The following is a 112,023-nucleotide window of genomic DNA, read 5'->3' on the forward strand; positions in this document are numbered from 1 at the left end:
CTCTTTCTGTCTTCAATTTTCAAACAGCAGGGCTTCAACAAAACCGACAGAACTTCACCCGGCGAACCGGCCTCAGCCCCAGCGTCCTTAGGAAGCGCAGAAGAGGCGCCGCTCAGCGGCGGCGCCGTCTCGATGGGTGGCTTATAGGCGGAACTCGTTTTGCCTGTCAACACGTCTCGATCACGATTCTCGGATTTCTGCTTCTGCGCACATGACGGGCGCTCGCCGCGGCCCGGCCGCTGCAGGGTTTTCACCCGGCCCGGGCTGACGGCACCCGAGATCGACCCGCCGGATAGAGCGGTGAATGGCGGCTCACCACCGCAGTAATCTGGGAAAAGTCAGCGCTCCCAGAACCGTCACCGCCGCGATCGCGATCGTATACCACGTCGCCAGGAACGGGGCGGCGTCATCCGGGCAGTGCAGACTATAGGCGACGGTGGCGAGACCGGCCGAAGCCAGGCCGGCGCAGGCTCCGGTGAGCGCGCCATCCACAGGCGCTCCGCGGCGCGCCACCCCGAACAGCACGATGAGCGGCACGAGCGCATAGAGCGGAACTGCGATGAGGCAGGCGCGCCAGTAGCGCCCGAAGATCAGCGCGCTCCATTGCTCGGCGGGCGCCTGCGCCAATGTGAACAGGGCGAAGGCAATCGTGAGCAGAATCGGCAGGGCGATCAGCGGCAGATCCCGGCCTGGCCTCAGGCCGGGGCGAAGGCTGCGCTGGAACAGCGTGAGCGCAATGCTCGCGACGCTGGCGCCGAGCAATACCTTGGCGATCACGGGACCCGAGAACCAGGCGCGGGCGAAATCCGGCCGCAAGCCGAGCGTGAGCACGACAAGCAGGGCCGTAGCCGCCAGCGCCGCCACCGCGCCGAACCAGACGGCGCGGCGCAGCCAAGCCGTATCCACCGGCCGGTGGCTCGCGGTCATCAGTGAAATCAGGTCGTCGGTCTGCATGTCATTCCGTTCCGCTCGGACAGAAGTTCGCCCCGGGCCACCGAAAGGTTACGCGCGTGCGGCATTGCGAGGAGATCACCCCGGCCTCTCCCCGCGCCGCGAGAGAAACCTGGCCATCGCTTGCAGGCCGCGATGGATCGCGACCTTGGCGGCGGTCTCGGTCATGCCCGCCGCGCGCGCTGCCTCGGCCACCGTCGCGCCCTGGAGCTTGACCCGGTCGATCAGGCCGCGCGTGCGCCGCGGCAGCGCCGCCATGGCGCGATCGAGATCGAGCCGCACTTCCGAGGCGGCGCCTTCGGGCGGGCCGGCAAGCTGATGAGCCTCGTCGTCGAGTGGCAGGTTGCCCGCATGGCGCCCCGTTCGGCGCAGATGGTCGACGAGCTTGTAGCGGGCGATGGCATGCGCCCAGGCCGTCACCGGGCTCGCCGGATCATAGGTGTGCTGCGAGAGATGGAGTGCCAGCAAGGTCTCCTGCAGCACGTCTTCGGCCTCGCTGGCCTCCGCGCGCCCGGCACGGGCCAACATCTGGTGCAGATAGCTGCGCAGCCGCGCGCTGATCGTATCGAGGAAGAAGCGGTAGGCGGCAGTGTTGCCGGCAAGGGCGGCGAGGAAAACGGGCCGGAGCTGTTTTTCGAGTTCGTCGAGCGACAAGGCTGCCACGTCTTCCCGGGAGGCCGCGAGGTCCGGCCGGCTTATTCCGTCGCATGCGGATGAACGCCTCACAAGGCCGTGACCGGCCGATGAAGTGGCTCAGGCGGCCCGATACGCTCGCATCTCGGTCGGAGCGCGGACGTCCGGCACGCGCGGGAAATCCGAGATGGTGCCTTCAATTCGCCTGGCCTTGCCCATCGTCTTCACGCTTCTGGCCGGCTCGTCCCCCGGGCCGCAGCCACTTGATGGCCAGCGCGGCGGGGATGCCTGCCCGGCGGCCGACGGCTGCCAGGTCGCGAGCGGCCATTACCGCATCGTCCTGCCGCCCGGCAGCGAGGCGCCGCCGACCGGTGCCATCATGTATTTCCATGGCTATCAGGGCTCGGCGGAGGAGACGATCGCCGATCCCGGCCTCGTCGCGGTCGCGCAGCGGCTCGGCGTCGCGCTGATTGCACCGGACGGCGCAGGCCGCTCCTGGTCGTATCCCGGCTCGCCCGCGCATAACCGCGACGAATTTGCCTTCGTCGGGCAGGTTCTCGACGATGCGGTGCCGCGCTTCGGCATCGATCCCCATCGCATCATGGCGAGCGGCTTCTCGCAGGGCGGCTCGATGGTCTGGTACCTCGCCTGCCGGATGCCCACGCGCTTTTCAGCCTTCGCCCCGATCGCCGGCGCCTTCTGGGAACCGCTCCCCGCGAGCTGCGAAAGCCCGCGACCGCCGTTGATCCATGTCCACGGAACGAGCGATGCCACCGTGCCTATGGCCGGGCGCGCGCTGCGGCAGGGTTACAGGCAGGGCGATCTCTTCAAGAGCCTCGCCATCCTCGCGCCGGCCGGCTGTACGGCAGCATGGCCTGATGCCGCCCGTGCCGGTGCCACCGGAAGCGCCCTCGCCTGCCTGCTTGCGAGCGGCTGCGGCAGCTCGGCACGGCTCGAACTCTGCCTGCATGGCGGCGGCCATATCGCCGATGCGGCCTGGGTCGAGCGGGCCTGGCGCCTGACGATGCCAGCGGGGCGAGCGCCCCTCGCCTCCGGCTCCAGGCTCACGTCTCCGTGATCATGTAACCAAGACGCTCCTCTGCGCGATCTCTCTTGCAGCGCCGCCAAGGCGCCGAGCCGGAGACGACCATGCGCCCTGTAGGGATATCGACCGCGCCGGGGGGAACTGTCCCGAGCGAATTCGTAACGGGCGCCGATCTCCTGGCCGGCCGGCTGGCCGCGGCCGGCGCGACCCACGCCTTCGGCATTCCCGGCGGCGAGGTGCTGGCTCTGGTCGATGCGCTCGAACGCGCGGGCATCCATTTCATGCTCGCCCGGCACGAGAACGCTGCCGGCTTCATGGCCGAGGGGCTCTGGCATGCGACCGGCGCCCTGCCCGTTTTGGTGGCGACGCTTGGGCCCGGCGTCGCCAATGCGGTCAATGTCGTCGCCAACGCGCAGCAGGAGCGGGTCCCCCTGATCTTCGTGACCGGCTGCGTCGATCAGGCGCTCGCTGAGAGCTATACCCATCAGGTTTTCGACCATCAGGCCGTGCTGCGTCCACTGGTCAAGGCAAGCTTCCGCGCCGCCCCCGGAACCGAGGATCTGGTTGCGGCGAAGGCCGTCGCCCTCGCCCGGCGCGGCCGGCCGGGACCGGTCCATATCGATCTGCCGATCGCCGTAGCGGAGGCCCGCACGCCGCCACGCAGTGCGCCTGCCATACCACCTGTCACGCCCTTGATCCCCGCCGATCTCCGGCCCGCGCGAGAGCTGATCGCTGGAGCGCAACGACCGCTGGTTATCGCCGGTCTCGACCTCGTCATCCAGAACGGCGCAGCCGCGCTCGACCGCTTCCTGACCCGCACCGGAGCGCCGCTGCTCACCACCTACAAAGCCAAGGGGCTGGTGCCGGAGGATGACGCGCGCGTCATCGGCGGCATCGGCCTCTCGCCCAAGGCCGATGCGATCGTCCGCCCCTTGATTGAAGCCGCCGATCTGATCGTGCTCGCCGGCTACGATCCGATCGAGATGCGCCAGGGCTGGCGCCAGCCCTGGCCAACCGACAAGCAGGTCGTCGATATCGTGGCCGAGCCCGTTCAGCACGGCATGCATCACTCCAGTCTGCTACTCGAAGGCGATGTCGGCGCGATCCTGACGCGGCTGACCGAGGGGCTCGAAGCGAAGACCGCCTGGCCGGGCGGCGAGCCGGCCACCATTCGCCAGGCCTTCCGGACCGCCTTTGCCGCACCCGCCGGGTGGGGTCCGCACGCCGTCTTCGAAACGCTGCGCCGCATCGCACCGGCCGGAACGGTCGCGACCGCCGATTCCGGCGCGCACCGTATCCTGCTCAGCCAGATCTGGAGCTGCGACGGGCCGCGCCGCCTGCTGCAGTCGAGCGGGCTCTGCACCATGGGCTGCGCCCTGCCGCTGGCGACGGGCGCCGCACTCGGCACCGGTCGCCCGACCCTCTGCTTCGTCGGCGATGCCGGCCTCGAAATGGTCCTGGGCGAGTTGGCGACGCTGCGCGATCTCGGCCTGTCGGTGATCGTCGTCGCACTTGTCGACCAGGCGCTCGGGCTGATCGCGCTGAAGCAACGCCAGCTCGGCCTGCCGCGGGCCGGGGTCGATATCGGCGCAACCGATTTCGCCGCCGTCGCGCGGGCAATGGGCGGTCACGGCGCAACGATCGAAGATCGCGAAACCCTCGCGCGCGAAGCCGAAGCCGCGTTCCGGCGCGAGGGCTTCACGCTGCTCGCCTGCCGGATCGATGCCGAGAGCTATGAGGGGGCCTTCTGATGCCCGCGCTGGCGCCCATGACAAAGAAGCGACCGCGCGACGAGCGGCTCGACCTCTTCCGCGGCCTGACGATGTTGATCATCTTCGTCGCGCATCTGCCGGCGAACAGCTGGAACGCCTGGATCCCCGCGCGTTTCGGCTTCTCCTCGGGCGCCGAGCTCTTCGTCTTCTGCTCCGGCATCGCCAGCGCACTCGCTTTCGGCAGCGTCTTCAAGCGGCGCGGCCTGTGGCTGGGCACCGCGCGCATCGCCTACCGGATCTGGCAGGTCTACTGGGCGCAGATCGGCCTGATCCTGGCGCTGATCGCGCTTGCGGCGGCCCTGGATCGCGTTTTCGGCCTGGCCGTGCTGGCGCAGCAGTTCCCGCAATTGCTCGGCGATCCCGCGCGTGCGCTTCTTGGCCTCGCGACGCTGACCTGGCAGCCGGATTACCTCGACATCCTGCCGATGTATCTCGTCATCCTGGCGCTCGTGCCGATGATGATGCTCGCACACCGCCTCCACGCCACCCTGCCGTTCCTGCTCACCGCAGCGCTCTATGCGGCGGTCTGGTCCACAGGCTTCAACCTTCCCGGCAATCCCTGGAGCGGCGCCGGCTGGTTCCTCAATCCCTTCGCCTGGCAGCTCATCTTCTTCATCGGCTTCTTCATCGCCATGAAATGGCTGCCCTTGCCGCCGCTCGGCGATCGACGGCTGATGATCGCGGCGGCGCTCTTCATCCTGCTTTCGGTGCCGCTCTCCTTCTGGGGCATCCTCGAGCATTGGCCGCTGGCGCAGGCAGCCCGCGAACTCATCATCCCCGCCAGCGAAAAGACCGACCTGCACATTCTGCGCGTGCTGCATTTCGTGGCGCTCGCCTATCTCGTGCTCAGCCTCGTCGAGCCCTGGCGCGAGCGGCTCGACAGCGGCATGGGCCATCTCCTCATCCTGATCGGCCGGCAGTCGCTGGCCTGCTTCCTGGCGAGCGTCGTCCTGGCGCGGCTCCTCGGCGTCGTCGCCGATACGGCCGGCCGCAGCGAACCCCTGGTGGCGCTGCTCAATCTCGCCGGCTTCATGCTCATTCTCGCCACCGCGCTCGCGGTCGGCTGGTTCAAAAGCGCGCCCTGGGCCGGCCCGGCAGCGAGCTTCGCTCCGGGGCCGACAAGCGCCTCTACCGCTGGCGCCCCGCCGACAACACGGGTCCGTGAAGCGAGTTGAACGCCGTTTGATCGGCGCGCTGCGAACTCCCTGAAGAACGCCCCTCGCGGGGCGCCGCAATGGAGCAGCCAATGTCCTACACCACGCATCACGACCTCTCCGGCGACCCCATCAGCGTCGCCAGCGACGGCGCTCGTGCCGCCTGGAACGATACCCTCGAAGCGCTCATGGCCCATGCCGCCTCGACGCCCGAGCATCTCGCCCGGACTCTGGCCGCCGACCCCGATTTCGCACTCGCCCACGCCGCCAAAGGGTTGATGCTGCTCTCGCTGGCCCGCGCCGAGCTGGTGCCTCCGGCACGTGATTGCCTCGCAAGAGCGCGGGCGGCGACACGCCTTCGCCCGGCGACGCGGCGCGAAATGATGGTCGTCGAGGCGCTGGCGCTCTGGCTCGGTGATGCGCCGCGCCAGGCGGCAGAGCTGTTGGAGTCGATCCTCCATGCCCACCCGCTCGATGTGCTGGCGCTCAAGCTCTCGCACGGGCTGCGCTTCATGCTGGGCGATCAGGCGCAGATGCTCGCGAGCCTGCGCCTGATCGCGCCGGGCTTCGGCGAAACCCATCCGCTCGCAGGCTTCGTCCATGGCTGCCACGCCTTCGCGCTCGAGGAACGCGGCTTCTACGCCGAGGCCGAGCGCGCCGGCCGCCGCGCCGTTGCCTTGAGCCCGCGCGATGCCTGGGGCCGCCACGCCGTAGCCCATGTCCTCGAGATGACCGGGCGTGTCGACGAGGGCATCGCCTGGCTCGGTGACGGACACAGCGTCGCTCATGCCAATAATCTGCGCTTCCATATCTTCTGGCATCTCGCCCTGTTCCGGCTGGAGCGCGGCGAAAGCGGCGAGGTGTTGCGGCTATATGACGAGCAGATCCGCGCCGAGCCGACAGACGATTACCGCGACATCGCCAACGGCGCCTCGCTGCTGGCACGGCTCGAATATGCCGGCATCGATGTCGGAGATCGCTGGGAGGAGCTGGCGGCGAAGGCCGAGGGACGTGTCCATGACGGGCGCCTCGTCTTCGCCGATCTGCATTATGCGCTTTCGCTGCTCGGCGCCGGCCGCGCCCACGGGGCCGAGGCGATCGCCCGCAGTCTGATCGAGGATGCAAAAGCCCATCCCAGCGGCGAACGGCGCGATGCGGCGCGCAACGGCGCCCTCGCCGCCTTCGGGCTGATCGCCTTCCATGAGGGTGATTATGAAGAGGCCGCTCGCCTGCTCGCCAGCGCCCGGCGCGGGCTCACCGCCATCGGCGGCAGCCATGCCCAGCGTGACCTGTTCGAGCAGGCCTATGCCGAGAGCCTGATCCGCGCCGGCCAGCATGACCGTGCCGCCGATGTTCTCGACGAAAGGCTGGCGCGACGGGGCGGCGCGAACCGCTTCGCCACGCGGCGGCTGGCGCAGCTGCGCAGCCGTGGCGTCGGACGCCTGGCCGTGCTCGCCGTCGCCTCCACACCCCTCGCAATCGCCCATTGAACACAAGAAAGGACGACAGCCATGACAACCGCAGCCATGACCCACGGCTTCGCATTGCCCTCGACCCGCACCGTGATCAACCTGGCCCTCGGCGGATTCGCCGGCCTCGGTTTCTGGGAATTGTTCTCGGCCGTGCCCACCGCCTGGTTAGCCGAATTTCCGCTGGAGCCGCCGGAGCTGGTGAAGTCCCTGTTCTACCACCAGCTCGGCCTGACGATCTCGACCCCGACCGCCAAGCTGCTGCACTTCACGACCGGATTCCTGTTCTATCCGCTGGGCTACTGGGTGCTGACACGCCGGGTGAAGAGCTTCGGCATGCCGGCAGACGGCTGGATCTGGGGCGTGATCACCTATTTCATCGCGCTCGCCTTCTTCGCGCCGCTGGCCGGGCAGCATTTCCTGCTGAACGACGTGCCGCGCCTCTCCTTCATGAGCCTCGTCGGCCACGCGATCTACGGTTACCTGGCGGCCTATGTCTTCGAGGCGCTCGAGTCTCGGGAGAGCGGGGCGTGATGGAAGAACTCCTGTTGGACAGGCGCGGCCTGCTCATCCTTGCCACAGGCGCGGTTGGCCTGCCCACCCGAGCGCTGGCAGCCGAGCCAGATCGAACCAAGACAACGCCCGTCAACACATTGGGGTCGGACGAGGCCTTCGCGATCCGCGGCTACGATCCGGTGGCCTTTTTTCGCGAGGGCGCGCCTCGACTGGGCCTCGCCGAGCATGCCCTGATCCGGGACGAGGCAGTCTGGCGCTTCGCCAGCGCCGAGAACAAGGCGCTGTTCAAACACGATCCGCAGCGCTATCTGCCGGCCTATGGCGGCTTCTGCGCCTATGGCACGTCGCGCGGCTATCTCGTCAAAATCGAGCCGGAGGCCTGGTCGATCGTCGGCGGCCGACTCTTCCTGAACTACGACCTCGCCACGCGTAGCACCTGGCTCTCCGACACCGAGGCTTACATCACGCGCGCCGACAGGTTGTGGCCGGGGCTTTCGGACCGCGACATCCGCTGAGTTGCGCAGGGCTGCAGAACGCAGCCCCCGCCGGGTGCAATACGAGGCATCCGGCGGGGCATTTTTTTGACGCCTTGCGCCGACAAGAATTCAGCTCAGGCGCTCCGCGCCGTCTGATCGAAGAGGATCTTCTTGCCTTCCTCCGTCACCGCGGGCCGCGACGAAAGGGCCTCGCCCTTCGCCCAGGCGCCGATCGTTGCCTGGGCGAAGGGCGAGGCCGAGCGGTACGGCTTGCCGTTTGCCCGGATCGCGACCGCGCCGGGGAGCAGGATTATGTTCGGCACGCCCAAGAAAGAGGCGGAGACGGGATTCGTCCGGCTATTCTCGACGAGGGCGCCGGGGATGCCGAAACCAAGGATGGGCCCGGTGCGGACCAGTGCGGCTTTCGAAGAGAAAGACAGCGACCGCTGTTTGTCTTTCAATTCGGTTTCCCCTGGGATAACTTAGCGTATTGGCCGGCGGCGTTACGCGCCCGTGAAGAGTTCGCAAGCAGTCAATTCAAATTTTCTCGAACCAACTGCGTTTCAGGAGGCGATCGATGACTTGTCTCTCGAATTGGCATGGCGGATCCGTCTCGCGTGGGTTGCTCACCTCGCTCTTGTTGCTACCGCTGAGTGTATTGAGCGCCCATGGACAGCAGGCCACGGGGGTGTCGGGTTCGCCCAGCGCCACGACGATGATCGACGGAAAGCAACTCCCGCCCCCCGACCCGAAGTTCGGCGGCGTGATCAAGGACGACGCGCTGCAGTCGAAACCATGGTGGGCGCCGCGCGTGGTCCCGCCCAAGAACGCGCCGAACGTGCTTCTGATCATCACGGACGACGCCGGCTTCGGCGTGCCGAGCACCTTCGGCGGCGTCATCCCGACCCCGACGATGGACCGGATCGCGAATGAGGGCCTGCGCTACAACCGCGTCTTCTCCACTGCGTTGTGCTCGCCGACCCGTGCTGCGCTTATCACCGGGCGCAATCATCATTCGGTCGGTTTCGGCGTGATCTCCGAGCAGTCAACCGGCTTCCCCGGCTACAACAGCATCATCGGCAGAGACAAAACGACGGTGGGCCGGACCCTGCTCGACAACGGCTACGCCACGTCGTGGTTCGGCAAGGATCACAACACGCCCGCCTTCGCGGCAAGCCAGGCCGGTCCGTTCGACCAATGGCCGACCGGGATGGGCTTCGAATATTTTTACGGTTTCGTTGGCGGCGACGCGAACCAGTGGGCGCCAAATCTCTTCCGCAACACGACGCAGATCTACCCCTTCCAGGGGAAACCGCCCGGTACTTGGAACCTTGTGACCGCGATGGCCGACGACGCCATCGACTGGATGACGCGATTGCACCAGACCGATCCGTCGAAGCCCCTCTTCATCAAATACGCGCCCGGCGCCACGCATGCGCCGCACCATCCAACCAAGGAGTGGGTGGACAAGATCAGCGCGATGCACCTGTTCGATGACGGCTACGAGAAGCTGCGCGAGYGCATCCTGGAGAACCAGAAACGGCTTGGCGTGGTTCCGAAGGACACGAAGCTGGCGCCTTGGCCGGCAGAGATGCTGAAGCCCTGGGACCAGTTGAGCGCCGACGAGAAGAAGCTCTTCATCCGCCAGGTCGAGGTTTTCGCCGCCTACGCTGCCTATAGCGACCATGAGATTGGCCGCGTGATCCAGCACTTCCAGGATCTTGGCCGGCTCGATAATACGCTGGTCATCTACATCAACGGCGACAACGGCACCAGCGCCGAGGGCGGACCGCTCGGCACGCCAAATGAAGTGGCGTTTTTCAACGGCCTCAATGAATTGCCCGTCGATGTGCAGATGAAGTTCTACGACGTCTGGGGCACCGAGCAGACGTACAACCACATGTCGGCCGGGTGGTCGTGGGCGTTTGACACGCCGTTCGACTGGTTCAAGCAGAATGCCTCCAGGTTGGGGGGCATCAACCAGAACATGGTGGTGTCATGGCCGGCGCGCATCAAGGACAAGGGTGCACTGCGCCAACAGTTTGTCCACGTAATCGACGTCGTTCCGACGATCCTCGAGGCCGCCGGCATCCGTGCGCCCGCAATGGTCGATGGCATCAAGCAGGCACCGATCGAGGGGACAAGCTTCGCCTACACCTTCGACGCGGCAAGCGCGAAGGCCGCCTCGCGCCACAAGACCCAGTATTTCGAGATGTTCGGGCAATGGGCGCTGTATGACGAGGGTTGGATGCTTTCCACCAAGGTCAACCGCGCGCCGTGGCAGGCTTTCGGCCCGGCGAACCCGGATCCGCTCAACAATCAGGTCTTCCAGCTCTACAATCTGAACAAGGATTTCAGCCAAACCGACGACATCGCGGCGCAGAACGCGCAGAAGGTGAAGGAGATGCGGCAAAAATTCCTCGCGGAGGCCAGGAAGTACCAGGTCTTCCCGCTTGATGCGTCGGTCGCAGCCCGCATCGTCGCGCCGCGACCGAATATCAGCGCCGGCCGCACCGAGTTCGTCTACACGCGGCCGATGACGGGACTGCCGCAGGGCGACTCTCCGTCGCTCCTCAACACCTCCTACACGATCACCGCCGACATCGACGTGCCGCAGGGCGGCGCCGAAGGGATGATCCTGACCTCGGGAGGCCGTTTCGGCGGCTATGGCTTCTACCTGCTGCAGGGCAAGCCGGTTTTCCTGTGGAACATGGTCGACCTGGAGCGGATCAAATGGGAAGGGCCGGACGCGTTGTCGCCCGGCCGGCACACGGTCGAGTTCGACTTCAAATACGACGGCATCGGTGACGGTACGCTCGCGTTCAACAATTTCAGCGGTCTCGGCCAGCCCGGCACCGGCACGCTCAAGGTCGACGGCAAGGAGGTCGCAGCGAAGCGAATGCCGAAGACGCTGCCGATGATCCTGCAGTGGGACGAAAGCTTCGACATCGGCTCCGACACGCTCACCGGCGTCAACGATGCCGACTACAAGCCCCCGTTCCCGCTGACGGCCAACCTCAACAAGCTGACGATCAAGGTGGACCGCCCGCAACTTACACCCGCGGACATCAAGAAGCTCCAGGCTGGGATGCAGGAGAAGGCCACGGCCGATTGATCTCACGGCGGCCGGGCACCCGGGGTGTGCCCTCAAAGCAAAGCCCGCGTCCCAGGGCCGCTCGGGCGAAAGGAGCCTTGACCGCTGTCGCGATAGGCGAAGGTCGACGACCCGCACTCGTTAATGTCGAAACGGGACCGACTGCGCATCAAGAGGGGAGGTCTGCTTTCGCGAAGACCCGGTTTCTGCTTCGCCCGGCAGGATGCGGCAAGTGACACGGCGGACGTCCACCAAGGCGGTCGTTTTGGTTTGGCAAGAACTCAGGGGCGCGCTGCGCCATTGGGCTAGTCCGCTATCGCGGCAAGGGAGTCGACGAGAGGCCAAGCGCACAACTCGCCAGCGTCGTTCAGCACCATCGGTGCCCTTCATCATGAAGTAGCGGCTTGGCCCGTGGCGCCGTTCTGCGTTGGCAAGAAGACCAGCCGCGGCTAACCTGCCGAGCTAATGGGCGCACTATCTCTGACTGAGAGCCGGATTATATGCGACCAGTCGCACCAATTGCGACTTACAAGAAAAATGGCGCGCCCGAAAGGATTCGAACCTCTGACCCTCAGATTCGTAGTCTGATGCTCTATCCAGCTGAGCTACGGGCGCGTCTCAGAACGTCAAGACGCTAGTGCGTCTGGCCTGATGAAGGCGGAGATAAAGGCTTCGTTTCGTCTTGGCAACCCTCAAAATAACCGGAGGGCCGAAATCGTCGGTGGCTGTGGATAGTCGGCGATTCCGCATCATCAGGGCAGCGGTGCAATCGCGGTGGAACGCTGTCGCGGTGCCTTCCTGCGCTGCCCGTCGCCGCGCTTGGGCAACTTCTCGGCCATGCCGTACAAGCGCTCCCGGCGATCCAGCTCTTCCCATATATCAGCCGGCTCTATGCCGAGGGCGGTCCAGAGCACCGTCAGATTGTAGATCAGGTCGGCGCTCTCGAGGATGGCGGCCGGGCGGTTGCCCTGCAGCGCCTCCAGGCTCAGCTCGACGGCCTCTTCCGCAACCTTCTTCGCCATCTTGGGCAGGCCGTCGGCAAAAAGCTTCGCCGTGCGCGAGGTTGCCGGATCGCGAAGGCGAGAATCCAGGACGGCGGCATGGAGGCGGCGCAGCGAATCGGACATCCACGCAGCATTCGGCTGCCAGATGAGAGTTTGATGACAGTCAGCCGGGCGCTCCAAAGCCCGGCGAAGCGGCACTGCCCTGCACCCCAACAGGCACAGGGCAGGAGGGACGCCGCTGTGCCGTCAATAAGAGGCGCGGCGAACCGCACGCGAGACGGACGGACCGGTGACCGCGCCGGCCGCACCGCCCACCACGGCTCCGACCGGACCGGCAACGATCGCTCCGGTGCCGGCACCGACGGCCGCGCCGCCGATACGCTGCTCGACGGTGTTGCCGCAGGCGCCGAGCGTCAGAGCGGCCGCGAAGAGAGTGAGAATCGATAGGCGCATGTTCAGGTCCTTGGATCGGGCGGCCGGGCGATTCCCAACCTAGCTGCCGTCAAAGCAGACACAGTCGGGCTTTTGCATGGCCAAGCGCTTCCGGCACCGTGTTCGCACTTGCGGTCCGCCGAAAAATCCGTATACAGCCGGCATCGCATCAGTCGCACCATTGCCATGGGCGGCGAGGGCTCCCATGCATCGGCCCGAAAACTGGAACCCGGTTTTCGGGATAGCCGATGCTGACAGAACCCGCGTCGCAGGCTGAAGGTTTTTGACCGGCACGTCCGCGAGGACGGGTCGATGGAGTTGAGACAATGAAGATTCGCAATTCGCTGAAGTCGCTTCGCGCGCGTCATCGCGACAACCAGCTGGTGCGCCGCAAGGGCCGCGTCTACATCATCAACAAGGTCCAGAAGCGCTTCAAGGCGCGCCAGGGCTGAGCTTCTGCGCGACCTAGATCGCCGCGCGTCCTATTGGACGCGATTACGGTGATCTACAGTTTTGTTATCGCGCAGAGCCTGACCGGACCTTGCAAAGCGGGGCGCCAGCCGGCGCGCCCGCTTTTTTGCGTTGCGTGCTCGCCTCGGCGTGATTTGACCTGCGGTGCCTGGCGGCTACACTCCCCGGCATGAAGCGCTTTCCCTCGCCTTCCGTCCTTGCTCTGGGGCTGGCCTTGACGGGTGCCCTCGGCGCAAACGCAGTCTTTGCTCAAACGGCCGGATCGCCGCGGCCGGGCGCAGTCGCGCCGTCCGATAAGGCCGAAAACCCCGTCACGCCTCCCATCCCGCAACGCAGTCCGGCTGCGACGCTCGATCGGCTGTTCGAGCGGCTTCACGACGCTTCGACACAGGAAGAGGCCGAGGGCGTGGCCCGGCTGATCCAGCGCCGCTGGGCCCGGTCCGGCTCCGATACGGCCGATCTCCTGATGAGTCGCGCGCAGCAGGCCCTGCAGGACAAGCAGACGGAACTCGCGATCGAACTGCTCGACCGCGTCATCGCCCTGCAGCCCAACTGGGCCGAGGCCTGGAACCAGCGCGCCAACGCGCTCTATCTCGCCGGCGATTCGATCCGCTCGATGATCGATATCGGCGAGACGCTCAAACGCGAGCCGCGTCACTACGGCGCAATGATGGGGCTGGGGATGATCCTGCGCCAGCAGGGAGACGACAAGGGCGCCATGATCGCCTTCCGCAAGGCGCTGGCGCTCTATCCGCAGTTCGATGCCGTGAAGAAGGCGGTGGACTCGCTGAAGAGCGAGGTCGACGGGCGCGACGCCTGACGCTTGGCGTGACCGCCCTCTCCCCCGCCCAGCTCAAGCCTTGGCGACGTGCTCCTGCGCGATGAAGGCGATGCGGACCATATTGGTCGCGCCCGGCGTGCCGAAGGGGACGCCGGCGACGACGATGATCCGGTCGCCCAGCTTGGCATAGTGCTCGCGCACCGCGAATTTGCAGGCGCGGAAGGCCATATCGTCGGCGTCGCTGGCATCCTTCGTGACGATGGCGTGCACGCCCCAGACCAGAGTCAGGCGGCGCGCAGTGGCGCGGTTCGGCGTCAGTGCAATCACGGTTGAATTCGGGCGCTCCCGGGCGATGCGGAAGGCGGTGGAGCCGGACGAGGTCCAGGCGCAGACCGCCTTGAGATGCAATGTCTCCGCGATCTCGTGGGCGGCCTTGGCGATGGCATCCGCGCCGGTGGCCTCGGGCTCGGTGCGCTGCGCCTCCAGGATCGAGCGGTAGACCGTCTCGCCTTCGACCTCCTCGGCGATGCGGTTCATCATCGTCACGGCCTCGACCGGATATTGGCCGGCGGCGCTCTCGGCCGAGAGCATTACGGCGTCGGCGCCCTCAAAGACCGCGGTCGCGACGTCCGAGACCTCGGCGCGGGTCGGCACCGGGCTGGTGATCATGCTCTCCAGCATCTGCGTCGCGACGACCACAGGCTTGCCCTTGCGCCGCGCCATGCGGATCATGCGCTTCTGCGTGCCCGGCACCTTCTCCAGCGGCATCTCGACGCCGAGATCGCCGCGCGCCACCATGATCGCGTCGGAGGCATCGATGATCTCCTCCAGCCGCAGCACGGCCTGAGGTTTTTCGATCTTGGCCAGCGCGAGCGCCCGGCCACGCACGATCTTGCGCAGTTCCGCCATGTCTTCGGGACGCTGCACGAAGGAAAGCGCGATCCAGTCGACGCCGACCTCGGCCGCGACCTCGGCATCGGCGCGGTCCTTCTCGGTCATGGCCGATACGGCAATGGTGGTATCGGGCAGGCTGACGCCCTTGCGCGATGACAGGCGCCCGCCGACTGTGACGCGCGTGACCGCCTCCTTTTCCGAGGCACTCTCCACGACGAGCCGCAGCTTGCCGTCATCGAGGATGAGGTTATGGCCGGGCTCCAGCGCGCTCAGGATCTCGGGATGGGGCAGGTGGACGCGCCTGGCATCACCGGGCGCAGCGTCTGAATCGAGGGTGAAAATCGCCCCCTTTTCCAGCATCGCGCCGCCATCGCCGCCGAACTGGCCGACGCGCAGCTTTGGACCCTGGAGATCGGCAAGGATGCCGACCGGGCGCCGGAATTTGGTTTCCAGACCGCGCAGCATCGCAATCTTCTCGGCCAGCGTCTCGCGCTGGGTGTGGCTCATATTGATGCGGAAGACGTCGACGCCGGCCTCAAAGAGCTTGGCGCACATCTCCTCGGTCGACGATGCCGGCCCCAGGGTGGCGATGATCTTGATCCGGCGTTCACGCTTCATTGTCAGTCCCCATGAAGCCGGCCCGCTTTCGGTTCCGGCCTGTCAGCACCTTCGTTCCGCCCAGCGGCCGGTAAGCACCCGCCCCGATCGTTGCCGTCGCGACGGCCCTGTTCCGGTATTCCGGTCAGGGCCGCGGCGGCGCAGCCCCGCCGGTATCGGTGAGCTGGATGGTCCAGCTCTTCTGCTCGCCGGTGTCGACCTCGAAGAAGCCGGCGCGATCATAGCCGCGCGCCAGGCAGTCCTCGATGCCGCGAATCGTGAATTCCTTATTGCGGACGCACATGACCGATTTTCCGGTCCATTCCCCGCCCTTATCGTAATCTACGGCGTGGACGTAATAGAAGCGCGCCGCAAGCGTGCCGCGCAGCAGGGTCTCGCAGCCGCGCGGGCTGATGTTCCACCAGCCCTCGGTGGTCCAGCCCTGCGCGTCGCGGTAGCCGATGGCGACGCCGATTCGGCTCGACGTGGTGTTGCACATGCGCAGATCAGCCTTCGCCGGCAGGGCGCCCGCGATGGAGGCCGCAACGCAGCAGGCGGCCAGAAGGCCCAGTCGCTGATGTCCAGGAAATCTCACGGCTCGATCAGGATCACGCGGCAGTCGTTGACATTGGTCAGGGTCGGCCCCGGCTGCAGCAAATCGCCCAGCGCTTCGAAGAAGCCGGTCGAATCGTTTTCGGCGAGGGATCGGGCGGGATCAAGGCCGATCTCGGCGGCGCGGGCCAAAGTTTGGGGATCGATCAGCGCACCGGCCGGGTCTGTCGGCTCGCCGCCGCCGCCATCGGTGCCGTCGGTGTCGCCGGCCAGCGCGACGATGCCGGGCTCGCCCATCAGCGCGATCGCCAGCGCCAGCGCATATTCCTGGCTCGGGCCACCCCGGCCGGAGCCGCGCAGCGTCACCGTAAGCTCGCCGCCGGAGAGGATCGCAGCCCGCCTGCCCTCGCGCTTCAGGCGGCGTGCAAGTGCGGCATGATCCGCCGCGACCTCGCGCGCCTCGCCTTCCAGATCAGGGCCGAGATCGTGCACCTCGTAGCCTGCGGCTTCGGCGGCAGCGCGGGCGGCGGCCAGCGCATCGGCCGGGCGAGCGATGATGCGGAATTCGCTGTTGGCGAAGGCCGGGTCACACGGCTTCGGTGTCTCGTTTGCGGGATCGTCGAGCAGGGCGAGGGCGGCGGGCGGCAGGTCGAGCCCGTACCGGGCAACGATGGCGCGGGCCTCGGCCGTCGTCGAGGGATCGGCAACCGTCGGCCCCGAGGCGATCGCTGTCGGCTCGTCGCCGGGAACATCTGAGATCGCGAGCGTCAGCAGCTTCGCCGGAGCGGCTGCCAGCGCGAGCCGGCCGCCCTTGATGCGAGACAGGCGCTTGCGGACAATGTTCATCTCGCCAATCGGCGCACCAGAACGCAGCAGGGCCTTATTGACCGCCTGCTTCTCCGCCAGTGCCAGCGAACCCGCGGGTGCGACCCAATTGGCCGAGCCGCCGCCGGAGAGCAGGACGAGGACGAGATCGTCAGCGGTCGCGGAAGCAGCCAATGCCAGCGCGCACTCGGCGGCGTCGATGCTGCCCTGGTCAGGCACGGGGTGGCCGGCCGCGACCATCGGAATCTGTCGGGTCGGAGCGGTGTAGCCGTGTCGGGCGACGGCATGGCCGAGCAACCGTTCGGGCGGAAAGCCGCCATCGAGATAATGCGCCTCCGCAAGCGCGGTCATGCTGCCCGCAGCCTTTCCGGCGGCGAGGAGGATCAGGCGGCCGGTCGCCGGGGCGGTTGGGAGATGCTGCGGCAGGCATCCGGACGGATGAGCCCGCGATACCGCGGCGTCGTAGATCTTCCGCGCCGTCTCGCGCAGCTTCGCTGTCTCGGTTGCAGGACTGTGCACGTTGCCCATTTCCACCCGGCGCGGCCGTTGATCGCGGCAGTTCTCTCGATCCTTCTTAGGTGGCGCGAAGGTCGGCGTCATCTGCCTTATGGCGATTAAGTCATACTTTTCTCAGCTGCTTCTCCTGATGGAATTGCGGCATCACAGCTGTTGAGGGCCGGGCGTTTGCGGCTTGACGCCCTGCCCCAATCCGGGCGAACGCTGCCCGCCGAATTTTCATACCCCGGAAGGATATCAGATGGACGATCCGGTTCAGGGCGATCAGCTCAAGAGCATCGTCGAGCGCATCGAGCGGCTCGAGGAAGAGAAGAAGACGATCGCCGACGACATCAAGGAGGTCTATGCCGAAGCCAAGGGCAACGGCTACGACGTCAAGGTGCTCCGCAAGGTCGTGGCTCTGCGCAAGCGCGACCTCGAGGAGCGCAAGGAGGAAGAGGCGATCCTCGACCTCTATCTGCAGGCGGTCGGCGAGACGGTCTGAGCCGGGTTACGCTTCGGGCTGCAGCGGGAGACTTTCATCGGCTCCTGGCCTTGCGCCACGCGGCGAAGTCGATCCTGGTCTGCTCCTCGGTCGCGGGGTAGAGGCCGAGGATCGAGCGGCCCTTCATCACCTCTTCAGTGACGAAGTCCTCGAAGGCGGTCATCTCGACCGCCTCTTCCGCCACCTCATCGGCGAGATCGGCGGGGATGACCACGACGCCCTCGCCATCGCCGAGGACGACGTCGCCCGGCCAGACGGCGACATCGCCACAGCCGATCGGCACGTTGATATCGACAGCCTGGTGCAGCGTCAGGTTGGTCGGCGCCGCCGGCCGGTTGTGATAGGCCGGGAAGGGCAACTGCGCGATCTCCGGGGAATCGCGGAAACCGCCATCGGTGACGACACCGGCAACGCCCCGCTTCATCAGCCGCGAGACGAGGATGCCGCCCGCGGAAGCCGCGCGCGGATCCTTGCGGCTGTCGATCACCATTACCGCATCGGGCGGACAGTCCTCGACCGCCTTGCGCTGCGGATGCGCCCGGTCCTGGAACACCGAGAGCGGGTTCAGATCCTCGCGCGCCGGGATATAGCGCAGCGTGAAGGCCTCGCCGACCATCGTGCCCGTATCCTGGCTCAACGGCCGGACATCCTGAATGAACTGGTTGCGGAAGCCGCGCTTGAAGAGCGCCGTGCAGACCGTGGCGACGGAGACGGTGCGGAGCTTCTCGCGCGTTTCCGGCTTGAGCTTGGGCATCGGTTCATTCCCGAAGAGATGCGCCGCCCACTCGCGGCATCGACCTGCGAGTCCAAAGCGGTACGGCGCCGGTTGCAGCACACTTCAATGAAACGCCTATAATTTGTAAAATAAGTTGTAAAGTAGCATTCTCGGAATGCAAGCCGACTTTGCGCGGCGACATGCGCTTGACGCGATCAGGACGAACCCACGGCGGAGACAATGAGCACCGGCAAACTCGGCGACCGCGTCTACGAATATATCCTGAGTCAGATCATCACCGGGGAGTTCGCGGTCGCGGCGCGGCTGCCCTCCGAGAGCGAGCTTGCCGAGCGCCTGGCCGTTTCCCGCCCCATCGTGCGCGAAGCTCTGGGCCGGTTGCGCGAGGACGGGGTGGTCGAATCGCGGCGCGGGTCGGGCTCCTATGTCCTGCGTCGGCCGGCGCCCGATGTCCGCAGCTTCGCGCCGATCAGCAGCATCGCCGACATCCAGCGCTGTTTCGTCTTCCGGATCGCCGTCGAGGGGGAAATCGCCGCGCTGGCCGCGAAGATGCGCGACGAAGACGGCCTTCTGAAACTGCGCCATGCCTTCATCGCGCTGGAGATCGTCAGCGAACAGCGCCGGCTCGGCGTCGAGGAAGACATCGCCTTTCACCGCGCCGTTGCCGAAACCACCGGCAACCATTTCTTCGTGACGACGCTCAACGCCCTGCATGAGCAGATCGCCACCGGGATCAATCTGAACCGCAACCTCTCGCTGATCCAGCCACGGCCGCGCCTCCTGAGCGTCCAGCGCGAGCACAAGGCGATCCTCGATGCGATCGAGCTGGGGGACGAGGCCGCCGCGCGCCGGGCCATGCAGCTCCATCTCGAAAACGCGCGCAGGCGCGTTTTCGACGGCAGCTGAACGGGAGATTGGCTCCGGCGGCCCCGCTGCGACGCAGCAATATCCGCCGAACGTCATCTGCCTCTGGGGTCGGAGAAAGCTGCCGGGCCTGGCACGGCTTCCCGGCTTCGGGTGCCCCAACGCGACTATGCCTGTGCCGCGTGACTGCGGTAGTATCCCGCCGCTCAAGATGAATGGACGATGTCGGCAGGAGAGAGTGCCTTGCGCTTCTTGCCCTTCGCTTTGGCGGGTCTCGGCGACCGCATCAACCGGCGCCGGATGCTCGTGCTCGCCGGCGGCGCTGCGGCATGGGCCAGCGCCGCCCGCCCGCAGCAACCCGCAATGCCCTTGCTGGGCTATCTCGGCTCGGAAACCCCGGAGCGTTACGCCAGCCGCCTTGCCGCCTTCCGTGCCGGGCTGGCCGAAACCGGATTTGCCGAGGGGCACAATGTCGCAATCGATTTCCGCTGGGCGGAAGGCCAATATCAGCGCCTGCCGGCGCTCGCGAAAGATCTGGTCGGTCGCCGGGCGAGCGTGATCGTCGCGCCCGGCGGCGCCGAGGTCGCGCTCGCTGCGAAATCGGCAACCACGACCATTCCGGTCGTGTTCGAGCTCGGTGGAGATCCCGTAGCCCTTGGGCTTGTGGACAGCCTCTCCCGGCCGAGCGGCAACCTCACCGGCGTGTCCAGCCTGAGCGTCGAAGTTTCGCGCAAGCGCCTGGAGTTCATGGCGGAGCTGCTGCCGAACGCCAAGCTCTTCGCCATCGCCGTCAACCCGGCCAGCCCGACCTCGAACTCACAATTGGCGAACCTCAACAGTGCCGCAAGCAGCCTGGGGCTCGCCTTGCACCCGCTGACGGCGAGCACGGAACAGGAATTCGGCGCGCTCTTCGCCGGCGCGGCTCAGACCGGCGTGGGCGGGCTCGTCTTCACCTCCGACCCCTATTTCGCCTATCGCAGCCCGCAGCTCGCCGCGCTCGCCGCCGCCCATGGGACGCCTGCGATCACGCAATCCCGCGACTTTCCCGTCGCAGGCGGGCTGATGAGCTATGGCGGCGATTTCGAGCAGTCGCACCGTCACACCGGGATCTATGCCGGCCGTATCCTGAAAGGAATGAAACCTTCGGAGCTGCCGGTCCAGCGCGTCACCAAGGTCGAGATGTTCATCAACCTCAAGGCTGCGAATGCCCTGGGCCTGTCGGTCCCACCTTCGCTTCTGAGCAGCGCCGACTTCGTGATCGAATAACCCCGGCCCGTGAACCGCCGAGCGAGCCAACGCGATGTCCAACAAGCCAGCGGCGCCTCGCATATCGTTATTCTGGAAGTATTTCCTCGCCCTGTTTGCCGCCGTCGTGGTGCCCCTGCTCTTTGCCGGCAGCGTCGAAGCATGGTTCGGCTATCGCGACCAGCGCACCGGGCTGAACAATATGCTCGACGCCGAGGCCAGGGGCGCCGCAGCCAAAATTCAGGATTTCATCGAAGGGATTCGCGATCAGCTCGGATGGGCGGTGCTGCTGCCCTGGCCGGAGAGCGCAGATGAGAAGCGCAGGCTCGACGCCTTTCTCGTGCTACGCCAGGTGCCGGCCATCGAAAGTCTCAGCCTGGTCGACGCAGCCGGCCGGGAAAGGCTGTTCCTGTCTCGCATCGGCCTGAACAGAATCGAGAGCGGCAGAGACCAGTCCGGGGAGCCCGCCGTCGCGGGTGCGCGCTCGCATCGTACCTGGTTCGGCCCCGTCACGTTTCAGCGCGGCTCGGAGCCCTTCATGACCATCGCGGTTGCCGGAAACCGTCCAAGCGCCGGCGTGGCCATGGCCGAAGTCAACCTCAAGCTCATCTGGGACGTGATCTCGGCGATACAGGTGGGGCGTACGGGGGAAGCCTTCGTGCTCGACCGGCCGGGGCGCCTCATTGCCCACCCCGATATCAGCCTGGTCCTGCGCGCCGATGAAGCCGCGACGAAGCCATTGCGGGACCTGCGGGCCTCGATCCTGACCCGCCCGGGGGAAGCGATCGCTGGCCGGGACGTGACGGGAGGCAAGGTGCTCGCTGCGACGGCGCCGATCTCCGGCGTGGACTGGAGCGTCATCGTCAAGCAACCCGTCGTCGAGGCCTTCGGCCCGATCTACGCCGCCCTGTGGCGCACGATCGCCCTGCTCATTGCCGGCGCGGGCCTTGCCGCCATGCTCGCCTACTGGCTCTCCCGACGCATGGTCGAACCCATCATGCTGCTGGAGGAGGGCGTCGGCCGCATTGGCGCCGGACATTTCGAGCACAGGATTCACCTTGAGACGGGCGATGAGTTCGAACGGCTGGCGACCCGTTTCAACGAGATGGCGAGCGAGCTGGCGGTCTCGCAGGAGCGCTCGGAGCGCATCAACCGGCTGAAGCGCTTTCTCGCCCCGCAAGTGGCGGAACTCGTCGAACGGACCGGCGACGATCACTTGCTCGACGGGCGGCGCGTCGACGTGGTCGTCGCCTTCTGCGATCTGCGGGGATTCACCGCCTTCTCGGCGCGTGCCGAGCCCGAGACCGTCATCGGCATGCTCGGAGACTATTATTCCGCCCTGGAAACGGTGGTCGCCACCCACGGGGCCACGCTGACGAACTTCTCCGGCGATGGCGCGATGGTGCTGTTCAATGCGCCCGTGCCCTGTGATGACCCCGCACTGGGCGCTCTGGAAATGGCCAGGGACATGCAAATCGGGGTGCACGAACTGTTGGCCAGCCGGCACAGCCTCGACCATCGCCTCGGATTCGGCGTTGGCCTTGCGATGGGCCCGGCGACCGTCGGCCGGATCGGCTCGGAAGGCCGCCTCGACTACACCGCGATCGGCAATGTCGTGAATCTCGCCTCGCGCCTGTGTTCGATCGCGGATGATTTCGAGGTTCTTTGCGATCGGGCAGCGGCCCAATCGGTAGGTTCGCGCTTGCCTCTTGTCGCACTGGAGGCGCGGGTGCTGAAAGGATACGACCGGCCCGTCGCGATCTATTCCCTCGTGATGGCCGGAAAAGCGTAGAGCCGCTCAGGCGCTGCCGGGGCTCGGCTTGGGCGCCGCGACCTTCGCGAGCCTGCGAAACGCTTCGATATCGAGGATCGTCAGACGTTCGCGCCCGAGCTCGATGACGCCCATCCGCTTCCAGCTCTGAAGCTGGCGGTTCACGGTTTCGCGCGTGATGCCGCTGAGCGATGCCAGTTCGTCCTGCGTCGCATGCACCTCCGTCCCGTAGTCGATCGCGAGCGTGAGGATGCGCCGGGCCAGCCTCATTGCCGCCGGCAGGAAGGTCGTCTCCTCCATGCGCTGCAGGACGTCCCGCAGCCGCGCGCAGAGAAGCTCGATGAATTGCAACGAAAGCGCAGTGTCGGTCGCGAGCAGCTTTAGAAAATCCCGGCGGGGCAGGAAGAACATCTCGGTATTTTCCATCGCGACCGCATCAGCCGTTCGCGAGCGGCCGTCGAGAAGTGCGATTTCCCCGAAGATGTCGCCGCCTCCGAGCAGGTTGACCGTCATCTGCTGCCCCAGATCATTCGTCGTGCCGATGCGGATGAGGCCACGCCGGATGGCATAGAGGCCATCGCCCGGATCGCCTTTCAGGAACAGCACCTCGCGCGCTGCGAGGTGCCGTGGGCGGCAGACGAGTGCGATCTCTTCCAGCGTTCCCGGGAGCAAACCTGCGAAGAACGGGTTCACCGCCAGGAGGCTCACGATACGAAGAGGCCCGTCATTCATCTGGCGCCTCCGACATTCGGTTTTCCGGCGCAGCCTGATCCTGTGTGATCCAGCGCACAGAATCGGCGTGCCGATCGGTAGAGAACTCCGTCGCGACAGGCCGCCACGGCCGCATCCCGCGACCTCGGTGAGAGCCCGACCGAACGGAGCTCAATCGTGCACGACGCTCTGCACCCCTCTCATGCAGTCTCAAGCCTAGCAGTTCCGGCCTCGCTGCGCGACGGCGCGGCAGCAGCATCGCCGACGAGCCCGTCGGCGCGCGCCGCCGCGGGCCTGCTTCGCTGGCTGAACCCAGCCCATATCCTCTGGCGCCACGAGGCGGACCCGGCCCCCCTCGACGAACACACCTTGAGCGACATCGGGCTGTCGCGGATGGAGATGCTCTATACCGCTTCGAAGAAATAGTCGCAGGCGGACAGCCTTGCCAGCCGGCTCCGGCTGCCCCAACAGCAGGAGCTCCAGCCCGGAGACCACATCGCGATCTTTCTGCATTGGCGGACAACCGCCGCGTTTTCGCTTCATGACCCAGACATCGGTCGGGCGACGCTTGCGGTGGACCTCGCACCACTCTCATGCCAGCATCGACAAGGCTTGATCCATCATGGTGAACCCGGCCCCTGCGGGGTCGGTTTCGGGTGTGAGAGCGTCAGCGAAGATGCAACGTCGCCTGGCCGCCATTCTCTCAGCCGACGTGGTCGGCTACATGCGCCTGAGCGAGGCGGCGGAGGAGCCGACGCATCATCGGCTGATGAGCCTGCGCGCCGATCTGATCGATCCTTGCGTGCGCGAGCATGACGGACAGATCGTCAAGAACACCGGCGACGGATTTCTCGCCACGTTCGATAGCGCGTCTACGGCGACCCACTGCGCCCTGTCGCTCCAGCAGGCGCTCGCGGCAGCCACTACTGATCAGCCCATCTCCCTGCGGATCGCATTTCGGATGGGCATCCATCTTGCCGACGTCATTTTTGAGAATGACGATATTTTCGGAGATGGCGTCAATGTCGCCGCCCGGCTGCAATCCTATGCGGAACAAGGTGGCGTCATCGTTTCGGAAGCTGTTTTCGAGCAGCTCGACATGGCGGAGAGGGTGCTCGGCTCCGATATGGGGGAGATCTTCCTGCGCAATCACGAGCGCCCAGTGCGCGTCTTCGCCCTCCGCTCCGAGCCTGGGCCGGTTCCAGCCCGCAAGATCGGCGAAAGCCACGCCGGCGCCGATGCGCGGGCCTCCATCGCCGTTCTGCCGTTCCGCATGAACGGCACCCGATCGCTCAAGGTCTCCATCGCCGATGGCGTCGTGGACTCGATCATCCAGTCGCTGTCGGGGCTCAAGGAACTGTTCGTCATCTCGCGCGGATCGACGCTGGAATTCGGCCGGCAGCGGGCCGACCCGGTCTCTGTGGGGCGCAAGCTCGGCGTCCGCTATGTCATGGACGGCACCGTCTCGCTGTCTCACAGTCGCGTCCGCATCAGCACCGAACTCATCGCCAACGAGAACGGCGCGGTGGTCAGCGCCGATCACTACGACGGCAAGGTCAGCGAGCTGTTCGACCTCCAGGACCGCATCGCGCTGAAGCTCGTCAGAACCGTGGCGCCCCATGTCCGGGAGCGCGAGCTGCGGCGCGCCTTGCGTCAGCACCCGCAGAACATGACCGCCTACGACCTGCTGCTCCAGGCGCTCGACCTGCTCTACAAGATGGACGCCGACAGCTTTGCCCGGGCGCGCGGTCTGCTGCAGCAGGCGATCGCGCTCGACCCGTCCTACGCTCCCCCCTTCACCTACACCGCGCTGTGGCATGTCTTCCGCGTCGGCGAACTCGGCTCGCCCGATCCCGATGGCGACGCGCAGGCGGCGGTCGACCGGGCGCGGGCCGCCATCGAGCGCGACGGCAACGACCCGCTCGCACTTGCGATCTACGGGCACGTCCAGGCCTTCTTCCTGCGCGATGCCGTTACGGCGCAACGCTTTCTCGACCAGGCGATCGAGGCCGGGCCAAGCGTGGCGATGGCCTGGACGATGAGCAGCGCCGCGCGCGGCTTCGTCGGCGACGGCTCGCTGGCGGTCCAGCACGGCGAGACCGGGCAGCGCCTCGCCCCCGCAGATCCCTATCGCTTCTGGCACGAGGGCATCCTGGCCCAGGCGCACTATATCAACCGCGACTATGATCAGGCGGTCGGCTGGGCGCGCAGTGCTGTTGCGCATAATCCTTCAATCCGCTTTACTTTGCGTACGCTTGCCGCCAGCCTGATCGCAGCAGGACGACACCGGGAGGCAGCGAGCGCCGCCGATCGCCTTCTCTTGCTCCAGCCCGATTTTAGACTGACGCCTTACGCGCCGCGCTGCCCGTTCGCTCCACCTATTCTGGAGACGTGGATCGGGCACTTACGGAAGGCAGGACTGCCTGACTGAGCCGAAGCCTAACGAGTTTGCCGCAACAGCAACCGTGCAGGGTTCATGCGATGACCGGCAATACAGGCAATACCGGCAACACCGGCAATACCGGCAATACCGGAAACTCCGGCATCAGCGGCGACGACGGAAACTGGTTCGTACCCGACCGGGCCGATTTTCCGTTCTCGATGGAGTCGACCACGGCGGCTGGTGGACGGATCCGGGATCTGCAGAAATCGGTGCATATCCGCCTCGACCCGGCATCTGGGCCTTACAAGAAGATCCTTTTCATGAACGCTGCCGTCGGCGGCGAACCGGCGACATTTGCGGACCGCCATTGGGCGGCGCGCTGGTATGCCTTCCGGGGGCTGACGGAGTTCGCCGCGACGAACTGGAACACCAACCAGTTGAACGACACGCTGGCGGACATCCTGATCGGCCTTAACGGCAAGGAGGGGGCTGAAACCAGGCAGGCGCGCGAGATCAAGAACCTGCTTGCCGCCGCGCGCGACGAGCGCGCGTCGGCCCTGGGCGAAATACTCGTGCAGGATGGCGAGTTCATCTCCACCTTCATGGCGGCGCTGGCGATGACGCCGGCCTCCCATCCGCAGACCTTCCGGGTCCTGCACATCGCCAGCCTGGTCGCGTCTTTCAGTGCCCTCTACTACAAGCAGGTCTTCCAGCGCCCGCGCCCATCCTGGGAATGCCCCGCGCTGATGCCGCCGATCCCCGTACCCGGCCATTCATCCTATCCCAGCGGCCATGCCACCCAGGCGCATCTCATGGCAGCCTGCATGGCGCACATGCTGAAGATCGTGACTCCGGCACTGCCCCAGGCTGACCGGACAGCCCTGACGGAAACGCTCATGGCGCTCGCACGGCGTGTGGCGCGCAACCGCGAGATCGCCGGACTGCATTTTCCAAGCGATTCCGAAGCCGGCGCCGCAATCGCCTCCGCGGCCTTCGCGAAACTGTCGGAGCACAGCGACACCGGGCAGAGCGCGGATCATTACACGCTCAAAACATTCGGCGAGACCGTGACGAAGGCCGCCGCCGAATGGAAACCAGAGTGAGGAGGCGGCAATGGCCGACCCGCCTAACGGCGCCATCGCGCCCTATCCTTTGCCACCGGAGACCTTCGATCCCGCGGATGCGAGCGACAGGGAATTGCGGCGCTATGGCCTGCCGACCCCTGCGGAATTCAGGGCCAATCCGGCGGCGGCAGCATTTCGCCGGGCCTTCCTGCGCCGGCGCCCCAACGCTCCGCCCTTGCGGTTTCTCAGCGCGTCCAAGGCCGCCAACGTGGCCCCGCGGCTGCAAATTCTGCGCTTTGCCGCTCAAGCCGCCAGGCCGGTGCAGAAGAGCATGAACTGGTCCGGCGGCTATGTGACACCCCGTGACGGCCGCAGCTTCGTCTCCGTGATGGCGAACTGGACTGTGCCCGAGGTCTCCGCACCGCCCGGCGGAACCGCCCCGGAATACCAGAGCTCGACCTGGATCGGGCTCGACGGGCAGAGGCTCTATGCGGATTCCTCTCTCCCTCAGATCGGCACGCGGCAGCGCTGGCTCACGGAACCTGTCCCTCATGCCGAGTATTCGAGCTGGTTCCAATGGTGGGCGCGGGGGCAGGATCTCCCGATTCAGGAGCTCGCACTGCCCGTCGATCCCCGTGACAAGATCAGCGCGATCATCACGGTGCGCGACGAGAGGACAGTGCGCTGTAATCTGAAGAACGTCAGCAAGGGCATCATCCTGCAGGCCTTCAACGCCTCGGTGCCAGCGGGCCTGCGCATCAGCGGCGCCACCGCCGAGTGGATCATGGAACGGCCAAGTCCGATGGGGTCGGATGGGTGGGAGCCCTATGCCTTTCCCATTTACCGGTCCTTCGCCTTCACCGGTTGCGTGGCCGAATCTGCCGAGCCGGAGAGGCCCGACCTGTGGCAGCACGACCTCGAAAGCGCGCGGCTGATCCGGATGTCCGAAATCCATCGGAATCCGACGAGCGTCCGAACCATCTCGACCGCCAGTCGCGTCCTGGGACCGCCGCAGCGCCTCGAACTGAGCCGCGTCGTGCCCTGAGCGGGAATGGCGCTCGCCTGCGCGGCCGACGATGGCAGCTACGCCGGCGTCGACAGCAACGCCTCCACCTCCGCGGCGGTCGGCAAGACCGCGCCCCGGCGTGCGACCGAGAGCGCCGCCGCGGCGCTGGCATAGACCAGCAATTCGCGAACGGACGCGATATCGAGCTCGGCCAACCCCGACGGGTGCAATCGGCCGGTTTGGGCGAGCCGCGCCAGCAGCGCCGCATGGAAGGCATCCCCGGCACCAACCGTATCGCAAACCGCGACAGGCCGCCCGGGCACCGAGATCCGCCCGGCAGACGAGAAGGCCGTCGCGCCTCGCTCCCCCTCGGTGATGACCACCAGTTGCGCCCCGAGATCGAGCCAATAGGCGGCGGCCTCAGTGATCGTGACTTGCCCGTCCCAGCCGATCCGCACATCTTCCTCGCTGGCCTTGATCAGGTTCGCGGCGCGGTAGAAGCGCTCGGCCGCCATATGCCAGCCCGCCAGCCCGCCGAGCGCCGTCGGTCGCAAATTGGGGTCGACGCTGATGAACCGCCTGCCCTTCTCGCGCTCGGCCAGCGCGGCGAGGCTCGGCCCCACCGGCTCGGCCGCCATGGTGAAGGACCCGAAAGCCAGCGCCTCGACGGTGCCGGGCAGTTCGGAGGGCAGATCGGATGGCAGCAGAGAGCGGTCCGCGGCGCCCTCGCCATGGAAGCTGTAGCGGGGTTGGCCATTGCCGTCGGTGGCGATGACGGAGAGCGTGCTGAGCCGGTCCGTCCGTACCAGATAGGCGCAATCGACCCCTTCCCGGGCCAGCATCTCGGCCAGCAGCGAGCCGAACGCATCGCGCGAAACGCCTCCGAGAAACCCCGCTTCGATGCCGAGCCGGGCGAGGCCGATCGCGACATTGAACGGCGAACCACCGGGAACCGCTCGCGCCGGCATCTCGCCGCGATCCGGCGCACCGACGAACAGGTCGATCAGCGCCTCGCCACAGACCAGAATCATGATGTCTCCTCAAACGCGACCTGCCGCAATCTACAGCACCTTCAAGGGCGGGAAGCAGAAAGTCGACGCCATCAGCCAGACGGCACTTTCGTCTCTCTTGACGACCGCCCCCGATTGCGGCGCTGATGATCGGGTCATTCGCACACGCCTTCACGCGCTGCGCCGGAACCCCGCGGGGGGCATGGCACAGCCAGCTTTGACGCATCTCTGCCAAGTCGAGACGATAAACCACAAAAAGCCGGGCAGTCGGACAAGACGGCCCCAAAATGCCGTTGCAGAGTGCAGCCTGCCGTGCGCTGCCTTCCGGTGGCGGGCATCGCGACGAAATTTCGACGGAACCGATGGATTTGGCGCCGTCGCCGCAAAGACCATGTTTGGCACACCGAAGGAGACTGACATGCCATTCGTCACAACCAAGGACGGGGTCGAAATCTTCTATAAGGATTGGGGACCGAAAGACGCCCAGGTCATCATGTTCCACCATGGCTGGCCGCTCTCCTCGGATGATTGGGACGGGCAGATGCTCTTCTTCCTGTCGAAGGGCTATCGCGTCGTCGCCCATGACCGCCGCGGCCATGGCCGCTCCGCCCAGGTCTGGGACGGGCACGACATGGATCATTATGCAGCGGATGCCTCGGCGGTCGCGCAGCACCTCGATCTCAGGAACGCGGTCCATATCGGCCACTCCACCGGCGGCGGCGAGGTTGCTCGCTATGTCGCCAGGCATGGCGAGCCGCAGGGCCGCGTCGCCAAGGCGGTGCTGGTCAGCGCCGTGCCGCCTTTGATGGTCAAGACCGACAAGAACCCGGGCGGCCTGCCCATCGAGGTCTTCGACAGCTTCCGCAAGGCGCTCGCCGACAACCGGGCGCAATTCTTCCTCGACGTCCCGACAGGCCCCTTCTACGGCTTCAATCGGCCGGGTGCGAAGATCGACCAGGGCGTCATCCGGAACTGGTGGCGGCAGGGCATGGAGGGCGGTGCCAAGGCCCATTACGACGGCATCAAGGCCTTCTCCGAGACCGATCAGACGGAAGATCTCGAGGCGATCGGCGTGCCCACCCTCGTCCTGCATGGCGAGGACGACCAGATCGTGCCGATCGGCGCCGCCGCGCGCGAGTCGATCAAGCACCTGAAGAACGGCAAGCTGAAGACCTATCCAGGCTTCGGCCACGGCATGCTCACCGTGAATGCCGACGAGCTCAACGCCGACCTGCTCGCCTTCGTGCAAAGCTGACATCGCCCCCTGCGGCTGGCCAATCCCGGCCGCAGGCTCGGAAGCGCAAGCCTCGCCCACCTCAGTCTGCAGTATCTTCATTGGCCTCCCGGCGCCCCCGGAAAAGGCGCCACAGCGACCGCCCGATCGGCTTGGACGTAAGATGGGCTCCGGCCGGGCGGCGTTCGAGCGTGATCTTCTGCTCGTGATAGTCTTCGAGCCCCGGGCGGTGTCCGACGCTGATGAGCGTCGCGTCGGCCAGTTCGCTGTCGAACAGCCCCAGCAGCGCTTCCTGGCTCGCCTCGTCGAGCGCGGACGTCGCCTCATCCATCACGATGATGTCCGGCTTCTGGATCAGCAGGCGTGCGAAGGCGACCCGCTGGCGCTCTCCTCCGGAGAGAATGCGGTCCCAATCATCCTCCGCGTCGAGCCTCCTGGACAGATAGCCCAGGCCACAGCGCTGCAGCGCTCCGATCATCGTCTCCTCGTCGACCGGCCGCTCCGAAGCCGGGTAGAGCAGGATCGAACGCAGCGTTCCCCGCGGCAGATACGGCTTTTGGGGAACGAAAGCGATCGATTGCCCCGCGGGCACGCGGATCGAGCCTGATCCCCAGGGCCAGAGCCCGGCCAATGCCCGGATGAGCGTGCTCTTGCCGGAGCCGCTCTCCCCTGCAATCAGAACCTTCGCACCGCGCTCGATGGCAACAGTCGCATCCGCGACGACGACGCGGCCATTGCTGTGCGCGAGCGACAAATTCTGGATATGGATCGCCTCGTCCTCGCTCTCCCCGAGTTCGATCCGCGTATCCGCCTCCATGATCGTGCCGATATCGAGCGCCTGCAGTTCCTCGACCAGCTCGTCGACGCGCCTCACGGAGGCGAACCACTCCGCCAGCCTGACGAAGTTGTCGACGAACCAGATCAGCGCGGCCTGCACGGCGCTGAAGGCGGCCACGACCTGCACCACCGCGCCGAGGGTGACACCGCCGGCCAGATACTTGGGCGCGATAAGCAGGAGCGGCACGATCGGGAACAAGGCCCCGTTCGTATTCAGGACCAGCGCGATGATGCCTTGCTGGCGGATGATCCGGAGCCAGGCGGCAACGACGCGTCCGTAATCCTCCCCCACCGCGCTGAGTTCATCGGCATCGCCGCGGATGAGTGCGATACTCTCGGCGTTCTCGCGCAGCCGCGTCATCTCGGCCCTGAACTGGGCTTCCATCTCGTTCTTGTGCGAGACGAGGCCCACCAGCGGCCGCCCGGTCAGATAGGCTGCGAGCGACGCGATGGCGGCGTAGAGCACTGCGGCGACGGCCATATAGCTCGGGATGACGATCGTGACGGTTCCCAGCGTCACCTCGGCCGAGCCCGCAACCTGCCAGAGGATCGCTGCGAAGGTCGCCGCCGTGATGAAGGCGCTGATCAGCCCGATCGCCAGCTCGACCAGTGGCTCGATCGCGAGGCGGGCATCCTCTGCGATTCGATACTCGGGTGCGGTCAGCCTCTTGGTCAGGAAGCCGAGGCGATAATAGCGCTGGTCCGCGATCCACCAGCCCGCGACGCGCCGGGTTAGGTTCTCGCGCCAGCGCGTCTGCAGCAGCATGCGGCAGACCACCAGTCCCGACACGGAAAGCGCCGTGGCCACGACCAGAGGGGGCAGCCACCCAGTTGCCGCCCATACGCCCGTGACGTCCCGCTTCTCGAGCGCGTCGAAGAACAGGCGGTTCCATTTGTTGATGCCGACTGCGCTCGCCGTTTGCGCGGCAACGAAGAACAATACCGCGGCCGTCAGCCCCCAGGCCCGCCAGCGCGTATCCTGGTCGCGCCAGTAGCGCAGGGCCACCCGAAAGAACTGGCGCATGCGTGAACGTTGAGGGACAGGCGGAGCATCGGTCATCTGCTGTCCCGCCACGCGGAAAATCTGGCGCACAATTCTGGGCCGCAGGGTTGGCCAGCGTGCCGCTCAAGCCCAATGCGCAAAGGGCTCATCCTTGCAGCGGCGAAGGCGAGTTCCGCTCGGCATCAGGAAACCCTCGTTATCGACACGCACGAGGGATGTTCCGTCGAGAAGGGTGAACCGCGCGATTCCGTCGGTGTCGGACCACACCGCGACGACATATCTGTTCCCGTCGGTATCCTGGCATCGTTCATATCGCGCCGGATTCATGCGGACATCCGAACGGCGCAATTCCATCGCTCTCGAGGGCATGTCTCACCTCTCCCACTGCCTGCTTCAACGGGAAGCCGCAGGCGGGGTTCCATCCTGGCGCGTCGGATTGCCGGTCGGTCTGGGAAACGAGAATGAGCATTGGCGGCCGCCAAACCCTGCGCTGGAGCGCAATTGAGGCCTTCGAGCGGCGCGTATTCAGCGCCTCTGCGCGCTTTCCAGCAGCGCCGCCATCGCCCGATCGCCGCGCGCCCGGGCGTGCTGCAGCGGCGTGATGCCCTGCCCGTCCGCGATAGTACGATCCGCGCCCGCGGCAAGCAGAGCGCGTGCCGTCTCGACGTGACGGGGGCCGCCATCGCCCAGCACTACCGCCTCCATCAGGGCGGTCCAGCCGAGATTGTTGACATGGTCGAGCGGCGCCCCGGCCTTGATCAGTTCGCGGACCACCTCGTCATGGCCGAGATGTGCGGCCGCGATCAGCGCCGTGCCGCCATAGCGGCTCGTGATCAGCTTGGCCGAAGCGCCGGATGCCAGCAGCGCCTTGACCATCGGCACGTCGTCACGCACCGCCGCGATCGTCAGCGCATCGTAACGCTGCTCGTCGAGCGGTCCCGGCTTGGCACCGACGGCGATCAGGAGACGCGAAGCCTCGGCCCGCCCCTGGAATGCCGCGACATGCAGAGGCGTGCGGCCATTGCCGTCGCGCGCATCGAGGTCACCCCCCGCCGCGGTCAGCCGGCGGATGGTCGTGGCATCGCCCGCCGCAGCCGCCGCATGCAAGCCGCGATAGGCGGCAAGTTCGGCCGGGCTCGGCGGCGTCTGCGCCGTCGCTTCACCGGACCCGATGGCGGCCAGAAGCGCCAGCGCGCCCAGCAACATCCTCGACATGGCAACGTTCCCCGGTGGCGGGCAGGCGGCCGGCGCAGCGGCCACCTGCTTCACAATGACGGCAATCGGCCAATTCAGCGCAGCTTCGCCTGCACCTTCTCGATCCCGGCCTTGGCGCAATCCTCGTCCAGATTGGCGCCCGGGGCGCCGCCGACGCCGACCGCGCCGATCACGTCGTCATCGACCTTGACCGGGACACCGCCGCCGAGCAGCAGGAAGCCCTCGATCGAGGCGACATGGCGCGCCGCCCGGTTCTTCTCCGCGCCCTCGGCCATCGCCAGGGTGCCATTGCCAGCGGAAGCCGAGGTGTAGGCCTTGTCGCGGCTGGCAGCGACGGTGTGCGGACCGGCCCGGTCGGCGCGCAGCATGGCAAGAGGCACTCYGGCCCGGTCGACCACCGTGGCGGCGATGTAGAAGTTCTTGGTGGCGCAGGCCTCGACGGCGGCCTGCGCGATCTCCTGCGCGATGGCGAGCGGCATGTTGCGCTGCTGCAAAACCTGGGCGCCGGCGACGGCCGGCACGAGAGCGAGGGTGGCAGCAGCGGCGGCGAAAGCGGTCTTGAACATGGTCTCTCCGATGCGGGGCGTGGCGAGCCCTGAGCTCGACGGGGCCACGCTACCGAACCGCGAAGCGAAAAAGATCGGTACGGCGCCGGAGACCTCTCAGTAATCCTACGGAGCAAGGCGGCAATGACAGCCGCGAGAGCGAAGCTGTCGGAGCCCTACCCTTCGAGGGCGATACGAACCATCTCCGCAACCGAGCCGGCGCCGAGCTTCTCGGCAATATTGGCGCGATGGGTCTCGACCGTGCGCGGCGAGACGGCGAGCACGCGAGCGATTTCCTTGGTCGAAAGCCCTTCGGCGATGAGATCGAGGATCTCCCGCTCGCGCTGTGTCAGCCTGGCCAGCTGTGCTTCCCGGCCGGCGCGCGCGGCGTGAACCCTGCTGCGTTCGTCGAGCTGCGCGAAACCCGCCTCGATCGCCTCGAGCAGCACCTGCTCGTCGATCGGCTTTGTCAGGAAGTCGACGGCGCCGGCCTTGAAAGCGCGGCGACAGGCCGCGACATCGCCATGGCCGGTGACGATGACAATCGGCATGCGCTCGGCTTCGCTCGCCATGCGCTCCAGAAGTTGCAGGCCGGATGTCCCGGGCATGCGGATATCGGCGACGATGCAGCCATCCTGCCGCAGGTTCGGGCGCTCCAGGAAGGCCTGGACGCCGGCGAAGGGCTGCACCGCGAAGCCCATGGTCCGCAGCAGCAGCGTGAGCGCATCGCGGACATCGTCATCGTCGTCGATCAGATAGACCGTACGGGCGGCGGGCTTCATTCAGCCGCGATCCGCTGTTCCAGGGCTAGGTGCGGCAAGCGAACCGTGAACACGGCGCCCCGGCCGGCCTCGCTGCGCGCAGCGATGTGCCCGCCGGCCGACTGGACCAAACGCTCGCAGAGCGGCAGCCCGAGCCCCATGCCGCCGCTCTTGGTGGTGAAGAACGGCTCAAACAGCCGTGCCAGATCGGCCTCCGCGATGCCCGGGCCGGTATCGCTCACGGCGATCTCGACATCGCCTCCAACGAGCCGGGTCGTGAGTGTGATCTCGCGTCGCCCTCCGCTCTCGCCCGCTATCGCCTCCGCCGCGTTGCGGACGAGATTGTGAACCACCTGCTCGATCGCGACCCGATCGACCCGCGCCGGCAGCGGCGAGGGGCCGAGTTCAAGGTTGAGGCCGATCCCGCGCTCCTGCAGGTCGCGCTGCGTCAGGGCAACGACATTGCGGACGATGCAGTTGAGGTCGTTCGGTTGGGGCTGCGGCTCGCGGCGCGTCACATAGGCCCGCAGCCGCTCCAGGATTTCGCCGGCCCTCAAGGCGTGCCGCACATTCGCATCGAGCACGCCGATCAGCGCGTCCGGTTGCCCCGCCGCGGAGCGCATGAGCCGCAGGCCGGCCTGGCTCTGGCTGAGGATAGCCGTCAGCGGCTGCGTGATCTCATGAGCGATGCCGGACGCCATCTCGCCGACCGTGTTCACCCGCATCGCATGGGCGAGTCGCGCATCCTGCTGATGCAGGCGCATCGCCTCGCGCGCCCGCTGGCTGGCGCGCTTTTCGCGCAGAACCGCGAGCAGCAGCAGCACCGCAAGCGCGGAGGCCAGCGGCCAGCCGATCAGCAGGATCGGCGGCAGGATCTCGGCGACGGAAGGCCGCCGCTCCAGGGTCAGGACGAGCGGCTGGGAGCGGCTTCCCAACGCCCGTTCATAGGTGAGTTTCGGCAGGCCCATGCCGGGCGGACGTTCCCGTCCTTGGCTGACGATCCTGGCTCCGGAGCTATCCCGCAGCGCCAGCACGGTCTCCTCAGGCAAGCCGCCTTCCGGTTCGGCCATGCGTGTGGCGTCGATGACGAGCACCAGCGCCCGCGGCTCCGAGCCGTTGTCCGGGATGCGCTTGACGAGCGCATAGAAAGGCTTCCCTCCCCGGCTGGGCAGCGTCCCGGCGTGGCCCGGCGCAAGCTCCCTGATGCGCGCCGCAAGCGCGAGCGGATCGAAGTCCTTGAGATTCTCCGCAGCTTTCCCCTCGAGCCCGTCAGGGGGAGCTCCTGATCCTGCCAGCTCGACCGCCGCGATCCGCGGATAGAAGCGCTGCATCGCTTCCACGACGGCGCGCCACGTGGCGGAATCCGCGGTCGAACTCGCCAGCACCGCCGCGAGGCTGGTGAGATGCGCGTCATGCTGCTCGGCGCGCTGCGAGAGGACGCGATGCAGCGTCGCTCCCTCGCGGTGGAGCGCGTCGCTTGCCCGTGTGAATTCGATCGCGGCCTCCAGCCCGAGGCCGATGAGCGCAAGCGGAACCCACAGCAGCAGGAATGTGGCCAGTCGGGACTTCAAGGGCGCAATCCGGTTCGCGCCCAGCCTATCGCGCCGGCCTCGTGCCGTCACTCCACGCCGTCAAGGGATTTGGCGCGGAAGGTCCTTGCGGCGGCAACCGCAGCTCAATAGGCTCCCTGTCGACGCGCCGACGACAGGCACGCACCAGGGGAAACGCCTATGCCAAAAATGTTCTGCAAGCTGGCCGCGCTCGGTCTCGCCGCGGCCGCCTTTTCAGTGTTCGCCGCTCCCGCCTCGGCGCAAGCGACGCTCGAGGCTGTGAAGAAGCGCGGCAAGATTCTCTGCGGCGTCTCCCCCACGGCTCCGGGCTTCTCCTATGCCGACGACAAGGGCGTTCGCCAGGGCTTCGACAGCGACATCTGCCGCGCCGTGTCATCCGCCGTCTTCGGTGTTCCGGACAAGGTCGACTTCGTTCCGCTCAACACCAATGTCCGCTTCCAGGGGCTTCAGTCCGGCGAGGTCGACCTGCTCTCGCGCCAGACGACGATGACCTTCTCGCGCGACACATCGCTCGGCCTCGATTTCGCGCCGGTCGTTTTTTATGACGGCCAGGGCCTGATGGTTTCGAGCAAGCTCGGCGTGAAGAGCGCGGCGGAGCTGTCGCAGTCGGCCGTCTGCATCCTGCCGGGCACCACGACGCTGCAGAATCTCGAAGACTACTTCAAGCCGCGCAACATCAAATACGAGGCGGTCGTCTTCGAGAATCCCGACGAGTGGCGCAACGCCTTCTTCTCCGGCCGCTGCGACGTCATCACCACCGACCGCTCGGACCTCGCTTCGGTGCGCGCGATCGCGAACGACCCCAAGCAATACGTCATCCTGCCCGAGACGATCTCGAAGGAGCCGCTTGCGCCCGTCATCCGCCAGAACGACAGCAACTGGCGCGACATCGTCTCCTGGACGGTCAACGCCCTGATCGCGGCCGAGGAGTACGGCATCACCAAGGCCAATATCGACGAGCAGCTCAAGAGCAAGGACCCCGAGATCCAGCGCCTGCTCGGCGTCAACGGCGATCTCGGCAAGATGCTGAACCTCGACAACAAATGGGCCTACAACGCCATCAAGCAGCTCGGCAATTACGGCGAGCTCTTCGAGCGTCACCTCGGCGAGAAGACCCCGCTCGGCCTCACCCGTGGCCCGAACCAGCTCTGGACCAAGGGCGGGCTGCTCTACTCCCCACCCTTCCGGTGATCCCGGCCATCGCATCGGACCGAAAAGTGGCTTCCGCTTTTTAGAAAAATCCGATGCAATATCAAATGAATAGATCGCCGTCGTCGCGTCCGGTGGGACGCGCGGCGATCTGGCGTTCCTTCGATTGACCTGAGACCGCCGGCCGTCGCGCGCGGCCGGTGTGTCTCCAGCACGGAACAGCCCGATGGCCTCTCCAGCATCCAGCCCGCTGCGGCTCATTTACGATGTGCGCGTGCGCGCCGTGCTCTATCAGGTCGTGGCCGTCGTCCTCGTCGTCGGGGTCGGCCTCTACCTCTTCGGCACGGTCTCGCGGAAGCTCGCCGAACAGAACATCGCGACGGGCTTCGCCTATCTCTCCCGGCCGGCGGGCTTCGTCATCAGCCAGTCCTTCATCAGCTACGAATCCAGCGACACCTACGGCCGCGCCATTCTCGTCGGGCTGCTCAACACGGTCTGGGTTTCGATCTTCGCCGTTATCCTCTCGACCGTGCTCGGCCTGATCGTCGGCATCGCCCGGCTGTCGCGCAATCCGCTCCTGTCCTTCCTCGCCCTGATCTATGTCGAGGCGCTGCGCAATGTGCCGCTGCTACTCTACCTCTTCCTCTGGTATGCGCTGATCGTCGCGGTGTTTCCGCCGGTGCGGGACGCCTGGCAGGTGCTGCCCGACGTCTTCCTCAGCAATGGCGGCCTGATCGTCCCTTCGCTGCGCTGGTCCGCCGCCCATACCGGCGTGCTCGTCTCCGCCTTGGCCGGCATCGTGCTCGCCTTCGTGGTCGCCGCGTTCATGCGGCGCCACCGCGTCGCGTCCGGCCACGCCAGGGCCGCCTGGCCCTATGTGATCGTCGCCCTCCTCGCGCCACCGCTTATCGGCCTCTTGCTGTTTCAGCCGGATCTCGTGGTGAACTGGCCGGAAAAGGGCCGCTTCCGCATTACCGGGGGCCTGCAGGTCACCCCGGAATTCACCGCGCTTCTGGTCGGGCTCGGCCTCTCAGCTTCCGCCGGCATCGCCGAGATCGTCCGTGCCGGCATCCTCGCGGTCGGGCGTGGCCAATGGGAGGCTGCGCGTGCCGTCGGGCTGCACGACCGCCAGACGATGCGGCTGGTCGTGCTGCCGCAAGCGCTGCGCGTGATCATTCCGCCGCTGACCAGTTCCTATCTCTCGACCTTCAAGAACTCCTCGCTCGCCATCGCGATCGGCTACCCCGATCTCGTGATGGTTTCCAACACCACGATGAACCAGACCGGACAGGCCATCGAGGGCATCGCGATCTTCATGCTGGTCTATCTCGGCCTGTCGATCACGATCTCGCTGCTCATGAACTGGTACAACGCCCGCGTCGCCCTGGTGGAGCGCTGAGATGTCCGAGCTCACCAATACGGCGATGCTTGGCGTCGAACGAGCCGACCGCCCCTTGCAGGGACAGCGGCGTTGGCTCGCTGGGCTGAAGCCCTTTGTCGGCTCCCCGCTCAACGCCGCCATCACCCTCGCCTGCCTCTGGCTGATCTATCGCCTGGTGACCGGCGCTTGGGGCTGGCTCGTCACCCGCGCGGTGACGGAAGGCGGGCCCCAGGCCTGCAAGGCCGGGAACGGGGCCTGCTGGCCCTTTCTGGCGGCGAAGCTGCGCTTCATGATCTTCGGCTTCTATCCTTACGAGGAGCATTGGCGCCCGGCGCTCGCGGTGCTGCTGTTCCTCGCTGCGGTGATTATCTCGATGATTCCGCGCTTCTGGTCGCGGCGCCTGCTCTGGCTCTGGCTCGCTGTCGTTATCGTCTGCGCCGTGCTGATGTATGGCGGGCTGTTCGGCCTCATGGTGGTGAGCACCACGAACTGGGGCGGCCTGCCGCTCTCCTTCATGCTCTCCTCGGTCGGGCTCGCCTTCGGCTTCGTGCTTGGCGTGCTGCTGGCGCTGGCGCGCTCCTCGAAGCTGCCCGCAATCCAGGTCATCGCCGTCATCTTCATCGAGACGGTGCGCGGGGTGCCGCTGGTCTCGATCCTGTTCATGGCCTCGGTGATGCTGCCGCTGTTCATGCCGGACGGTGTCACCATCGACAAATTGCTGCGGGCGCAGGTCGCAATCATCATCTTCGCCGGCGCCTATATCGCCGAGACCGTCCGCGGCGGTCTGCAGGCAGTGCCGAAGGGCCAGCACGAAGCCGCCGCCTCGCTCGGCCTCGGCTATTGGCTGTCGATGCGCAAGATCGTGCTGCCTCAGGCGCTCAAGATCGTCATCCCGCCGCTGGTCAACATCTTCATCGGCTTCTTCCAGGACACGACACTCGTCACGATCATCGGCCTGCTCGACTTCCTCGACACGGTGCGCTCAGCCATGCGCGATCCGGTCTGGCAGGGCATCGCCGTGCTCGAGGGCTATGTCTTCGCGGCGCTGGTCTATGCCCTGCTCAGCTACGGCATGGGCTCCTATAGCCGCTTCATCGAGCGCCGCCTGCGGACGGACCATGGCCATGGCCGGAGCGCCTGACGGGGCGGCAAGCGCGTTCAAACCCTGATTTTGTGCGAAGCCGGCCTCCCCGCCGGCGGCCGCGCAATGTTCCAGCAAGCCGGGGCACCGACCACTCCATGTGTTTCATCATGGAGAGCGGAAGATGCGTCCCAGCTCAGGCCAGTCAGCGGCGCTCGCCGGCCGCGCACTGCACGGCTATATCAACCTCGTGCAGCGAACCACCCGGTTCAGGCCGGTCATTCCCGGGGCCTGTCCTTGGGAGCGCAGCCGCGAGCCGTTCATCGCCCTGACATGGCACGGCCAGCAGATGCTGAGCCTTGCGGCGCTCGAGGGCGCATCGCGCGTGGCAATCCTGGCCTCGCTGCATTTCGATGGCGAGGTCGTCGCCTCCGTCGTCGAAAGGGCCGGTTTCCGGACCATCCGTGGCTCGGGGACTCAGAGCCGCCCGAAAATTCGGACCAAGCGGGCAATTCCAGCGTTCTTCGAAATGCGGGACGCGCTCCGCGACGGCACCAGCGTCGTTCTCACGGCAGACGTGCCGAAAGTGTCGCGCGTGGCCGGCAAGGGCGCCGTGCAGCTCGCCCGCGTCACCGGTCGGCCGATCTACCTCTTCGCCGCCGTCACGAGCGCGCGCTTCGATCTGACAAACTGGGACCGGTCCAGCATCGCCCTGCCCTTCGGCCGCGGCTGCATCCTCTGGTCGGAGCCGCTCTATGTCCGAAAGGGTGCCGACGATCGCGAGGTCGGCCTCATCGCCATGGACATCTCGGCGCGCCTCGACGAGCTCCACTCTGCGGCCTACCAATCACTCGAGCGGGCCCGCTGAGCCTGTCCCCCCATCGTCCCGTCAGGGGCGTCCCGGCAGCGGACAATCGGCCGGATTGCCGCAGATGTTTGCTGGTGGGCGCAGAATCTCCGGCGCGCCCGCCGGCTCGATGCGGATGCGGCTGAGATCGCCCGAGAAGCGCAGGCCAAGGCCCGACGAAATGAGGACGATCCGCGCGCGCGGCGAGGCGAGGATCGTCGCGTTGGCTCCAGCCAGGAAATGGGCGCTGCCGCCGAGGCTGGCATAGTCTCCGAATACATCCTCCCGCCGGTCAAGCCCGTAGACCAGCATGATCACCCGGCCGTAATCGGCGCCGAGTCCGATGCCGACCGACAGCGCCGACCAGATCACCGGCTCGGGGGACCCGTCCGAAAAACGCAACTCGCCGCTGCCATGCCGCCCGCCGACAACGAAAGAGCCGCTCAGCTCACCACCGACGATATAGGCATTGGGCTCGCCGAAGAGGGCGAACGCACGTTCGATCGGAAGGCTGACCGTTTTCGACGCGGTGTCGAATACCCCCTCGACCAATCGCAAGATATCGTTGCGCGATGTCGTCGGCAGTTGCCCGGGCCGGATCTGTTCCTTCGCCGGCGGTTTGCCCTGTGCCAATGCCGTGGTTTCGATCGGCGCGGCCGCGAGCAGCGCCGCCAACGCCCAGACCGGACGGCTCCCCCTTGCCACGGTGCGCAACACAGGCATCAGGTTGGCAGATCCATGGAAGAGTTGAACGGCAACGCTATTACGGTCCATGCAGAGCGAGCCAGAGCAGCGCGCCCTGTCCGACAAGCCATACCCGCACAGAGGCTCCGTGACGACCCGCAACATTGAACCGATTTCCGTGAGGCCGTCGCCGGCGACTTCGAACGCTCACGGCCTTCGTGAGAACGGGGGCCTGGCGTGACCTCGCTGTCGCGCGCCCTTACGCTCCGGCTGGGCCTGCTGGGCATCGTCCTGTTCGTGGCATTCATCGCGGCCGTTCTGGCATTCACCTTCATCACCGAAGACCCTGGCGCCCTACGCAACGACGTCACCTCACAAATCATCCAGCAAGGCGTACGGCCGTCGACGGGCAGCGGACTGCAGGTCGAGAAGACCGCGGGACTTGTGCAGATCGAGCATGCCAGCCCCCGGCTCTGGTATCTCGTCTCCGATGGACGTTCCGTCGTCGAGTATGCGCCAGAGTTGCGTCCGGGGTTGCCCATCGACATCCGGTTGGATGGCCCGACGATCGCGGCTCAGATGCGCGTCGGCGGCGACAACGCACTCGCCTTCGACGTGATCGAGAAGGATGGCAGCCGCGTCATTGTCGCGACCGGCGGCGGCGTGCCGGGTTGGGACCTGATCCTCGGCTATTTCCTGCGCGCGATCGCCGGTCCGGCCTTCGCGATCTCGGTGGTCTTCGGCATCATGATCGCTGCAGCGATCGCGATGTCGGTCTCCTATATCAGCGCGCGGCTGCGCAGCGCCGCCGAAGCGGCGGCCCGCATCGATCCCCGCGCGCCGCGCGGCCTGCTGCCGACCGAGGAGACCCCGATCGAGCTCATGCCCCTGACAACCGCGCTCAATTCGGCGCTCGACCAGATCGCCGGCAACATGGAGGGACAACGGCGCTTCATGAACAATGTCGCGCACGAACTGCGCACCCCGCTTGCGGTGATGCGCAGCCGCGTCGACGCGCTTCCGGACGAGCCGGCGCGCCTCCAGCTGACCACGGATCTGAGCCGGCTGACCACCATCGTCTCCTCGATGCTGCAACTCGCCCGCCTGCATGCCACCGAACTGCCCTTCGAACCGCTGCAGCTCAACGCGCTCGCTCGCTCCGTCCTGGCCGAGCTCGCTCCGCTCATCCTCAGCCACGGCGTCGATGTCGCGCTGGAAGAGGAAGGCGATCTGAATGGGGTGATCGATGCCAATGAGCCCACGGTCCGGGCCGCGCTCGCCAACCTCGTCGACAACGCCCTGCGCCATGCGAAGGCAAGATCGACCATTCTGGTCCGCGTCCTCGACGGAGCCGTCCTGGAGGTCATCGATGATGGTGTCGGCATCGCGGCGGCGAAGCGCCCGCAGGCGATGGAACCGTTCAACCGTATGTCGCCGAGTTCGACCGGCGCCGGTCTTGGCCTAACCATCGTGCGCGACATCATGGCCGCCCATGGCGGCTCCATCGCCATTCTCGGCAATGAGGACGGCGGCACAACGGTGCGCCTGGCATTCCCGCCGGACGGCACCAGCCGCGATTGAGAGGCGCTAGAGCGCCGACACTGTCGTCTTCAGCATGTAGCCGATGCCGCGCAGCGAGGTGATCTCGACCTGGGCACCGGCGTCGCGAAGCTTGCGGCGCAGGCGCGAGATCTGCGCTTCCAGCGTGTTCGATTCGATCAGATCGTCGAAGCCGTAGACCGCCTCGATCAGTACATCGCGGGTGACGACGCGGCCGACGCGCTGCACGAGGGCTTCGAGGATCAGCGCCTCGCGCCGGCGCAGGTCGAGAGGCTCGGCTCCGACACAGGCGCTGCGGCCCTCGAGGTCGAGCGAGAGGTTACCGGCCGCAATGACCAGGGATCGCTTGGGATGACGCCGCCGCACGATCACCCGCAGGCGCGCAAGCAGCTCGCCCGGCTCGAAAGGCTTGACCAGATAGTCGTCGGCGCCGCCATTGAGGCCTTCGATGACGTCGGCCTTGGCGTCGCGCGCGGTCAGGATCAGGAAGGCCGGACGCGCATCGTCGGCGCTGAGCGCCTTGACGATCGAAAGGCCGTCGCCGTCCGGCAGGCGCCTATCGACGATGGCGATGTCGAAGGGCGCGGTCCGCAGGGCGGCCAGTGCGGCATCGATCGTCGTGGTCCGATCCACGATCAACCCCGCATTCGTGAGAAGCGAGGACAGGAAGCTCATCAGATCCGGCTCGTCCTCGACGATCAATGCGCGCATGTCTGTCCTGTAGAGGTGCAGGGATGGAACGTGATGCCGGACAAGGGACGGGATTTCCGAACACCCTGCCCCATCCCTACCAGAGAACGGCCAAGAAGGCCGTGAATCAGGACCGGCCTTGCGAAACCGGCCGCTATGGCGGGGTCAGAAACGGTAGTTGAGGCCGGCCTTGACGAGATGCTCGGTGACGCCGATGCGGCTGCGCGTATTGCCGAACTGGAAGTCCTGCTTGCCGAGCGAGACGTAGTTGTATTCGAGCTTGGCGGAGAGGTTGTCGGTGATGCCGTATTCGGCGCCGGCACCAACCACATAGCCGATCTTGCTCTTGGTCTTCGACAGCAGACCGTCCGTGGCCTTCAGGCTGCCATAAGCGAGACCGCCGGTGCCGTAGATCAGCACACGATCGAAGGCGACACCGGTGCGTGCCTTCAGCGTGCTGACATATCGCATGTCGGCGCCGGTGCCGGCACCGCGCTGCTTGGAGCTGTTGCCGAGGCCGTTCATCGACATGTCGCCCTCCATGCCGAAGACCATGCTGCCGAGCTGCAGGTTGTAGCCGAGCTGGCCGCCGAGCAGCACTTCGTTGCGGCTCTTCTTGGCGGCGCCGTCGAAGCGGTCGAATGCTGCGCCGGAATGGATACCGGCATAGATGCCGTTCCAGTTGTAGGTGCGCGGCGCGGTATAGGCCGGCCACTCCTGAGTACGCGGCAGCAGGCGGTCCGCCGCCGCCGCGGGCACCGCGAACAGGGCCAGCAGGCCGAGGCCCGCCATCGAGATGGTGCGAAACATGACAACAACTCCTTGCGGCGGCTTTCCCCGCCGCCGACGCATCTGCCTGCGCCCTGGTTCCGTGAATCGGAGCGGGTCGGCATCCGCAGATCGCGTGCGAAGATTACGGGAGCGTTGCCCATGGACGAGGCGGTGACGGGGCGCTCAAACGCCCCGCGCGGGAAGCCCGACCAACCCCGGCGGCCCTCGCACCGGGTCAGCAATATTGCGCCGCAGCAGGAGTTGTCAGAGTACGGGTTCGACCTGCTTTCCAAGTTCCTCCACCGGTGGAATCCGGCCGGCTTCGAACCAATAGGCCGCCGCCGCGCGCGACATCGCCCCGCCGTCATGGCCGATCCCCGGCACCGTGATCAGCTGCCAGTTGCAGGGCACGCCAAGACGCGCGGCCTCGGCCCGGGCGAAGTCGAGCATGAAATGGGCGCGGCCATAGCGATGCGGCCCCTGAGCCAGCGCCTCGGCCTGCGCCGGCAGGTTGGGATCGTCGGTGACGATGTCGCGGTCCCCGGCGAAGAGCATCATCGGATAGGCGAGCCAGCGTGTGAGCGCACTACGGTCGAGATCGAGCCCGCCGAGCCCTTCCGGAAAGCGCCGATCGAACGTCGGCAGCGTGTACCAGCCCGGATTGGAAGCCATCGCCGCCGCGAAGAGCTCACCGCCCTCCGTCGCCAGCATCCGGTGCACGAACTGGCCGCCGGCCGAATGGCCGAAAATGCGGATGACGGGGCTATCAATCACGCCGCCGGCCCGGAGCGCATCCAGCACGCGCTCGGGCACCGCGTAGAGCCACTGCTCGCGCGGAGCGATGGCATCGTCAGCGGAGACGACCAGACCGTTGTTGTAGCCTTCGGCTTTGGGGAAATGCTCGTCGGGAAAGGTCGGCGCGACGATCAGCAGATTGTGCTTCTCGGCCGCATCGATCCAGAAATCCCTGTAGTCGTCGCCGTTGCGCATCATGCCGTGCTGCACGACGATGACCGGGTCGTTCGGCTGGTGGCGCTCCGGGCGGTAGAAGTTGACAACCAGCGGCCTGTCCGGATGGCGCCGGTCGATGAAGGGCAGCGCGCTGCGCCCAACCGGCGGGTTGAGGGTGGTGGTGGTCATGCGGCCTCCGGAGCCTTGTGCAGATGACATGCGGCGCTGCGGCCGGGCGCGATCTCGGTGAGCTTCGGCCGGACCTCGCGGCAAACCGGCATCGCCTGCTCGCAGCGCGGGTGGAAGGGGCAGCCGGGCGGCGGTGCCAGCGGTGACGGCAATTCGCCCTTGAGCGGCTGGAAGGCGCGCTTGCGCCGCGCCGCCGAGGGGATCGCGGCGATCAGCGCGGCGCTGTAGGGATGCGCCGGTTCTGCGAAGACCTCCGCCGCCCGCCCAACCTCGACGATGCGGCCGAGATACATGATCGCGACCCGGTCGCTGATATGGCGGACGAGGCCGAGGTCATGGCTGACGAAGAGATAGGTCAGCCCATGGCGCTCGCGCACATCCATGAACAGGTTGACGACCTGCGCCTGGATCGAGACGTCCAAGGCCGAAACCGGCTCGTCGCAGACGAGGAAATCCGGCTTCACGGCCAGCGCCCGCGCGATGCCGATGCGCTGCCGCTGCCCGCCCGAGAACTGGTGCGGATAGCGCTCGCGATAGGCGAGATCGAGCCCGACCTCGCTCAGCGCCCGGTCGACCGCCCCATCGATCTCCGCCTTGGGCAGGAGCTTGTGGACGCTCAGCGCCTCGCCGACGATGCGGCTGACCTTCATGCGCGGATCGAGCGAGGCGTAGGGGTCCTGGAAGATCATCTGGACCTTCAGCAGGAAGTCGAGTCRCTCCTTGCCCTTCAGGCCAGCCACCGGCCGCTGCTCGTAGACCACCTCGCCGGTCGTCGGCTTCAGGATGCCGGTGACGACGCGCGCCAGCGTGGACTTGCCGCAGCCGGATTCGCCGACGAGGCCGAGCACCTCGCCGCGCTTCACGCTGAGATCGATACCGTCGACGGCGCGCAGCACCGGCGGTGCCTTGCCGCGGCCGGTCGCCATCAGGATGCGCTCGGCCAGCGTCGGCTTGCGGCGGAAATGCTTGGTGATGCCCTTGAGCTCGATGATCGGGGCGCTGGTTTGGGCATTCATGCCGCTTCTCCCACCGGCACCGGATTGTGGCAGCGGAAGCTGCGGGCGCCCTCCCCCACCGTTTCGGGATCGCGCTCGGCGCAGACCGGCTGCACGCGCAGGCAGCGCGGCCGGAACGGGCAGCCGCTCGGGCGCGCATCGATGCGCGGCGCGACGCCGTCGATCTGGTTCAGGCGCTCGCCAGGCGCGACATTGGCGGCCGAGGAGTTGAGCAGGCCGAGCGTGTAGGGGTGGCGCGGCGCATCGAGAACCTGATCGACCGGGCCGATCTCGACGACGCGGCCGGCATACATCACTGCGACCCGGTCGGCGAGCTCGGCCACAACGGCAAGATCATGGGTGATCCAGAGTACGGCCGTGCCGGTCTCGCGGGCGAGCTTCTGGACCTCGAACAGGATCTGGCTCTGGATGGTGACGTCGAGCGCCGTCGTCGGCTCGTCGGCGATGATCAGGTCGGGCGCGTTGAGCAGCGCCGTCGCGATCGCGACCCGCTGGCGCATGCCGCCGGAGAATTCGTGCGGGAACTGTTTCAACCGCGCTTCCGGCGAGGAGATGCCGACGCGGGCCAGCGCCTTCGCCGCCTCGGCCAGCGCCTCCATTCGGGTGCATTGACGATGCTCCAGGATCGCCTCGCTCATCTGCTCGCCGATGCTGAGCACCGGGTTCAGCGTCATCAGCGGGTCCTGGAAGATCATCGCGATGCGGTCGCCGCGCAGATCGCGCAGCCGCTCTTCAGTCGCGTTGCGCAGATCCTCGCCGTCGAAGCGGATCGCGCCAGAGACGATCTCGCCGGGTGCATCGATCAGCCGGACCAGCGAGAAGCCGGTCACCGACTTGCCGGAGCCGGACTCGCCGACGAGCCCCAGCACCTCGCCGCGCGCGACGCTGAGATCGACACCGTCGACGGCAGGCCAAGCACCGTCGAGCGCATGGAAGACGGTCCTGAGACCGCGGACATCGAGCAGGGCGTTGGTCATGAGCGCACGTTGAAGCTGCGGCGCAGCCGGTCGCCGACGAGGTTGAGCGAGACGATCAGCAGCACCAGCGCGATACCCGGGAAAACCGCGATCCAGTATTCGCCCGAGAGCAGGAACTCGAAGCCGTTGGCGATGAGCAGGCCGAGCGAGGGCTGCGTCACCGGCACGCCGACGCCCAGGAAGGAGAGCGTCGCCTCCAGCGTGATCGCGCTGGCAACGCTGATCGAGGCGACCACGAGCACCGAGCCGACCGAGTTCGGCAGCAGATGCGCGATCATGATGTGCCGGGTCGGCAGGCCGAAATTCAGCGCCGCCTCGATATACTCCTTGCGCCGTTCCACCAGCGCGGAGGCGCGCATCAGCCGGGCATATTGCGCCCATTGCACCAGGACGATGGCGAGGATGACCTTGTCGACGCCGCGCCCGATCGAGGCGAGCAGCACGAGCGCGACCAGGATCGACGGAAAGCCGAGCATGAAGTCGACGACGCGCATGATGACGGCATCGACGGCTCCGCCGAACTGCGCCGCGAGAAGCCCCGCGGAAATCCCGATGAAGAGTGCGCCGAGCGTCGCCGAGAGGCCGACCATCAGGCTGGTGCGCAGCCCGTAGAGGATCGCGCTCAGCATGTCCCGACCCTGCGACTCCGTGCCGAGCCAGTAGGTCATGCCGTTCATGCTGGTCTCGCCCGGCGGCAGGCGATTGTCCATCACGCTGAGCGCGGCGAGATCGTGCGGGTTCTGCGGCGCAATGACCGGCGCCAGCAGCGCGAGAAGAACCATGATGCCGAGCAGGATCGCGGCACCGCGCGTCGTCGGCCGGTTGCGGATGCGGCGGAGCACCCTCTCCCGCAACGGTGTGTCGGCATAGGCGGGAACGGCGGGCGCCTTGCTTTTTGCGCTCATGCCATCTCTCCCGTCAGCTTCACCCGCGGGTCGAGCGCGGCATAGAGGATGTCGACGAGGAAGTTCACCGTGACGAAGAGCAGCGTCGCCAGCAGCACATAGGCGACCACGACCGGCCGATCGAGCTGGTAGACCGAGTCGATCAGGAGCTTGCCCATGCCCGGCCAGGCGAAGACCGTCTCGGTGATGGTGGAGAAGGCGACGAGGCTGCCGAACTCGATGCCGACCACGGTGACGACCGGGATGAGGATGTTGCGCAGCACATGCCGGCCGACAATGCGCCGGGGACGCACGCCCTTGGCGCGGGCATATTTGACGTAGTCCTGGGTCATCGTCTCGGTCGTGCCGGCGGCGACGAGGCGGATCATCAGCGCCATGTTGGGAATGGCGAGGTTGATCGCCGGCAGCGCCAGATGCTTGAGCCCGTCCAGCGTCAGCAGGCTGGTCTTGAAGCCGAGGATGGATACCGTCTCGCCGCGCCCCGCCGTCGGCAACCAGCCGAGCAGCACGGCGAACAGCAGGATCAGCATCATGCCCTTCCAGAAACTAGGCAGAGAAAAGCCGAGGATGGTGCTGCCGAGGATGATGCGCGAGGGACGGCTCTCCGGATCGAGCCCGGCATAGAGGCCGAGCGGCACGCCGGTCACGATCGCCAGCGTCATCGCCAGCAGCACGAGCTCGAAGGTCGCGGGCAGACGGGCGAGGATCAATTCGATCGCCGGCACGCCATGGACGAAGGAGCGGCCGAGATCGCCCTTCAGCGCATTGCCCATAAAGACGAAATATTGCTGCCAGATCGGCAGGTCGAGGCCGAGGCGCCGGATCAGCGCCTCGCGCTCGGCCGAGCTGGCCGAGGGCGAGACCAGAAGCTCGATCGGATCGCCGATGCCGTAGACGGCGAAGAAGACGACGACCGAAACCGCGAGCAGCACGAGCGCGCTCTGGATCAGCCGTTGCAGGACATAGGCGGTCATGGCTGAGACCGGCTCCGCTACATGTTCCGAACGGGCGGTCCAGCAGACCGCCCGTCATTTTTGGGGTGATCGGCGAGGCCTACTTGGCGGCCGGCCTGACTGACATCGCCAGCATGTATTGATCGGCGCGGCCGGTGACTTTGAGGTTCGACTTGAAGGCCCAGACGCCGCTCTCGAAGTGCAGCGGGATGAAGGCGCCGTCGGCGAGCACGAGCTTGCCGGCCTCCTGCAGCAATTCAGCGCGCTTGGCGTCGTCGAGCGTGGTGACGGCTTCGCGGATCACCTTGTCGAACTGGTCGTTCTTGTAGCCGCCATAGTTCGAGCCGCCTAGCGTCTTGGTCTCGTTGGGGGTCGGCGGCCACTGGCGCAGGAAGGACGCGGCCTCGCCGGTGCCGGAGCCCCAGCCGCCGAGCGCGGCGCTGAATTCCTTCTTGGCACGGCGCGGGAAGTAGATCGCCCGCGTCATCGCGTCGACCTCGGTCTTGATGCCGATCTGGGTCAGGTACTGCGCGACCGCCTGGGTGATCTGGCTGTCGTTGATGTAGCGGTCATTGGTGGTCGACAGGGTGAGCTGGAAGCCCTTGGCATAACCGGCCTCGGCCAGCAGCTTCTTGGCCTGCGCGGGGTCATAAGCCAGCTTCGGCGGGTTCGGCAGCGTGCCGAACATGCCGGTCGGCAGATACTGGTAAGCCGGCTCAGCCGCGCCATCCATGATGCGCTTGACGATGGCGTCGCGGTCGATGGCGAGCGACATCGCCTTGCGAACGCGCGCATCCTTCAGCGGGTTCTTGCCATCCTCGGCCTTGACGAATGGGCTCTGGTCGCGGGCGACGTCGAGCTGGAAATAGATCACGCGGGTCGAGGGCGTGATGACGTGGCCGAAGCGCTTGTCATCCTTGATCCGGCCGAGATCGCGCGCGGCCGGATTTTCGATCACGTCGTAATCGCCGGCGAGCAGGCCGGCGAGGCGCGGCCCGGCATTGGTCACCGGCAGCAGACGCACCAGCTCCCAGGGCTCGGCCTTGCCCCAATAGGTCGGGCTGCGCTCGAGCTCGATCGCCGAGCCCCGCACATAGGATTTCAGCTTGTAGGGGCCGGTGCCGATGGCGAGCGAGCCGTCATTGAAGCCGCTGACGGTCGGCCAGGGCCCCGTCACGCCGCAGTTCTTGGCGATGTCGTAGCTGATCGGCCCGTGCTCGACGATGGAGGCCGAGAGGATGGGAAGCGCCGAGAGCAGGTTCGGCAGCAGCGGCTCCGGATTGATGGTGTTGATGACTAGCGTCTGCGGATCGGGCGACTCGACCGAGGCGAAATTCCCGGTGACGTCGGCAAAAGAATCCGACACCTTGGTCTCGTTCTTCAAGGTGCGGCAGAAGGTGAAGACCACGTCCTCGGCGGTAAACGGCTTGCCATTGGAGAACTTCACGCCGTCGCGGAGCTTGAAGGTCCAGCGGTTCTTGCCGTCGTTTTCCCAGGAGGTGGCGAGGCTCGGATGGAGCTTCTGCTTCTCGTCCTGGGCGACGAGCGAGTCGAAGATGTGCTGCGCCAGGGCGTTGTTCGGGGTGAGGTCGTGGTAATGCGGATCGACGGCGGTCGGCTCGGAAGCCAGCGCGATGCGCAGGGTTTGCGCCGAAGCCGCCGTGGCGGACAGGCACGTTGCGGCGAATGCCGCGACGAACAGGGATTGACGCATGATGGTATCCGCTCCCGCTTGTCGTTTTGACAGGTTTATTTTCGTCGGGTAGCAAACATGAAAATTTTTGAACGTCAACAGGGCGGAGGCACATGTCCCAGGGCCTGAGGCCTTCGACGGATCTCTCGAACCGGATCGCGCAGATCTACCCCTCCCTCAGCAACGGCCACCGCCGCGCGGCCGATTTCGTGCTGCAGCACCCGCTCGACGTCGCGACGATGACGATCGAGGGGCTGGCCGAAGGGAGCGGCACCTCCAACGCGACGGTGACCCGCTTCGTCCGGGCGCTCGGCTATGGCGGCTATGGCGAGTTTCGTGGCGCGCTCTCGGCCGCGCTGAAATTCGCCCATGCTCCGGTCGACAGCTTCGCCGGCGCCCGCTCGGCCGCCGGCTCGACCTTCGCGACCGTCGAGGCTGCTCTTGCCGACCAGGCCGCCAATCTGCAGGCGGCCCGCGAAAGCCTGACCGAGGAAGCCGTGACGCGGGCGGTCGAACTGCTGCTCAAGGCCCCGCGCGTCTTCATCGCCGCCTCGGGCGCGAGCCACCACGTCGCTTCGTTCCTCGAAGACGGGCTGGCGCTCTATCTCGGCGCCGATGTGATCTTCGCCTCCGCACGCACCGGCCCGGAGCGCGCGGTCCGCCACATGATGTCGGCGCGGCCGGACGATCTCCTGGTGGCGATCTCCGTCCCGCGCTACTCGCGCTCGACGCTGGATCTGGCGAGCTTCGCCAAGAAGCGCGGCGCGAAACTGCTGGCACTGACCGACGGCCCGACATCGCCGCTCGCGTCGATCGCCGATGTCACGCTCTTCGCGCCGGCGCGCAGCCGCCTGCTGCCCAACTCCCCCACGGCCGTCTTCGCGATCGCGGACGCCCTGATCGCCGCGGTCGCTCGCGAGCGGCCGGACGCCGTCGAGGCGCTGAAGGAATTAAGCGAGAGCCTGCTCTGGACCTTTCACCAGTAGCAGCACGAGCATTTTCAAGCGAAGTGGATACCGGTTCTCGTGAAGAAAATGATATAAAACAAAGGCCTGAGCATTTCCGCGCTTCGAAGAAACGCGGAAATGCTCTAGCGGGCCGCGTCAGCCCGTTTCGGACGACCCCGGATCGGAATCCAGCATCTGGCGCCAGCCGGCATGCAGGACGGACGGATCTTCGCGGTCGACCCCGTAGGTATTCAGGACGTGATGGAGATCGTTCATGCGGGCGATCAGCTCCGGGCCCTGACGCAGCCCGACCATGATCATCAGGATCTCGATGGCGATGAGCTGGACGACATAGGCGTCCGTTCCGACCAGCATGGTCGCATCGCGCGGCACATCCATCGGCAGGACGATGTGGCCGAGTTCGGCGAGCGGCGTGCGCGCCTGCGTCAAGGCGATGATCGTTGCCCCGCGCGCCCGGCCGACCTCGACGGCGCGCAGTAGCGCCGGCATGCGGCCGACGAAGGAGATCGCAACGAGCACGTCGGCCGAGGTCAGGGTCGCGGCGGCGACGAGCTGGAAATGGGCGTCGGAGAAGGCGTTCGCCGTCAACCCGAGGCGGAAGAGCCGCGCCTGCAGGTCCTGCGCCAGGAAATGCGAGGTCGCGCCGGTGCCGAGACAGTCGATCCGGCGCGCGCGCTTGATCGCGGCCGCGGCCCGGTCGAGCTCGGCCGGGTCGAGCCGGCGCTGCCAGTCGGCGATCACCGTCGTCATGCTGCCGGTGACATTGCGCACCACGTCAGCCGCGGTCTCGCCGACATGCACGGAGCGATGCAGGAAGGGCGCGCCCAGCGCCAGCGCCCCGGCGAGCTTAAGCTTCAGGTCCTTGAGGCCCTCGCAGCCGATCGCCCGAGCGAAACGCACGATCGTCGGCGCACTGACTCCGGCGCGCGCGGCGATATCCTCGACATTGGCCTTCACTGCCCAATCGGGATCGTCGAGGAAGAGCATCCCGACACGCCGCTGGCTCTCGGACATCTGGCCGAGGCCGGCGCGGATCGCGCTGAGGATGTCGGAGGCTCCGACCGTCTCCTCAAACCCTGCGGCCCTCGCCATGGGATCGGACTCGCCGGTCATGTCCGGTGAGCTCCGCCGAAACTGGCCTTGCGGATACCTGTCGTTCCGATCCTCACCCGCCGCGCGAGATCGCCGCAGGCCGAAGGGAAGAGCGGAACATCGGGCATCACAGAGCCTTTCTGAGGCGCGGATCGAGCATATCGCGCAGCCCGTCGCCAAGAACTTGCAACGACAATGCCACGAAGACGATGGCGAGACCCGGGAAAGCGACGATCCAGAAGGCATCGTCGGCATATTGCTGGCCGGAGGCGATCATGGTGCCCCAGGTCGGTGTCTCCGGCGGCACGCCGGCGCCGAGGAAGGACAGCCCGGCTTCCGCCAGCACCGCATAGGCGAAGATGAAGGTCGCCTGGACCAGCACGGGCGAAGCGATGTTGGGCAGGAGATGCACCGCCAGGATACGCGGCGTCGAGACGCCGATCGAGCGGGCCGCCTCGACGAAGGGCAGCTCGCGCACGACCAAGGTCGACGCCCGGATCACGCGCACGACGCGCGGCGTATAGACGATCGACAGCGCCAGGATGACGTTGCCGGCCGAGGCCCCGAGCACCGCGACGAGGAAGATCGCCAGCAGGATGTCGGGCAGCGCCATCAGCGCATCGACGAGGCGCATGATCGGCGCATCCAGCCGCTTGAAATAGCCGGCGATCAGGCCGAACGCGGTACCGACCGTCACCGAGATCGCCACCACGGCAAAGCCGATGCCCAGTGAGGCCCGCGCGCCCCAGACGATGCGCGAGAAGATGTCGCGGCCGAGCTCGTCGGTGCCGAACCAGTTGACCTCGCTCGGCGGGCGCAGGCGCCGCGCCACCCGCATCGCGCCGGGATCATAGGGCGAGATCCAGGGCGCGAGCACCGCAAGGACGAAGGCCACCGCGAGCACGAAGGCAGCGACGAGCACGAGCTTGCGCCGGAACAGGCTGCGGAGGAAAGCCATCACGGGAGAGTTCATCGTCGCTCCCTCAGTAGCGGACACGCGGATCGACGAGCGTGTAGATCAGGTCGATCAGGAGGTTGATCAGGACATAGATCGCGGCGACCGCCAGCAGCGCGCCCTGAATCACCGGATAGTCGCGCCTCAGCACGGCCGAGACGACGAGGTTGCCGATGCCCGGCAGCCCGAACACCGTCTCGGTCACGATCGCGCCGCCGATCAGCAGTGCCAGCGTCAGGCCGAGCACGGTGATGACCGGGACGAGCACGTTGCGGAAGGCGTGCCCGAGCAGGACGCGCCGCTCGGACAGCCCCTTCGCCCGCGCCGTGCGCAGGAAATCGGCGTCGAGGATGTCAAGCATGCTGGCGCGGGTGAAGCGCGTGATCAGCGCGGAATTGACGACGCCGAGCACCGCCGACGGCAGCAAGAGGTGCTGGAGCCGCTCAGTGAAGCTGGCTTCCGGCGATCCGTAGCCGGCGACCGGAAACCAGCCGAGCTTGACCGCGAAGAGCTGGATGAAGATCAGGCCGAGCCAGAAGCTCGGGATGTTCGCGGCCAGCATCGCAAGCCCGCTCACGGTCTGGTCGACCGGGCGTCCGCGCCAGACCGCCGAGGCGATGCCGGCGGGGATGCCGATCGCCGCAGCGATGGCGAGCGAGAACGTCGCTAGGAAGAAGGTCGGCTCTGCCCGCTCCAGCAGCGCCTGCGTCACCGGCCGCTGCAGGAAGATCGACTGGCCGAGATTGCCGCTCGCGACCTCCTTCAGCCACAGGAAGAATTGCAGCAGCAGCGGCTTGTCGAGGCCATAGGCGGTCCGCAGCCGCGCGATGTCCTCGGCCGTCGCCTGCTCGCCCAGCATCAGCGCCGCCGGATCGCCCGGTGCCAGCCGCGTCAGGAAGAAGACCAGCGCGGCGACGATGAAGAGCACGAGCAGCAGGCCGGCGAAGCGGCGTCCGATATGCGCGAGCATCCAATACGCTCCGTTGGCCAAATCGGCGTGTCTGAAAATGGCGCCGGCGCGGGCTCTGCCGCGCCGGGGCCGACTAGGGCCGGTAGCTCCAGCGGCTACTTGGTCAGGCCGACATTCCAGAAGGACGGCCACGGCATCGCGGCGTAGTCGGTCATCTTGGCCGAGGCGCCGGAGAGCGCGCCGAAATTGCCGGCGCGGATATAGGGCACCTCGTCATAAACAACCTGCTGGACCTTGCCCCAGAGCGCGCCGCGCTTGGCCGGGTCCGGCTCGCCGTTGAAGGCGGTGAGCGCGGCTTCCTTGGCCGGGCTCGACCACCAGCCCGGCGCGCCTTCGCCGAGCTGCGGCGGGGAGAGCATCGGCTCGGGCAGGAAGGCCGAATGGGTGATGTAGATGTCCCACAGCGCGGGATCACCGCGGCGCTGGATCAGCGTCGCCCAGTCGACGACGTCGAGCTGAACCTTGAAGCCGGCCGCCTTCAGCTGCTCGGCCATGACAAGCGCCATGCGGTGATGGAAGTCGTACTGCTTCGAGTTGAGGATGCGGATCGGCGTCCCGTCATACTTGGCCTCGGCCAGCAGCTTCTTGGCCCCGGCGGCGTCAGCCTTGCTGTACTTGTCCTTGCCTGCCTCGGAGAAGAAGGGCGAACCCTTCGGGAAATGCTCGGCAGCGGTCGCGAAGAACTTCGGCTCGCCGAAACCGGCCATCAGCACCTCTTCGAGGTCGAGCGCCATCTGGAAGGCCTGGCGGACCTTCAGATCGGCCATCGGGCCCTGCTTGGTGTTGGTCGGAAAATAGGGGAAGCCGAAGGGCATGGTCAGCACGGCGCGCGCCGCGCTCGCCCCGGACAGCTTCTTGAAGCTCTCGACCGCGAGCTGGTCGGAGAACTGGTACTGGCCGGCGATGACGCCCTCGAGCCGGGTATTGGCGTTCGGCACCGGGATGAAGCGGAGTTCGTCGATCTTGGCCTCGCGCTTGCCGGCATAGCCGGAAGCCGGCTCGCTGCGCGAAGCATAGCCCTCGTGCTTCACCAGCACGACGAACTGGTCGGGCTTGCGCTCGCGGAACTTGTAGGGGCCTGTGCCGACGAACTCGGTCAGCGGATTGGCGGTCGTCTCCTTCGCCATGATCGCAGCGAAGCCAGACGGCAGCGCCAGATGCGCCAGCAGCGCCGGCTCTACCTTGTTCAGCACGATCTCGACCGTGCTCGGCCCCTTCGCGGTCAGGCTGGCGAGGCTCTTCGCCAAGCCCTTGCCGCGCGGCGTCATGTCGAACCAGCGCTTCAGCGATGCCACCACGTCCTCGGAGTCGAGGTCGCGGCCATTATGCAGCTTCACGCCCTTGCGCAGCTCGATCGTGTAGGTCTTGCCATCGGCCGAGACGGCCGGCAGCGCGGCCGCAAGCATCGGCTGCGTCGCCCAATTGGCGTCGAAGGTGAACAGCGGCTCGTAGACATGCTGCATGATCGTGCCGACGAGATCGGCGGTCGACGCCATCGGATCGAGCGACTGCGGCTCACCGACCATGGCGAGGTTCGCGCTCGAAGCGGCCTGGGCCCAGGCCACAGCAGGAGCCAGCATGGTCGAGCCCGCAAGACCGGCGGCAAGGCCGCCCAGGCCACGGCGCGTCAAACCGGCGCGAGAGAAGGAATCGTTGTGCATCGTCACTCCCCGGATGAAACCGCCCTCGGCGGCATTATGAAATTTTATTACTGATAACGATATTCGACACTGCCTCGCGTGGCAAGATGGTGCATCGATCGCTCTCGACAAACTCCGACACTGTCGGACTTTGTAGACGAAACTCATCCGCACACGCCGCCGTAGATATGTAATTTAATTCCCGCAAGCTGTCGCATTCGACCCTTACCGCGCTTCGAAGCGAAAGCACGAGCGCTGAAGCGATCAGTCCGCACCGATGCGGGCAGCGGCGAAGCGTTTGCGCAGCCAGCTCGCGGCCGGCCCGCAGGGACGCTGCTTGTGCCAGACCATTTCCAGCGCGACGGGCAGGTCGAAATTGTCGAACTGGAGATCGGGCATGGCGAGATCGGCGGCGACCGGCGAATGCTCGATCACGGAGCTGGAAACGAAGGCCCAGCCGATGCCCTGCTTCACCAGCTGCAGGATGACCCAGTGGCTCTCGACCCACCAGACCTCCGCCGCGACGCGCAGGCGCTGCTTCTCCGGCCCGTCGCCGCGCGCCGCGACAAGAATTTGCCGGTGCCGCTTGAGATCCTCCCAGTCGACGCGGGTGCCGGCCAGCGGATGCTCCTTGCCGCAGACGAGCTTGATCGGCACCCAGCCGACCGTCTGGAAGCCGAGCTCGGCCGGCAGCACCTCCTGCCGCCACATCACCCCGATATCGGCCTGCCCGGCCAGGACGAGCTGGCTGACATCCTCCATCAGCGGGAAAAGCAGCTCCAGCTCGACATGCGGGAACTGCCGGGCGAAATCCGCGAAGAGCGCACCCAGCAGATGTTCCGGATAGAGCTCGTCGATCGCGACCACCAGCCGGTTCTCGACATGCGCCTCAAAGCCGCTGGCGACGCCGAGCAGATGCTCCCGCCGGTCAAGGATCACCCTCGCCTCGCGCAGCAGCCTCTCGCCGGCCGCCGTCAGCACGGGGTTGCGGCCGGCACGGCTGAACAGCACGATGCCGAGATCCTCCTCCAGATTGGCCACCTGCGTACTGATTGCCGACTGCGCCTTGCGCAGGACCCGGCCCGCCGCCGAGAAAGAGCCGTGCTCGGCCGCCGCGACAAAGGCTTCCAACTGCTCGAAGGAGACACTCATCTATCTGCAATCCAGATAATACCCAACTTGAGATGCTCAAATTTGGCGATAGAAGACCGGGCGTCAACGAGAACAACGGGTTTTTGAATGTCGATGCGCTCCTTTCCCGACAGGGTTCGCCACACGGTCTTGTTCGAGGTGATCGGACTGGCTCTGGTGATTCCCGGCGGCGCCCAGCTCTTCGGGCTGCCGGCGACGCATATGGGCGTGATCGGCGTCGGCTCGGCCACCGTCGCGACGATCTGGAACTTCTTCTTCAACCTCGGCTTCGATCACGCCATGCACCGGCTGGTCGGGCACACGCAGAAGAACATCCCGGCGCGCGTCCTGCATGCGCTGCTCTTCGAGGGCGGCCTTCTCCTGCTGCTCCTGCCGCCGATCGCCTGGTATCTCGGCATGGGCCTGTGGGAGACCTTCCTGATGGATCTCGCGATCGTGATTTTCTACGTGGTCTACGCCTTCCTGTTCAATCTGGCCTATGACCGGGCATTTCCGATCCCGGGATCTGAGCGGCTGGCCGCCGCCTGAAGCCGGTAGCAGATGGAACACGCCGACATTGCGCGAAGGCCGTGCCAGTTGCGTCACGGCCATAGACATTCTCCCACGTTCGTATTCTGATCGCGCCGGAAACTTTGGACCGGTCTAACTGTGGCGCCGCCGGCACCGAGGCAGCCGGAACACCGGAGCGAACGCTGAGGCCACAAGCCTCGCCCAGGGAGGACAGATGACGCGCAAGATTTACGACAGCCCCGCCGCGGCGCTGGAGGGGCTGCTTTTCGACGGCATGACGATCATGTCCGGCGGCTTCGGCCTGTCGGGCAATCCCGAAAGCCTGATTCCGCAGATCCGCGATTCCGGCGTGAAGAACCTGACGGTGATCTCGAACAATGCCGGCGCCGACGGCTTCGGCCTGTGGATGCTGCTGCAGACCCGGCAGATCAAGAAGATGATCGCGTCCTATGTCGGCGAGAACAAGCTGTTCGAGCAGCAATATCTCGCCGGTGAGCTCGAACTGGAGCTCAACCCGCAGGGCACGCTGGCCGAGCGCATCCGCGCCGGCGGCGCCGGCATCCCGGCCTTCTACACTAAGACCGGCGTCGGCACCGTCGTCGCCGAAGGCAAGCCGATCGAGGAATTCGAAGGGCACCTTTATGTCCGCGAGACCTGGCTCCGGGCCGACCTCGCCATCGTCAAAGCCTGGAAGGCCGACACCGCCGGCAACCTCGTCTATCGGAAGACGGCGCGGAACTTCAATCCGAACATGGCGACCGCCGGCAAGGTGGCGGTGGCCGAGGTCGAGGAGATCGTGCCGGTCGGCTCGCTCGATCCCGAGGCGATCCACACGCCGGGCATCTACGTCGACCGCGTCATCAAGAGCACGATCAACGAGAAGCGCATCGAGAAGCTGACCGAGCGCAAGAGGGAGGCGGCATAATGGCCTGGACCCGCGAAGAGGTCGCCGCCCGCGCGGCCAAGGAGCTGAAGGACGGTTTCTACGTCAATCTCGGCATCGGCATTCCCACACTGGTGGCGAACTACATCCCCGAGGGTGTGGACGTCACGCTGCAATCCGAGAACGGCCTGCTCGGCATCGGCCCCTTCCCCTATGAGGGCGAGGCCGATCCCGACCTGATCAATGCCGGCAAGCAGACGATCACGACCCTGCCGAGCTCCAGCTTCTTCTCCTCAGCCGATAGCTTCGCGATGATTCGCGGCGGCCATATCGACCTGACCATCCTCGGCGCGATGGAAGTGTCTGCGAATGGCGACATCGCCAACTGGACCATCCCCGGCAAGATGGTGAAGGGCATGGGCGGCGCGATGGACCTCGTCGCCGGTGTCAAGAAGGTCATCGTCGTGATGGATCACGCCAACAAGGTGGGCGAATCCAAGGTACTGGAGCGCTGCTCGCTGCCGCTGACCGGCGCGGGCGTGGTCGATCTCATCATCACCGACCTCTGCGTCCTGAGCTGCGACAAGGAGAATGGCGGTGGCCTCACCCTGATCGAGCTCGCCCCCGGCGTCACCCTCGACGAGGTCAAGGCCAAGACGGCGGCGCCCTTCACTGTGGCGCCGAGCCTCGCCAAGGCCGCGTGAGCGGGTTCCTCCGCTCGAGGCCGGCGACCACCGAAGCCATGCTGGCCGTGTTCTCGGACGCGGCCACGCTTCGGCACGCGCTCGCCTTCGAAGCCGGACTCGCCCGTGCCGAGGCGGTGGAAGGGCTGATCGGCCCCGATGCAGCCGGCGCGATCGCCGCGCTTTGCGCGGAGATCGCGATCGACCCTGCCGCGCTTGCCGAGGAGGCAGCGCTGGCCGGCACGCTGGCGATCCCGCTGGTGGCACGGCTGCGCGCCGCCTTGACCGGCGAGGCCGCCAAGGCCCTCCACAAGGGCGCCACCAGCCAGGATGTCGCCGATACCGTACTGGCCTGCCAGATCCACGCCGCCAGCAATCGGCTCGGCGGCGATCTCACGCGTATCGCGACGGCGCTCGCCGCACTCGCACAACGCCATGCCGAGACCCCGGCGATTGGCCGCACGCTGTTGCAGGACGCGCTGCCGATCGGCTTCGGTCTGCGCATCGCACATTGGCAAGCCGGCATCGTAGAAGCCGCCGCCCGCCTGAACCGCGAGGTCGAAACCGGCGCAACGCTGCAATTCGGCGGCGCCGCCGGCTCGCGCGCCGGTCTCGGCGGCAAGAGCGCAGCCGTCTCCGCCCGTCTCGCTGCCGCACTCGGCCTGCCCGATTCCCCGCCCTGGCATGCACGCCGCGGCGGCATCGCCGGTATCGCCACGGCGCTGGCCATCATCATCGGCGCACTCGGCAAGATGGCACGCGACGTCTCGCTCCTGGCCCAGAACGGCGTCGGCGAGGCCCGCGAGCCGGCGATCCCCGGCCGTGGCGGCTCCTCCGCCATGGCTCATAAGCGCAACCCCACCGGCTGTCAGGTCGCGCTCTCCGCCGCCCTGCGCGCTCCCGGCCTCGTTGCCGGCATCCTCGCCGGTCTCCCGGCCGAGCAGGAGCGTGGTCTCGGCGGCTGGCAGGCCGAGGGTCCGGCCCTGGCAGAGCTTTTTCTGCTCGCGGCAGGCGCGGCCGGCGCCATGGCGATGGTCGCGGAAGGCCTTGAGGTCGACGAAGCCGCCATCGCCCGTAATCTCGCGGCCGCCGGCCTCGGAACCGATATCGGCGAGAGTCCGGCACTCGTCGCCGCATTGCTCGCGCAGAACGACTAAGGGACGAACGATGCCTTTCGCAGCAAGCAGCGACGCCCGCATCTATTGGAAGCTCGAAGGCACGGACGACAAGCCGGCCCTCGTCCTGCTGAACTCGATCGGCACCGATCTCGGCCTCTGGGACGCGGCTATGCCCGCTCTCCTCCCCTCCTTCCGTGTCCTGCGGCTCGACACCCGCGGCCATGGCGCCTCCGACGCGCCGAGCGGCGACTACACGCTCGCCCAGTTGGCCGGAGATGTTGCTGCGGTGATGGACGCAGCCGACGTGGACAGAGCGGCAGTCGCCGGCGTCTCGCTCGGTGGCATGATCGCCATGGAGCTCGCGCTCACCCGGCCGGAGCGGGTTGCGGCGCTGGCACTGATCTGCACTTCGGCAACCATGGACAAGGCGGCATGGCAGGATCGAGTCGAAAAGGTCCGCGCCGGCGGCACAGCGGCGATAGCCGATCTCGCCATGCAGCGCTTCCTCTCGCCGGCTTTCGCCACAGGCCAGCCGGCAGTCGCTGAGAGCGTCCGGCGCGGTCTCATCGCCATGAACAGCGAAGGCTATGCCGGCGCAGGCGCCGCCATCCGCGACATGGACCTGATCGGCCGGCTCGCCAGTCTCTCCTGCCCGACGCTCGTCGTCGTCGGCGATCGCGACGCCTCCACCCCCTTCGCCGGCCATGGCGAGAATCTCGTCGCCGCGATCCCGGACGCGACCCTCGAACGGCTCGACTGCGGCCATCTCGCCCCGCTCGAGGCGCCCGCTGCCCTGGCCGGTGCGCTGCGTGCCTTCCTGTCGCCCGGCCCCGATGCGGCCGGCGCTGCAGAAACCCTGTTCGAAGCTGGCCTGAAGAACCGCCGGCGCGTCCTCGGCGACGCGTGGGTCGATCGATCGCTCGCCAATCGCACGCCATTCAATGCCGAGTTCCAGGCGATGATCACCCGCATCGCCTGGCAGGAAATCTGGAGCCGCCCCGGCCTCGACGACCGGACGCGGCGCCTGCTCGTCCTCGCCATCACCGCGAGCCTCGGCCGCTGGGAGGAATTCCGCTTGCATGTCCGCGCCGGGCTGACCCGCGGCGGCTTCACCGCCGACGATCTCAAGGAGGTGCTGATGCAGACGGCGATCTATGCCGGCGTGCCCGCGGGCAACACCGCCTTTGCCGAGGCTGCCGCGGTGATGAAGGAAATCGAGGCCGCGGGCTGACCGGCGTCAGGGCGTCGCCCGATAGTCCGAGGGCGACAAGCCCGCGCGTTTGGCGAAGAAGCGCGAGAAATAGGCCGGGTCGGAAAATCCCAGGCGGAACGAGATCTGCGAGATCGTCATCGCTGTGTAGACGAGATCGCGCCGCGCCTCGATCATCAGCCGGTCCTGGATGACGCGCGCCGCCGAATGGCCAAGCAGTTCCCGGCAGCTGCGTGACAGATGCGGCACCGAGGCGCCCAGCGCGCGGGCGTAGTCCGTGAGCGCGTCATGGTGCTGGAAGCGCGTCTCGACCTGCTCGACGAAGCGGCGCACCAGCTCGGCCCGTGCATCCCGCGCCGGCTCGGCAACCGCGCGTGCGCCCCGCATCGCCCGCACGAACCAGGACGCAATCAGGTCGGCATAGGCGCCGAGCGAGAATTCCCGCACCGGCAGGTTCGCCGCGAACTCGCTCATCGCCAACCGCATCGTGGCGTCGAGTGCGGCGAACTGCGCGCTCCCGACCGGCACATGCAGCACCGCTGCCGCACCGAGCAGTGCGTGCGCCTCCGGTTCGTTGCCGAACAGGCGCTTCAACGATGTCGCGGCCGCGCTGGCAACAAAACCGTTGGTATCGTCGAGGAAGGCAAACTCATGGATCGTCGACGGCGGCAAAAGCAGCACCGATCCCGGCGCCAGCTGGTGCTCGCGACCGTCGACCCGCGTCCGGCCGCCGCCGTCGGTGACGAGGAAGAACTGGAAGAGATCGTGATGCAGATGCGGCTGGATCGTCCAGCCATGCAGCGAGCTGCGCGCCACGATCGGTTCGATATGCAGCGCGTCGGGGAAGCGATCCGTCAGGCGCTCGCCATAGAGCCAATAGGCGGGGACGCTCCTGCCGGGCATGCTTTCCTCAGGATCGATTTGTCCAAGACAATGCGCGAATCCTCCATTCCGTCAATCGCCTTGCGTAGGATATCCTTCGACCACGGATCGAACGGTGCAAATCGACGCTCCGTGGGAGGTCAAAAAGAATGCGAACGCAGGTCGCCATCATCGGCGCCGGGCCTGCCGGCCTGCTGCTTGGGCAGCTTCTGTCGCGTGCCGGCATCGACAACGTCATCCTGGAGCGGCGCAGCGCCGATTATGTGCTGTCACGCATCCGCGCCGGCGTGCTCGAGCAGGGCATGGTCGATCTCCTGCACGAAGCGGGCGTCGGCGAGCGGCTCGATCGCGAAGGTCTCGTCCATGACGGCTTCGCGCTGGCCTTCCGCGGCACGCTCCACCGCATCGACCTGAAGGAGCTCAGCGGCGGCAAGACGGTCACCGTCTACGGCCAGACCGAGGTGACGCACGATCTCATCGACGCCCGCCAGCGGCTCGGAGGGACGACATTCTACGAAGCCGAAGATGTCGCACTGCACGATTTCGGCGGAACCTCGCCGCGCGTGACCTTCCGGGCGAACGGCGAGGCCAAGGAGCTGCATTGCGACTTCATCGCCGGCTGCGACGGCTATCATGGCGTGTCGCGTCGCTCTGTCCCGGCCGATGCGCTGCAGATTTTCGAGCGCGTCTATCCCTTCGGTTGGCTCGGCCTGCTGGTGGACCGTCCGCCGGCAGCACACGAACTGGTCTATGCCAATCACGAGCGCGGCTTCGCGCTGTGCTCGATGCGTTCGGCCGAGCGCAGCCGCTACTACGTCCAGGTTCCGCTGGAGGAGCGGGTCGCGAACTGGTCGGACGATGCCTTCTTCGACGAGTTGCGCCGGCGTCTCCCCACAGGGATCGCCGATTCCGTCGTGACCGGTCCCTCGCTGGAAAAGAGCATCGCGCCGCTACGCAGCTTCGTCGCCGAGCCCATGCGCTTCGGCCGGCTCTTTCTCGCCGGAGACGCCGCCCATATCGTGCCGCCGACCGGCGCCAAGGGGCTCAATCTGGCGGCGAGCGATGTGCGCTATCTCTTCGACGCCCTGCGCGAGCACTATCGCGATCATTCGGATGCCGGCCTCGACGCCTATTCGGCCCGCGCACTTGCACGCGTCTGGAAGGCGGAACGCTTCTCCTGGTGGATGACCAATCTGCTGCACCGCTTTCCCGAAAAGGACGGCTTCGACCGACGCATTCAGGAGGCCGAGTTCGATTACCTCACGCATTCGCGGGCGGCGGGCGTCACCATCGCGGAGAACTATGTCGGCCTGCCCTATTAGGGCCGGGTTCGCCCAGCACCTCAGCAGGATCATCTTCATTTTTAGCCCCGGAAGGACGAAATCATCTCCAGCCAGCCTCAGTTCGAGGGTTTTGAGTTCCGGACGGCGATGGGCATTGCCCTCGCGCGAAAAATTGCGTTGGTGACAACAAGAGTCGGGCGCCGCAGCGCAGCGATCCGGCCAGGAACGAACGGCAAGAGTTGTCGCACCGCGCGAAAAGGCGGCCGCGGCAGAGGAAAGATCGGGAGGTAGGGACAATGCAGAAAACATCCTTCGGCCGGCTGCTGCGTGCCGGCGCCCTGGCGCTTGCAGGCACTCTGGGCATGGCCGGCGCAGCCAGCGCCGACACCATCAAGGTCGGCATCATCGGGCCGTTCTCCGGCCCCTTCGCCTTGCAGGGCAAGAACTTCCAGGCCGGCGCCGAGGCCTGGCTGGCGCAGAACGGCAAGACCGTCGCCGGCCATGACATCGAGCTGGTCTATCGCGACCTGCCGACCGCCAATCCGCAGCAGGCCCGGGCCCTGGCGCAAGAATTGATCGTCCGCGACAAGGTGCAGTATCTCGGCGGCGTCTACTTCACCCCCGACGCCATGGCGATCACGCCGCTGCTGAAGCAGGGCAACGTGCCGCTCGTGATCTTCAACGCCGCGACTTCGGCGATCATGACCTCCTCGCCGCTGGTGGTCCGCACCTCCTTCACCACCGCACAGACCGCAACGCCGATCGGCAAGGCCGCAGTCGACCGCGGCATCAAGAAATTCGTCTCGGTCGTCAGCGATTACGGCCCCGGCGTCGATGCTGAAGGCGCCTTCAAGAAGGCGATCGAAGCGGCTGGTGGCGAAGTCGCCGAATCGATCCGAATGCCGCTCAACACCACCGAGTTCAGCCCGATCATGCAGCGCATCCGCGATGCCGGCGCGCAAGGCGTCTTCGCCTTCCTGCCCTCGGGCCCGCCGACGCTCGGCTTCGTCAAGGCCTTCAGCGATACCGGCCTGAAGCAGGCCGGCGTCAAGCTCTTCGCCACCGGCGACCTGACGCAGGAGTCCGATCTGCCGGCGCTCGGCGAGGCGGCGGCGGGGATGGTGACCTCCTTCCACTATGCCGTCTCGCATGACTCCGAGATCAACAAGCGCTTCGTCGCCGCCGCCGACAAGGCGATCGGCGCGCCGGATCTGCTCTCCTTCCCAGCCGTCGGAGCCTATGACGGCCTGTTCGTGATCTCGAAGATGATCGCGGCCACGGGCGGCAAGCAGGATGCGGAAAAGGCGGTCGAGGCGGTCAAGGGCCTCGCCTGGGAGAGCCCGCGCGGCCCGGTCAAGATCGATCCCGAGACCCGGCACATCACGCAGACGATCTATCTGCGCGAGGTTGCCAAGGATGCGCAGGGCCGCTGGATCAACCGGGAGATCGCCAGCTTCCCGGACCAGAAGGACCCCGGCCTCGCCAAGTGAGCGCAGCCGGCAACCAGCACTAAGATTGGCGAGGGTGCGCCAGGCACCCTCGTTCTCCACTGTCCGGTTCGACGAGGCCCGCAGATGCAGACCGCGCTGAGCATCGCCATGGACGCTTTCGCCTATGGCATGGCGCTGTTCATCATCTGCATCGGCCTGTCGCTGACGATGGGGCTGATGCGGGTGGTCAATCTCGCGCATGGCGCCTTCGCCATGATCGGCGGCTACATCGCGTCCTATGCGGCGCGCGATCTCGGCCTCGGCTACGGCTTCGCCATCATCCTCGCCATGGTCGGCACGGTGCTGCTCGCGATCCCGCTGGAGCGCCTGCTCTATCGCCGCATCTACGACCGCAGCGAGCTCTCGCAGGTGCTCATGACGATCGGCATCACCTTCTGCGTCATCGGCATCACCAACTACTTCTTCGGCCCGACGCTGAAGACGATCCCGCTGCCGGCCGAGCTCGCCCGGCCGATCGATCTCGGCTTCCGCAGCATCGCCGGCCACCGGATCTTCGTCATCGTCAGCGGCCTTGTCGTCGCCGGAGGTCTGTGGCTCCTGATCGAGCGCACCGGCTTCGGCATCCATCTGCGCGCCGCCGTCGAGAACGCTCCAATGGCGCGCGCGCTCGGCGTGCGCACTGAGATCATCTATGCAGCGAGCTTCGCGCTCGCGATCGGTCTCGCCGCCTTCGGCGGCGTGGTCGGCGCCGAATTCCTGCCGATCGAACCCTATTACGCCTTGCGCTATATGGTGACGTTCCTGGTCGTGGTCTCCGTAGGCGGCGCAGGCTCGATCCCAGGGGCGCTTGCCGCTTGCCTGCTGCTCGGCGCCATCGATGTCACCGGGCGCTATCTCATGCCGGAATTTGGCAATTTCTTCTTCTATCTCGCAGTGATCCTGGTGGTCTGTGCCTTTCCGCGCGGCCTGATGGGGCGGGCGCAGTAAGATGACTGACGCCACGCTCCGGCATCCCGGTACGCATCGTTTCCGCACGCTCGGCCGCGATCTCCTTGGCCTCGCCGTCATCGCGCTGGTCGGCCTCGCCGGTTATGTGCTCTTCCCTGACAACCTCGCCTTCCTGACCCGCGTCATCTCGGTTGCGCTGCTCGTGCTCTCGCTCGACCTGATCGTCGGCTATTGCGGCATCGCTTCGCTCGGCCAGGGTGCGCTCTACGGTGCCGGCGCCTATGCCGCCGGTATCGCCTGCGTGCATGGCGTGACCGAGCCCTTCCTGCTCATCCTAATCGGCGCCGCAGCAGGCGCCGTCATGGGGCTGCTCATGGGCACGGTGATGCTACGCGCCCATGGCCTGCCGCAGCTCGTCCTCTCGATCGCCATCGTCCAGCTCCTGCACGAGGCCGCCAACAAGGCCTCCTCGCTGACAGGCGGTAGCGACGGCCTGTCCGGCATGATTCCCGCCCCCCTCTTCGGCATCTTCGAGTTCGACCTTTGGGGCCGCAGCGCCTATCTCTTCGGCCTCGCTTTGCTCGTCATCGTCTTCGCGGCGCTACGCCTCATCACGCGCTCGCCCTTCGGCATGGTCTGCCGTGGCCTCAAGGAAGACCCGCTGCGCATCAGCGCGCTCGGCATCTACGCCTTCCCGGTGCTGCTCAAGATGTTCGTGATCTCCGGCGCGGTCGCCGGCATGGGCGGCGCGCTCGCGGCCATCGCGACGCAGGTCGTCGGGCTCGACAGCGTGAGTTTCGAGATCTCGGCCAACGCGCTCGTCATGCTGGTGCTGGGCGGTATCGGCAACCTCTACGGTGCGCTGATCGGCACCGTGATCTTCATGGCGCTCGAGCATATCGTCGCAGCCATCAACCCCTTCCACTGGATGACGCTGGTCGGCGCCGTGCTGATCGCCATCGTGCTCTTCGCCCCGCGCGGGCTTTCCGGGACGCTGGACGAAATCGCACGCTTGCTGACGCGCAACCGCTGGGGGGCCGGCCGATGAGCGCCGTGTTCGAGGTCTCGCATCTCACGAAGGAGTTCGGCGGGCTCAAGGTTAGCCGCGACATCTCGCTGGCGATGACCGAGGGCGAGCGACTCGCCCTGATCGGCCCGAACGGCGCCGGCAAGACCACCTTCGTCAACCTCGTCACCGGCCGCATCCCGCCGAGCGCAGGCAGCGTCCGCCTCGCCGGCGAGGACATCACGGGCCTGGGCGCCGTGAAACGCGTGCGACGCGGTCTCGTCCGCACCTTCCAGGTGACCCGCCTCTTCCCGGACATGACGCCGGAAGAGCATGTGGTGATGACCATCCTGCAGCGGCTTGGCCGGGCGACGCGCATCTTCGCCCGTTTCCACGGAGCTTCCGAAGCACGCGACGAAGCCGACGAGATCCTCGCCATGCTCGGGCTTGCCGAGGTCGCGCGCCGCAAGGTCGCCACCATTGCCTATGGCCAGCAACGCCTGCTGGAAATCGCGATCGCGCTGGCGCAGCGCCCGAAGGTGCTGCTGCTCGACGAGCCCGCGGCCGGCGTGCCCTCCGCCGATACCCCGCGCATCGAGGAGGCGCTGGCCCGCCTGCCCGCCTCCCTCGCGGTTCTGATGATCGAACACGACATGGACCTCGTCTTCCGCTTCGCCAAGCGGGTGGTAGTGCTCGCTGCCGGCGAACTCATCTTCCAGGGCCTGCCGGCCGATGTCGCCAGGGACCCTAAGGTCCGTGAAGCCTATCTCGGGAACTACGCGCATGCCGGCAGCCACGCTTGACGTCCGCGGCCTGAGCGCCGGCTACGGCCAGACCCATGTGCTGGAGGATGTCTCGTTCTCTGTGCCGGCGGGCGGGCGCCTCTCCATCCTCGGCCGCAACGGCATGGGCAAGACCACGCTGATGGCGAGCCTGATGGGGCTGACCCGCCGCTATGCCGGCAGCATCAGCGTTGGCGGCACGGACATCACCGCACTCGGCACCGCCGCCCGCGCCCATAGCGGCATCGGCCTCGTCCCCCAGACACGCGAGGTATTCAAGGGCCTGACCGTGGAGGAAAACCTCTTCGCCGGGCTGAAGGGCCGCCCGCGCAGCGCGATCGAGGAAGCCTACGCGCTCTTTCCCCGCCTGCAGGAACGCCGCCGCAACCTGGGCTCGCAGCTTTCGGGCGGCGAGCAGCAGATGCTGGCGACGGCCCGCACCATCCTCGGCGAGCCCTCGGTACTCCTGCTCGACGAACCGCTGGAGGGCCTGGCCCCAGTCATCTGCGACATGCTGATGGAAGCCTTCACGCGGCTCGCCGCGAGCGGCGCAATGACAATCCTCTTCGTCGAGCAGCGTCTGGAAAGCGCGCTCGCATTCGCCGAGGACGTCATCATCCTCGAACGCGGACGCATCGTCTGGTCGGGCAAACCCGACGCGCTGCGGAGCGATGCCGCCGTGCTCGAACGCTATGTCGGCGTCGGCGGGCTGCATTGAGCTTCACCGCACCCAAACCTAGCCGTCATCCTCGGGCTTGACCCGAGCATCTCGGAAACCAGCGCCTTCTCGTCACGAGATCCTCGGGTCTGCACTTCGCCCGAGAATGACGGATACCCAAGCCGGCAGACAGCGCCGACTCACACCACCAGATCGAGCGGCGGCACCGGCTCGCCGCGCGAGACGTGCTGCATGTTCGTGAACATCCGCTTCACCACCGGCGCGAAATTGTCGGACGCCATGGCGGCGAGATGCGGCGTGGTCACGAGATTATCGAGGGTGAGCAATTCGCTCTCGGCCGGGAGCGGCTCGATCTCGTAGACATCCATCGCCGCGCCGGCGATCTCCTTCGCCCTGAGCGCCGTGACGAGATCGGCCTCGTTGACGACGCCGCCGCGCGCGACATTGATCAGCACCGCCGTCTTCTTCATCGCCTTCAAGGCCGCCAGATCGATCAGGTCCTTGGTTTCGGGCGTCAGCGGGCAATGCAGCGAGACGACATCCGCCTGCGTCAGGATTTCGGCCAGCGACGCATGCTTTACGCCCAGCGCTGCTTCTTCGGCGGCATCGAGCGGCGTGCGCTTGCTGTAGAGGATGGTGCAGCCGAAGCCCTTCAGCAGCTTCGCGACATTCTTGCCGATCGCCCCGAAGCCGACGATGCCGACCGTCTTGCCCGAGAGCGTATAGGTATCCGACGGCAATTGACCCGTGCGCCAATGGCCCTTCTTAAGCTCAGCATTGCCGTATGCGATGAGGCGCAGGGTCGACAGCATCAACCCGATCGCGAATTCGGAAACGGCCACGGCGTTGGAGCCGGTCGTGCGCGCGACCTGGATGCCCAACTCCTTTGCGGCAGCGATGTCGATGTTGTCGTAGCCGACGCCCCATTTGTGCAGCAGCTTCAGCTTTTTCGCCGCCCGCAGCACATCGGCGGAGACGCCGACCTGCCCGGAAATCGCATAGTCGGCCTCGGCGATGATCTCCTTCATGTGCTCGTCGCCGCGCGCGGTCCCATGCGTCAGCACGAAGCCATCAGGCAGCAGCGCACGCAGCCGGTCGGCCCGCTCGGGGCTGGTCATATCGAGGAGAACGATCGTCTCGGGCATGGAAAGGTCCGGAAATAGGTCAGATGGTGAAGCGTGCGCCGGCACGGGCAAGCCCGCCGGAGATGGCGACCGGCGTGCCATCGGCGCGCCAGCAGGCGGCGCCCGTCAGCGTGCCATCCGGGTTGAAGGCGATGGCATTCATCCCGCCGGCGACGCGCGGCGAACGCAGGATCCTGTGGCCGCGGGCCGCGAGCTCCTGCGCGACCGCTTCGGGGATGGCTTCCTCGAGCTCGAGCACGCCGCCTTCTGTCCAGACGCGCGGCGCCTCGACCGCTTCCTGCAGCGTCATGCGGTGGTCGATCAGGTTCACGATCGCCTGCAGCGCCGACGGGAAGATGCGCAATGCACCCGGCAATCCCAGCGCGAAGGCAAGCTTGCCCTCCTTCAGCGCCATCATCGGCGCCATCGAGGTGAAGACCCGCTTGCCCGGCGCGATCGAGAGCGCGCGGCCGGGATGCGGATCGAAGTTGAACATGTAGTTGTTGGCGATCATCCCGGTGCCCGGAATCTGCACGCAGGCGCCGAACAGCCCGTTGATCGTCTGCGTCGCGCTGACGACATTGCCTTGCGCATCCGCGACGGTGACATGGGTGGTGTCGGCGGATTCACCGCCCGAAAGCCCGGCCGTCCAGCTCTTCGCCCGGCCGATCTCGATCAGGGCGCGCCGCTCGGCCGCATAGCCCTTGTCGATCAGCCTGTTGACCGGCACCTTGACGAAGGCGGGATCAGCCGTCGCCACCGCCCGGTCGGCGAAGGCGATCTTCAGCGCCTCGGCCAACAGATGCACCGCATCCGCCGAGCCGAAGCCGAGCGCACCGATATCGTAACCTTCGAGGATGTTGAGCATCTGCGCGATATGCACGCCCGAGGACGAGGGCGGCGGCGGGCCGATGATCTCATAGCCGCGATAGGAGCCGCGGATCGGCTCGCGCAACTCGATGCGGTAATTCGCGAGATCGGCCTGATCGATCAGCCCGCCATGGGCCGCCATGTAGTCGGTCAGCGCCCGCCCGAGCCGCCCACCATAGAGCGCATCCGGCCCCTCCACCGCAATCAGCTTCAGGCTGGCGGCATAGTCCGGCTGAACCAGCCGCATGCCGGGCTGGAGTGGCTGGCCGCCCGGCAGCAGGAGCGCGGTGAGGCCCGGATCGCGGGCGAGATCGGCGGCGTTGTCGGTGATGCAATTCGAAAGATAGGGCGTGACCACGAAGCCGCGCTCCGCCAGACCGATCGCCGGCTGCAGCACCTCGGCCAGCGGCAGCGTGCCGAAGCGCGCCAGCGCCTCGCACCAGCCCTTGAGCGCGCCCGGCACTGCAACGGCCTTGGCGCCGACCACGTTCTCGCGGTCGCGTGTCTCGCGCTGCCTGCCGATCTCGTCGGACAGGCAGTCATACATGTCCGGAGTCGCGTGGCCCGGCGCGGTCGAGAGATTGTCGATCACGACATGGCGGCCGTCCGCGAGGCGGATATGACTCAGGCCACCGCCGAGAATGCCGACCATCATCGGCTCGGCCACCGTCAGCGCGAACAGCGACGCCACCGCCGCATCGATCGCATTGCCGCCGGCGAGCAGCATCTGCGCGCCCGCCGCCGAGGCGAGCGGATGATTGGTGACGACCATCCCGCGCGAGCCGGTGGCCGGCTTCTTCTCGCAGGTGAAGGAGGCGATGCGGGGCGGCGGCGCGGAAAGGTTCATGGCCGGCACAGAAACGGTTTTGAAGGCCGGCGTCGAGCCTCTTCTTCGGCATGCGCGCCATGTCAGGATTTCGAGTCGGCTCCAACCTGGCCTTGCGCCGGCAACGCTTGACAAGCCATGGCCCGAAGCCCCACCTAAACCCTGTTCCCAGGGGGGCCTCGCTAGGAGGCTGAGATTCCGCCGGCTGGCTCTTGAGACCGGCAACGCGGTGACCCTCCGAACCTGATCCGGATCATACCGGCGTAGGGATGCGGGACATGCGGCCATCCAAGGCCCTGATTCCAGCTTGCGCCCGTGATCCTTTTGCGATCGACGCTCCCGGCTTGGCCGCGAGCGTCCGAACGGAGTGGGCCGCAGTGACGCAAGCCGAGATCATCGAGGCGCTGCTGGCGTTCATCGCGCTTCCCGACGCGTCGGAAGCCGAGTTCGAGGCGATGGCGCTGAAGGTCTTCGCCTATCAGTTCCGCAACAACGAGCCCTACAAGCGCTTCTGCTTGCAGCGCGGCCGCACGCCGCTTTCGGTGAAGCGCTGGCGCGACATCCCGGCCGTGCCGATCACCGCCTTCAAGGACCTGACGCTGAGCTGCAGCCCGCCGGAGGCGTCAAGCCATGTCTTCATGACGAGCGGCACAACACAGGGCGTGCGCGGCCGCAGCTACCACCCGACGCTCGCCGTCTGGAAGCGCTCGATGCTGGTGAATTTCCGCGCGCGTTTCATGCTTGGCCGCGAGCGCATCCGCATGGGCATCCTCTTCCCAGATGAGACGGCGCTGCCGAATTCCTCGCTCGGGCATTATCTCGGGCTCGCCCGGCGCGAATGCGGAACGCCCGATTCCCAGGTCTTCATTGGCGCCGCCGGTCTCGATCTGGATCGTTTACTGCCGGCGCTCGCGCAGGCCGAGGCCAGCGGCGAGCCCTATGCCCTGCTCGGCGCGAGCTATTCCTTCGTGCCACTGATGGATGAGCTCGCGGCACGCGGCCTGCGGTTTGCTCTGCCGGAAGGCAGCCTCATCCTCGACACCGGCGGCTTCAAGGGCCAGTCGCGCGAACTTACGCCGGACGAATTCTATGACGGGCTCGCCGCCGCCTTCGGCGTGCCGCGCTCATCCTGCATCAACATGTACGGCATGACCGAGCTGAGCTCGCAGCTCTACGACGACGGCAATGCGGTCTGCCCGTCGGTGAAATCCGGCCCGCACTGGATCCGCAGCCGCGTCGTCGATCCGCTGAGCGGAGCGGATTTGCCGGAGGGCGAGCGCGGCGTGATCGTCCATCACGACCTCGCCCATTTCAACTGCGTCGCGGCGATCCTGACCGAGGATGCCGGCGAGATCGTGCCGGGAGGCTTCAAGCTGCTCGGCCGTGTCGATGGCGAGGCCTCGAAGGGCTGCTCGGTCGCTGTGGCGGAGTTCCTCGCCGCGGCGCGGGGCTGACGGACGTGATCGAGCATGCGGGCCATCTGCCGGGCCTGAGCCGTGAGGCACTGCGCTGGCGCGAGGTCGGCCACAGCGCCTGGGGCGAGAGCGTCTCGGTCGCGCTGCCGGAACTCGACGAGGCTCAGGCTGCGACGCTCTGCGAGCATGTGCGCAACAATGCCCGCGCCCGGCTGAAGCGGATGGACACGGCGCGCATCGTCGCGGCGATCGACGCCGCCGTCGCGCGCCTGCTCGACCGACAGCACCCGCTACGGCGCAAGGCCGAGCACCTTCTACCGATCGTCACCGGCTATGACCGCGAGACGGTCCGGCTCGGCCTGACCGGCTATCTCAAGACCTTCCGGCGCCCGCAGCTCCTGCGCTTCCTGGCCGAGGATTTCGCCAATCCCGCCATGCTCGACGGCTTCCAGCCGACGGCCAAGGGCGGTTACCTGCGCGCCCATGGCCCAGAGCTCCTGCTGCATGTCTGGGCCGGCAACGTCCCGGCGCTCTCGCTCTGGAGCCTGATCTGCGGATTGCTGGTCAAGGCCGGCAGCGTCGGCAAGCTCGCTTCGGCCGAGCCGCTGACGGCCGGTTGGTTCGCGGGCCTCCTCGCCGAAATCGACCCGGAACTCGGCGAATGCCTCGCCATCGTCTGGTGGAAGGGCGGCAAAGCGGCTGCCGAACCGGCGTTCCTGCGCGCGGCCGACACCGTCATGGCCTATGGCGGCAACGACACGCTCGCGGCACTGCGTGCGAAACTGCCGATCACGACCCGCTTCCTGCCGCATGGCCACAAGATCGGCTTCGGCGTGATCGCGCGCGAAGCGCTCGACAGCCGCAAGGCTCCGGCCCTGGCCCGGCTCGCCGCCCATGACGTCGCACGCTACGAGCAGCAGGGCTGCTATTCGCCGCAAATGCTCTTCGTCGAGCGCGGTGGACGCGTCAGCCCCGCCGAATTCGCGCGCTACGTCGCGCACGAACTCGCCGCCCTCGCCTCCCGCCACCCCCGCCGCGCGCTTTCGCAAGGCGAAGCCTCTTCCATCGCCGCATGGCGCGGCGCACAGGAGATGCGCGCGCTGGAAGGCACTGCGGAACTCCTCGGCGAGCCCAGCGATGGCTGGAGCGTGGTTCATGTCGATGCGCCGGAAGCCCTGAACCCGACCGGCCTGAACCGCACGCTCAAGCTGGTCTCGGTCGAAAGCCTCGATGACGTCCCCGCCCTCGTCGCGCCCTATCGCAGCTTCCTGCAAACGGCGGGCGCCGCCGCAGCCCCCGAGAGGCTGTTCCGGCTCGCGGAGCAATTGGGCGAAGTCGGCATCAGCCGCATCGCCCCGCTGGGCCGGATGACCGCACCGGAAGCCGGCTGGCATCATGACGGGCGCTTCAGCCTGCTCGACCTCGCCACCTTCACCGAGATCGAGCAATCGACGGAAGCGGCGGCAGAGGGGTTCGCGCCCTATGTCGACTGACCCTGCCATGTCCGATTTCGTCACAATCAAACAGGTCCGCTATCGTTATGGCGCGGCAGGTTCCGCGGTCGTCGACGGCGTCGACTGGGCGATCCCGCGCGGCGAGATCCATTGCCTGCTGGGTCGCAGCGGCTGCGGCAAGACCACGCTGCTGAAGCTCGCGGCCGGCCTGCTCATGCCGAGCGAAGGCGCCATCCGCATCGGCGGCGAGGCGCTGCATGGCCCGAGCGCCCGCGCCGGTTTCGTCTTCCAGGCCCCGACGCTGCTCGACTGGCTGAGCGCCCTCGACAACGTGCTGCTGCCGATTTCGCTGAAGCGCCGGCCGACGGGAGCCGACCGTGACGCGGCACTCGATTTGCTTGCCCGCATCGGTCTGGTGGATTTCGCCGCGCGCCGGCCCTCCGAACTCTCGGGCGGCCAGCAGAGCCGCGTCGCTGTCGCCCGTGCGCTGGTCGACAATCCCGATCTGCTGCTGCTCGACGAACCCTTCGCCGCGCTCGACGCACTGACGCGCGAGGAATTGCAGGATGACCTGCTGCGGCTCTGCGCACTCAACGGCACCACCGCGCTCTTCGTCACCCATGACATCGGCGAGGCCGTCTATCTCGGCGACAAGGTCGCGGTGATGGCCGCTGGCAGCCTGACCCATGCGCGCCGCATCGAGTTGCCCCGCCCGCGCCACCGCGACATGCGCTACGCTCCCGGATTCGCCGCCTCCTGCCATGAGCTGCGCGACGCCATGGATGGCGAGGCGACGGCCGCAACGAGCCGGAGGCCGGCTGCATGACCGCGCGCCTGCCCTCCCTCCTGCTGCTGCTCGCCCTGCTCGGGGGCTGGGAGATCTGGTGCCGGCTCGGCGGCTTGTCGGCGCTCGTCCTCCCGCCCCCCTCCGCCGTGCTCGCGACGCTCTGGAGCGAGATCGCCACCGGCCGGCTCTGGCCTCATCTTGCCGTCACGGCCGCGGAGATGGCGCTCGGCCTTGGCATCGGCGCCGTCATCGGGCTCGGTGTCGGCATCATTCTGGCGGAAGTGCCGGCGCTCAGCCGCCTGCTGCGCCCCTATGTGCTGGCGAGCCAGCTCGTGCCCAAGCTCGCGCTCGGGCCCCTCTTCATCATCTGGTTCGGCTTCGGCATGACGCCGACGATCGTCATCACCGCGCTGATCTGCTTCTTCCCGCTAATGGAGAACACGCTGACCGGCGTGAGCGAGGTCGATCCGGCCAAGCGCGAACTCTTCCGCATGCTCCGCGCGAGCCGCCTCCAGACCCTGCTGCGCCTCAAGCTGCCCGCTGCCCTTCCCGTCATCATGGCGGGCCTGCGCGTCGCTGTCGTGCTCGCGCTTGTCGGCGCCGTGGTCGGCGAGTTCATCGGCGGGCGCACCGGCTTGGGCGCCTCGATCATCGCCGCGCAGAGCGTGATGGATTCGAGCCTGATCTTCGCGCTCTTCATCGTCATCACCGCGCTGGGCATGCTGCTCTACGAGGCCGTCCGCCTCATCGAGCGCCGCGTCCTGCACCGTTTCTCGAAAGGCTAGATCCATGCCAATCCGCCGCGCCTTCCTTGCTCTTGCCCTGTCGTGCCTCATCGCCGCCCCCGCCATGGCGCAGCAGCTGGACAAGGTCACCGTCGCCGGCTGGAGCCAGCCGATCAGCGAGATCACCAACCTGCTGGCCGAGCCGGACAAGGGCTTCTTCAAGGCCAGGGGAATCGCGCTCGACTATGTGCCCGGCAATGGCGGCGGCGCGGCGATCCAGAACATGCTGACGGGGCAGGCCGATATCGCCTTCACCGACCCCGCCTCGCTCTACATCGCGCTCGACAAGGGCGAGAAGCTCGTCGCGATCTACAACATCTATCCGCAGAACGTCTTCAACGTCGTCGCGCTGAAAACCAGTGGCATCCGCAGCGCCGCCGATCTCAAGGGCAAGCGCATCGGCGTTTACAGCCTCGCCAGCGGCACCTATCAGAACCTGCTCGTGCTGCTGCATCAGGTTGGTCTCGGCGAGAAGGACGTCACCATCCAGCCGACCGGCCTGCTCAATTTCGCGCCGCTGATGCAGGGGCAGGTCGATGCCACCGCCGCGACCGATACCGGCCTGCTCGTTGCCCGCGCCAAGGGACTGGGCGAGGCGGATGTCATCGAAGTCCGCGACCAGCTCAACCTTCCCAGCGACATCTTCGTGGTGAAGGAAGCCTTCTACGAGCAGAACAAGCCGCTGCTGAAGCGCTTCCTCGCCGCCTATCGCGACTCCGCCGCCTGGATGATCGCGAAGCCCGAAGAGGCCGCGCGCCTCGCCGTCACCCGCGCCATCAACGGCCGCGACGAAGCGGTCAATCTCGAGATCATCAAGCTGCGCAACCTCTCCAGCGTCTCGCCGATGACGGAGCGCGAGGGTCTCGGCCGCTTCGATCTCGATGCCCTGCAGAAGGGCGCCGATACCTTCCGCAGCCTCGGCCTGATCGCCCGCCCGCTCGACATGAACCAAATCGTAAAGAGCGATCTCCTCCCGCTGAAGGACGGCGCGCCGTGAAATTCCGCGACCGAGCCATCCTCGTCACTGGCGCGAGCCGCGGGATCGGCGCGGCAATCGCCAGGGCTTTCGCTGCCGAAGGCGGGATCGTCGTCGTCAACTACCGGACGAACGAGGCGGCGGCCGAAGCCGTCGCAGCCGAGTGCCGCGCACTTGGCGGCGAGGCGCTCGCCATCGCAACCGACGTCACCGCCCCGGAAGCGGTCTCCGCCATGGCCGCGCGCATTGCGGAGGAGGTCGGGCGGCTCGACGTCGTCGTCAACAATGCCTTCGCGCCCTATCGCTTCGACCCGGACAATCGCGCTCGCTTTTGGGAGATGCCCTGGGAGGCCTATGGCCAGCAGTTCGAGGGTGCAGTGAAGGCGGCCTACACGGTCAGCCGGGCGATGCTGCCGCTGCTCCAGCGCCGCAGCGGTGCCAGCATCGTCAATGTCGCGAGCGATCTGGTGACGCGGCCGAGCATTCCCTATCACGACTACACCACCGCCAAGGCGGCGCTCATCGGCTTCAGCCGCAACCTCGCGGCAGAGCTTGGCCCGCTCGGCATCCGGGTGAACTGCGTCGCTCCGGGGCTGGTCTACCCGACGCAGGCGAGCGAGACGACACCGGAGGAGGTGCGCGAGATGCTGATCGCCCAGACGCCTTTGCGCCGGATCGCGACGCCCGCCGATATCGCCGGCCCCGTGCTCTTCCTCGCCAGCGTCTGGAGCGGCTTCGTCACCGGCCAGACGCTGCATGTCGACGGCGGGCTGGTGATGGCCTGAACGGAGACCGCCCGGGCTACGCCGCCGGCGGCGTGCCGTGCGTATGGAAGCTCTCGATCGTCTTGAGCCCCCAGGCCTGTCCCTTCTTCCGCTCGGTCTCGGTCCAGGTCACAGTCTGCCAGTCGGGATCGAGAATCAGCCGCGCCCCGGCATTGGCGATCTCGACGCGGTTGCCGGCGGGCTCGTAGACATAGAGGAAGAAGGTCTGCTGCACCGCGTGCTTGTGCGGCCCGGTCTCGATGAAGACGCCATTCTCCAGAAAGAGATCGGCCGCTTCCAGGATGTGCTCGCGCTGGTCCACCGCATAGGTGACGTGATGGAAGCGCCCCTGCGCCTTGGTGTGGTCGCGCGTATAGGCGATGTCGTAGCTCTTGTTGTTGACGGTGAACCAGCAGCCGCCGACTTCCCCCGAATCCAGCACGATCTGCTCGGTGATGCGGCTGCCCAGCGCCTTCGGCATGAAGTCGCGGATCACCGCGACATCCTGCGCCAGCAGGTTCAGGTGGTCGAGCCGGCGCACGGCGCAGCCGCGACCATGATTGCGCTGCGCCTGATTCTTCAGCGCCGGCCGCTCATTGTCGGGCGCGACATATTTGTTGGTGTCGAAATAGATCTCGAAAATGTGGCCGTCGGGGTCTCGGAAGCGATAGGCCCGTCCATGGCCGAGATCGCCCTCGCTCCAGCCGATGCCGGCGCCCATCGCCTCGATCGCTGCAACGCGGCGCCGCAGCGCCGCCTCGCTCGAGGCGCGGTAGCCGATATGGCCGACGCCGGTCGTTTTCGACGCCGTGAGCTTCAGCGTGTGGAACTCGTAATCGTCCCAGGCGCGCAGATAAACCGAATTACCCTCACGCCCGCTCTCCGTCAGCCCGAAGACATTGACGAAGAAGTCGAGGCTCGCCTCGGGCTTATCGGTGAAGAGCTCGACATGGCCGAGATGGGCGATGTCGAAACAGGGTTCGCTGCTCATCCCCAGACTTCCTTGGCAACGTCGAGGATGCGCGAGAGCTTGGCCCATTGCTCGTCCTCGGCCAGCACATTGCCTTCCTCGGTCGAGGCGAAGCCGCATTGCGGCGACAGGCAGAGCTGCTCAAGCGGCGCGAACTTGGCGGCTTCCTCGATACGGCGCTTGAGGTTGTCCTTGCTCTCGATCTCGCCGAATTTCGAGGTGACGAGGCCGAGGACGACCTGCTTGTCGCCCTTCGGCAGGAAGCGCAGCGGCTCGAATCCGCCGGAGCGGTCGTCGTCCCACTCCATGAAATAGCCGTCGACATCGATCTGGTTGAAGACGAGATCGGCCACCGGCTCATAGCCGCCCGAGGCGATGAAGGTCGATTTGAAGTTGCCGCGGCAGGTGTGCGTGGTGATCTGCATGTCGGCCGGCTTCGCCTTCAGCGCGGCATTGAGCACGTCGCGATAGATGAAGATCAGCTTGTCGGGATCGTCGCCGCGCTCAGCCAGCATCTTCCTCTGCTCGGGATCGCAGAAATAGGACAGGCTGGTGTCGTCGAGCTGCAGATAGCGACAGCCGGCGTCGTAGAAGGCCTTGATCGCCTTGGCGTAGGCCTTGGCGAGGTCTTCGTAATAATCCTCCATCCTGAGATAGACGGACGGATCGACCGCCTTCCGCCCGCCGCGATAGTGCAGCATGGACGGGCTCGGAATGGTCATCTTCGGCACGCGGCTGGTGACCGAGGCCAGGAACTTGAAATGAGCCAGATGCGGGTGATCCGCCGGGAAGTCGAGCTTGCCGGTGACGCGGATGCCATGCCCCTTGGTCGCGACGCCCTTGAACTGGATGCCTGCGTCGGTCTCGTAGGTCGTGACGCCGGTCAGGCCGTCGAGGAAGTCGAAGTGCCAGAAGGCGCGGCGGTACTCGCCGTCGGTCACCGCCTGCAGCCCGATCTCCTCCTGCTTGCGGACGAGTGTCTTGATCTCCTCGTCCTCGATCCGGGTCAGCTCGGCCTTGTCCATTTCGCCGGCGGCGACCTTGGCGCGGGCATCCTTCACCGGCGCGCTGCGCAGCAGGCTGCCGACCATATCTCCCCGGAACGGCGGCTTTGTTCTCTGTGTCATGATTGTTCCTCCCGGTTCTTGATGGTCAGGCGGCGGCAAGGCCGAGGTGATGTTCGAGCTGTTCGGGCTCGGCGATGAGAGTGGCGCTGCGCTCGGCGAGAACGATGCGGCCGCGTTCGAGCACGATGGCGTCGTCCGTCAGCTCGAGGATCTTGCGCGCATGCTGCTCGATGACGATCGCGGAAAGCCCTTCCTCGCGGAACAAAGTCTTCAGCGCCCGCAGCAGTTCCTCGACGATGATCGGGGCCAGCCCCTCGGTCGGCTCGTCGAGCAGCAGGAGCTTCGGGTTGAGCATCAGCGCCCGGCCGATCGCCAGCATCTGCTGCTCGCCGCCGGAGAGCTGATTGCCGAGATTGGCCTTGCGTTCGGCCAGGCGCGGGAACATGCGGAAGACGCGGGCGGTGTCCCATGGCCCCGGCCGCGCCACCGCCGTCAGGTTTTCCAGCACCGTCAGCGACTTGAAGATATTGCGTTCCTGCGGCACCCAGCCGATGCCGGCATGGGCCCGCTGCTCGGGCGAGGCAGTGGTCAGGTCGCGCCCGGCCAGCACGATCCGACCGCCACGGCGGCGGGTGACGCCGATGATGCTGTTGACCAGCGTCGTCTTGCCGACGCCGTTGCGGCCGAGCAAAGCAAGCGAATGCCCTTCGGCCAGCGCAAGGTCGATATCGAACAGCACCTGCGCCTCGCCATAGCCAGCGCTGAGCTTCTCGATCTTCAAGAGCTCAGACATGGGCGTCCTCGCCGAGATAGGCCGCACGGACGGCCGGATCGCGTGCCATCTCCTCCGGAGTTCCCTCCGCCAGCACGCGGCCATTGACCAGCACGGTGATGCGCGTGGCGAATCGGAAGACGAGGTCCATGTCGTGCTCGATCAGCAGCACGGAAACGTCGTCTGGCAGATCGGCCACCGTCTGCATCAATTCACGCCGCTCGGCCTCCGGCACGCCGGCCGCCGGCTCGTCGAGCAGCAGCACCGAGGGCCGCGCGGCGAAGGCGGCGGCGATCTCGATCTGGCGCTGCTTGCCGTAGGGCAGCGTCGCGATCGTCCGATCCATGATGTCGTCGAGCCGGAAGCGGGTCAGGATTTCCGAGACCTGGCTGACGAGTTCCGTGTCACGGTCGAGCGCGCGAAACGGATGGCTGCCACGGCCGAGCCTCTCGGAAGTGACGAGCGCGATCATCTCCAGCGGCGTCATCCTCGCGAAGAGCTGGTTGATCTGGAAGGTGCGCGCGAGCCCGCGCTTCACCCGTGCTTCGCGCGGCAGCCTGGTGATGTCCTCGCCCATCAATTCGATGCGGCCAGAGCTCGGCTTGAGCACGCCGGTCAACTGGTTGACGAAGGTGGTCTTGCCGGCGCCGTTCGGGCCGATCAACGCATGGCGCGCGCCTTTCGCCAGCGTGAAATCGACATGGTCGGTAGCGGTGATGCCGCCGAAGCTCTTGCTCAGATCGACGGTCCGGAGGGCGATGTTCATCATGCCCCTCCCCGCCCGAACCGGGCGAAGCGGCCCGCGATAGTCTTGATCGCGCCATGGATGATCTCGCGCCCACCGAGCACGAAGAGCACGAGGAAGAGCCCGATCCAGAACATCCAGTATTGCGGCGTGAACGTCGCGATCGCGTCATGCAGCAGCTTGAAGGCGATGGCGCCGATGAGCCCGCCATAGAGATAGCCGGCGCCGCCGATGATCAGCACGAGCATCAGATCGGCCGAACGGTGGAAGTCGAGCACGTCGAGCGAAACGAATTGCGTGGTCTGGGCGAGCAGCGCGCCCGCCGCCCCGGCATAGGCTGCGGCGAGCGTGTAGGCGGCGGCGAGCCGGCGCGCATTCGGCACGCCCGAAGCCGAGGCCCGCAGCGGGTTGTCGCGGATCGCGCGTAGCGACAGGCCAAAGGGCGAATGCACCACCCGCCGCGCGATCAGGAACAGGACGAACAGCACCGAAAGCGAATAGAAATAGGCGGTGCGGCCGAAGAGATCGAAGTCGAACAAGCCGAGCACCGGCGCCATCATGATGCCCTGCAAACCATCGGCACCCCCGGTCAGCGAGCCGAAGGAATTCGCCAGCTCGTAGAGGATCAGCGCCACGCCGAGCGTGATCATCAGCCGCGTCAGATCGGTGCCGCGCAGCACGAGCGGGCTGGTGACGAGGCCAAGTAGCCCCGCCGCACCCATGCCGACGAGGAGGCCAGCGAACGGATCCCCCCCGACATGCTTGGCGAAGAGCCCCGCCGCATAAGCGCCCATGCCGAGGAAGGCGGCATGCCCCAGCGAGACGATGCCGGCATAGCCGAGGATCAGATCGAGGGAGAGAGCGAACAGGGCGAGGATCGCGATCTCGTTGAGCAGCAGGAGGTTGCGCGGAAACAGCAGGAAGGCGGCAAAGGCGAGAAGCCAGAAGGCGATCTCGGCCGGGTGCCAGCGACGGCCCGCATAGAGTGCCTGCCTCACGCGGCTGTCGAAGGTTTCCGCCCTCATGCCCGCGCCCTCGCGAACAGCCCGTGCGGCCTGGTGATCAGCAGCACGACCATCAGCGCGTAGATGATGAAGGCACCGATCTCTGGCACGAGATATTTGCCGACGACATCGGCGACGCCGAGGAGCATCGCGGCGAAGAACGGGCCGGTGATGCTGGAGGTGCCGCCGACGGTCACGACGATCAGGAAGTAGATCATGAACTTCAATGGAAAGGTCGGATCGAGGCCCATGAGTTCGATCCCGAGCGCCCCGCCCAGCCCAGCCAGGCCACAGCCGAGTGCGAAGGTCAGTGCGAAAAGCCGGTTGACCGGGATGCCGAGCCCGCGCGCAACCCGCGCATCGTCCACCGCCGCCCGGAGCCGGCTGCCGAAGCGGGTGCGGGTGAAGCCCCATTGCAGGGAGAAGGCCAGCAAACCGCAGATGACGATGACGAAGAGCCGGTAGCGACCGATGCCGATGCCGGCGATCTCGAAGCGCCCCTGCAGCCAGGGCGGCAAATGGATGAACTGCTGGGTCGAGCCCATCAGCCAGTCCGTGCCGGCCACTGCCATGAAGACCAGCCCGATCGAGAACATCACCTGGTCGAGATGGCTCTTGGCATACATCGGCCGGTAGATCAGCCGCTCCAGCACGATCCCGACCAGCGCCGCTGCGAAGAAGGCCAGCGGCAGGCTGGCCAGAAAAGGCACCCCGAGCCGCTGCATCGCCTGCACGGCGACATAGCCGCCGAGCATGGCGAAGGCGCCGTGGGCGAGGTTGACGAAGTTCATCAACCCCATCGTCACGGAGAGCCCGCAGCCGAGCACGAACAGCACCATCCCATAGGCGACGCCGTCGAACAGGATGGTCAACATGCGCGTCGATCCGCTACGGTCGGATGTCTGCCCGTCACTTGCGGGCCTTCACCGGGTCCTTGACGTCCTTGATCGTCGCGAACTCGACATTGTGGAGATCCGAGCCGACCTTCTGCGTCTTCCGGACATAGATGTTCTGGATGATGTCGCGGGTGTCGGGGTCGATCTTGACCGGCCCGCGCACACTCTCCCAGGAAGCGCCCTTCATCGCCGCGATCAGCTTATCGCCGCTGGCATCGCCCTTGGTCGCTTCCAACGCCCCGGCGATCAGCTTCATGCCGTCATAACCGCCGACCGCCATGAAGTTCGGCCGCATGCCGGGATTGGCCTTCTGGAAGGCCTCGACGAAGGCCTTGTTCGCCGGGCTGTCATGCGCAGCGGAATAGTGATGCGTGGTGATCGCGCCAACAGCGACATCGCCGATGCCTTCGAGGATGTCGTCATCGACCACGTCGCCGGGGCCGATCAGCTTGACGCCGGCCTTGTCGAGCCCGCGCTCGACGAATTGCTTCATGAACTGCGCTCCGATGCCCGATGGCACGAAGACGAAGAGCGCATCGGGCTTGGCTTCCGAGACCCGTTGCAGGAAGGGCGCGAAATCCGGGTTGCGCAGCGGCACGCGTACGCTCTCCACCGTGCCGCCCGCCGCCTTGAACTTGGCCGCAAAGGAGGTCTCGGCATCGATACCCGGCCCGTAATCGGTGACGACGGTGAAGACCTTCTTGATGCCGTTTGCGGCGGCCCAGTCGGCCATCGGCTCCGAGGCCTGCGGCAGGGTGAATGAGGTCCGCACGATATATGGCGAAGCCTCGGTGATCGAGGCGGTCGCCGCCGCCATGACCACCTCCGGCACCTTGGCCTGCGTCGCGACCTGTGCGGTCGCCATGGCGAGCGGCGTCAGGCCGAAACCGGCAAGCACCGAAACCTTGTCGTTGACGACCAGTTCCTGCGCGAGGCGGCGCGTCGCATCGGCATTGCCGGCATCGTCCTTGAGGATCACCTCGAGCTTGCGCCCGCCATGAACCGCGCCTTCCTTCACGAGGAAGAGCTTCACCGCCGCGTCGATCTGCTTGCCGGTCGAGGCGAAGGGCCCCGTCATCGGCAGGATCAGGCCGATCTTCACCGCCTCCTGCGCCAGCGCGAACCCGCTCGTCGAGGTGGCGAGCGCCAGCCCGAGCATGCCACCCAGAATCGTCCTGCGATGCGTCATTGCCGTTCCCTTCCCCTGATCTGGCTTTCTGCGAAGCCCGTTCGTCGTCTCAATCGTCGTCGCGATAGACCAGGCCTGCTTTGGCGAGGCCTTCGCGCATAGCGTACATGTCCAGCCCGAGTTCGCCAGAGGCCAGCCTCCGACGCTTCTCCTCCTCGGCGGCCTCGCGCTTGCGGCCGGCCGCCGCCACCGCCTCCGCCTCCAGCCGCGGCACCACAACGACACCGTCGTCGTCGGCGACGATCACGTCGCCGGGCTGGACGAGCGCCCCGGCACAGACGACGGGCACATTGACCGAGCCCAGCGTCGCCTTGACCGTGCCCTTGGCCGAGATCGCACGCGACCACACCGGAAAGCCCATCTCGGTCAAAACCCGCACATCGCGCACGCCGGCATCAATGACGAGGCCGGCGCCGCCGCGCGCCCTGAGCGAGGTCGCGAGCAGGTCGCCGAACATGCCGTCGGTGTTGTCGGTGGTGCAGGCGACGACGAGCACATCGCCCGGCTGCACCTGCTCGATCGCGACATGGATCATCCAGTTGTCGCCGGGCTGGGCGAGCACGGTGACGGCCCCGCCGGCGATCTGCGCGCCCGGATAGATCGGCCGCATATAGGGCTTCATCAGCCCGCTCCGGCCCATGGCCTCATGCGCGGTCGAGACGCCCAGCTCCTTGAGGTCGGCCGTCGCCGCAGCCGGCGCGCGCTTTTTGGTGCGAATAACGACAGGGGTCATGCCAGCGCCTCCAGCGCTTCCGGGAAGAGCCGCTGATAGGCCTCGCCATAGGTCATCGCCTTGCCCGAGTTGCGGCCGCCCTGCATGCCGCGATTGAGCGCGACGCGGGTGTAGTATTCCCAGAGATGCTTCTGCGCGGCGAGGATCTCGAAGGCCCGGCGCTTCTGCTCCCAGACCTCGTCGATGTTGAGGATGACGTTCGGCTTGAAATTGCACTGCTCGGGCTGGTGCGGCTCGAACAGGAAGACCGGCGGCGCTGCATAGGCGCGCTCCGGGTCGGGCTTGTGCCCGGCGGCCTGCGCGATGATGCGCGCCTCCTGGGCAAAGCGCGTCGCCTCGGGGTGGTCGACATTGTAGGGATCTTCAAGGGCATGCGTCAGCACGAAGCTGGGCCCAAGCTCGTGGAAGATGTCGATGGCGCGGTCGAGCATTGCGGGCGTCGTGCGCAGCGGATAATCCCCCGCATCCATGAACTCGATCTCGGCGCCGAGCAGCTCGGCCGCGGTCTCCGCTTCCTCGCGGCGCTGGGCCTTGACCTCCTCCATGCTGACGCCGGTCTTCTTCCAGGCGAACTGGCTCTCGCCGCGTTCGCCATAGGACAGGCAGAGGATCTTCACGCGCATGCCGCGCTTCGCATGCAGCGCGATGGCGCCACCCGCCCGCCAGACGAAATCGCCGGGATGCGCCGTGATCACCAGACCTGTCTTCTGCAGGTTCGCCATCGGAATTCAGCCCTCTCTCACTTCATTCGGCAGCGCGGCGGGCACCGCCCGCATGTGCCGCCAGGGCGCGCGCCGGTACGAAGGCGCGGCCTTCCATCAGGATGCGTGCGGTCCGCAGCAGCCCGGCCCTCTCGATCACCGGCCGCTCGGCCGTCCCCCCCACCGTCAGCGTCACGGTGAACTCTCCTGTTGGATGCTCGACCGGAACCGTACGCTGGCGACCCGCGGGCATTGCCGCGACGGAGGCCGCGGGCGAACCGGGCAGCACGGCGGCGGTCGCCACCGTCACCGCGGCGAAGACGCCGATCGAGTCATGGCATTCATGCGGGATGAAGCTGCGCGTACAGATCGAGCCGCCGGCTTGCGGCGGCGCGACCAACGCAATCTTGGGCACAACCTTCTTCGCCACGTCGCCGAGATTCATCAGCGGCCCCGCAGCGAGGCGGATACGCTCGATCCGCGCCTTCAACTCGGTATCCTCATTCAGTTGCTCGCGCGGTTCGTAACCGGTGCGGCCGACATCGGCGGCGCGCATCACGATCACCGGCATGCCATTGTCGATCAGCGTGCAAGGCACGCCCTCGATCACATCGACGACGTTGCCGGTTGGCAGCAGCGCCCCGCAGACCGAACCTTCCGCATCGAGGAAACCGATATCGATCGGCGCCGACGTGCCCGGCGCGCCGTCGATACGCGCGCTGCCCTCGGCGCTGGCCTCGCCGCCGGGCGTATCCATCGTCAGGTCGGCGATGGTGCCGGTATTGATGGTCCGGACACGGACGGTCGTCCGCGCGCCGCTCGCCTTGATGAGCCCGCGCGCCAGTGCGTACGGCCCGATGCCGGCGAGAATGTTGCCGCAGTTCGGCGTCGTATCGACCTGCGCCGTCTCGATGCCGACCTGCGCGAACAGGAAATCGATGTCGCAGCCCGGCTCGCTCGATGCTGAGACGATCGCGACCTTGCTGGTCAGCGGATGCGCGCCGCCGAGGCCGTCCACCTGCCGCTTGTCGGGCGAACCCATGACGGCAAGCAGGAAGGCATCGCGCGCCGCGATATCCTCCGGCAAATCGTCGTGCAGGAAATAGGCCCCCTTCGAGGTGCCGCCGCGGATCAGCATGCAGGGAACGGCGATCTGCCCCATCGCCTCACTCTCCCGCCTTGATGCCGGCGCGCGTGACGACGTCGCGCCAGAGCGCCAATTCCGACGCGATCAGCTCGCCGAACCGGTCCGGCGATTCCGGCCGCGCGATGGCACCGTCCCGGGCGAGCGCCGCCGCGAAATCCGGCTGGGTCAGCAGGGCGTTGATCTCGCGGTTGAGCCTGTCGACGATCGGGCGCGGCGTCCGGGCCGGCGCCACCACCCCGTACCATTGCACTGCCTCGAAATCGGGCAGCCCGGCTTCCGCTAGCGTGGGCAGGTCCGGCGCGAAGCCGACGCGCTCGCGGCTGGCGACGCCGAGCACCCGGAGCTGCCCGCCTTCCGACAGCGGCAGGACGGCCGGGCCGCCGGTCAGCGTGAACTGGACATTGCCGGCGACGAGATCGTTCACCGAAGGCGAGGTACCGCGATAGGGCACATGCACGGCGTCGATGCCGGCACGATAGGTGAGATAGGCCGTCGCGATGTGCGCGGCGCTGCCCTGGCCGCCGGAGCTGTAGTTCAGCTTGCCGGGATTCGCCTTGGCGTAGGCGATGAACTCGCCGAGCGTCTTGGCCGGCAGCTTCGGGTTGATCGCGAGGATGTTCGGCACCATCGCCACGAGCGCGACCGGCTGGAAATCCTTGACCGGATCGTAGGGCACACTGGGGTAGAGCGAGGGCGCGAAGGCCAGCGTGCCGATATGGCCCATCATCAGCGTGTGGCCGTCGGGCTCGGACTTCGCGACCTGCCCCGCCGCCGTCATGCCGCCGGCGCCCGGCCGGTTCTCGATCACGAAGCCCTTGCCCGGGATCGTCTGTTCAAGCTTGGCGACGATCAGCCGGGCCAGCACGTCGGTGCTGCCGCCCGGCGTGAACGGCACGACGAGGCGGATGACCTGGCTCGGCCAGCCCTGCTGGGCCCGCACCGGACGGAGCCCTGCGAGACCGGCCGTTCCGAGACCGGCCAGAACGGAGCGACGATCGAGCGTCATCAAGCGCCTCCCTTCCGGCGCGCACCGCGCTCCTGGGCGTCGGCGATGGCACTGGCGAGGCCCGGTGCGAGCCCGGCCGCGGCAAGCATCTCGGCCGCCTCGCGCATCTCCGCTGCCCGGCGGATGCCATGGGTCGCGACGCGCTCGCGCATGTCGGCGGCGAGCGCATGGAAATCGATCGAGGGAAAGGTCGCGTGCAGGCTGGCGAAAACCGGGTCCTTGACGTCCCAGGCCTCGCAGGCAGCAGCGCAATCCACCATCAGCGCCTCCAACCCCTTGATGACGATGCTGCGGCACAGCTTCATCGCCGACGCCCGGCCGAACATCTCGGAGACCGGCGTCAGGTTCATGCCGAGCTCGTTGAGCGTCCCGGCCGCTGCCCGCGCCTTCGGGCCGCCGGCGAGGATGGCGACCTTGAGGCCGGGCTTGAGCACCGGCGCCATCACCGCAGCCTCGACATAATCAGCGCCGCTCGCCTCGACCGCCTTCGCCGCCCGCTGCTTTGTCGAGGGTGCGGCAGAGTTCACGTCGACGAAGATCTGGCCGGGTTTCAGCCAACGCGCCGCCTCGGCGGCGACAGCCTCGGCGCGATCGGCCGTCACGGCAGAGAAGATGAAACTCGCCTCAGCGCAGGCCTCGCCGGGCGAGGAGCCGCAGGTCACCCCGATCTGCCGCGCCGCATCCTCCAGCCGCAGCCCGGCATCGCTGCCGAACAGCAGATCATAGGCCCGGATTCCGGTCGCGCCATTGGCGACGAGACCCCGCGAAAAGACCTGCCCGACCTCGCCGAACCCGATGAACGCGATCGCGGCTGTTCCAGCCATCGTCGCCACTCCTTGTGCGTTTCTTCCCGCAGCAAGGGTGGAGCAGGCTCATTGCTTCATCAAATGATAAGAATGCAGCGATTGATTAATTTCATTCATCTCGGCGCGCCGAGACCGAGCGCTTCAAGGCTTGGCTCAGCAACGAAAGGAGATCGCGCGCCACCGGGCGCAGCGGCACGGTCTTGCGGGTGACGATGCCGAGCGTGCGCGTCACCGCCGGGGAGCGCAGCGGCACCGCGACCAGATCGCCCGCATCGACGACATCGAGCGCGAGCTGCGGCACCACCGCATAGCCGATGCAGGAACGCACCAGGCTAACCGCGGTGACGACGCGCTGGACCTCGTAGCGCCAGGTCAGCGTTTCCCGCCGCGCGCCCAGCGCATCGTCGAGGAGGATGCGGTTGCCGGTCTCGGCGCTGATGCGCACCAGCGGTTCGCCCTGCAGCTGCGCCCAGGTCAGCGACTGCGCCTGGGCGAGCGGCATGCTGCGATGGCTGACCAGTACGAAGGGCTCCTTCACCACCGGCTTGAGCTCCAGATCCCAGCGATTCGCGGCCACGATGGTGACGCCGAACTCCGCCTCGCCGGACTGCACCTTGTCTGCGATCTCCGAAGCCGAATTATCGTGAACCCTGACCCCGATGCCGGGATGGCGCTTGGCGAAGGCAGCGATCACCGAGGGCATGCAATGGACCGCGACCGTGGGCAGGCAGCCGAGCGAGACCTGTTCATCGCCCTCCGGGACATCGACTCGGACCTCGTCGAGCGCCGAGCCGAGATCCTCGAAGATGCGCCGCGCGCGGGGCAGCAGCGCCGTGCCGGCCGCCGTCAGCGAGACCTGACGCGTGGTGCGCAGGAACAGCGGCGTGCCCAGCGATTCCTCGAGCTTGCGGATGCGGTGGCTGAGCGCCGTCTGCGACAGGTTGAGATGCGAGGCGGCGGCGCGGAAGCTGCCGCGCTCCGCGATGCTGATGAACGCCTGAAGCCCTAGAACATCCGCGCGCATGGGATTGCCTGGTCCTCGCGATGGCCGCCGCCGACGGAGGGCGATCCGTCACCGGTATCAGCAACCGCGCTGCTGACAAATATCCCGTAGCCCTATTCGCCGAACTGGCGGATCCAGCCGATCTGCCGGTCGATGCAGCGCTCCCGCTCATAGCCGGCAATCACCGTCTCGCGGGCGGCTCGTCTCAGAGAGCGGGCAAGCGCCGGCTGCGCCAGTGCCTCGGCGATGCGCTCGGCCAGGAGCTCCTCGTCATGGAACGGCGTGAGCAGGCCGTTGTCTCCGTCGCGGATGACCTCCCTCACCGGCTCCGTATCCGAGCCGATGACGAGGCAGCCACAGGCCATGGCCTCGAGAAGCGACCAGGACAGAACGAAGGGAACGGTGAGATAGACATGCGCGGCCGAGACCTGGAACAGCCGAATCAGATTCTCGTAAGGCAGCCAGGGAATGTGGACGATGCGCTCCCCAAGCCCGGTCTCGCCGCACATCGCCTCACGCCAGCTGTTGTCATCGGAACGCGGGCGTCCGTAGCCGGCTCCATCACCGCCGACCACGACGAAGACGAGGTCCGGATGGCGGGCGGCGAGAATAGCCGCAGCGCGCATGAACTGGGGGTAGCCGCGATAGGGATCGAGATCGCGGGCGACGAAGGTGACCACCGGCGAGCCCGGTCTCAGCACGCGGCCATCGGGCAGCACGAAGGACGCATCCGCATCGGGCCGGCAGACGGTCGTGTCGATGCCGTCATGACAGACGGCGATTCGCTTGCGGTAGGCCATCGGATATTGCTGGCGCTGCCACCGCGTCGGCGCATAGGCGGCGTCCAGCGTGTCGAGAGCCAGAAGCTGTGCGGCGTTGCGCATGCGGACGCGATAGCGGTCGGCCGCTGGAACCGGATCGCTCATGCCGAAATCCAGGTCGGACCCCGCGCTGCGATAGTAATACTCGCAGTAGCCGATCAACGCGGCATCGGGCAGCGCGTCGCGGGCGAACAGCAGCCCGCCCCACCCGATATGTCCGAGGACGACATCGGGTGGGTCGGTGCTCTTCAGCCGCTCCATGAGCTGGGCCACCGCCTCGCCCGTCCGCAGGTGATATTCGGTGGCGGCGAGCGCGGGGTGCCGCGTCGACGTCTCCTCCACCGAATACACCAGCTGACTGACGCCGGGTTGCTCCTGCTCAGGGCGCTCCGTGATCAGCGACACCTCGACGCCCTCGGCGACGAGGCTCGCGATCAGAGCAGCGAACTGACCAGATCCTGCGCGATGAACGAATAGGACATGCATGATGCGAGTAGCACCCCGCCGTAGCGGAGCGCGTCATTCCACCATTGTTCGAGATGGCGCAGGGTTTCGTGGGTGGTGCGCAGGTCGGTATCGCGGTTGCTTTCGAGCCGCTGGCCGAACTGGCTGGCCTCGTCGAGAAGCCGCAGACGCTCGCACAGCATCTGCCCCTTCAACGAGAGCGAGATCCGTGCCTGCCGGCGATCGCGCGGCGAGGCCCCGCGGTCGAGATAGCCACTCTCCACCAGTTGCTTGAGATTGTAGGACGCGTTGGACCCTCCGTAATGTCCACGGTCCAGGAGATCGCGAACCGCGATCTCGCCCTGCCCTATCGTCATCAGCACCATCACCTGCGATGGCGAGATGTCGTCGATGCCCAGCTTGTTCAGCTCCTGGCGCAGGTAGTCCAGAAAGCGCCGGCTGACTCGTTCGATAACGCGAGCCAGATCGAACGGAGAAATTCCGCGATCGGGTTCGTCTTCGAGATCATCGGACCCATCCGCCCGATGATCGCCATTCAAGGATCTGCCCAGGAATTGCCCGCCGCTATGCAATTTATAGTGCATCCCTTACTCCGCCTGATCGAAAAATGAACAATCCACCCCGTTTGTCCCCTTTCTCTACTAACAGCCTATAGGCAAAGCACATGCCATATTCAGTGGCTAATAATTAAGATTGCATCAATCCGGATATGGCTGGAAACTAGTTCGAAATTCAAAGTTTTGCATGATTTTGCCTCATTTGCTTTCCGTCGAATCGATGGACTACATTTCTAATCTGTCATAATCTTGACACTCCCTCCGTATCACGTTTGCCTTGCTGATGGCGGGCACGTGTTTGGCGGTCTTGCCGCCACATCCCGCACCCCAATCACGATCCCGGAGTCATGCATGAAGGCTGCGATGCTGGCACCTGACGCCCTGATCCGAACTCTCCAACGATCCTTCGTTGGCGGCCTCGGCTATGCGGCGTTCCTCAGCCTTTGCGTGAATCTGCTGCTGCTGACCGTTCCGCTGTTCATGATGCAGGTGCAGGACCGCGTCATCGTCAGCCATAGCTACGACACGCTCACGATGCTCCTCGTCATCGCCATCGGAGCCCTGACGCTGTACGGCACGGTCGAGTTCATCCGCTCCCTGACATTCCAGACCATGGCCAGCATTTTTGCGCGCCGGCTCAATTTGCCGGCGCTGCAGGCGGCCGTGAGCTCCTCTCTGGAGCAGGGCTCGGGACAGGCGACCCAGGCGATTCGCGACCTCAACGACATCCGCTTCTTCATCGCCAGCTCGGCCATCGCCACCCCGCTGGAAGCGGCCTGGTCCCCGATCTTCCTCGCCGTTCTCTTCGCATTGCATCCGATCTACGGGCTGGTCGCCCTGGCCTCGCTGATCATCCTGCTGCTGCTCGGCGTGCTGTCAGACATGCTCACACGCCGGACCCTCAAGGAGGCGAACGAGGCGGGCGTCGCCAGCATCAACGAGGTCGGCGCAAGCCTGCGCCATGCCGAAACGATCGAGGCCATGGGCATGCTGCCCGCGCTTTCCAGGCGCTGGCGCGGCCAGCAGCTCGCAATGATCGAGCAGCTCGACATGGGCACCCGGCGCGCCAAGTTCATCGCCGCCGTGACGCGCTCCGCGCGCATGACCATGCAGCTTGCCGTCTATGCAACCGGCGCAACCCTCATCATCCGCAACGAGGTCACCGCCGGAACGCTGATGGCCGCGAGCATCCTGAGCGGCCGGCTGCTGGCGCCGTTTGATTCGATGATCACCGATTGGCGGCAATGGGTCTTGGCCGCCGCCGCCTGGAAGCGGGTGCGCGACCTTGTACTGGCGCGCAGCTCGCAGCGGCAGACGGTGCCGACCCCGCCCTGCCAGGGCGACCTCGTGGTCGACCGCGTCGTCTTCGCGCCGCCGGGCTCGGAGCAGACCGTGATCAAGAGCGTCTCCTTCACGCTCGAACCGGGCGAGGTGCTCGGCGTGGTCGGCCCTTCCGGGGCCGGCAAGTCGACGCTGGCGCGGCTTCTGGTCGGCGTGCTCAAGCCCAATGTCGGCGGCGTCTATCTCGATGGACACAGCACATTCCTGTGGGAACGCGGCTCCTTCGGCGCGATGGTCGGCTATCTCCCGCAATCGGTTTCGCTGCTGAACGGCACGATCGCCGAAAACATCGCCCGCATGCGCGAGCCCGATCCCCACGCCATCCTGGAAGCCGCGCGCATCGCCGGGGTTCACGAGCTGATCGGCCGCCTGCCGCTCGGCTACGACACCAATGTCGCCGATACCGGCTTCACGCTCTCGGGCGGCCAGCGCCAGCGCATCGGCCTGGCGCGGGCGCTCTACGGCTCGCCGCGGCTGATCGTGCTCGACGAGCCCAACGCCAATCTCGACGCAGAAGGCGAGCAGAGCCTGATCCGCGCGATCGCCGCGGCGCGCGAAGGCGGCGCGATCGTCGTGCTCATCGCCCATCGCCCCTCGGTGATGCAGGTCGTCGACAAGCTCCTCGTGCTGCGCGAGGGCCGCGTGCAGCAATTCGGCCCGCGCGCCGCCATCGCCGGCATGATCACGCCAAGTGGTCGCATCGAAATGGAGCCAGCCGCCAACGCACCGGCCCAACCGACCCCGATCCGTGAGGTGAAGGCATGACCGGACGTTCCTTGATCAAGCGCCCTGAACAGTCCCTGGCCGTGCAGATCGATGCAGATCCGCAGGACGAGCGTGTCCCGAGCCTGCGCAGCCTGGTCCTCGCCGGCGTGGCCGCGATCGGCGTCGGCTTCGGCGGTTTCGGCGCCTGGGCCGTCACCGCGCGGCTCGACAATGCCGCCGTCGCGAGTGGCGTCGTCGCGGTCGACAGCAAGCGCAAGACCGTCAGCCATCTCGAGGGCGGCATCCTGAAGACCCTGCTGAAGGCGGAAGGTGAGCGGGTCGCCAAGGACGAACCGCTGCTGCGGCTCGAAGACGCCCGGGCCCGCGCCGAATTGCAGCAATTGCAGGCCAAGCGCATCGGACTGGAAGCAAAGCTCGCCCGCCTGCGCGCCGAACAGACGAACGACACCGGCATCGCCTTCCCTGCCGATATCGCGCGCATGGAAACGCCGATCGCACGCGAGGTGCTGCGGGCCGAGCAGACCTTCTTCAAGTCACGCAGCCAGGTTCAGGATGGCAAGATCCAAATCCAGCAGCGCGTCATCGAACAGCATCAGGCCGAGGCCGATGCGCTGAAGGCCCAGATCGACGCCACCATTCAGCAGCGCTCGCTCATCGACGAAGAGGTCCGGATCATGGCCGACCTCTATGAAAAGCGCTACGCCAAGCGCAGTCAGCTCGTCGAACTGCAGACCAAGCAGAGCGAACTCGTCGGCCGGGCGGGCGAGTTCGCCGCGCGCAAGGCCAAGGCGGAGCAGGCGGTGGCCGGGGCCAATCTGGAAATCCTCTCGATCAGCCTCGAACGGCAGAACGACATCGCGAGGGAGATCCAGGAATCCCAGCTGATGCTCTCCGAGGTCACCGAACGCATCGTGCAGGCCGAGGATGTGCTGCGCCGCCTGATCGTGACCTCCCCGCAGGAAGGCATCGTCGCCAACATCCGCATGCGCACCGCCGGCAGCGTGATCGCCGCCGGCGAGGCGATCCTCGACATCGTGCCGGAGCGTGAACCGCTGATCGTGGAAGCGAAGGTCGATCCGCGCGACATCGATGCGGTCCGCGTCGGCGCCAATACCCGCGTGCGCCTCACCGCCTTCAATTCCCGTCTGCTGCCGCCGATACAAGCGAAGGTGACCTATGTCGCACCGGATCAGCTCGTCGATGACAAGACCGGCGCGGCCTACTTCGTCGTGCGCGCCGAAATCGATCAGGAAAGCCTGCGCGACTACAAGGTTACGCTGCACGCCGGCATGAATGCGGAAGTCATGATCGTCAATGGTGCGCGCCGGGCGATCGACTATCTGGTCTCGCCGTTCACCGACAGCTTCAATCGCGCCTTTCGCGAGGACTGACCGGCGCGGCCTGCCGCCGGCATGCAGCAGATCGGCGCGTATTTCGAATTTGGAAGTATATTTACGGCATCTTCGAAAGAATTATCTCCGTAAATTAAAGACTAAACTGTGACGCATCGCAAAATCGTCACAACAAAATCCTTGCTGCAACGCACTCATTGAGTAATTCTTAGGTCGTCGAGCGACAGCATAACCTATGCGGAGCTGTCGGAACCGTTCCTGGACTTTTAGTTCCGCGGCGCCCCCGCCGAACGACCGGGATCATCAGATCGCTATGGAGGTGCCGTATGGCGACGATCGAAGGAAGTGCATTCGACGATTTTTTGATTGGGAGTCGTTTCAACGACGTCATCCTCGCCGGAGCCGGCCATGACATCGTTCATGGCGGCGACGGCGTGGACACGCTCTTCGGCGAGGAAGGCAACGACCTGCTTTATGGCGATGGCGGCAACGATGCCCTGTTCGGCGGCGAGGGTAACGACATCCTCTTCGGCGGGCTCGGCGACGACATCCTCTCCGGCGATGCGGGCAACGACGCCCTGTTCGGCGGCGAGGGTAACGATACGCTGCTTGGCGGCGCCGGCGACGACATCCTGCGCGGCAATGCCGGCGACGATGTGCTGATCGGCGGCGAGGGCAGCGACCTGCTGCAAGGCGGGCCGGGCAACGACATCCTGCAGGGTGGCGACGGCAACGACGTCCTGCAGGGCGGCGATGGCGCCGACATCCTCTATGGTGGCGACGGCAACGACGTCCTGCAAGGCGGCGCTGGTGACGACATGCTCTTCGGCGGCGCCGGCAACGACGTCCTGCAGGGCGGCGCTGGTGACGACATGCTGTTCGGTGGCGCCGGCAACGACGTTCTGCACGGCGGCGCCGGCAGCGACGTGTTCGTCTTCGCCGGCGGTGGCGGCAACGATGTCGTCCTCGATTTCGAGGCCGGGTCGGACATGCTGCAGATCGCGCACGACATCAATGGCACCGGCGTGGCTTCGGCCGAGGACGTGGCGGCACGCGCGACCACGGTCGGCGGCAACACCGTCATCGATCTCGGCAATGGCGACACCCTGACCCTCGTCGGCGTGCACGCCGAGGACGTGCAGGCCGATCCGCACTCCTACTTCTCGGTCGCCTGATCCTGACGCGTCGACCCGCCCGGCCWTGTGCGGGSGGGTCGACACTGCCCAACACCGTCCTGGAGCGCCCTTCACGGGGCACTCCAGGCTCCCCAGTGCCGCAGGAACGCCTTCATGCTTTCACTTGCGCCCGCCCCTGTTGCGGTGACACCCCCGGCCCAGCTCGAACTCCATCGCCTCGGCGGATCGGTATTCCTGCTCTGCTGGACACTCGAGGCTTCCCCCTTCGGCAAGCCGTCGATCGCCCTGACGGGAGGAGGCAGGCGCCTCGCGGCCGCATCGATTTCGCTCGGCCTGCGTGACGGGCGCGAACGGCTTGCCATCGCCTTCCGCGCCTCCGGCCATGACAGCATCGTCGCGACGCTTTCCGATCAGGGTCCGCAGGGCGATGTGACTGCCTCTTTCGACCCTGCACTCGTCCACGGCCTCGCCGATCCCGCAGAGATTCTGAAGGATCTCACGCCGCAAGCCCGGGTGACGCTGGCCAATGCGCTGGTGCGCGCCTGGCCTCCGCTGTTCGGCCTTTCCGCGATTCCCAACTACCTGTCCTTTCTGCGCCAGCTTCTGCTGACCTTGTTCGCCAAGCCGGCCGCGATGCAGCCCACGGCGGCGCTGGTCGCGGGCCAATGGCTGTTCGAGACCTTCGTGCCCGCAGATTTCGGCGCGTTGCGCACGGCGTCTCGCCTCGACGGTGCCGGCCTCACCCGCCTGGATGTGAAGTCGCGCATCGGCGCCGCCGATCGCAGCGGTAAGCGCGAGCTGCACCTTGTGCTGGAAGAGCCGCCCGTTCGTGGCGGCGGATTGCTGATCCTGCAGAGCGAGCGCTCCCTGATCGTCCGCGCGCTGCCGGGCCGTCAGGCGGCGCCCTCGCTCGGCCGCTGGTGGGCGGGCAAGGCCGCGAGCCGCGACGGCCTGCGCAACTGGGTCGTCGAACAGCTGGCAGCCCTGTCCGAGCAGGGGCGGCTGCTGGCCGTCGAAATGCAGCGGCGCGTTCCGCTCGCGGTGCAGCATGTCCGCCGTAACGACGACCTGCCCGCGGCCGAGCTCGACCTCGCGGTCTGCAACCGTGCCGGCCTGCTGATCGGCGGCTGGCTGCGCGATCCCGACGATCTCCTGCAGGAGGTGCTGCTGCATCGCGGCGCCGGCGAGCCGATCGCCATGCTCTCCCGCCTCCAGCGCTTCCCCGTGAGACTACCGACAGGTGCGGAAGGCGAAACGCGCACGGCAACGGGCTTCGCCGCCTTCGCCTCCGACTACGCCGCGGGAGCGCCGGTGCTGCAGCCCCGCTGCGAGATCAAGCTGAAGTCCGGGACGACGCTGACGCTGCGCCCGGCGGTCCAGCCGGCCGACGCGGCCACGATCCGCGCCCGGGCCCTCGCGGCGATCCCGCCGCAATATCTGACGGCCACGATGCTGGAAGAGACGCTCGCGCCGATCCTCGCTGCCTGCCAGGACGAATTGAGCGAAAGCCGTCCGGAACCCACGATCAAGGAATTCGGACAGCCCTGGGGTCGGCCGAAGGCTTCCGTGGTGATCCCGCTTTATCGCGTCTACGATTTCCTGCGCGTGCAGGTCGCAGCCTTCGCCGGCGATCCCTGGTTCGTCGAGAATGCCGAGCTGATCTATGTGCTCGACTCGCCCGAGCACGAGGCGGAGGTCGCGCATCTCCTCGGCGGGCTCTACCTCGCCTATGGCCTGCCGATGCGGCTTGTCGCGATGCGGCGCAATGGCGGCTTTTCCGCCGCCTGCAACGCCGGCGCCCGCCACGCGCGCGGCGAGGCTCTCGCGCTCGTCAATTCCGACGTGATCCCCAGCAGAAACGGCTGGCTGGCGGCGCTGATCGCCAAGCTCGACCGCCGCCGTCGCGTCGGAGCAGTCGGGCCGAAGCTGCTCTACGATGACGGCTCGCTGCAGCACGCCGGGCTTTACTTCAAGCGCGACAGCAAAGGCACCTGGCTCAACCATCATTACTTCAAGGGCATGCCGAGCAGCTATGCGCCGGCCAATATCGAGCGCCCGGTTCCGGGCGTCACCGGCGCCTGCATCGTCATCGCGCGCGAACTCTTCGACGAGCTCGGCGGCTTCGACGAAAGCTATGTCATCGGCGATTACGAGGACAGCGACCTCTGCCTCAAGATTCGCCGCGCCGGCTTCGGCATCCTCTACGCGCCGGATACGGCGCTCTATCACCTCGAGCGCCAGTCGATCTCCAAAAGCGTCGACTACACGCGCGGCGCCGCCTCCCAGCACAATGCCTGGCTCCAGACCCGGCGCTGGGACGCGCAGATCGACGCGCTGATGCAGGCCTTCGAGACCTCTGCGGCGGAACCTGCACTGCGCGAGCCAGCGCCGAGCGAACCCAACCTTGTTCCCCGCTTCAGCTTCAGGAGAGCGACCGCGGCATGACGGCTATCACGGCCCTGAGACCGATCGCGCCCGAACCGGCGCCCGAGAACAACCCCATCGGACCACAGCTCGATTGGCTGATGGCTTCGCTGCAAACCAACCGGTTCATGCCCCACCCGCCGCCCGACTCGATCTTCGTCGGCGATGGCGACTATCGCGCGATCGGCGCCGAGTTCCTCGGGCACTTCATCCGGATCGGCGGCCTGAAGCCGCATGAGCGCGTCTTCGACATCGGCTGCGGCATCGGCCGCATGGCCATCCCGCTGACGCAGTATCTGGACGACGAACGCGGCAGCTATGACGGCGTCGACCCGGTGATGGAGGGCATCCTCTGGTGCGCCCAGACGATCACCCCGGCCTATCCGCGCTTCCGCTTCCAGCGGCTCGACATCGCCCACCCGCTTTACAATCCGCAGGGTTCGCTGCCCGGCGCCGAGGTCCGCTTCGGCTTCGCCAATGGCAGCTTCGATTTTGTGACGATGATCTCCGTCGCCACGCATCTGCCGCCGGACGAGCTCGTCGTCTATCTGCAGGAGGCCTCGCGGCTTCTGGCGCCGGGCGGCCGTCTCTTCCTGACCGTCTTTGCGATCGACGGCGCCGCCACGGGCCAGGAGCGCCTGTCGTTCAAGCGCTGGCAGGACGGTCCGGGCTGGTACGCCATCGACGAAGCGCCGCTCGCCGCCGCTGGCATCGATCAGGGCTTCCTCTTGGAGCAGGCCGCACAGGCTGGTCTTGCAGTCGAGCCACTGCGCCCGGGCCATTGGCGCGGCATCAGCGCAGCGCATTATCAGGACGTGCTGATCGCGACGAAGCCGGGTAACCGCCGATGACCCGTCGCATCCTCGTCGTCGCGCACAATCATCCCGCTCTGCATCCGGGCGGCACCGAGATCTTCGCGCATGATCTTGCCGGCGCCTATCGCGAGCAGGGTTGCGAGGTGCTGTTCCTCGGCGCGACCAACGCGATCCATCGCCAGCCGCATCCCGGCACGGCGCTGCAATCCGTCGGCGACGACGTGGTCCTCTGGAGCGCTCATTACGACCGCTTCCACATGAGCCAGATCGACCATTACGGCACGCTGCAGGATCTCGGGACCCTGCTCGGCGAGTTCCGGCCGGATGTGATCCATGTCCACCATCTCATGCTGATCGGTGCGGAGTTCCTGACGCTGGCGCGCAGGCTCCTGCCGGAAGCCGCGATCGTGATGACGCTGCATGACTACTACCCGATCTGCCACCATGACGGGCTGATGGTCAGGCCCGGTGACCGGCAACGCTGCTCGGGCGCCTCGCCTGCCGCCTGCCATGGCTGCTTCCCGGAGATCGGCTCCGACCGCTTCCTGCTGCGCGAGCGCTTCATCAAGACGCATCTCGCCGCCGTCGACCGCTTCGTCGCGCCGAGCCGCTTCCTGCGCCAGCGCTATGTCGACTGGGGGCTGCCGGCCGAGAAGATCGAGGTCATCGCCAACGCCCGCCCAAGCCAGGAGCCGGCCCCGCACAGGCAAGGCGACGGGCGCCGCGCGAGCTTCGGCTATTTCGGCAATCTCAATCCCTGGAAAGGTGTTCTCCCATTGCTCCAGGCGGCGCAGCTGCTGCGCACGGCCGGAGAACGGGAGTTCTCGCTGCGCATCCATGGCGGCGCCCCGTTCCAGAGCGAGGCTTTCACCACCGCCCTCGATGCTGCCCTCGCCGGCACCGCGGGTGTCGTCACCCATTGCGGCGCCTACGCCCGCGAGGAGGTGCCGGCACTGATGGCCGAGGTCGACTGGGTCGTGATGCCCTCGATCTGGTGGGAGAATGCGCCCCTTGTCATCCAGGAAGCGTTCCAGCATCGCCGGCCGCTGATCGTCAGCAATATCGGCGGCATGGCCGAGATGGTCCGCGACGATGTCGATGGGCTCCATGTCCGGCCGGGCGACCCGGCCGCGCTCGCCCGCACGATGCGCCGGGCGATGGACGAGTATGGGCTCTGGCAGCGCCTCGTCGACGGCATTGCCGAGCAGCCATCGCTCGCCGAATGCGCCGGCCGTCACCTCACCCTCTTCGATAGCCTCAAGCTTGCGGAGGCCGCATGACGACAGCTCCCCGACAGGACAACGAAGTCCGCCTGCCGAACGTCAATCCGGCGAAGCTGAACGGGCGGATCGACGCCCTCGACGGCAGCCGCCTGCATGGCTGGATCTGGGACGAGGCCCGTCCCGACGAGGCCATCACGGTAAAGCTCTATTGCGACGGCCAACTCGCCGGCGAGATCAAGGCCGATCAGAGCCGCATCGACCTGCGCCGCAACGGCATCGGCGACGGCAAGCATGCCTTCTCGATGGAGCTCGACGAGACGCTGGTCGCGGCCCGCAACCGTCTCACCGTCGTTGGTGTTTCGCCGGCAACTAGCGCCGAGCTGGAGCTGCGCCTGCCGGCAGCGGACGAGCTCGCGGCGGAAGCCGCAATCGCCGTGCCGCTCGCCCGCTTCTTCGACAAGGTCGAATTGCTGATCGCGCTCAACCGGCGCGGCCAGCTTGCCCAGAAGGAGCTGAACGAAAAGCTCGACCGCATCGCCGCGCGCCTGGAAGAGAACCACGCGCTCGCCGAAGCCACCAAGGCCGAGACCGAAAGCCAGAGCGAGATCGTCCGCCGCCTTGGCGAGCTCGACGTCTTCCAGTTGCGCTTCGATGGCACCTTGCGCGGCTTCGACGAGCGGCTTGATGCGATCCGCAAGGAAGCGCGCGCCCCGCTGCGGCAGGTCACGGTCATCCTCGGCTTCCTCTCGTTGCTCGCTGCCGTGATGTCCTTCGTCACCCTCGCCGTGACGCTCTGGGGAGGCTGAGGCGATGAGCGAGGTCATCGTTCCCGAGAGGACGGCGGTCGCCCCGGCGCCGACCGTCGCCTGGACGCCGCTCGGCGAGAACGCCATCCTCGTCCGCGGCACCTGCGACGCCATTCCGGCCAAGGTCCCGGTCGCAGTCGACGGCAATCCGCGCAACCGCGCGCAGACCATGGTGCTGAGCTGGCGCCGGCCCGGGGCCGAGCCTTCGGCGGCCACCGGCTTTCTTTGTCTGGCGCCAGCGCCCAACGTCGACAACAGCGGCACCGGCGCGCTCTTGATCGGCCGCCCCGGCCGGCCGCTGCGTCTGATCCTGGCACCGAAGCCGCAGCCGCTTCAGGTTTTCCTGTCCGAACTCGCCGACGACGCCGGACAGGCCTTCCCGAGCGTTGTCGACGGGCTGCTCGAAGTGCTGTTGACCGGCGCCCCCAATCCGCGCCGCCTGCGCGCAGTCGCGATGCTCCTGCAGACCGTCGCACGGCCCGGCGGCTTCGTCGAGGTGATGGGATCGCTCGATGGCGACGGCATCTTCCTGCAGGGTTGGACCTCCCATTTTGCAGCCGGGCGCATCAAGCTTCTGATCGCCCATGGCGGCCTCTCCCCTGCCAATCTCGAAGCCGGAACCTTGGAGCGGGATGATCTCGGCGAGGGCGCCCGCGGCTTCTTCGGCCTGCTCGAGGATTGCCAGGCCCAGCAACCCGGCGAGATCGAGCGGCTCTATTTCCGCGGAAGCGACGGCTGGCGCGCGCTCGAAGTGTACGAGCGCTATGTCCTGCTCGAACCGATCACCGTTCCCGGCCATCTGCGCGACGGGCTCCAGCGCGGTACCGCTCCGCAGGCCACCACCGACAAGCTGCGGCGCGCCTCCCAACGCTTCGACGGCAGAGACACCGTCTGTCTGCTTGAAGAACCGGTGCGCGCCGGCATCGATGCCGTGACGATCGTCGAGGATACCGGCGTGCTGATCATCGGCTGGCTGTTCGATCCGGAGCGCCGGGTCGATGCGGTCACACTGCGCAGCGGCAGCCAGTCCTGCGCCGTCGACCGAATCTGGACGCGCGTGCAGCGCCCGGACGTCACCACCGCCTTCATGGAAGATCCGCGCTTCGGGCCAGCTCTGGCTTCGCGGCGCAACAGCCACGGCTTCATCGTCTTCGCGCCGAAGCTCGTTCCGGAGCCGAGCCAGCCGCTGCATCTCGCCTTCGAGGTGCAAGGCACCGGCCCGGCCTTCCTGCCGCTCGAACCCAGCCGCGCCCAGGCGCGCCGCGCATTGGAGCGCATCCTCGGGCTGCTCGACCCGCGCTCCTCGACCGCGAACGCCGTCGTCGAGCGCCAGATTGCGCCGGCGCTGCAAGCAGCCGAAATCGCCCCGCCCCGCGCCGTCGAAACGCTCGATGTCGGCCCCTTCGACCCCGAGGCGCCGCTCGGCCTCGTCATCGGCTTCGACCACCGCCACCGCGAGATTTCGGCGTTGTTTGCGCTGATGGCGATGGACCCCGAGGTCAGGCCGCTGCCGATCGTGCTTGCTGCTCCGTCCGAGAGCTTCGACCGCGTTGGCGCCGAGGCGCGGCGGCTCGGGCGCTTCTATGGTCTCTCGGTGCGCCTCGTCGCCGTCGAGGGCGTCGAAGATACCTGTGACGCACTGGAGGCGGGCGTTCGCGCCTGCCGCTTCCAGACGGTCGCGCTGCTCTCGGGCGCAGCGCAGATCCGCATGCCTGGCTGGCTCGGTCGTCTCGAACGGGCCTACCGCGCCCGCGGCGGCCAATGCGTCGCGAGCCCGACGCTGCTGTTCGAGGACGATTCGATCCGCTGGGCTGGCGCCTGGCTGGAGGGCGAAGGAACGAGCCGGCGCATCGCCAACCGTTTCGTCGGCTATCCGCTTGAGGCGGTCGGCAATCTCGGCCCCATGGAGGTCGCAGCCGGTGCGAGCGAATGCTGTGTGCTCTCGCGCGCTGCCTTCATCGAGGTCGGCGGCTTCGCGCGCAACTATTTCACGACGGCGGAGAAGGGTCTCGATCTCTGCCTCAAGCTCAGGATGGCGGGCTCGCCCTCGCTCTGGGTTCCCGACGTCGAGGTCTATGCGGTCGATGACGGCGAGATGGCGGCGCCGCATGCCGGCGCGCTCGCGCAACTCGCCGACCGGACCAGCTTCGACCGGCGCTGGGCGCTCGCCATCTCCAACATGAAAGGCTGAGGATGCGGGTTCTCGTGGTATCGCACGGCCATCCCTCGCTCTCTTTGGGCGGGGCGGAGATGGCGTCCTACAACCTGCACAAGGGGTTGCAGACCGGCGAGGGTGTCGATTCCCATTACCTCGCCCGCGTCGGTGCCCCGACCCCGCGCCATGCCGGCACGGCGCTGATGAGCCTGCGCCAGCGCGGCGGCGAGCTGCTCTACTATGCCGAGGATTACGACCACTTCCTCATCTCCAACCGTGCGACGGAAGAGATCGAGCGCGACTTCGTGCGCGTTCTTCATGACCTGAAGCCGGACGTGGTGCATTTCCACCATTTCATCGGGCTCGGGCTGGAATGCCTGTTCGCGGTGCGCGACGCTCTGCCGGATGCGCTGATCGTCGTGACCTTCCACGAATATCTCAGCATCTGCCATCACCACGGCCAGATGGTGAAGACCGGCGCCTTCAAGCTTTGTTACCGGGCCTCGCCAACGGATTGCAACGCCTGCTTCCCGGACATCTCGCCGGCGCGCTTCCTGGCGCGCGAGACCTTCATCAAGGGCATGCTGGGCCTGGCCGACCATTTCGTCTCGCCGAGCCGCTTCCTCGCCGACCGCTATGTCGACTGGGGGCTCAGCGAGGAGCGCTTCTCGGTGATCGAGAACGGTATCGACGTCGCCAGCGTGGCGCCGCCGCGCCCACTGCCCGAGGGCAAGACGCGGCGCTCCCGTTTCGCCTATTTCGGCCAGCTCACGCCCTATAAGGGCGCCGATGTGCTGATTGATGCGGTGACGCGCATCCCCGATTCCCTCTGGGACGACGACGCGATCCTGCTTGTCTATGGCGGCAATCTCGAGCGCCAGCCGAAAGCCTATCAGGACAAGTTCGCCAAGCTGGTCGAGAGCGCGGGGCGCCGTGTGCGCTTCTGCGGCGCCTTCCAGAATCACGAGATGCCGAACCTGATGCGCTCGGTCGACTGGGTGGTGATGCCCTCGGTCTGGTGGGAGAACTCACCCATCGTCATCCAGGAGGCGTTCTTCCACGGCCGCCCGATCCTGGCGAGCCATCTCGGCGGCATGGCCGAGAAGATCACCGACGAGGTCGACGGCCTGCATTTTCGCGCCGGCAGCCCGGAAGACCTCGTCGACTGCATGACGCGCGCGCTGACCGAGCCCAAGCTCTGGGATCGCCTGCGCGGCGGCATCAAGCGGCCGTTGAGCCATCGCGAATGCGCCCAGACGCATCTCGATCTCTATCGCCGCCTCCTGGCCGAACGCAGCCAGCCTGCGCCCGCGCGGCAAGACCCCGCCGCGATGATCGCCTGAAACCATAACGAGATAACAGGGGAGACCTGCACATGACCCGCATCCTGGTCATCAGCCCGTCGGGGGAGGTCTACGACCACGACAATGTGCGCTGGTATCGCTATGCCGACCTGCAGAACCACATCAATCACTACCATAATATCGGCGACGCCTTCGTCTTCGATTCCTCGCTGAAACTGCTCCACTTCGACAAGCTCGATGAGCTGCCGATCGCGCATGTCGATCCAGCCAGGATCGACCGGCTCAATGCCGAGTACGATTACGTCTTCCTGCGCGGCTCGAACTACATCCATGCGCAGATGAACTGGTCGAAGGCCGCGGACGTGCTGCGCCGGCTCAAATTGCCGGTCATCGCCTTCGGCATCGGCGCACAGGCGCCGGTCAGCGGCAAGCTGGAACTGAGCGAGGACACCAAGACCGTCCTGAAGCTCATTTCCGATTCCACCACCTCGCTCGGCGTGCGCGGCGCCTACTCGGCGGAAGTGCTGAACGATCTCGGCATCAGCAATGTCCGCATCATCGGCTGCCCGACCGCGTTCCGGAACAATGATCCCGATCTCGCCATCCGCTTGCCGCCGCTGGAGCAGGTCAAGACTGTGGGCGTCACGCTGCGCCGCGAGGTCTCCAAGACCTATGCGCAGGACATCAAGCGCTATCTCACCTTCCACCGCGATCTAGTGAAGGCGATGGCTGATCGTTTCGAGGTCACGCTGATGGCGCAGGGCGAGGTCGAGGAGAAGAAGCTCGCGCTCGGCACACCCGAGCAGAAGGAAGCGGCCATGGCCGCGTTGCGACAGAATGAATGGGCGCGCGAGTGGTATCTCGATGAGCAGGTCGAGGGGCTCTACCAGAGCCGCATGTTCTATTCCGACGTGGTCGCGGAATATGAGCGGCTGGTGCGCGGGCTCGATCTCGTGCTCGGCTACCGGCTGCACGGGAACCTGATGGCGCTCGCCAACGGCACACCCTCGATCTACTTCACCTATGACAGCCGCACGGTCGAATTCGCCGACACCTTCAAGATCCCGAGCGTCGATGTCTTCGGCGGCCAGGATTTCAAGCTGGAGGAGTACTGGGATCAGGCGCGCTTCGACCGCTTCAACGCAGCCTATGCCCGGGTCTACAGGGAGATGCGGGACTTCCTCGTCGAGAACCGCGTCGACAACAAGATGGTGGACCGCGTGGCTGCGGAGCCGCAGCGGAAGGTGGCGTGAGGAGCGCCCGCAGCTTCCGGCACACCGCGCCGCTGCTTGCGGCGCTGTTGGCCGCCTCGTTCGCCGCAGCCGCGGAAAGCCCGCGCTGCCGGCTGGAACTTGCGCCCGGGGCGCAGGAGGAGACCGTCTTCGACTGGTCGAAGGAGCGTTGCCAGGAGTGGCACATCCCGGACGCGCCCTTGCGGGCCTTCCGTGACGACAAGGGCGAGGTCGTCGCCTTCGCCAGCCACCATCGCAACCGCGCGCTGATCGGCGATCGCCTCGACCAGATCAAGACCACCTGCACGATCTCGTTCGAGGCCAAGAACAGCGCCGATCCCAGCCAATACAGCGACATGAGCTGGATCGCCGCGACCTGGACCAGGAATGGCCGCGACGTCTACGCGCTGATGCATGACGAGTACCATGCCGACCAGCACCCCGGCGCCTGCCGGTTCAAGGCCGGCATGGCCTGCTGGTACAATGTCGTCACGGCCGCGCGCTCGCAGGACGGCGGCGCAAGCTTCAAGGCCGATGACCCGCCGACGGTCGTGGCCGCGCCGACCTTCAAGCAGGATGTCGATCAGGGTCGTCATCGCGGTTTCTTCAACCCCTCCAACATCGTCGAGAAGGATGGCGCCTGGTATGCGCTGATCGCGACGACCGGCGGCGGGGGCCAGAAGGGCGGCACCTGTCTTTATCGGACGACCGACATCGCCGATCCCAAGGCGTGGCGCGCCTTCGACGGGCAGGATTTCACCGTGCGTGCCGTCGATCCCTATCGCGAGGACACGTCGCAGGCAAAGCCCTGCCAGCCGCTCAAGGTGCTGCCCACGGTCGTCGGCTCGGTCACCCGCCACGAGGCGAGCGGGCTTTGGCTCGCGATCTTCCATCTCGGCCCCGATCCCAAGCAGGACATCGCCGGCGGGCGCGTCGCCTATAGCTGGTCGAAGGATTTGATGAAGTGGTCGCCGCTGCAGACGCTCCTCACCCATCCGACGATGTGGAGCAAGGATTGCGGCGACAGCGTCCGCTATTCCTATGGCGCCATCGCCGACCCCGCCTCGCCCTCGCGCAATTTCGAGACGACGGGCGATGAGCCCTACCTGTTCATGACCAAGATGCACGTCGCCAACTGCAAGATGGGGCCGCAGCGCGACCTCGTCCGCATCAAGGTCCGCATCGTGAAGGAAATGCCATGAACGCAAATGCGCCCGCGCAGCAATTTGCCATGAGCCAGGCTGTGCCGACCATGAAGATCCTGCGCGCCACCACGCAGGAGGTCGTCGTCCTCGTCGTCCGCGAGCCCGGCGGCGGCTGGCCCTCGCTGCGCCTCATCCTCGACAGCCAGGACTACGCCACGATCAACCCCGGCGCGCTCGTCACCGGCGATGCGACGGTGGCGGAGATCGCCATTCCTTTGCCGGCTTTGCCCGAGACGCGGCTGCGTTCCATCGCAGTGGCCGACGCCAGGACGGGCGCACTCGCGCCCGGTTCGCAACTGCGCCCCATCGCCAGGACAAGGCCCCTGCGGGCGCTGGTGATCTATCCGGCGGGCGAGGTCTATGACCACGACAAGGTGCGCTGGTATCGCGCGCCGATGGAGAAGCTCCTCGCCGATTACTTCAATATCGGCGACATGATCGTCTACGACTCGACGCTGAAGCTGCTCGACTACGTCGATATCGAGCCGATGAAGATCATGAATCCGACCGATGCCGATATCGAGCGCTATGCGAGCGAGTTCGATTTCGTCTTCGTGCGTGGCTCGAACTTCATCCATGAGAAGATGGAGTGGTTCCGCGCCGTCGAGGTGCTGGAGAAGGTCAAGCTGCCGGTCTATGCCATCGGCGTCGGCGCGCAGGCGAGCCAGAACCGCGCGATCGAACTGCCGGAGATGTCGAAGCGCTTCTGGCAGATCGTCGCGAACCGCTGCGCTGCCATCGGCGTGCGCGGTGCCTTCAGTGCCGAGACGCTGCGGCGCAACGGCATCGGCAATGTCGAAATCGTCGGCTGCCCCTCGATCTTCCGCACCTGCGACCGCGATCTCCAGATCCGCGTGCCCGATCAGCGCGCCATCCGCAAGGTCGCCTTCAGCCTGCGCCGCGAGGCCGACAAGAGCTATACGGTCGATCCCGAAGCCTATCTGCGCAACCAGCGCGCCGCCCTGCTCAAGGTCGATGCCCAGAGCGAGATGGTGATGTCCTCTCATGGCGAGCAGGAGGAGAAGGCCTTCTTCCTGCGCGACGAGGCGGCCAAGGAGAAGGCGGTCGCGGAGTTCACCCGGACCGGTTGGTGGGATGGGCCGGATGACCGGCGCATGCGCGAGATCTACGAACGCAAGCTCTTCAGCTTCTTCGACGTCGAGGACTATGATCGCTTTTCACAAAGCGTCGACCTCGCCGTCGGCTATCGCGTGCACGGCGTCTTGCCGGCGGTCGCCCACGGCGTACCGGGCGTGCTCGTCGCTTACGACACGCGCAGCCAGGAGCTCGCCGAGACGCTGAAGATCCCGGTCGTGCCCGAAGAGGCGCTGGCGGAAGGAGGCTGGCGCGCGGTCTATCGCGAGGCGGCGCTCAACGGGCTCGCCAAATCCTATGCCGCCTCCTACAACCGTATGCGCGCTTTCCTCGACCGCAACGGCGTCCCCCACCGGATGTGACCGGAGGATATGGGAGGTGAAGAAGGTCGCCGTGGTGACGATGCAGTACAACGAGGCGTTCTACGTCTCGCGCTGGATCGACTACTACTCCGGGCTCGTCGGCCGCGAGAACCTCTATGTCATCGACCATGACAGCGACGCGGAGATCCGTGAGTTATTGCAGGGCGTCAGCGTCGTGCGCTATCCGCGCTCGGCGCTCGACGATCAGGAGCGCGCGCGCTTCGTCTCGAAACTCGTCGGCGCGCTGCTCGAGCTCTACGAGACCGTGATCTACTGCGATTGCGACGAGTTCATCAGCCACGATCCGCGCCGCTTCGAGAGCTTCGGCGCTTGGCTCGACGCCACTGATTTCGAGCACGCGACCTGCATCGGCCTCAACGTGACGCCGATGTTGCAGGAGGAGAACGCAGCGCTGCTCGACGGGCCGATCCTGCGTCAGCGCCGCCATGTCCGCTTCGTCTCGCCGATGTGCAAGACGCTAATCGTGCGCAAACCCATCCGCTGGGGCGGCGGCTTCCATCACGCCAATCAGCCGCCGCATTTTCGCGGCGCCTATCTGTTCCACCTCAAATACGCCGATCTCGGCGAGCGCCTGCTCCGGCAATCGCTGACGCGCGGGCTCGACTTTGCCCAGGTCGACCAGGGCCATCACCAGCGCCGCAGCGATCTCGACCTGCTCAACCTCTATCGCAGCTTCGACCGGCTCGAACGCCGGGACTGGGACGACGATGCGATCGAGCGCTGCTGCCAAAGCTTCATTGCAGGCATCAGGCCCTCGGAGCGCGGCGACGAGGTCGGCACGATGTATGTGGCGCCGCTCAATATCGCCGGCACGGAAGCCTGGCGTCTGCCCGACAGCTTCCGCGGACTGTTTTAAACAGTTCGGCGCAGCCGGACCTCCCGGGGGCCCCCTTTCAGGCTGGGAGAGCGATCGGGCGCTGCGTCTGTGGATGGGAGATGACGCTCATCTCGACGCCGTAGATACGGGCCAGCTGCTGCGTGGTCATGACGTCCTCAGGTGTCCCCCTGACGATCATCTTGCCGGAATGCAGCGCAATGATCTCGTCGCAGAACCGTGCCGCCATATTGACGTCGTGCAGCACGACCATGACACCGAGTCCCCGGTCGGAAGACAGCCGGTGCACCAGCGAGAGCACCTCGATCTGGTGGGCAATGTCGAGCGACGAGGTTGGCTCGTCGAGGAGCAGACACTCGGCATCCTGCGCGACGAGCATCGCAAGCCAGACGCGCTGGCGCTCGCCGCCCGAGAGCGTGTCGACCAGCCGATCGGCAAAACACGCGACATCGGTCAGCGCCATGGCCTCGGCCACCATCTTGCGATCCTTCGCGCCGAAGCGACCAAGCGCGCCATGCCAGGGATAGCGGCCGAGCGCGACCAGTTCCTTGACGAGCAGACCTGAAGAGGGCGGCGTTTGCTGCGGCAGATAGGCGACCTTGCGCGCGAAGGCCCGGCCGTTCCAGGCATCGAGCGCCTTGCCTTCGAACCGGATCACCCCGGTCGAAGGCGCCTGCTGGCGAGCGAGCAGCCTCAGCAGTGTCGATTTGCCCGAGCCGTTATGGCCGATCAGCCCGATCACGCGCCGCTTCGGCAGCGACAATGTCAGCGGCTCCAGCAGCACCCTGCCGGGGACGCTGAAGGTGACACCGTCGAGTTCGAAAAGGTCGCCCCGACCTTCAGCAAGCGGGCCGGGCCCGGTCATCGCAAGCGCCTTCGCCGCCAGAACGCCATCACCGGACGGAAATGCGGAAGCCTTGCTCGCCATGATCGAACGCGCCTTCAGGATCATCGGTTTTCAGCCGCTGCTTCCTCGGCCTACACCGTCGCGTCCCATCGCGAAAGCAGAGTTGTTCCGTCTCCGAAAGCCACCGGACTCGTGCCTGCGCGAGCCGCGGCCGATCGATCGCCTCAATCCATCGACTCGCGGCCCTGCCCCGTCACCGCCTCGGCAAACGACCGCTGGCAAGAAGCTCCCTCGTCGGGGCTGTGCTAGACCCGAGCGCATGACCGGCATCCCGTCATCCCCGACACGACGCGGCGCGTTGGCGCTTCTCGCCGCCACCGGCCTCCCGCTTCCGGCCGTGGCAGCGCAACCGCGCGTTGCGACCGTCGACTGGTCGGTGCTGGAGACCTTGCTTGCGCTGGGAGTGCCGCCGATCGCGGCACCGGAACTGCGCCAGTTCCGCGAAGTCGCGGTAGAGCCCGCCGTTCCTACGAGCGTCACCGATCTCGGCTTGCGCGGCACGATCAATTTCGAGCTGCTCTTGCTGTCACGGCCGGAGCTGATCTTCTCATCGAGCTTCTACGCTGCCTCCGAGCCGCTACTGCGCCGGATCGCTCCGGTCGAGAGCTTCTCGATCTACGCGCCGCACCGCCCGCCCTATGAGCCGGTGGTCGCGATGACCCGCAGCGTCGGCGGGCGCCTCGGCATCGCCACGAAGGCCGAGCGCTACATCGCCGAGACCGAGGCTGAATTCGCGGGCCTGCGCGAAAGGCTGAAGCCTCTGGGCGCGCGTCCGGTGATCCCGGTCAATCTCGGCGATGCCCGGCATTTCCGTGTTTTCGGCGATGACAGCATGTTCGGCGAGGTGCTGAAGCGGCTCGGCCTCGCCAATGCCTGGACCGAGCAGACGAATTATTCGGCCATGGCCCCGATCGGGCTTGAAGCGCTCGTTCGTGTTCCGGAAGCCTACATCGCTCTGATCCCGCCGGTGCCGCCCGGCGCCATGCAGACCCTCGCAGCCAGCGCCTTCTGGAACGCCTTGCCGAACCTGCGCGAAGGCCGTCTCCTGCAGCTCGGCTCGATCAATCCCTATGGCGGTCTGCCGGCGGCGCGGCGTTTCGCGCGATTGCTGACCGACGCCTTGCTCGCGGCAGGGACGGCCCGTGGCTGAAGCGGTCCGTCACATGCGCTTTCAACCCGATCGACACCTCGGCGCCTGGCTTCTCGCGGCGCTGACGGCGGCAGCCCTTTTCTTGGCTGTGGTCGTGACGCGCCCGTCGTTGCCGGCATCGCCTGAGCTCGCCCGGACCCTCGAATCGATCCTGCTTTGGCATAGCCTCGTGCCGCGCGCCGCAACCGCGCTGATCTGCGGCGCGGCGCTCGGGCTCGCCGGCATGCTGCTGCAGCGTGTGCTGCGCAATCCGATCGCCGACGCCTCGACACTCGGCATCGCCTCCGGCGCACAGCTCGCATTGACCGTCGCCACGGCCTATGCGCCCACCCTGATGGCCTTCTCACGCGAAGGCGTCGCGCTTGCTGGCGCC

General features: G+C 66.7%; 106 protein-coding genes, 1 tRNA gene and 1 riboswitch (1 of these 108 only partly in view). Of the genes, 56 read left to right on the forward strand and 51 right to left on the reverse strand.

The features are described from left to right. The 3 genes from AC1DDA_RS18355 to AC1DDA_RS18365 form a co-directional block, all read right to left on the reverse strand. A partial coding sequence (locus tag AC1DDA_RS18355; protein ID WP_476796828.1) for a hypothetical protein occupies window positions 1–254 on the reverse strand: 254 nt, incomplete at its 3' end. Between the two features lie 58 nt (window positions 255–312). Next, window positions 313–954 (reverse strand): NrsF family protein, encoded by a 642-nt coding sequence (locus tag AC1DDA_RS18360; RefSeq protein WP_476796829.1) that lies wholly within the window; start codon window positions 952–954, stop codon window positions 313–315. 75 nt (window positions 955–1,029) lie between these two features. Then, window positions 1,030–1,614 carry a sigma-70 family RNA polymerase sigma factor gene (locus tag AC1DDA_RS18365; RefSeq protein WP_476796830.1) on the reverse strand — a complete coding sequence of 195 codons (585 nt, stop codon included), beginning with the start codon at window positions 1,612–1,614 and terminating at the stop codon, window positions 1,030–1,032. 157 nt (window positions 1,615–1,771) lie between these two features. Here AC1DDA_RS18365 and AC1DDA_RS18370 point away from each other — a divergent pair, with 157 nt between their 5' ends. The 6 genes from AC1DDA_RS18370 (at window position 1,772) to AC1DDA_RS18395 (ending at window position 8,055) form a co-directional block, all read left to right on the forward strand. Then, window positions 1,772–2,662 carry a CE1 family esterase gene (locus AC1DDA_RS18370; RefSeq protein ID WP_476796831.1) on the forward strand — a complete coding sequence of 297 codons (891 nt, stop codon included), beginning with the start codon at window positions 1,772–1,774 and terminating at the stop codon, window positions 2,660–2,662. Between the two features lie 71 nt (window positions 2,663–2,733). Continuing rightward, window positions 2,734–4,380, forward strand: a complete 1,647-nt coding sequence (locus AC1DDA_RS18375; RefSeq protein ID WP_476796832.1) for a thiamine pyrophosphate-binding protein — start codon at window positions 2,734–2,736, stop codon at window positions 4,378–4,380. Window positions 4,381–4,397: 17 nt separating this feature from the next. Continuing rightward, window positions 4,398–5,576 carry an OpgC family protein gene (locus AC1DDA_RS18380; RefSeq protein ID WP_476796833.1) on the forward strand — a complete coding sequence of 393 codons (1,179 nt, stop codon included), beginning with the start codon at window positions 4,398–4,400 and terminating at the stop codon, window positions 5,574–5,576. Between the two features lie 71 nt (window positions 5,577–5,647). After that, complete coding sequence (locus tag AC1DDA_RS18385) at window positions 5,648–7,045, forward strand: tetratricopeptide repeat protein (RefSeq protein WP_476796834.1); 1,398 nt, start codon at window positions 5,648–5,650, stop codon at window positions 7,043–7,045. A gap of 21 nt (window positions 7,046–7,066) precedes the next feature. Then, complete coding sequence (locus AC1DDA_RS18390; RefSeq protein WP_476796835.1) at window positions 7,067–7,558, forward strand: hypothetical protein; 492 nt, start codon at window positions 7,067–7,069, stop codon at window positions 7,556–7,558. Further along, window positions 7,558–8,055, forward strand: a complete 498-nt coding sequence (locus AC1DDA_RS18395; protein WP_476797095.1) for a YHS domain-containing (seleno)protein — start codon at window positions 7,558–7,560, stop codon at window positions 8,053–8,055. Before AC1DDA_RS18390 ends, AC1DDA_RS18395 begins: the two co-directional genes overlap by 1 nt. A 95-nt stretch (window positions 8,056–8,150) precedes the next feature. Here the strand turns inward: AC1DDA_RS18395 and AC1DDA_RS18400 are convergent, their stop codons facing one another. Continuing rightward, window positions 8,151–8,477: a hypothetical protein gene (locus AC1DDA_RS18400; protein ID WP_476796836.1), complete on the reverse strand. Its 327-nt coding sequence runs from the start codon at window positions 8,475–8,477 to the stop codon at window positions 8,151–8,153. A gap of 116 nt (window positions 8,478–8,593) precedes the next feature. On the opposite strand from AC1DDA_RS18400, the gene AC1DDA_RS18405 reads away from it, so the two are divergent. After that, a complete protein-coding gene (locus tag AC1DDA_RS18405; RefSeq protein ID WP_476796837.1) occupies window positions 8,594–11,131 on the forward strand; it encodes an arylsulfatase in 2,538 nt (845 codons plus the stop codon). A 517-nt stretch (window positions 11,132–11,648) separates the two neighbouring features. On the opposite strand, the gene AC1DDA_RS18410 is transcribed toward AC1DDA_RS18405, so the two are convergent. From AC1DDA_RS18410 to AC1DDA_RS18420, 3 genes are all read right to left on the reverse strand, one after another. Further along, window positions 11,649–11,725, reverse strand: a tRNA-Arg gene (locus AC1DDA_RS18410). A 137-nt stretch (window positions 11,726–11,862) separates the two neighbouring features. Further along, a complete protein-coding gene (gene hisE, locus AC1DDA_RS18415; RefSeq protein ID WP_476779392.1) occupies window positions 11,863–12,237 on the reverse strand; it encodes a phosphoribosyl-ATP diphosphatase in 375 nt (124 codons plus the stop codon). A 123-nt stretch (window positions 12,238–12,360) separates the two neighbouring features. Further along, a complete protein-coding gene (locus AC1DDA_RS18420) occupies window positions 12,361–12,567 on the reverse strand; it encodes a hypothetical protein (RefSeq protein ID WP_441511850.1) in 207 nt (68 codons plus the stop codon). A gap of 305 nt (window positions 12,568–12,872) precedes the next feature. Between AC1DDA_RS18420 and ykgO the strand changes: the two genes are divergently transcribed. Beyond that, window positions 12,873–12,998, forward strand: coding sequence for a type B 50S ribosomal protein L36 (gene ykgO, locus AC1DDA_RS18425; RefSeq protein WP_038363015.1), 126 nt, complete (start codon window positions 12,873–12,875; stop codon window positions 12,996–12,998). Window positions 12,999–13,186: 188 nt separating this feature from the next. Beyond that, window positions 13,187–13,837, forward strand: a complete 651-nt coding sequence (locus tag AC1DDA_RS18430) for a tetratricopeptide repeat protein (protein ID WP_476796838.1) — start codon at window positions 13,187–13,189, stop codon at window positions 13,835–13,837. A gap of 33 nt (window positions 13,838–13,870) precedes the next feature. Here AC1DDA_RS18430 and pyk read toward each other — a convergent pair whose 3' ends face one another. The 3 genes from pyk to AC1DDA_RS18445 form a co-directional block, all read right to left on the reverse strand. Continuing rightward, window positions 13,871–15,310 carry a pyruvate kinase gene (pyk, locus tag AC1DDA_RS18435; RefSeq protein ID WP_476796839.1) on the reverse strand — a complete coding sequence of 480 codons (1,440 nt, stop codon included), beginning with the start codon at window positions 15,308–15,310 and terminating at the stop codon, window positions 13,871–13,873. A gap of 124 nt (window positions 15,311–15,434) precedes the next feature. After that, entirely contained in the window at window positions 15,435–15,884 is a 450-nt protein-coding gene (locus AC1DDA_RS18440) for a DUF1036 domain-containing protein (RefSeq protein ID WP_476796840.1), read from the reverse strand. Then, window positions 15,881–17,185 carry a glycerate kinase type-2 family protein gene (locus tag AC1DDA_RS18445; protein ID WP_476796841.1) on the reverse strand — a complete coding sequence of 435 codons (1,305 nt, stop codon included), beginning with the start codon at window positions 17,183–17,185 and terminating at the stop codon, window positions 15,881–15,883. The genes AC1DDA_RS18440 and AC1DDA_RS18445 overlap by 4 nt, the downstream gene beginning before the upstream one ends. Window positions 17,186–17,423: 238 nt before the next feature. Here AC1DDA_RS18445 and AC1DDA_RS18450 point away from each other — a divergent pair, with 238 nt between their 5' ends. Beyond that, window positions 17,424–17,666, forward strand: a complete 243-nt coding sequence (locus tag AC1DDA_RS18450; protein WP_038363023.1) for a DUF2312 domain-containing protein — start codon at window positions 17,424–17,426, stop codon at window positions 17,664–17,666. A gap of 34 nt (window positions 17,667–17,700) precedes the next feature. On the opposite strand, the gene AC1DDA_RS18455 is transcribed toward AC1DDA_RS18450, so the two are convergent. Beyond that, entirely contained in the window at window positions 17,701–18,420 is a 720-nt protein-coding gene (locus AC1DDA_RS18455) for a ribonuclease activity regulator RraA (RefSeq protein ID WP_441511846.1), read from the reverse strand. Window positions 18,421–18,621: 201 nt separating this feature from the next. On the opposite strand from AC1DDA_RS18455, the gene AC1DDA_RS18460 reads away from it, so the two are divergent. The 3 genes from AC1DDA_RS18460 (at window position 18,622) to AC1DDA_RS18470 (ending at window position 22,300) form a co-directional block, all read left to right on the forward strand. After that, a complete protein-coding gene (locus AC1DDA_RS18460; RefSeq protein ID WP_476796842.1) occupies window positions 18,622–19,305 on the forward strand; it encodes a FadR/GntR family transcriptional regulator in 684 nt (227 codons plus the stop codon). 258 nt (window positions 19,306–19,563) lie between these two features. Continuing rightward, window positions 19,564–20,529 (forward strand): ABC transporter substrate-binding protein, encoded by a 966-nt coding sequence (locus tag AC1DDA_RS18465; protein WP_476797096.1) that lies wholly within the window; start codon window positions 19,564–19,566, stop codon window positions 20,527–20,529. Between the two features lie 34 nt (window positions 20,530–20,563). After that, on the forward strand, window positions 20,564–22,300 hold the full coding sequence (locus tag AC1DDA_RS18470; RefSeq protein WP_476796843.1) for a cache domain-containing protein: 1,737 nt from the start codon (window positions 20,564–20,566) through the stop codon (window positions 22,298–22,300). A 6-nt stretch (window positions 22,301–22,306) separates the two neighbouring features. On the opposite strand, the gene AC1DDA_RS18475 is transcribed toward AC1DDA_RS18470, so the two are convergent. After that, on the reverse strand, window positions 22,307–23,011 hold the full coding sequence (locus AC1DDA_RS18475; protein ID WP_441511843.1) for a Crp/Fnr family transcriptional regulator: 705 nt from the start codon (window positions 23,009–23,011) through the stop codon (window positions 22,307–22,309). Window positions 23,012–23,167: 156 nt separating this feature from the next. Here AC1DDA_RS18475 and AC1DDA_RS18480 point away from each other — a divergent pair, with 156 nt between their 5' ends. The 4 genes from AC1DDA_RS18480 to AC1DDA_RS18495 all read left to right on the forward strand — a co-directional run bounded on the left by AC1DDA_RS18480 (window position 23,168) and on the right by AC1DDA_RS18495 (window position 27,482). Further along, on the forward strand, window positions 23,168–23,416 hold the full coding sequence (locus AC1DDA_RS18480; RefSeq protein WP_441511842.1) for a hypothetical protein: 249 nt from the start codon (window positions 23,168–23,170) through the stop codon (window positions 23,414–23,416). A 250-nt stretch (window positions 23,417–23,666) separates the two neighbouring features. Continuing rightward, a complete protein-coding gene (locus AC1DDA_RS18485) occupies window positions 23,667–25,421 on the forward strand; it encodes an adenylate/guanylate cyclase domain-containing protein (RefSeq protein ID WP_476796844.1) in 1,755 nt (584 codons plus the stop codon). Window positions 25,422–25,471: 50 nt separating this feature from the next. Further along, window positions 25,472–26,476, forward strand: coding sequence for a phosphatase PAP2 family protein (locus tag AC1DDA_RS18490; protein WP_476779400.1), 1,005 nt, complete (start codon window positions 25,472–25,474; stop codon window positions 26,474–26,476). Between the two features lie 10 nt (window positions 26,477–26,486). Continuing rightward, complete coding sequence (locus tag AC1DDA_RS18495) at window positions 26,487–27,482, forward strand: G1 family glutamic endopeptidase (RefSeq protein ID WP_476796845.1); 996 nt, start codon at window positions 26,487–26,489, stop codon at window positions 27,480–27,482. Window positions 27,483–27,520: 38 nt separating this feature from the next. Here the strand turns inward: AC1DDA_RS18495 and AC1DDA_RS18500 are convergent, their stop codons facing one another. Next, window positions 27,521–28,474: a carbohydrate kinase family protein gene (locus AC1DDA_RS18500; protein WP_476796846.1), complete on the reverse strand. Its 954-nt coding sequence runs from the start codon at window positions 28,472–28,474 to the stop codon at window positions 27,521–27,523. A 397-nt stretch (window positions 28,475–28,871) separates the two neighbouring features. Between AC1DDA_RS18500 and AC1DDA_RS18505 the strand changes: the two genes are divergently transcribed. After that, window positions 28,872–29,708, forward strand: coding sequence for an alpha/beta fold hydrolase (locus AC1DDA_RS18505; RefSeq protein WP_476796847.1), 837 nt, complete (start codon window positions 28,872–28,874; stop codon window positions 29,706–29,708). Window positions 29,709–29,769: 61 nt separating this feature from the next. On the opposite strand, the gene AC1DDA_RS18510 is transcribed toward AC1DDA_RS18505, so the two are convergent. The 5 genes from AC1DDA_RS18510 to AC1DDA_RS18530 all read right to left on the reverse strand — a co-directional run bounded on the left by AC1DDA_RS18510 (window position 29,770) and on the right by AC1DDA_RS18530 (window position 35,619). Then, window positions 29,770–31,548, reverse strand: a complete 1,779-nt coding sequence (locus AC1DDA_RS18510; RefSeq protein WP_476796848.1) for an ABC transporter ATP-binding protein/permease — start codon at window positions 31,546–31,548, stop codon at window positions 29,770–29,772. Between the two features lie 504 nt (window positions 31,549–32,052). Then, window positions 32,053–32,742 (reverse strand): ankyrin repeat domain-containing protein, encoded by a 690-nt coding sequence (locus tag AC1DDA_RS18515; RefSeq protein WP_476796849.1) that lies wholly within the window; start codon window positions 32,740–32,742, stop codon window positions 32,053–32,055. 74 nt (window positions 32,743–32,816) lie between these two features. Then, a complete protein-coding gene (locus tag AC1DDA_RS18520) occupies window positions 32,817–33,308 on the reverse strand; it encodes a GlcG/HbpS family heme-binding protein (RefSeq protein ID WP_476796850.1) in 492 nt (163 codons plus the stop codon). Between the two features lie 155 nt (window positions 33,309–33,463). Continuing rightward, complete coding sequence (locus AC1DDA_RS18525) at window positions 33,464–34,069, reverse strand: response regulator transcription factor (RefSeq protein WP_476796851.1); 606 nt, start codon at window positions 34,067–34,069, stop codon at window positions 33,464–33,466. Beyond that, window positions 34,066–35,619 carry a sensor histidine kinase gene (locus AC1DDA_RS18530; RefSeq protein WP_476796852.1) on the reverse strand — a complete coding sequence of 518 codons (1,554 nt, stop codon included), beginning with the start codon at window positions 35,617–35,619 and terminating at the stop codon, window positions 34,066–34,068. Before AC1DDA_RS18530 ends, AC1DDA_RS18525 begins: the two co-directional genes overlap by 4 nt. Window positions 35,620–35,787: 168 nt before the next feature. Here AC1DDA_RS18530 and AC1DDA_RS18535 point away from each other — a divergent pair, with 168 nt between their 5' ends. The 4 genes from AC1DDA_RS18535 to AC1DDA_RS18550 all read left to right on the forward strand — a co-directional run bounded on the left by AC1DDA_RS18535 (window position 35,788) and on the right by AC1DDA_RS18550 (window position 40,098). Continuing rightward, window positions 35,788–36,810, forward strand: coding sequence for an amino acid ABC transporter substrate-binding protein (locus AC1DDA_RS18535; protein ID WP_441511872.1), 1,023 nt, complete (start codon window positions 35,788–35,790; stop codon window positions 36,808–36,810). A 184-nt stretch (window positions 36,811–36,994) separates the two neighbouring features. Beyond that, window positions 36,995–38,167, forward strand: a complete 1,173-nt coding sequence (locus AC1DDA_RS18540; protein WP_476796853.1) for an amino acid ABC transporter permease — start codon at window positions 36,995–36,997, stop codon at window positions 38,165–38,167. 1 nt (window position 38,168) lies between these two features. Then, window positions 38,169–39,290 (forward strand): amino acid ABC transporter permease, encoded by a 1,122-nt coding sequence (locus AC1DDA_RS18545; protein WP_476796854.1) that lies wholly within the window; start codon window positions 38,169–38,171, stop codon window positions 39,288–39,290. 124 nt (window positions 39,291–39,414) lie between these two features. Then, entirely contained in the window at window positions 39,415–40,098 is a 684-nt protein-coding gene (locus tag AC1DDA_RS18550) for a lysophospholipid acyltransferase family protein (RefSeq protein ID WP_476796855.1), read from the forward strand. Between the two features lie 21 nt (window positions 40,099–40,119). Here AC1DDA_RS18550 and AC1DDA_RS18555 read toward each other — a convergent pair whose 3' ends face one another. Continuing rightward, window positions 40,120–40,800, reverse strand: coding sequence for an EipA family protein (locus AC1DDA_RS18555; protein ID WP_476796856.1), 681 nt, complete (start codon window positions 40,798–40,800; stop codon window positions 40,120–40,122). A 198-nt stretch (window positions 40,801–40,998) separates the two neighbouring features. Here AC1DDA_RS18555 and AC1DDA_RS18560 point away from each other — a divergent pair, with 198 nt between their 5' ends. After that, a complete protein-coding gene (locus AC1DDA_RS18560; protein WP_476796857.1) occupies window positions 40,999–42,342 on the forward strand; it encodes an ATP-binding protein in 1,344 nt (447 codons plus the stop codon). 6 nt (window positions 42,343–42,348) lie between these two features. Here AC1DDA_RS18560 and AC1DDA_RS18565 read toward each other — a convergent pair whose 3' ends face one another. The 8 genes from AC1DDA_RS18565 to AC1DDA_RS18600 all read right to left on the reverse strand — a co-directional run bounded on the left by AC1DDA_RS18565 (window position 42,349) and on the right by AC1DDA_RS18600 (window position 50,487). After that, the gene (locus AC1DDA_RS18565; protein ID WP_476779413.1) at window positions 42,349–43,032 is read right to left on the reverse strand and encodes a response regulator transcription factor; all 684 of its coding nucleotides are present in this window, start codon (window positions 43,030–43,032) and stop codon (window positions 42,349–42,351) included. Window positions 43,033–43,176: 144 nt separating this feature from the next. Further along, on the reverse strand, window positions 43,177–43,821 hold the full coding sequence (locus AC1DDA_RS18570; RefSeq protein ID WP_476796858.1) for an outer membrane protein: 645 nt from the start codon (window positions 43,819–43,821) through the stop codon (window positions 43,177–43,179). Between the two features lie 225 nt (window positions 43,822–44,046). Further along, a complete protein-coding gene (locus tag AC1DDA_RS18575; RefSeq protein ID WP_476796859.1) occupies window positions 44,047–44,922 on the reverse strand; it encodes an alpha/beta hydrolase family protein in 876 nt (291 codons plus the stop codon). Then, entirely contained in the window at window positions 44,919–45,938 is a 1,020-nt protein-coding gene (locus AC1DDA_RS18580) for an ABC transporter ATP-binding protein (RefSeq protein ID WP_476796860.1), read from the reverse strand. Before AC1DDA_RS18580 ends, AC1DDA_RS18575 begins: the two co-directional genes overlap by 4 nt. Next, window positions 45,935–46,915: an ABC transporter ATP-binding protein gene (locus AC1DDA_RS18585; RefSeq protein ID WP_476796861.1), complete on the reverse strand. Its 981-nt coding sequence runs from the start codon at window positions 46,913–46,915 to the stop codon at window positions 45,935–45,937. Before AC1DDA_RS18585 ends, AC1DDA_RS18580 begins: the two co-directional genes overlap by 4 nt. Next, window positions 46,912–47,820 (reverse strand): ABC transporter permease, encoded by a 909-nt coding sequence (locus AC1DDA_RS18590; RefSeq protein ID WP_476796862.1) that lies wholly within the window; start codon window positions 47,818–47,820, stop codon window positions 46,912–46,914. The genes AC1DDA_RS18585 and AC1DDA_RS18590 overlap by 4 nt, the downstream gene beginning before the upstream one ends. Beyond that, on the reverse strand, window positions 47,817–48,794 hold the full coding sequence (locus AC1DDA_RS18595; protein ID WP_441511820.1) for an ABC transporter permease: 978 nt from the start codon (window positions 48,792–48,794) through the stop codon (window positions 47,817–47,819). Before AC1DDA_RS18595 ends, AC1DDA_RS18590 begins: the two co-directional genes overlap by 4 nt. Before the next feature lie 79 nt (window positions 48,795–48,873). After that, complete coding sequence (locus tag AC1DDA_RS18600; RefSeq protein ID WP_476796863.1) at window positions 48,874–50,487, reverse strand: ABC transporter substrate-binding protein; 1,614 nt, start codon at window positions 50,485–50,487, stop codon at window positions 48,874–48,876. Window positions 50,488–50,579: 92 nt separating this feature from the next. Here AC1DDA_RS18600 and AC1DDA_RS18605 point away from each other — a divergent pair, with 92 nt between their 5' ends. Continuing rightward, a complete protein-coding gene (locus AC1DDA_RS18605; RefSeq protein ID WP_476796864.1) occupies window positions 50,580–51,452 on the forward strand; it encodes a MurR/RpiR family transcriptional regulator in 873 nt (290 codons plus the stop codon). Window positions 51,453–51,569: 117 nt separating this feature from the next. On the opposite strand, the gene AC1DDA_RS18610 is transcribed toward AC1DDA_RS18605, so the two are convergent. The 5 genes from AC1DDA_RS18610 to AC1DDA_RS18630 form a co-directional block, all read right to left on the reverse strand. Then, entirely contained in the window at window positions 51,570–52,547 is a 978-nt protein-coding gene (locus AC1DDA_RS18610) for a MurR/RpiR family transcriptional regulator (protein WP_476796865.1), read from the reverse strand. 106 nt (window positions 52,548–52,653) lie between these two features. Beyond that, the gene (locus AC1DDA_RS18615) at window positions 52,654–53,499 is read right to left on the reverse strand and encodes an ABC transporter permease (protein ID WP_476779422.1); all 846 of its coding nucleotides are present in this window, start codon (window positions 53,497–53,499) and stop codon (window positions 52,654–52,656) included. A 10-nt stretch (window positions 53,500–53,509) separates the two neighbouring features. After that, the gene (locus AC1DDA_RS18620) at window positions 53,510–54,451 is read right to left on the reverse strand and encodes an ABC transporter permease (protein WP_476796866.1); all 942 of its coding nucleotides are present in this window, start codon (window positions 54,449–54,451) and stop codon (window positions 53,510–53,512) included. A gap of 95 nt (window positions 54,452–54,546) precedes the next feature. Beyond that, a complete protein-coding gene (locus tag AC1DDA_RS18625; protein WP_476796867.1) occupies window positions 54,547–56,112 on the reverse strand; it encodes an ABC transporter substrate-binding protein in 1,566 nt (521 codons plus the stop codon). Between the two features lie 243 nt (window positions 56,113–56,355). Next, complete coding sequence (locus tag AC1DDA_RS18630) at window positions 56,356–57,243, reverse strand: LysR family transcriptional regulator (RefSeq protein WP_476796868.1); 888 nt, start codon at window positions 57,241–57,243, stop codon at window positions 56,356–56,358. Between the two features lie 87 nt (window positions 57,244–57,330). On the opposite strand from AC1DDA_RS18630, the gene AC1DDA_RS18635 reads away from it, so the two are divergent. The 5 genes from AC1DDA_RS18635 to pcaDC all read left to right on the forward strand — a co-directional run bounded on the left by AC1DDA_RS18635 (window position 57,331) and on the right by pcaDC (window position 61,668). After that, window positions 57,331–57,771, forward strand: coding sequence for a PACE efflux transporter (locus tag AC1DDA_RS18635; RefSeq protein WP_476779426.1), 441 nt, complete (start codon window positions 57,331–57,333; stop codon window positions 57,769–57,771). 196 nt (window positions 57,772–57,967) lie between these two features. Further along, window positions 57,968–58,678, forward strand: a complete 711-nt coding sequence (locus AC1DDA_RS18640; protein ID WP_476796869.1) for a CoA transferase subunit A — start codon at window positions 57,968–57,970, stop codon at window positions 58,676–58,678. Then, window positions 58,678–59,340: a 3-oxoacid CoA-transferase subunit B gene (locus tag AC1DDA_RS18645; protein ID WP_476779427.1), complete on the forward strand. Its 663-nt coding sequence runs from the start codon at window positions 58,678–58,680 to the stop codon at window positions 59,338–59,340. The genes AC1DDA_RS18640 and AC1DDA_RS18645 overlap by 1 nt, the downstream gene beginning before the upstream one ends. Then, a complete protein-coding gene (locus AC1DDA_RS18650) occupies window positions 59,337–60,476 on the forward strand; it encodes a lyase family protein (protein WP_476796870.1) in 1,140 nt (379 codons plus the stop codon). Before AC1DDA_RS18645 ends, AC1DDA_RS18650 begins: the two co-directional genes overlap by 4 nt. Window positions 60,477–60,486: 10 nt before the next feature. Beyond that, window positions 60,487–61,668: a bifunctional 3-oxoadipate enol-lactonase/4-carboxymuconolactone decarboxylase PcaDC gene (gene pcaDC / locus AC1DDA_RS18655; protein ID WP_476796871.1), complete on the forward strand. Its 1,182-nt coding sequence runs from the start codon at window positions 60,487–60,489 to the stop codon at window positions 61,666–61,668. A 6-nt stretch (window positions 61,669–61,674) separates the two neighbouring features. Here the strand turns inward: pcaDC and AC1DDA_RS18660 are convergent, their stop codons facing one another. Then, a complete protein-coding gene (locus tag AC1DDA_RS18660) occupies window positions 61,675–62,550 on the reverse strand; it encodes a helix-turn-helix domain-containing protein (RefSeq protein WP_476796872.1) in 876 nt (291 codons plus the stop codon). 128 nt (window positions 62,551–62,678) lie between these two features. Between AC1DDA_RS18660 and pobA the strand changes: the two genes are divergently transcribed. The 6 genes from pobA (at window position 62,679) to AC1DDA_RS18690 (ending at window position 68,717) form a co-directional block, all read left to right on the forward strand. After that, window positions 62,679–63,851, forward strand: a complete 1,173-nt coding sequence (pobA, locus tag AC1DDA_RS18665) for a 4-hydroxybenzoate 3-monooxygenase (protein ID WP_476796873.1) — start codon at window positions 62,679–62,681, stop codon at window positions 63,849–63,851. Window positions 63,852–64,174: 323 nt separating this feature from the next. Beyond that, window positions 64,175–65,302 carry an ABC transporter substrate-binding protein gene (locus AC1DDA_RS18670; protein WP_476797097.1) on the forward strand — a complete coding sequence of 376 codons (1,128 nt, stop codon included), beginning with the start codon at window positions 64,175–64,177 and terminating at the stop codon, window positions 65,300–65,302. An 84-nt stretch (window positions 65,303–65,386) separates the two neighbouring features. Further along, window positions 65,387–66,250: a branched-chain amino acid ABC transporter permease gene (locus tag AC1DDA_RS18675; protein ID WP_441511805.1), complete on the forward strand. Its 864-nt coding sequence runs from the start codon at window positions 65,387–65,389 to the stop codon at window positions 66,248–66,250. 1 nt (window position 66,251) lies between these two features. Beyond that, the gene (locus tag AC1DDA_RS18680) at window positions 66,252–67,259 is read left to right on the forward strand and encodes a branched-chain amino acid ABC transporter permease (protein WP_476796874.1); all 1,008 of its coding nucleotides are present in this window, start codon (window positions 66,252–66,254) and stop codon (window positions 67,257–67,259) included. Beyond that, window positions 67,256–68,020, forward strand: a complete 765-nt coding sequence (locus AC1DDA_RS18685; protein WP_476796875.1) for an ABC transporter ATP-binding protein — start codon at window positions 67,256–67,258, stop codon at window positions 68,018–68,020. Before AC1DDA_RS18680 ends, AC1DDA_RS18685 begins: the two co-directional genes overlap by 4 nt. Then, a complete protein-coding gene (locus tag AC1DDA_RS18690) occupies window positions 68,001–68,717 on the forward strand; it encodes an ABC transporter ATP-binding protein (protein ID WP_476796876.1) in 717 nt (238 codons plus the stop codon). The genes AC1DDA_RS18685 and AC1DDA_RS18690 overlap by 20 nt, the downstream gene beginning before the upstream one ends. Before the next feature lie 140 nt (window positions 68,718–68,857). On the opposite strand, the gene AC1DDA_RS18695 is transcribed toward AC1DDA_RS18690, so the two are convergent. After that, window positions 68,858–69,823, reverse strand: coding sequence for a 2-hydroxyacid dehydrogenase (locus AC1DDA_RS18695; RefSeq protein ID WP_476796877.1), 966 nt, complete (start codon window positions 69,821–69,823; stop codon window positions 68,858–68,860). 19 nt (window positions 69,824–69,842) lie between these two features. Further along, window positions 69,843–71,519: a gamma-glutamyltransferase gene (ggt, locus tag AC1DDA_RS18700; protein ID WP_476779436.1), complete on the reverse strand. Its 1,677-nt coding sequence runs from the start codon at window positions 71,517–71,519 to the stop codon at window positions 69,843–69,845. 139 nt (window positions 71,520–71,658) lie between these two features. Beyond that, window positions 71,659–71,786, forward strand: a riboswitch (TPP riboswitch). 89 nt (window positions 71,787–71,875) lie between these two features. Between ggt and AC1DDA_RS18705 the strand changes: the two genes are divergently transcribed. The 6 genes from AC1DDA_RS18705 to AC1DDA_RS18730 are packed head-to-tail and all read left to right on the forward strand — an operon-like array spanning window position 71,876 to window position 77,700. After that, window positions 71,876–72,952 (forward strand): LuxE/PaaK family acyltransferase, encoded by a 1,077-nt coding sequence (locus AC1DDA_RS18705; protein ID WP_476796878.1) that lies wholly within the window; start codon window positions 71,876–71,878, stop codon window positions 72,950–72,952. A 5-nt stretch (window positions 72,953–72,957) separates the two neighbouring features. Further along, window positions 72,958–74,406, forward strand: a complete 1,449-nt coding sequence (locus tag AC1DDA_RS18710; RefSeq protein ID WP_476796879.1) for an acyl-CoA reductase — start codon at window positions 72,958–72,960, stop codon at window positions 74,404–74,406. Between the two features lie 7 nt (window positions 74,407–74,413). Then, window positions 74,414–75,193 carry an ABC transporter ATP-binding protein gene (locus AC1DDA_RS18715; protein WP_476796880.1) on the forward strand — a complete coding sequence of 260 codons (780 nt, stop codon included), beginning with the start codon at window positions 74,414–74,416 and terminating at the stop codon, window positions 75,191–75,193. Further along, the gene (locus AC1DDA_RS18720) at window positions 75,190–75,939 is read left to right on the forward strand and encodes an ABC transporter permease (protein WP_476796881.1); all 750 of its coding nucleotides are present in this window, start codon (window positions 75,190–75,192) and stop codon (window positions 75,937–75,939) included. The genes AC1DDA_RS18715 and AC1DDA_RS18720 overlap by 4 nt, the downstream gene beginning before the upstream one ends. Before the next feature lie 4 nt (window positions 75,940–75,943). Next, complete coding sequence (locus AC1DDA_RS18725; RefSeq protein WP_476796882.1) at window positions 75,944–76,936, forward strand: ABC transporter substrate-binding protein; 993 nt, start codon at window positions 75,944–75,946, stop codon at window positions 76,934–76,936. Further along, a complete protein-coding gene (locus AC1DDA_RS18730) occupies window positions 76,933–77,700 on the forward strand; it encodes an SDR family oxidoreductase (RefSeq protein ID WP_476796883.1) in 768 nt (255 codons plus the stop codon). Before AC1DDA_RS18725 ends, AC1DDA_RS18730 begins: the two co-directional genes overlap by 4 nt. Before the next feature lie 16 nt (window positions 77,701–77,716). Here the strand turns inward: AC1DDA_RS18730 and AC1DDA_RS18735 are convergent, their stop codons facing one another. The 15 genes from AC1DDA_RS18735 to AC1DDA_RS18805 form a co-directional block, all read right to left on the reverse strand. Beyond that, entirely contained in the window at window positions 77,717–78,670 is a 954-nt protein-coding gene (locus tag AC1DDA_RS18735; protein ID WP_476796884.1) for a catechol 2,3-dioxygenase, read from the reverse strand. Then, the gene (locus AC1DDA_RS18740; protein WP_476796885.1) at window positions 78,667–79,776 is read right to left on the reverse strand and encodes a 5-methyltetrahydropteroyltriglutamate--homocysteine S-methyltransferase; all 1,110 of its coding nucleotides are present in this window, start codon (window positions 79,774–79,776) and stop codon (window positions 78,667–78,669) included. The genes AC1DDA_RS18735 and AC1DDA_RS18740 overlap by 4 nt, the downstream gene beginning before the upstream one ends. Before the next feature lie 25 nt (window positions 79,777–79,801). Continuing rightward, entirely contained in the window at window positions 79,802–80,509 is a 708-nt protein-coding gene (locus AC1DDA_RS18745) for an ABC transporter ATP-binding protein (protein ID WP_476796886.1), read from the reverse strand. Continuing rightward, window positions 80,502–81,254, reverse strand: a complete 753-nt coding sequence (locus AC1DDA_RS18750; RefSeq protein WP_476796887.1) for an ABC transporter ATP-binding protein — start codon at window positions 81,252–81,254, stop codon at window positions 80,502–80,504. The genes AC1DDA_RS18745 and AC1DDA_RS18750 overlap by 8 nt, the downstream gene beginning before the upstream one ends. Continuing rightward, window positions 81,254–82,258 carry a branched-chain amino acid ABC transporter permease gene (locus tag AC1DDA_RS18755; RefSeq protein WP_476796888.1) on the reverse strand — a complete coding sequence of 335 codons (1,005 nt, stop codon included), beginning with the start codon at window positions 82,256–82,258 and terminating at the stop codon, window positions 81,254–81,256. Before AC1DDA_RS18755 ends, AC1DDA_RS18750 begins: the two co-directional genes overlap by 1 nt. Beyond that, window positions 82,255–83,112: a branched-chain amino acid ABC transporter permease gene (locus AC1DDA_RS18760; RefSeq protein ID WP_476796889.1), complete on the reverse strand. Its 858-nt coding sequence runs from the start codon at window positions 83,110–83,112 to the stop codon at window positions 82,255–82,257. Before AC1DDA_RS18760 ends, AC1DDA_RS18755 begins: the two co-directional genes overlap by 4 nt. A 34-nt stretch (window positions 83,113–83,146) precedes the next feature. Next, window positions 83,147–84,322 (reverse strand): ABC transporter substrate-binding protein, encoded by a 1,176-nt coding sequence (locus AC1DDA_RS18765; RefSeq protein ID WP_476796890.1) that lies wholly within the window; start codon window positions 84,320–84,322, stop codon window positions 83,147–83,149. A 49-nt stretch (window positions 84,323–84,371) separates the two neighbouring features. Continuing rightward, a complete protein-coding gene (locus AC1DDA_RS18770; protein WP_441511786.1) occupies window positions 84,372–85,055 on the reverse strand; it encodes a 4-carboxy-4-hydroxy-2-oxoadipate aldolase/oxaloacetate decarboxylase in 684 nt (227 codons plus the stop codon). Further along, window positions 85,052–85,777, reverse strand: coding sequence for a PIG-L deacetylase family protein (locus AC1DDA_RS18775; protein WP_476796891.1), 726 nt, complete (start codon window positions 85,775–85,777; stop codon window positions 85,052–85,054). Before AC1DDA_RS18775 ends, AC1DDA_RS18770 begins: the two co-directional genes overlap by 4 nt. A 22-nt stretch (window positions 85,778–85,799) precedes the next feature. Further along, window positions 85,800–86,918, reverse strand: coding sequence for a 4-oxalomesaconate tautomerase (locus tag AC1DDA_RS18780; RefSeq protein ID WP_476796892.1), 1,119 nt, complete (start codon window positions 86,916–86,918; stop codon window positions 85,800–85,802). A gap of 4 nt (window positions 86,919–86,922) precedes the next feature. Further along, window positions 86,923–87,909 (reverse strand): Bug family tripartite tricarboxylate transporter substrate binding protein, encoded by a 987-nt coding sequence (locus AC1DDA_RS18785; protein WP_476796893.1) that lies wholly within the window; start codon window positions 87,907–87,909, stop codon window positions 86,923–86,925. Next, entirely contained in the window at window positions 87,909–88,733 is an 825-nt protein-coding gene (locus AC1DDA_RS18790; RefSeq protein WP_476796894.1) for an NAD(P)-dependent oxidoreductase, read from the reverse strand. The genes AC1DDA_RS18785 and AC1DDA_RS18790 overlap by 1 nt, the downstream gene beginning before the upstream one ends. Window positions 88,734–88,824: 91 nt before the next feature. Then, window positions 88,825–89,739, reverse strand: a complete 915-nt coding sequence (locus tag AC1DDA_RS18795; protein ID WP_476796895.1) for a LysR family transcriptional regulator — start codon at window positions 89,737–89,739, stop codon at window positions 88,825–88,827. A 92-nt stretch (window positions 89,740–89,831) separates the two neighbouring features. After that, window positions 89,832–91,025, reverse strand: coding sequence for a glycosyltransferase (locus AC1DDA_RS18800; protein WP_476796896.1), 1,194 nt, complete (start codon window positions 91,023–91,025; stop codon window positions 89,832–89,834). Further along, window positions 90,974–91,588, reverse strand: a complete 615-nt coding sequence (locus AC1DDA_RS18805) for a MarR family winged helix-turn-helix transcriptional regulator (RefSeq protein ID WP_476796897.1) — start codon at window positions 91,586–91,588, stop codon at window positions 90,974–90,976. Before AC1DDA_RS18805 ends, AC1DDA_RS18800 begins: the two co-directional genes overlap by 52 nt. 324 nt (window positions 91,589–91,912) lie before the next feature. Between AC1DDA_RS18805 and AC1DDA_RS18810 the strand changes: the two genes are divergently transcribed. From AC1DDA_RS18810 to AC1DDA_RS18870, 13 genes are all read left to right on the forward strand, one after another. Further along, the gene (locus tag AC1DDA_RS18810; RefSeq protein ID WP_476796898.1) at window positions 91,913–93,667 is read left to right on the forward strand and encodes a type I secretion system permease/ATPase; all 1,755 of its coding nucleotides are present in this window, start codon (window positions 91,913–91,915) and stop codon (window positions 93,665–93,667) included. Beyond that, a complete protein-coding gene (locus AC1DDA_RS18815) occupies window positions 93,664–95,019 on the forward strand; it encodes an HlyD family type I secretion periplasmic adaptor subunit (protein WP_476796899.1) in 1,356 nt (451 codons plus the stop codon). The genes AC1DDA_RS18810 and AC1DDA_RS18815 overlap by 4 nt, the downstream gene beginning before the upstream one ends. A 287-nt stretch (window positions 95,020–95,306) precedes the next feature. Beyond that, a complete protein-coding gene (locus AC1DDA_RS18820; protein WP_476796900.1) occupies window positions 95,307–96,155 on the forward strand; it encodes a calcium-binding protein in 849 nt (282 codons plus the stop codon). 114 nt (window positions 96,156–96,269) lie between these two features. Continuing rightward, window positions 96,270–98,561, forward strand: coding sequence for a glycosyltransferase (locus AC1DDA_RS18825; protein ID WP_476796901.1), 2,292 nt, complete (start codon window positions 96,270–96,272; stop codon window positions 98,559–98,561). After that, entirely contained in the window at window positions 98,558–99,391 is an 834-nt protein-coding gene (locus AC1DDA_RS18830; RefSeq protein ID WP_476796902.1) for a class I SAM-dependent methyltransferase, read from the forward strand. Before AC1DDA_RS18825 ends, AC1DDA_RS18830 begins: the two co-directional genes overlap by 4 nt. After that, entirely contained in the window at window positions 99,388–100,635 is a 1,248-nt protein-coding gene (locus AC1DDA_RS18835) for a glycosyltransferase family 4 protein (RefSeq protein WP_476796903.1), read from the forward strand. Before AC1DDA_RS18830 ends, AC1DDA_RS18835 begins: the two co-directional genes overlap by 4 nt. Further along, window positions 100,632–101,384, forward strand: coding sequence for a hypothetical protein (locus tag AC1DDA_RS18840; protein ID WP_476796904.1), 753 nt, complete (start codon window positions 100,632–100,634; stop codon window positions 101,382–101,384). The genes AC1DDA_RS18835 and AC1DDA_RS18840 overlap by 4 nt, the downstream gene beginning before the upstream one ends. A gap of 4 nt (window positions 101,385–101,388) precedes the next feature. Further along, window positions 101,389–103,575: a glycosyltransferase family 2 protein gene (locus tag AC1DDA_RS18845; protein WP_476796905.1), complete on the forward strand. Its 2,187-nt coding sequence runs from the start codon at window positions 101,389–101,391 to the stop codon at window positions 103,573–103,575. A 2-nt stretch (window positions 103,576–103,577) separates the two neighbouring features. Then, window positions 103,578–104,882, forward strand: coding sequence for a glycosyltransferase family 4 protein (locus AC1DDA_RS18850; protein WP_476796906.1), 1,305 nt, complete (start codon window positions 103,578–103,580; stop codon window positions 104,880–104,882). A 32-nt stretch (window positions 104,883–104,914) separates the two neighbouring features. Then, a complete protein-coding gene (locus AC1DDA_RS18855) occupies window positions 104,915–106,096 on the forward strand; it encodes a polysaccharide pyruvyl transferase family protein (RefSeq protein WP_476796907.1) in 1,182 nt (393 codons plus the stop codon). After that, window positions 106,093–107,277 carry a hypothetical protein gene (locus tag AC1DDA_RS18860; protein ID WP_476796908.1) on the forward strand — a complete coding sequence of 395 codons (1,185 nt, stop codon included), beginning with the start codon at window positions 106,093–106,095 and terminating at the stop codon, window positions 107,275–107,277. The genes AC1DDA_RS18855 and AC1DDA_RS18860 overlap by 4 nt, the downstream gene beginning before the upstream one ends. Then, on the forward strand, window positions 107,274–108,737 hold the full coding sequence (locus AC1DDA_RS18865; protein WP_476796909.1) for a polysaccharide pyruvyl transferase family protein: 1,464 nt from the start codon (window positions 107,274–107,276) through the stop codon (window positions 108,735–108,737). The genes AC1DDA_RS18860 and AC1DDA_RS18865 overlap by 4 nt, the downstream gene beginning before the upstream one ends. Before the next feature lie 16 nt (window positions 108,738–108,753). Further along, the gene (locus AC1DDA_RS18870; RefSeq protein WP_476796910.1) at window positions 108,754–109,614 is read left to right on the forward strand and encodes a glycosyltransferase family 2 protein; all 861 of its coding nucleotides are present in this window, start codon (window positions 108,754–108,756) and stop codon (window positions 109,612–109,614) included. A 37-nt stretch (window positions 109,615–109,651) separates the two neighbouring features. Here AC1DDA_RS18870 and AC1DDA_RS18875 read toward each other — a convergent pair whose 3' ends face one another. After that, entirely contained in the window at window positions 109,652–110,458 is an 807-nt protein-coding gene (locus AC1DDA_RS18875) for an ATP-binding cassette domain-containing protein (protein ID WP_476797098.1), read from the reverse strand. A gap of 301 nt (window positions 110,459–110,759) precedes the next feature. Here AC1DDA_RS18875 and AC1DDA_RS18880 point away from each other — a divergent pair, with 301 nt between their 5' ends. Continuing rightward, window positions 110,760–111,650 (forward strand): ABC transporter substrate-binding protein, encoded by an 891-nt coding sequence (locus AC1DDA_RS18880; protein WP_476796911.1) that lies wholly within the window; start codon window positions 110,760–110,762, stop codon window positions 111,648–111,650. 13 nt (window positions 111,651–111,663) lie between these two features. Continuing rightward, a protein-coding gene (fhuB, locus tag AC1DDA_RS18885) for a Fe(3+)-hydroxamate ABC transporter permease FhuB (RefSeq protein WP_476796912.1) crosses the window boundary here: on the forward strand, window positions 111,664–112,023 show its start. Its footprint extends 1,617 nt past the window's final position; the window shows 360 of its 1,977 coding nt (coding positions 1–360); the start codon lies at window positions 111,664–111,666; the stop codon falls past the right edge of the window.

The organism is Allobosea sp. 10N428, from assembly GCF_056394545.1.

What these genes read in the sequence shown, in the direction of transcription:
- AC1DDA_RS18820 (WP_476796900.1), top strand. Translation starts at nt 95,307, where the DNA reads ATGGCGACGATCGAAGGAAGTGCATTCGACGATTTTTTGATTGGGAGT.
- AC1DDA_RS18640 (WP_476796869.1), top strand. Translation starts at nt 57,968, where the DNA reads ATGACGCGCAAGATTTACGACAGCCCCGCCGCGGCGCTGGAGGGGCTG.
- AC1DDA_RS18605 (WP_476796864.1), top strand. Translation starts at nt 50,580, where the DNA reads ATGTCCCAGGGCCTGAGGCCTTCGACGGATCTCTCGAACCGGATCGCG.
- AC1DDA_RS18875 (WP_476797098.1), bottom strand. Translation starts at nt 110,458, where the DNA reads ATGACCGGGCCCGGCCCGCTTGCTGAAGGTCGGGGCGACCTTTTCGAA.
- AC1DDA_RS18660 (WP_476796872.1), bottom strand. Translation starts at nt 62,550, where the DNA reads ATGCCCGGCAGGAGCGTCCCCGCCTATTGGCTCTATGGCGAGCGCCTG.
- AC1DDA_RS18495 (WP_476796845.1), top strand. Translation starts at nt 26,487, where the DNA reads ATGGCCGACCCGCCTAACGGCGCCATCGCGCCCTATCCTTTGCCACCG.
- AC1DDA_RS18775 (WP_476796891.1), bottom strand. Translation starts at nt 85,777, where the DNA reads ATGGCGAACCTGCAGAAGACAGGTCTGGTGATCACGGCGCATCCCGGC.
- AC1DDA_RS18595 (WP_441511820.1), bottom strand. Translation starts at nt 48,794, where the DNA reads ATGACCGCCTATGTCCTGCAACGGCTGATCCAGAGCGCGCTCGTGCTG.
- AC1DDA_RS18395 (WP_476797095.1), top strand. Translation starts at nt 7,558, where the DNA reads ATGGAAGAACTCCTGTTGGACAGGCGCGGCCTGCTCATCCTTGCCACA.
- ykgO (WP_038363015.1), top strand. Translation starts at nt 12,873, where the DNA reads ATGAAGATTCGCAATTCGCTGAAGTCGCTTCGCGCGCGTCATCGCGAC.
- AC1DDA_RS18685 (WP_476796875.1), top strand. Translation starts at nt 67,256, where the DNA reads ATGAGCGCCGTGTTCGAGGTCTCGCATCTCACGAAGGAGTTCGGCGGG.
- AC1DDA_RS18545 (WP_476796854.1), top strand. Translation starts at nt 38,169, where the DNA reads ATGTCCGAGCTCACCAATACGGCGATGCTTGGCGTCGAACGAGCCGAC.
- ggt (WP_476779436.1), bottom strand. Translation starts at nt 71,519, where the DNA reads ATGAACCTTTCCGCGCCGCCGCCCCGCATCGCCTCCTTCACCTGCGAG.
- AC1DDA_RS18370 (WP_476796831.1), top strand. Translation starts at nt 1,772, where the DNA reads ATGGTGCCTTCAATTCGCCTGGCCTTGCCCATCGTCTTCACGCTTCTG.
- AC1DDA_RS18805 (WP_476796897.1), bottom strand. Translation starts at nt 91,588, where the DNA reads ATGCACTATAAATTGCATAGCGGCGGGCAATTCCTGGGCAGATCCTTG.
- AC1DDA_RS18420 (WP_441511850.1), bottom strand. Translation starts at nt 12,567, where the DNA reads ATGCGCCTATCGATTCTCACTCTCTTCGCGGCCGCTCTGACGCTCGGC.
- AC1DDA_RS18715 (WP_476796880.1), top strand. Translation starts at nt 74,414, where the DNA reads ATGTCCGATTTCGTCACAATCAAACAGGTCCGCTATCGTTATGGCGCG.
- AC1DDA_RS18645 (WP_476779427.1), top strand. Translation starts at nt 58,678, where the DNA reads ATGGCCTGGACCCGCGAAGAGGTCGCCGCCCGCGCGGCCAAGGAGCTG.
- AC1DDA_RS18550 (WP_476796855.1), top strand. Translation starts at nt 39,415, where the DNA reads ATGCGTCCCAGCTCAGGCCAGTCAGCGGCGCTCGCCGGCCGCGCACTG.
- AC1DDA_RS18695 (WP_476796877.1), bottom strand. Translation starts at nt 69,823, where the DNA reads ATGCCCGAGACGATCGTTCTCCTCGATATGACCAGCCCCGAGCGGGCC.
- AC1DDA_RS18585 (WP_476796861.1), bottom strand. Translation starts at nt 46,915, where the DNA reads ATGACCAACGCCCTGCTCGATGTCCGCGGTCTCAGGACCGTCTTCCAT.
- AC1DDA_RS18675 (WP_441511805.1), top strand. Translation starts at nt 65,387, where the DNA reads ATGCAGACCGCGCTGAGCATCGCCATGGACGCTTTCGCCTATGGCATG.
- AC1DDA_RS18725 (WP_476796882.1), top strand. Translation starts at nt 75,944, where the DNA reads ATGCCAATCCGCCGCGCCTTCCTTGCTCTTGCCCTGTCGTGCCTCATC.
- AC1DDA_RS18800 (WP_476796896.1), bottom strand. Translation starts at nt 91,025, where the DNA reads ATGCATGTCCTATTCGTTCATCGCGCAGGATCTGGTCAGTTCGCTGCT.
- AC1DDA_RS18380 (WP_476796833.1), top strand. Translation starts at nt 4,398, where the DNA reads ATGACAAAGAAGCGACCGCGCGACGAGCGGCTCGACCTCTTCCGCGGC.
- AC1DDA_RS18845 (WP_476796905.1), top strand. Translation starts at nt 101,389, where the DNA reads ATGAGCGAGGTCATCGTTCCCGAGAGGACGGCGGTCGCCCCGGCGCCG.
- AC1DDA_RS18490 (WP_476779400.1), top strand. Translation starts at nt 25,472, where the DNA reads ATGACCGGCAATACAGGCAATACCGGCAACACCGGCAATACCGGCAAT.
- AC1DDA_RS18740 (WP_476796885.1), bottom strand. Translation starts at nt 79,776, where the DNA reads ATGACACAGAGAACAAAGCCGCCGTTCCGGGGAGATATGGTCGGCAGC.
- AC1DDA_RS18755 (WP_476796888.1), bottom strand. Translation starts at nt 82,258, where the DNA reads ATGAGGGCGGAAACCTTCGACAGCCGCGTGAGGCAGGCACTCTATGCG.
- AC1DDA_RS18750 (WP_476796887.1), bottom strand. Translation starts at nt 81,254, where the DNA reads ATGAACATCGCCCTCCGGACCGTCGATCTGAGCAAGAGCTTCGGCGGC.
- AC1DDA_RS18720 (WP_476796881.1), top strand. Translation starts at nt 75,190, where the DNA reads ATGACCGCGCGCCTGCCCTCCCTCCTGCTGCTGCTCGCCCTGCTCGGG.
- AC1DDA_RS18510 (WP_476796848.1), bottom strand. Translation starts at nt 31,548, where the DNA reads ATGCGCCAGTTCTTTCGGGTGGCCCTGCGCTACTGGCGCGACCAGGAT.
- AC1DDA_RS18795 (WP_476796895.1), bottom strand. Translation starts at nt 89,739, where the DNA reads ATGCGCGCGGATGTTCTAGGGCTTCAGGCGTTCATCAGCATCGCGGAG.
- AC1DDA_RS18375 (WP_476796832.1), top strand. Translation starts at nt 2,734, where the DNA reads ATGCGCCCTGTAGGGATATCGACCGCGCCGGGGGGAACTGTCCCGAGC.
- AC1DDA_RS18880 (WP_476796911.1), top strand. Translation starts at nt 110,760, where the DNA reads ATGACCGGCATCCCGTCATCCCCGACACGACGCGGCGCGTTGGCGCTT.
- AC1DDA_RS18850 (WP_476796906.1), top strand. Translation starts at nt 103,578, where the DNA reads ATGCGGGTTCTCGTGGTATCGCACGGCCATCCCTCGCTCTCTTTGGGC.
- AC1DDA_RS18500 (WP_476796846.1), bottom strand. Translation starts at nt 28,474, where the DNA reads ATGATTCTGGTCTGTGGCGAGGCGCTGATCGACCTGTTCGTCGGTGCG.
- AC1DDA_RS18590 (WP_476796862.1), bottom strand. Translation starts at nt 47,820, where the DNA reads ATGAGCGCAAAAAGCAAGGCGCCCGCCGTTCCCGCCTATGCCGACACA.
- pcaDC (WP_476796871.1), top strand. Translation starts at nt 60,487, where the DNA reads ATGCCTTTCGCAGCAAGCAGCGACGCCCGCATCTATTGGAAGCTCGAA.
- AC1DDA_RS18830 (WP_476796902.1), top strand. Translation starts at nt 98,558, where the DNA reads ATGACGGCTATCACGGCCCTGAGACCGATCGCGCCCGAACCGGCGCCC.
- AC1DDA_RS18790 (WP_476796894.1), bottom strand. Translation starts at nt 88,733, where the DNA reads ATGGCTGGAACAGCCGCGATCGCGTTCATCGGGTTCGGCGAGGTCGGG.
- hisE (WP_476779392.1), bottom strand. Translation starts at nt 12,237, where the DNA reads ATGTCCGATTCGCTGCGCCGCCTCCATGCCGCCGTCCTGGATTCTCGC.
- AC1DDA_RS18835 (WP_476796903.1), top strand. Translation starts at nt 99,388, where the DNA reads ATGACCCGTCGCATCCTCGTCGTCGCGCACAATCATCCCGCTCTGCAT.
- AC1DDA_RS18460 (WP_476796842.1), top strand. Translation starts at nt 18,622, where the DNA reads ATGAGCACCGGCAAACTCGGCGACCGCGTCTACGAATATATCCTGAGT.
- AC1DDA_RS18785 (WP_476796893.1), bottom strand. Translation starts at nt 87,909, where the DNA reads ATGACGCTCGATCGTCGCTCCGTTCTGGCCGGTCTCGGAACGGCCGGT.
- AC1DDA_RS18770 (WP_441511786.1), bottom strand. Translation starts at nt 85,055, where the DNA reads ATGACCCCTGTCGTTATTCGCACCAAAAAGCGCGCGCCGGCTGCGGCG.
- AC1DDA_RS18630 (WP_476796868.1), bottom strand. Translation starts at nt 57,243, where the DNA reads ATGAGTGTCTCCTTCGAGCAGTTGGAAGCCTTTGTCGCGGCGGCCGAG.
- AC1DDA_RS18765 (WP_476796890.1), bottom strand. Translation starts at nt 84,322, where the DNA reads ATGACGCATCGCAGGACGATTCTGGGTGGCATGCTCGGGCTGGCGCTC.
- AC1DDA_RS18535 (WP_441511872.1), top strand. Translation starts at nt 35,788, where the DNA reads ATGTTCTGCAAGCTGGCCGCGCTCGGTCTCGCCGCGGCCGCCTTTTCA.
- AC1DDA_RS18555 (WP_476796856.1), bottom strand. Translation starts at nt 40,800, where the DNA reads ATGCCTGTGTTGCGCACCGTGGCAAGGGGGAGCCGTCCGGTCTGGGCG.
- AC1DDA_RS18635 (WP_476779426.1), top strand. Translation starts at nt 57,331, where the DNA reads ATGTCGATGCGCTCCTTTCCCGACAGGGTTCGCCACACGGTCTTGTTC.
- AC1DDA_RS18390 (WP_476796835.1), top strand. Translation starts at nt 7,067, where the DNA reads ATGACAACCGCAGCCATGACCCACGGCTTCGCATTGCCCTCGACCCGC.
- AC1DDA_RS18855 (WP_476796907.1), top strand. Translation starts at nt 104,915, where the DNA reads ATGACCCGCATCCTGGTCATCAGCCCGTCGGGGGAGGTCTACGACCAC.
- pobA (WP_476796873.1), top strand. Translation starts at nt 62,679, where the DNA reads ATGCGAACGCAGGTCGCCATCATCGGCGCCGGGCCTGCCGGCCTGCTG.
- AC1DDA_RS18525 (WP_476796851.1), bottom strand. Translation starts at nt 34,069, where the DNA reads ATGAAGCCCGCCGCCCGTACGGTCTATCTGATCGACGACGATGACGAT.
- pyk (WP_476796839.1), bottom strand. Translation starts at nt 15,310, where the DNA reads ATGAAGCGTGAACGCCGGATCAAGATCATCGCCACCCTGGGGCCGGCA.
- AC1DDA_RS18815 (WP_476796899.1), top strand. Translation starts at nt 93,664, where the DNA reads ATGACCGGACGTTCCTTGATCAAGCGCCCTGAACAGTCCCTGGCCGTG.
- AC1DDA_RS18475 (WP_441511843.1), bottom strand. Translation starts at nt 23,011, where the DNA reads ATGAATGACGGGCCTCTTCGTATCGTGAGCCTCCTGGCGGTGAACCCG.
- AC1DDA_RS18745 (WP_476796886.1), bottom strand. Translation starts at nt 80,509, where the DNA reads ATGTCTGAGCTCTTGAAGATCGAGAAGCTCAGCGCTGGCTATGGCGAG.
- AC1DDA_RS18360 (WP_476796829.1), bottom strand. Translation starts at nt 954, where the DNA reads ATGCAGACCGACGACCTGATTTCACTGATGACCGCGAGCCACCGGCCG.
- AC1DDA_RS18780 (WP_476796892.1), bottom strand. Translation starts at nt 86,918, where the DNA reads ATGGGGCAGATCGCCGTTCCCTGCATGCTGATCCGCGGCGGCACCTCG.
- AC1DDA_RS18565 (WP_476779413.1), bottom strand. Translation starts at nt 43,032, where the DNA reads ATGCGCGCATTGATCGTCGAGGACGAGCCGGATCTGATGAGCTTCCTG.
- AC1DDA_RS18620 (WP_476796866.1), bottom strand. Translation starts at nt 54,451, where the DNA reads ATGCTCGCGCATATCGGACGCCGCTTCGCCGGCCTGCTGCTCGTGCTC.
- AC1DDA_RS18505 (WP_476796847.1), top strand. Translation starts at nt 28,872, where the DNA reads ATGCCATTCGTCACAACCAAGGACGGGGTCGAAATCTTCTATAAGGAT.
- AC1DDA_RS18455 (WP_441511846.1), bottom strand. Translation starts at nt 18,420, where the DNA reads ATGCCCAAGCTCAAGCCGGAAACGCGCGAGAAGCTCCGCACCGTCTCC.
- AC1DDA_RS18680 (WP_476796874.1), top strand. Translation starts at nt 66,252, where the DNA reads ATGACTGACGCCACGCTCCGGCATCCCGGTACGCATCGTTTCCGCACG.
- AC1DDA_RS18825 (WP_476796901.1), top strand. Translation starts at nt 96,270, where the DNA reads ATGCTTTCACTTGCGCCCGCCCCTGTTGCGGTGACACCCCCGGCCCAG.
- AC1DDA_RS18670 (WP_476797097.1), top strand. Translation starts at nt 64,175, where the DNA reads ATGGCCGGCGCAGCCAGCGCCGACACCATCAAGGTCGGCATCATCGGG.
- AC1DDA_RS18610 (WP_476796865.1), bottom strand. Translation starts at nt 52,547, where the DNA reads ATGACCGGCGAGTCCGATCCCATGGCGAGGGCCGCAGGGTTTGAGGAG.
- AC1DDA_RS18575 (WP_476796859.1), bottom strand. Translation starts at nt 44,922, where the DNA reads ATGACCACCACCACCCTCAACCCGCCGGTTGGGCGCAGCGCGCTGCCC.
- AC1DDA_RS18465 (WP_476797096.1), top strand. Translation starts at nt 19,564, where the DNA reads ATGCTCGTGCTCGCCGGCGGCGCTGCGGCATGGGCCAGCGCCGCCCGC.
- AC1DDA_RS18865 (WP_476796909.1), top strand. Translation starts at nt 107,274, where the DNA reads ATGAACGCAAATGCGCCCGCGCAGCAATTTGCCATGAGCCAGGCTGTG.
- AC1DDA_RS18515 (WP_476796849.1), bottom strand. Translation starts at nt 32,742, where the DNA reads ATGTCGAGGATGTTGCTGGGCGCGCTGGCGCTTCTGGCCGCCATCGGG.
- AC1DDA_RS18600 (WP_476796863.1), bottom strand. Translation starts at nt 50,487, where the DNA reads ATGCGTCAATCCCTGTTCGTCGCGGCATTCGCCGCAACGTGCCTGTCC.
- AC1DDA_RS18760 (WP_476796889.1), bottom strand. Translation starts at nt 83,112, where the DNA reads ATGTTGACCATCCTGTTCGACGGCGTCGCCTATGGGATGGTGCTGTTC.
- AC1DDA_RS18840 (WP_476796904.1), top strand. Translation starts at nt 100,632, where the DNA reads ATGACGACAGCTCCCCGACAGGACAACGAAGTCCGCCTGCCGAACGTC.
- AC1DDA_RS18735 (WP_476796884.1), bottom strand. Translation starts at nt 78,670, where the DNA reads ATGAGCAGCGAACCCTGTTTCGACATCGCCCATCTCGGCCATGTCGAG.
- AC1DDA_RS18810 (WP_476796898.1), top strand. Translation starts at nt 91,913, where the DNA reads ATGAAGGCTGCGATGCTGGCACCTGACGCCCTGATCCGAACTCTCCAA.
- AC1DDA_RS18625 (WP_476796867.1), bottom strand. Translation starts at nt 56,112, where the DNA reads ATGCACAACGATTCCTTCTCTCGCGCCGGTTTGACGCGCCGTGGCCTG.
- AC1DDA_RS18430 (WP_476796838.1), top strand. Translation starts at nt 13,187, where the DNA reads ATGAAGCGCTTTCCCTCGCCTTCCGTCCTTGCTCTGGGGCTGGCCTTG.
- AC1DDA_RS18470 (WP_476796843.1), top strand. Translation starts at nt 20,564, where the DNA reads ATGTCCAACAAGCCAGCGGCGCCTCGCATATCGTTATTCTGGAAGTAT.
- AC1DDA_RS18450 (WP_038363023.1), top strand. Translation starts at nt 17,424, where the DNA reads ATGGACGATCCGGTTCAGGGCGATCAGCTCAAGAGCATCGTCGAGCGC.
- AC1DDA_RS18615 (WP_476779422.1), bottom strand. Translation starts at nt 53,499, where the DNA reads ATGAACTCTCCCGTGATGGCTTTCCTCCGCAGCCTGTTCCGGCGCAAG.
- AC1DDA_RS18385 (WP_476796834.1), top strand. Translation starts at nt 5,648, where the DNA reads ATGTCCTACACCACGCATCACGACCTCTCCGGCGACCCCATCAGCGTC.
- AC1DDA_RS18540 (WP_476796853.1), top strand. Translation starts at nt 36,995, where the DNA reads ATGGCCTCTCCAGCATCCAGCCCGCTGCGGCTCATTTACGATGTGCGC.
- AC1DDA_RS18570 (WP_476796858.1), bottom strand. Translation starts at nt 43,821, where the DNA reads ATGTTTCGCACCATCTCGATGGCGGGCCTCGGCCTGCTGGCCCTGTTC.
- AC1DDA_RS18485 (WP_476796844.1), top strand. Translation starts at nt 23,667, where the DNA reads ATGCAACGTCGCCTGGCCGCCATTCTCTCAGCCGACGTGGTCGGCTAC.
- AC1DDA_RS18690 (WP_476796876.1), top strand. Translation starts at nt 68,001, where the DNA reads ATGCCGGCAGCCACGCTTGACGTCCGCGGCCTGAGCGCCGGCTACGGC.